100 protein-coding genes, 2 tRNA genes, 1 pseudogene and 1 riboswitch are annotated in these 115,007 nt (G+C 49.6%); of the genes and pseudogenes, 58 read left to right on the forward strand and 45 right to left on the reverse strand.

Annotated elements, in window-relative coordinates; all coding sequences use genetic code 11:
• The 10 genes from ACTHRE_RS05405 to ftsZ form a co-directional block, all read left to right on the forward strand.
• The coding region (locus ACTHRE_RS05405) for a tetratricopeptide repeat protein (protein ID WP_440344900.1) at window positions 1-483 on the forward strand (483 nt) is incomplete at its 5' end.
• 86 nt (window positions 484-569) lie between these two features.
• The gene (gene murD, locus ACTHRE_RS05410; protein ID WP_440344899.1) at window positions 570-1,907 is read left to right on the forward strand and encodes a UDP-N-acetylmuramoyl-L-alanine--D-glutamate ligase; all 1,338 of its coding nucleotides are present in this window, start codon (window positions 570-572) and stop codon (window positions 1,905-1,907) included.
• 243 nt (window positions 1,908-2,150) lie between these two features.
• Complete coding sequence (locus ACTHRE_RS05415; protein ID WP_049335331.1) at window positions 2,151-3,647, forward strand: amidase; 1,497 nt, start codon at window positions 2,151-2,153, stop codon at window positions 3,645-3,647.
• 270 nt (window positions 3,648-3,917) lie between these two features.
• Complete coding sequence (locus ACTHRE_RS05420) at window positions 3,918-5,180, forward strand: FtsW/RodA/SpoVE family cell cycle protein (protein WP_049335329.1); 1,263 nt, start codon at window positions 3,918-3,920, stop codon at window positions 5,178-5,180.
• Between the two features lie 4 nt (window positions 5,181-5,184).
• A complete protein-coding gene (murG, locus tag ACTHRE_RS05425) occupies window positions 5,185-6,252 on the forward strand; it encodes an undecaprenyldiphospho-muramoylpentapeptide beta-N-acetylglucosaminyltransferase (RefSeq protein ID WP_440344898.1) in 1,068 nt (355 codons plus the stop codon).
• 166 nt (window positions 6,253-6,418) lie between these two features.
• A complete protein-coding gene (murC, locus tag ACTHRE_RS05430) occupies window positions 6,419-7,828 on the forward strand; it encodes a UDP-N-acetylmuramate--L-alanine ligase (protein ID WP_440344897.1) in 1,410 nt (469 codons plus the stop codon).
• Between the two features lie 87 nt (window positions 7,829-7,915).
• On the forward strand, window positions 7,916-8,830 hold the full coding sequence (locus ACTHRE_RS05435) for a D-alanine--D-alanine ligase (RefSeq protein ID WP_254324425.1): 915 nt from the start codon (window positions 7,916-7,918) through the stop codon (window positions 8,828-8,830).
• Window positions 8,820-9,539, forward strand: a complete 720-nt coding sequence (locus ACTHRE_RS05440) for a cell division protein FtsQ/DivIB (protein WP_377072589.1) — start codon at window positions 8,820-8,822, stop codon at window positions 9,537-9,539. The genes ACTHRE_RS05435 and ACTHRE_RS05440 overlap by 11 nt, the downstream gene beginning before the upstream one ends.
• Window positions 9,540-9,613: 74 nt before the next feature.
• On the forward strand, window positions 9,614-10,861 hold the full coding sequence (ftsA, locus tag ACTHRE_RS05445; protein ID WP_070459535.1) for a cell division protein FtsA: 1,248 nt from the start codon (window positions 9,614-9,616) through the stop codon (window positions 10,859-10,861).
• A 253-nt stretch (window positions 10,862-11,114) separates the two neighbouring features.
• Window positions 11,115-12,314, forward strand: a complete 1,200-nt coding sequence (gene ftsZ, locus ACTHRE_RS05450) for a cell division protein FtsZ (protein ID WP_063076120.1) — start codon at window positions 11,115-11,117, stop codon at window positions 12,312-12,314.
• A 119-nt stretch (window positions 12,315-12,433) separates the two neighbouring features.
• Here the strand turns inward: ftsZ and ispH are convergent, their stop codons facing one another.
• The 14 genes from ispH to carA form a co-directional block, all read right to left on the reverse strand.
• Entirely contained in the window at window positions 12,434-13,402 is a 969-nt protein-coding gene (ispH, locus tag ACTHRE_RS05455; protein ID WP_377072586.1) for a 4-hydroxy-3-methylbut-2-enyl diphosphate reductase, read from the reverse strand.
• A gap of 13 nt (window positions 13,403-13,415) precedes the next feature.
• Entirely contained in the window at window positions 13,416-13,922 is a 507-nt protein-coding gene (gene lspA / locus ACTHRE_RS05460) for a signal peptidase II (RefSeq protein WP_377072584.1), read from the reverse strand.
• A gap of 145 nt (window positions 13,923-14,067) precedes the next feature.
• Window positions 14,068-14,967: a glycine--tRNA ligase subunit alpha gene (gene glyQ / locus ACTHRE_RS05465; RefSeq protein WP_101756019.1), complete on the reverse strand. Its 900-nt coding sequence runs from the start codon at window positions 14,965-14,967 to the stop codon at window positions 14,068-14,070.
• A gap of 81 nt (window positions 14,968-15,048) precedes the next feature.
• Window positions 15,049-15,231, reverse strand: coding sequence for a DNA gyrase inhibitor YacG (gene yacG / locus ACTHRE_RS05470; RefSeq protein WP_003682475.1), 183 nt, complete (start codon window positions 15,229-15,231; stop codon window positions 15,049-15,051).
• Entirely contained in the window at window positions 15,228-15,848 is a 621-nt protein-coding gene (gene coaE / locus ACTHRE_RS05475) for a dephospho-CoA kinase (RefSeq protein WP_377072581.1), read from the reverse strand. Before coaE ends, yacG begins: the two co-directional genes overlap by 4 nt.
• Window positions 15,848-16,735 (reverse strand): prepilin peptidase, encoded by an 888-nt coding sequence (locus tag ACTHRE_RS05480; RefSeq protein WP_070645571.1) that lies wholly within the window; start codon window positions 16,733-16,735, stop codon window positions 15,848-15,850. The genes coaE and ACTHRE_RS05480 overlap by 1 nt, the downstream gene beginning before the upstream one ends.
• A gap of 1 nt (window position 16,736) precedes the next feature.
• Window positions 16,737-17,978, reverse strand: a complete 1,242-nt coding sequence (locus tag ACTHRE_RS05485) for a type II secretion system F family protein (protein WP_377072579.1) — start codon at window positions 17,976-17,978, stop codon at window positions 16,737-16,739.
• A gap of 79 nt (window positions 17,979-18,057) precedes the next feature.
• Window positions 18,058-19,737 (reverse strand): type IV-A pilus assembly ATPase PilB, encoded by a 1,680-nt coding sequence (gene pilB, locus ACTHRE_RS05490; RefSeq protein WP_063069314.1) that lies wholly within the window; start codon window positions 19,735-19,737, stop codon window positions 18,058-18,060.
• A gap of 392 nt (window positions 19,738-20,129) precedes the next feature.
• On the reverse strand, window positions 20,130-21,191 hold the full coding sequence (locus ACTHRE_RS05495) for a DNA polymerase beta superfamily protein (RefSeq protein WP_377072576.1): 1,062 nt from the start codon (window positions 21,189-21,191) through the stop codon (window positions 20,130-20,132).
• 14 nt (window positions 21,192-21,205) lie between these two features.
• The gene (locus ACTHRE_RS05500) at window positions 21,206-21,964 is read right to left on the reverse strand and encodes a nucleotidyltransferase domain-containing protein (protein ID WP_377072574.1); all 759 of its coding nucleotides are present in this window, start codon (window positions 21,962-21,964) and stop codon (window positions 21,206-21,208) included.
• Between the two features lie 91 nt (window positions 21,965-22,055).
• Entirely contained in the window at window positions 22,056-25,271 is a 3,216-nt protein-coding gene (gene carB / locus ACTHRE_RS05505) for a carbamoyl-phosphate synthase large subunit (protein WP_377072572.1), read from the reverse strand.
• Between the two features lie 25 nt (window positions 25,272-25,296).
• Window positions 25,297-26,049 carry an LEM-3-like GIY-YIG domain-containing protein gene (locus ACTHRE_RS05510; protein ID WP_049344526.1) on the reverse strand — a complete coding sequence of 251 codons (753 nt, stop codon included), beginning with the start codon at window positions 26,047-26,049 and terminating at the stop codon, window positions 25,297-25,299.
• A 277-nt stretch (window positions 26,050-26,326) separates the two neighbouring features.
• On the reverse strand, window positions 26,327-26,584 hold the full coding sequence (locus ACTHRE_RS05515) for a SemiSWEET family transporter (protein WP_049225703.1): 258 nt from the start codon (window positions 26,582-26,584) through the stop codon (window positions 26,327-26,329).
• Window positions 26,585-26,720: 136 nt separating this feature from the next.
• A complete protein-coding gene (gene carA / locus ACTHRE_RS05520) occupies window positions 26,721-27,851 on the reverse strand; it encodes a glutamine-hydrolyzing carbamoyl-phosphate synthase small subunit (RefSeq protein WP_070656162.1) in 1,131 nt (376 codons plus the stop codon).
• A gap of 483 nt (window positions 27,852-28,334) precedes the next feature.
• Here carA and pilC point away from each other — a divergent pair, with 483 nt between their 5' ends.
• The gene (pilC, locus tag ACTHRE_RS05525) at window positions 28,335-31,955 is read left to right on the forward strand and encodes a PilC family type IV pilus tip adhesin (protein ID WP_440344896.1); all 3,621 of its coding nucleotides are present in this window, start codon (window positions 28,335-28,337) and stop codon (window positions 31,953-31,955) included.
• 276 nt (window positions 31,956-32,231) lie between these two features.
• Here pilC and ACTHRE_RS05530 read toward each other — a convergent pair whose 3' ends face one another.
• The 3 genes from ACTHRE_RS05530 to tal all read right to left on the reverse strand — a co-directional run bounded on the left by ACTHRE_RS05530 (window position 32,232) and on the right by tal (window position 35,300).
• Window positions 32,232-32,966: a LytR/AlgR family response regulator transcription factor gene (locus ACTHRE_RS05530; protein ID WP_070459495.1), complete on the reverse strand. Its 735-nt coding sequence runs from the start codon at window positions 32,964-32,966 to the stop codon at window positions 32,232-32,234.
• A 238-nt stretch (window positions 32,967-33,204) separates the two neighbouring features.
• Window positions 33,205-34,092 (reverse strand): tRNA glutamyl-Q(34) synthetase GluQRS, encoded by an 888-nt coding sequence (gluQRS, locus tag ACTHRE_RS05535; RefSeq protein WP_440344895.1) that lies wholly within the window; start codon window positions 34,090-34,092, stop codon window positions 33,205-33,207.
• A 152-nt stretch (window positions 34,093-34,244) separates the two neighbouring features.
• Window positions 34,245-35,300, reverse strand: coding sequence for a transaldolase (tal, locus tag ACTHRE_RS05540; RefSeq protein WP_440345266.1), 1,056 nt, complete (start codon window positions 35,298-35,300; stop codon window positions 34,245-34,247).
• Between the two features lie 134 nt (window positions 35,301-35,434).
• Here tal and ACTHRE_RS05545 point away from each other — a divergent pair, with 134 nt between their 5' ends.
• From ACTHRE_RS05545 to hpf, 7 genes are all read left to right on the forward strand, one after another.
• Complete coding sequence (locus tag ACTHRE_RS05545; protein ID WP_377072557.1) at window positions 35,435-36,409, forward strand: KpsF/GutQ family sugar-phosphate isomerase; 975 nt, start codon at window positions 35,435-35,437, stop codon at window positions 36,407-36,409.
• A gap of 66 nt (window positions 36,410-36,475) precedes the next feature.
• On the forward strand, window positions 36,476-37,012 hold the full coding sequence (locus ACTHRE_RS05550; protein WP_377072555.1) for a KdsC family phosphatase: 537 nt from the start codon (window positions 36,476-36,478) through the stop codon (window positions 37,010-37,012).
• On the forward strand, window positions 37,009-37,590 hold the full coding sequence (gene lptC, locus ACTHRE_RS05555) for an LPS export ABC transporter periplasmic protein LptC (RefSeq protein WP_377072553.1): 582 nt from the start codon (window positions 37,009-37,011) through the stop codon (window positions 37,588-37,590). The genes ACTHRE_RS05550 and lptC overlap by 4 nt, the downstream gene beginning before the upstream one ends.
• A complete protein-coding gene (lptA, locus tag ACTHRE_RS05560) occupies window positions 37,571-38,101 on the forward strand; it encodes a lipopolysaccharide transport periplasmic protein LptA (protein WP_003748337.1) in 531 nt (176 codons plus the stop codon). The genes lptC and lptA overlap by 20 nt, the downstream gene beginning before the upstream one ends.
• A 70-nt stretch (window positions 38,102-38,171) precedes the next feature.
• Window positions 38,172-38,906 (forward strand): LPS export ABC transporter ATP-binding protein, encoded by a 735-nt coding sequence (gene lptB / locus ACTHRE_RS05565; protein ID WP_063069323.1) that lies wholly within the window; start codon window positions 38,172-38,174, stop codon window positions 38,904-38,906.
• Between the two features lie 181 nt (window positions 38,907-39,087).
• Window positions 39,088-40,443, forward strand: coding sequence for an RNA polymerase factor sigma-54 (rpoN, locus tag ACTHRE_RS05570; RefSeq protein ID WP_377072551.1), 1,356 nt, complete (start codon window positions 39,088-39,090; stop codon window positions 40,441-40,443).
• Between the two features lie 49 nt (window positions 40,444-40,492).
• On the forward strand, window positions 40,493-40,807 hold the full coding sequence (gene hpf, locus ACTHRE_RS05575) for a ribosome hibernation-promoting factor, HPF/YfiA family (RefSeq protein ID WP_049335299.1): 315 nt from the start codon (window positions 40,493-40,495) through the stop codon (window positions 40,805-40,807).
• A 73-nt stretch (window positions 40,808-40,880) separates the two neighbouring features.
• Here the strand turns inward: hpf and ACTHRE_RS05580 are convergent, their stop codons facing one another.
• Both ACTHRE_RS05580 and pgi read right to left on the reverse strand, forming a co-directional pair.
• Window positions 40,881-42,158 (reverse strand): AmpG family muropeptide MFS transporter, encoded by a 1,278-nt coding sequence (locus tag ACTHRE_RS05580; RefSeq protein ID WP_440344894.1) that lies wholly within the window; start codon window positions 42,156-42,158, stop codon window positions 40,881-40,883.
• Window positions 42,159-42,364: 206 nt separating this feature from the next.
• Entirely contained in the window at window positions 42,365-44,005 is a 1,641-nt protein-coding gene (gene pgi, locus ACTHRE_RS05585; RefSeq protein WP_440344893.1) for a glucose-6-phosphate isomerase, read from the reverse strand.
• Window positions 44,006-44,262: 257 nt separating this feature from the next.
• Here pgi and ACTHRE_RS05590 point away from each other — a divergent pair, with 257 nt between their 5' ends.
• The 7 genes from ACTHRE_RS05590 to ACTHRE_RS05620 all read left to right on the forward strand — a co-directional run bounded on the left by ACTHRE_RS05590 (window position 44,263) and on the right by ACTHRE_RS05620 (window position 54,228).
• On the forward strand, window positions 44,263-45,306 hold the full coding sequence (locus tag ACTHRE_RS05590; RefSeq protein WP_440344892.1) for a LacI family DNA-binding transcriptional regulator: 1,044 nt from the start codon (window positions 44,263-44,265) through the stop codon (window positions 45,304-45,306).
• Between the two features lie 199 nt (window positions 45,307-45,505).
• Window positions 45,506-46,828: an MFS transporter gene (locus tag ACTHRE_RS05595; RefSeq protein WP_049335291.1), complete on the forward strand. Its 1,323-nt coding sequence runs from the start codon at window positions 45,506-45,508 to the stop codon at window positions 46,826-46,828.
• Between the two features lie 231 nt (window positions 46,829-47,059).
• Entirely contained in the window at window positions 47,060-49,363 is a 2,304-nt protein-coding gene (gene parC, locus ACTHRE_RS05600; RefSeq protein ID WP_440344891.1) for a DNA topoisomerase IV subunit A, read from the forward strand.
• A 70-nt stretch (window positions 49,364-49,433) separates the two neighbouring features.
• Window positions 49,434-51,020, forward strand: coding sequence for a two-component system sensor histidine kinase NtrB (locus ACTHRE_RS05605; protein WP_070712140.1), 1,587 nt, complete (start codon window positions 49,434-49,436; stop codon window positions 51,018-51,020).
• A complete protein-coding gene (locus ACTHRE_RS05610; protein ID WP_107868115.1) occupies window positions 51,013-52,641 on the forward strand; it encodes a sigma-54-dependent transcriptional regulator in 1,629 nt (542 codons plus the stop codon). Before ACTHRE_RS05605 ends, ACTHRE_RS05610 begins: the two co-directional genes overlap by 8 nt.
• Window positions 52,642-52,689: 48 nt before the next feature.
• Window positions 52,690-53,442, forward strand: a complete 753-nt coding sequence (locus ACTHRE_RS05615) for a class I SAM-dependent methyltransferase (protein ID WP_293203611.1) — start codon at window positions 52,690-52,692, stop codon at window positions 53,440-53,442.
• A gap of 102 nt (window positions 53,443-53,544) precedes the next feature.
• Window positions 53,545-54,228 (forward strand): 2,3-diphosphoglycerate-dependent phosphoglycerate mutase, encoded by a 684-nt coding sequence (locus ACTHRE_RS05620; protein WP_107868113.1) that lies wholly within the window; start codon window positions 53,545-53,547, stop codon window positions 54,226-54,228.
• A 139-nt stretch (window positions 54,229-54,367) separates the two neighbouring features.
• Here ACTHRE_RS05620 and ACTHRE_RS05625 read toward each other — a convergent pair whose 3' ends face one another.
• Entirely contained in the window at window positions 54,368-55,159 is a 792-nt protein-coding gene (locus tag ACTHRE_RS05625) for a DsbC family protein (protein WP_377072540.1), read from the reverse strand.
• A 135-nt stretch (window positions 55,160-55,294) separates the two neighbouring features.
• Here ACTHRE_RS05625 and ACTHRE_RS05630 point away from each other — a divergent pair, with 135 nt between their 5' ends.
• The gene (locus ACTHRE_RS05630) at window positions 55,295-57,484 is read left to right on the forward strand and encodes a primosomal protein N' (RefSeq protein WP_440344889.1); all 2,190 of its coding nucleotides are present in this window, start codon (window positions 55,295-55,297) and stop codon (window positions 57,482-57,484) included.
• Between the two features lie 79 nt (window positions 57,485-57,563).
• On the opposite strand, the gene ACTHRE_RS05635 is transcribed toward ACTHRE_RS05630, so the two are convergent.
• From ACTHRE_RS05635 to ACTHRE_RS05645, 3 genes are all read right to left on the reverse strand, one after another.
• Window positions 57,564-58,238: a hypothetical protein gene (locus tag ACTHRE_RS05635; RefSeq protein ID WP_440344888.1), complete on the reverse strand. Its 675-nt coding sequence runs from the start codon at window positions 58,236-58,238 to the stop codon at window positions 57,564-57,566.
• A gap of 336 nt (window positions 58,239-58,574) precedes the next feature.
• Window positions 58,575-58,913: an iron-sulfur cluster insertion protein ErpA gene (gene erpA / locus ACTHRE_RS05640; protein ID WP_003680162.1), complete on the reverse strand. Its 339-nt coding sequence runs from the start codon at window positions 58,911-58,913 to the stop codon at window positions 58,575-58,577.
• A 132-nt stretch (window positions 58,914-59,045) separates the two neighbouring features.
• A complete protein-coding gene (locus tag ACTHRE_RS05645; protein ID WP_070645871.1) occupies window positions 59,046-59,732 on the reverse strand; it encodes a S24 family peptidase in 687 nt (228 codons plus the stop codon).
• Window positions 59,733-59,993: 261 nt separating this feature from the next.
• Between ACTHRE_RS05645 and ACTHRE_RS05650 the strand changes: the two genes are divergently transcribed.
• Window positions 59,994-60,269, forward strand: coding sequence for a hypothetical protein (locus tag ACTHRE_RS05650; RefSeq protein WP_003680156.1), 276 nt, complete (start codon window positions 59,994-59,996; stop codon window positions 60,267-60,269).
• A gap of 76 nt (window positions 60,270-60,345) precedes the next feature.
• Here ACTHRE_RS05650 and argC read toward each other — a convergent pair whose 3' ends face one another.
• From argC to ACTHRE_RS05670, 4 genes are all read right to left on the reverse strand, one after another.
• Complete coding sequence (argC, locus tag ACTHRE_RS05655; RefSeq protein WP_377072534.1) at window positions 60,346-61,392, reverse strand: N-acetyl-gamma-glutamyl-phosphate reductase; 1,047 nt, start codon at window positions 61,390-61,392, stop codon at window positions 60,346-60,348.
• Between the two features lie 47 nt (window positions 61,393-61,439).
• Complete coding sequence (locus tag ACTHRE_RS05660) at window positions 61,440-61,625, reverse strand: hypothetical protein (RefSeq protein ID WP_377072532.1); 186 nt, start codon at window positions 61,623-61,625, stop codon at window positions 61,440-61,442.
• A 150-nt stretch (window positions 61,626-61,775) separates the two neighbouring features.
• Window positions 61,776-63,479, reverse strand: a complete 1,704-nt coding sequence (locus tag ACTHRE_RS05665) for an ABC transporter ATP-binding protein/permease (RefSeq protein ID WP_377072530.1) — start codon at window positions 63,477-63,479, stop codon at window positions 61,776-61,778.
• Window positions 63,480-63,612: 133 nt separating this feature from the next.
• Window positions 63,613-65,820, reverse strand: a complete 2,208-nt coding sequence (locus ACTHRE_RS05670) for a TonB-dependent siderophore receptor (RefSeq protein WP_377072528.1) — start codon at window positions 65,818-65,820, stop codon at window positions 63,613-63,615.
• A 558-nt stretch (window positions 65,821-66,378) separates the two neighbouring features.
• On the opposite strand from ACTHRE_RS05670, the gene serB reads away from it, so the two are divergent.
• Window positions 66,379-67,209, forward strand: coding sequence for a phosphoserine phosphatase SerB (gene serB / locus ACTHRE_RS05675; protein WP_377072526.1), 831 nt, complete (start codon window positions 66,379-66,381; stop codon window positions 67,207-67,209).
• Between the two features lie 71 nt (window positions 67,210-67,280).
• Here the strand turns inward: serB and lpxH are convergent, their stop codons facing one another.
• The 6 genes from lpxH to rpsT form a co-directional block, all read right to left on the reverse strand.
• The gene (lpxH, locus tag ACTHRE_RS05680) at window positions 67,281-67,991 is read right to left on the reverse strand and encodes a UDP-2,3-diacylglucosamine diphosphatase (RefSeq protein ID WP_377072640.1); all 711 of its coding nucleotides are present in this window, start codon (window positions 67,989-67,991) and stop codon (window positions 67,281-67,283) included.
• Between the two features lie 152 nt (window positions 67,992-68,143).
• Window positions 68,144-69,529 carry a PIG-L deacetylase family protein gene (locus tag ACTHRE_RS05685; RefSeq protein ID WP_440344887.1) on the reverse strand — a complete coding sequence of 462 codons (1,386 nt, stop codon included), beginning with the start codon at window positions 69,527-69,529 and terminating at the stop codon, window positions 68,144-68,146.
• Between the two features lie 239 nt (window positions 69,530-69,768).
• Complete coding sequence (gene aspS, locus ACTHRE_RS05690) at window positions 69,769-71,577, reverse strand: aspartate--tRNA ligase (protein WP_070585093.1); 1,809 nt, start codon at window positions 71,575-71,577, stop codon at window positions 69,769-69,771.
• 66 nt (window positions 71,578-71,643) lie between these two features.
• Window positions 71,644-72,345 carry a DUF502 domain-containing protein gene (locus ACTHRE_RS05695; protein WP_377072522.1) on the reverse strand — a complete coding sequence of 234 codons (702 nt, stop codon included), beginning with the start codon at window positions 72,343-72,345 and terminating at the stop codon, window positions 71,644-71,646.
• A 152-nt stretch (window positions 72,346-72,497) separates the two neighbouring features.
• Window positions 72,498-73,637, reverse strand: a complete 1,140-nt coding sequence (locus ACTHRE_RS05700; RefSeq protein ID WP_377072520.1) for a phospholipase A — start codon at window positions 73,635-73,637, stop codon at window positions 72,498-72,500.
• A 167-nt stretch (window positions 73,638-73,804) separates the two neighbouring features.
• A complete protein-coding gene (gene rpsT / locus ACTHRE_RS05705) occupies window positions 73,805-74,068 on the reverse strand; it encodes a 30S ribosomal protein S20 (RefSeq protein ID WP_002212556.1) in 264 nt (87 codons plus the stop codon).
• A 308-nt stretch (window positions 74,069-74,376) separates the two neighbouring features.
• Between rpsT and ACTHRE_RS05710 the strand changes: the two genes are divergently transcribed.
• Complete coding sequence (locus tag ACTHRE_RS05710) at window positions 74,377-75,519, forward strand: extracellular solute-binding protein (RefSeq protein ID WP_377072518.1); 1,143 nt, start codon at window positions 74,377-74,379, stop codon at window positions 75,517-75,519.
• Window positions 75,520-75,594: 75 nt separating this feature from the next.
• On the opposite strand, the gene ACTHRE_RS05715 is transcribed toward ACTHRE_RS05710, so the two are convergent.
• Complete coding sequence (locus ACTHRE_RS05715) at window positions 75,595-76,026, reverse strand: EamA family transporter (protein ID WP_003680126.1); 432 nt, start codon at window positions 76,024-76,026, stop codon at window positions 75,595-75,597.
• Window positions 76,027-76,204: 178 nt separating this feature from the next.
• Between ACTHRE_RS05715 and ACTHRE_RS05720 the strand changes: the two genes are divergently transcribed.
• The gene (locus ACTHRE_RS05720) at window positions 76,205-77,881 is read left to right on the forward strand and encodes a formate--tetrahydrofolate ligase (RefSeq protein WP_070608530.1); all 1,677 of its coding nucleotides are present in this window, start codon (window positions 76,205-76,207) and stop codon (window positions 77,879-77,881) included.
• Window positions 77,882-77,946: 65 nt separating this feature from the next.
• On the opposite strand, the gene ACTHRE_RS05725 is transcribed toward ACTHRE_RS05720, so the two are convergent.
• Window positions 77,947-78,876: a glycosyltransferase family 2 protein gene (locus tag ACTHRE_RS05725; RefSeq protein ID WP_377072516.1), complete on the reverse strand. Its 930-nt coding sequence runs from the start codon at window positions 78,874-78,876 to the stop codon at window positions 77,947-77,949.
• A 128-nt stretch (window positions 78,877-79,004) separates the two neighbouring features.
• Window positions 79,005-80,069 (reverse strand): class II fructose-bisphosphate aldolase, encoded by a 1,065-nt coding sequence (gene fba / locus ACTHRE_RS05730; protein WP_003686828.1) that lies wholly within the window; start codon window positions 80,067-80,069, stop codon window positions 79,005-79,007.
• Between the two features lie 150 nt (window positions 80,070-80,219).
• On the opposite strand from fba, the gene ACTHRE_RS05735 reads away from it, so the two are divergent.
• The 9 genes from ACTHRE_RS05735 (at window position 80,220) to ACTHRE_RS05775 (ending at window position 87,839) form a co-directional block, all read left to right on the forward strand.
• Window positions 80,220-80,648: an acyl-CoA thioesterase gene (locus ACTHRE_RS05735; protein WP_377072514.1), complete on the forward strand. Its 429-nt coding sequence runs from the start codon at window positions 80,220-80,222 to the stop codon at window positions 80,646-80,648.
• Between the two features lies 1 nt (window position 80,649).
• Window positions 80,650-81,546, forward strand: coding sequence for a tyrosine recombinase XerC (locus ACTHRE_RS05740; protein WP_377072512.1), 897 nt, complete (start codon window positions 80,650-80,652; stop codon window positions 81,544-81,546).
• A 352-nt stretch (window positions 81,547-81,898) separates the two neighbouring features.
• The gene (locus ACTHRE_RS05745; RefSeq protein ID WP_440344886.1) at window positions 81,899-82,828 is read left to right on the forward strand and encodes an energy transducer TonB; all 930 of its coding nucleotides are present in this window, start codon (window positions 81,899-81,901) and stop codon (window positions 82,826-82,828) included.
• A 102-nt stretch (window positions 82,829-82,930) separates the two neighbouring features.
• A complete protein-coding gene (locus ACTHRE_RS05750) occupies window positions 82,931-83,590 on the forward strand; it encodes a MotA/TolQ/ExbB proton channel family protein (RefSeq protein ID WP_049332314.1) in 660 nt (219 codons plus the stop codon).
• A 3-nt stretch (window positions 83,591-83,593) separates the two neighbouring features.
• Window positions 83,594-84,031 carry an ExbD/TolR family protein gene (locus tag ACTHRE_RS05755; RefSeq protein ID WP_003686804.1) on the forward strand — a complete coding sequence of 146 codons (438 nt, stop codon included), beginning with the start codon at window positions 83,594-83,596 and terminating at the stop codon, window positions 84,029-84,031.
• Window positions 84,032-84,163: 132 nt separating this feature from the next.
• Complete coding sequence (locus tag ACTHRE_RS05760) at window positions 84,164-85,825, forward strand: electron transfer flavoprotein-ubiquinone oxidoreductase (RefSeq protein ID WP_440344885.1); 1,662 nt, start codon at window positions 84,164-84,166, stop codon at window positions 85,823-85,825.
• Between the two features lie 83 nt (window positions 85,826-85,908).
• Window positions 85,909-86,760, forward strand: coding sequence for a dihydropteroate synthase (gene folP, locus ACTHRE_RS05765; RefSeq protein WP_440344884.1), 852 nt, complete (start codon window positions 85,909-85,911; stop codon window positions 86,758-86,760).
• Window positions 86,761-86,853: 93 nt separating this feature from the next.
• A tRNA-Ile gene (locus ACTHRE_RS05770) sits at window positions 86,854-86,929 on the forward strand.
• Between the two features lie 568 nt (window positions 86,930-87,497).
• The gene (locus tag ACTHRE_RS05775; protein ID WP_003686448.1) at window positions 87,498-87,839 is read left to right on the forward strand and encodes a hypothetical protein; all 342 of its coding nucleotides are present in this window, start codon (window positions 87,498-87,500) and stop codon (window positions 87,837-87,839) included.
• 733 nt (window positions 87,840-88,572) lie between these two features.
• On the opposite strand, the gene ACTHRE_RS05780 is transcribed toward ACTHRE_RS05775, so the two are convergent.
• Window positions 88,573-89,031 carry an RrF2 family transcriptional regulator gene (locus ACTHRE_RS05780; protein WP_296186551.1) on the reverse strand — a complete coding sequence of 153 codons (459 nt, stop codon included), beginning with the start codon at window positions 89,029-89,031 and terminating at the stop codon, window positions 88,573-88,575.
• A 146-nt stretch (window positions 89,032-89,177) separates the two neighbouring features.
• Between ACTHRE_RS05780 and ACTHRE_RS05785 the strand changes: the two genes are divergently transcribed.
• Both ACTHRE_RS05785 and ACTHRE_RS05790 read left to right on the forward strand, forming a co-directional pair.
• Window positions 89,178-89,558, forward strand: coding sequence for a hemerythrin domain-containing protein (locus ACTHRE_RS05785; protein ID WP_070585059.1), 381 nt, complete (start codon window positions 89,178-89,180; stop codon window positions 89,556-89,558).
• An 86-nt stretch (window positions 89,559-89,644) separates the two neighbouring features.
• The gene (locus tag ACTHRE_RS05790; protein ID WP_377072505.1) at window positions 89,645-90,802 is read left to right on the forward strand and encodes an NnrS family protein; all 1,158 of its coding nucleotides are present in this window, start codon (window positions 89,645-89,647) and stop codon (window positions 90,800-90,802) included.
• Window positions 90,803-90,903: 101 nt separating this feature from the next.
• Here the strand turns inward: ACTHRE_RS05790 and ACTHRE_RS05795 are convergent.
• The 3 genes from ACTHRE_RS05795 to ispB all read right to left on the reverse strand — a co-directional run bounded on the left by ACTHRE_RS05795 (window position 90,904) and on the right by ispB (window position 92,422).
• A tRNA-Arg gene (locus ACTHRE_RS05795) sits at window positions 90,904-90,978 on the reverse strand.
• An 18-nt stretch (window positions 90,979-90,996) separates the two neighbouring features.
• Window positions 90,997-91,443, reverse strand: coding sequence for a DUF441 domain-containing protein (locus ACTHRE_RS05800; protein WP_377072503.1), 447 nt, complete (start codon window positions 91,441-91,443; stop codon window positions 90,997-90,999).
• Between the two features lie 4 nt (window positions 91,444-91,447).
• Window positions 91,448-92,422, reverse strand: coding sequence for an octaprenyl diphosphate synthase (gene ispB / locus ACTHRE_RS05805; RefSeq protein WP_377072501.1), 975 nt, complete (start codon window positions 92,420-92,422; stop codon window positions 91,448-91,450).
• Between the two features lie 262 nt (window positions 92,423-92,684).
• Between ispB and rplU the strand changes: the two genes are divergently transcribed.
• The 3 genes from rplU to ubiM all read left to right on the forward strand — a co-directional run bounded on the left by rplU (window position 92,685) and on the right by ubiM (window position 94,752).
• Window positions 92,685-92,993 carry a 50S ribosomal protein L21 gene (gene rplU, locus ACTHRE_RS05810; protein WP_002216394.1) on the forward strand — a complete coding sequence of 103 codons (309 nt, stop codon included), beginning with the start codon at window positions 92,685-92,687 and terminating at the stop codon, window positions 92,991-92,993.
• Window positions 92,994-93,020: 27 nt separating this feature from the next.
• Window positions 93,021-93,293 carry a 50S ribosomal protein L27 gene (rpmA, locus tag ACTHRE_RS05815; RefSeq protein WP_002212328.1) on the forward strand — a complete coding sequence of 91 codons (273 nt, stop codon included), beginning with the start codon at window positions 93,021-93,023 and terminating at the stop codon, window positions 93,291-93,293.
• A 274-nt stretch (window positions 93,294-93,567) separates the two neighbouring features.
• The gene (ubiM, locus tag ACTHRE_RS05820; RefSeq protein WP_063069348.1) at window positions 93,568-94,752 is read left to right on the forward strand and encodes a 5-demethoxyubiquinol-8 5-hydroxylase UbiM; all 1,185 of its coding nucleotides are present in this window, start codon (window positions 93,568-93,570) and stop codon (window positions 94,750-94,752) included.
• A gap of 68 nt (window positions 94,753-94,820) precedes the next feature.
• Here the strand turns inward: ubiM and ACTHRE_RS05825 are convergent, their stop codons facing one another.
• The gene (locus tag ACTHRE_RS05825; RefSeq protein WP_377072499.1) at window positions 94,821-95,498 is read right to left on the reverse strand and encodes a 7-cyano-7-deazaguanine/7-aminomethyl-7-deazaguanine transporter; all 678 of its coding nucleotides are present in this window, start codon (window positions 95,496-95,498) and stop codon (window positions 94,821-94,823) included.
• A 100-nt stretch (window positions 95,499-95,598) separates the two neighbouring features.
• Complete coding sequence (gene queF / locus ACTHRE_RS05830; protein WP_254322376.1) at window positions 95,599-96,072, reverse strand: preQ(1) synthase; 474 nt, start codon at window positions 96,070-96,072, stop codon at window positions 95,599-95,601.
• 3 nt (window positions 96,073-96,075) lie between these two features.
• Window positions 96,076-96,120, reverse strand: a riboswitch (PreQ1 riboswitch).
• 146 nt (window positions 96,121-96,266) lie between these two features.
• Here queF and rfaQ point away from each other — a divergent pair.
• Entirely contained in the window at window positions 96,267-97,349 is a 1,083-nt protein-coding gene (gene rfaQ, locus ACTHRE_RS05835) for a putative lipopolysaccharide heptosyltransferase III (RefSeq protein ID WP_377072497.1), read from the forward strand.
• A 6-nt stretch (window positions 97,350-97,355) separates the two neighbouring features.
• Here rfaQ and ACTHRE_RS05840 read toward each other — a convergent pair whose 3' ends face one another.
• Window positions 97,356-98,336 (reverse strand): hypothetical protein, encoded by a 981-nt coding sequence (locus tag ACTHRE_RS05840; protein WP_377072495.1) that lies wholly within the window; start codon window positions 98,334-98,336, stop codon window positions 97,356-97,358.
• A gap of 363 nt (window positions 98,337-98,699) precedes the next feature.
• Here ACTHRE_RS05840 and ACTHRE_RS05845 point away from each other — a divergent pair, with 363 nt between their 5' ends.
• Both ACTHRE_RS05845 and pncB read left to right on the forward strand, forming a co-directional pair.
• Window positions 98,700-99,995 carry a M23 family metallopeptidase gene (locus ACTHRE_RS05845; protein ID WP_440344883.1) on the forward strand — a complete coding sequence of 432 codons (1,296 nt, stop codon included), beginning with the start codon at window positions 98,700-98,702 and terminating at the stop codon, window positions 99,993-99,995.
• Between the two features lie 92 nt (window positions 99,996-100,087).
• Entirely contained in the window at window positions 100,088-101,308 is a 1,221-nt protein-coding gene (gene pncB / locus ACTHRE_RS05850) for a nicotinate phosphoribosyltransferase (RefSeq protein ID WP_440344882.1), read from the forward strand.
• Between the two features lie 39 nt (window positions 101,309-101,347).
• Here the strand turns inward: pncB and mtgA are convergent, their stop codons facing one another.
• Window positions 101,348-102,049 (reverse strand): monofunctional biosynthetic peptidoglycan transglycosylase, encoded by a 702-nt coding sequence (gene mtgA / locus ACTHRE_RS05855; RefSeq protein ID WP_003684244.1) that lies wholly within the window; start codon window positions 102,047-102,049, stop codon window positions 101,348-101,350.
• Between the two features lie 2 nt (window positions 102,050-102,051).
• Window positions 102,052-102,861 (reverse strand): shikimate dehydrogenase, encoded by an 810-nt coding sequence (aroE, locus tag ACTHRE_RS05860; protein WP_440344881.1) that lies wholly within the window; start codon window positions 102,859-102,861, stop codon window positions 102,052-102,054.
• Between the two features lie 175 nt (window positions 102,862-103,036).
• Here aroE and ACTHRE_RS05865 point away from each other — a divergent pair, with 175 nt between their 5' ends.
• The 11 genes and pseudogenes from ACTHRE_RS05865 to ACTHRE_RS05915 form a co-directional block, all read left to right on the forward strand.
• Window positions 103,037-103,423: a surface-adhesin E family protein gene (locus tag ACTHRE_RS05865; RefSeq protein ID WP_440344880.1), complete on the forward strand. Its 387-nt coding sequence runs from the start codon at window positions 103,037-103,039 to the stop codon at window positions 103,421-103,423.
• Window positions 103,424-103,661: 238 nt separating this feature from the next.
• Window positions 103,662-105,080: a type I glutamate--ammonia ligase gene (gene glnA / locus ACTHRE_RS05870; RefSeq protein WP_440344879.1), complete on the forward strand. Its 1,419-nt coding sequence runs from the start codon at window positions 103,662-103,664 to the stop codon at window positions 105,078-105,080.
• A gap of 210 nt (window positions 105,081-105,290) precedes the next feature.
• The gene (locus tag ACTHRE_RS05875) at window positions 105,291-106,535 is read left to right on the forward strand and encodes a hypothetical protein (RefSeq protein WP_440344878.1); all 1,245 of its coding nucleotides are present in this window, start codon (window positions 105,291-105,293) and stop codon (window positions 106,533-106,535) included.
• A gap of 62 nt (window positions 106,536-106,597) precedes the next feature.
• A complete protein-coding gene (locus ACTHRE_RS05880; protein WP_070585035.1) occupies window positions 106,598-107,248 on the forward strand; it encodes a site-2 protease family protein in 651 nt (216 codons plus the stop codon).
• Window positions 107,249-107,379: 131 nt separating this feature from the next.
• Window positions 107,380-108,384: a tRNA dihydrouridine synthase DusB gene (dusB, locus tag ACTHRE_RS05885; RefSeq protein ID WP_440344877.1), complete on the forward strand. Its 1,005-nt coding sequence runs from the start codon at window positions 107,380-107,382 to the stop codon at window positions 108,382-108,384.
• Between the two features lie 70 nt (window positions 108,385-108,454).
• Complete coding sequence (locus tag ACTHRE_RS05890) at window positions 108,455-108,694, forward strand: Fis family transcriptional regulator (RefSeq protein WP_070459344.1); 240 nt, start codon at window positions 108,455-108,457, stop codon at window positions 108,692-108,694.
• Between the two features lie 174 nt (window positions 108,695-108,868).
• Entirely contained in the window at window positions 108,869-109,744 is an 876-nt protein-coding gene (locus ACTHRE_RS05895) for a DMT family transporter (protein ID WP_070459340.1), read from the forward strand.
• A gap of 431 nt (window positions 109,745-110,175) precedes the next feature.
• On the forward strand, window positions 110,176-111,756 hold the full coding sequence (purH, locus tag ACTHRE_RS05900) for a bifunctional phosphoribosylaminoimidazolecarboxamide formyltransferase/IMP cyclohydrolase (RefSeq protein ID WP_440344876.1): 1,581 nt from the start codon (window positions 110,176-110,178) through the stop codon (window positions 111,754-111,756).
• A 201-nt stretch (window positions 111,757-111,957) separates the two neighbouring features.
• Window positions 111,958-112,086: a hypothetical protein gene (locus ACTHRE_RS05905; RefSeq protein WP_283127000.1), complete on the forward strand. Its 129-nt coding sequence runs from the start codon at window positions 111,958-111,960 to the stop codon at window positions 112,084-112,086.
• A 765-nt stretch (window positions 112,087-112,851) separates the two neighbouring features.
• Window positions 112,852-113,148 (forward strand): annotated as a pseudogene (locus ACTHRE_RS05910) (ESPR domain-containing protein); the annotation flags it as partial.
• A gap of 81 nt (window positions 113,149-113,229) precedes the next feature.
• A partial coding sequence (locus ACTHRE_RS05915; protein ID WP_440345267.1) for a collagen-flanked surface repeat-containing protein occupies window positions 113,230-115,007 on the forward strand: 1,778 nt, incomplete at its 3' end.

Here is a 115,007-nt window from a genome sequence, read left to right on the forward strand (position 1 = left end):
GGGTATGCTGGTGCCCAAGTTAATTTGGGCCTGATGTATGAACAAGGGCAAGGCGTCCGTCAAGACTATGCACAGGCGGTGCAGTGGTATCGCAAGGCGGCAGAACAAGGGTATGCTGGTGCCCAAGTTAATTTGGGCCTGATGTATGAACAAGGGCAAGGCGTCCGTCAAGACTATGCACAGGCAGTGCAGTGGTATCGTAGGGCTGCAGAACAAGGGAATGCCGATGCCCAAGTTAATTTGGGTCTGATGTATGCCAACGGGCAAGGAGTCCGTCAAGACTATACACAGGCGGTGCAGTGGTGTCGTAGGGCTGCAGAACAAGGGCATGCTGGTGCCCAATTCAATTTGGGTGTGATGTATGCCGAAGGACGCGGCGTGCGCCAAGACCTTGCGCTCGCTCAAGAATGGTTTGGTAAGGCTTGTCAAAACGGAGACCAAGACGGCTGCGACATTTACCAACGCCTGAAGGCGGGTTATTGAACAGCTCGCGATGCCGTCTGAAAGCGGCTTGAGCAGGAGCGGACATCCCCCCTGCACAATATGATTTGTTTTAGGACAAAACCAAAATGACTTTTCAAAACAAAAAAATCCTCGTCGCCGGACTTGGCGGCACGGGTATTTCCATGATTGCCTACCTGCGTAAAAACGGCGCGGAGGTTGCCGCGTATGATGCGGAGCTGAAACCGGAGCGCGTGTCGCAAATCGGTAAGATGTTTGACGGGCTGGTGTTTTACACGGGTCGTTTGAAAGATGCGCTGGACAACGGTTTCGATATTCTGGCGCTCAGCCCCGGCATCAGCGAGCGGCAGCCGGATATTGAGGCGTTCAAGCAAAACGGTGGACGTGTGTTGGGCGATATCGAATTGTTGGCGGACATTGTGAACCGCCGCGGCGACAAGGTGATTGCGATTACCGGCAGCAACGGCAAAACCACGGTAACGAGCCTGGTCGGTTATCTCTGCATCAAGTGCGGGCTGGATACCGTTATCGCGGGCAATATCGGTACGCCGGTTTTGGAGGCGGAATTGCAGCGTGAAGGCAAAAAGGCGGACGTGTGGGTGTTGGAGCTTTCCAGCTTCCAACTGGAAAACACTGAAAGCCTGCGCCCGACTGCGGCGACGGTGCTGAACATTTCCGAAGACCATCTCGACCGCTACGACGACTTGCTCGACTACGCGCATACCAAAGCCAAGATTTTCCGTGGCGATGGCGTGCAGGTTTTAAATTCAGACGACGTGTTCTGCCGCGCCATGAAGCGTGCCGGGCGCGAGGTGAAATGGTTTTCATTGGAGCACCAAGCCGATTTTTGGTTGGAACGCGAGACAGGCCGACTGAAACAAGGCAATGAAGATTTGATTGCCACGCAAGACATTCCGTTGCAAGGTTTGCACAACGCCGCCAATGTGATGGCTGCCGTAGCTTTGTGTGAGGCTATCGGTTTGCCGCGAAATGAATTGCTCGAACACGTTAAAACCTTCCAAGGCCTGCCGCACCGCGTGGAAAAAATCGGCGAGAAAAACGGCGTGGTGTTTATCGACGACAGCAAAGGCACGAATGTCGGCGCGACCGCCGCCGCGATTGCCGGTTTGCAAAATCCGCTCTTCGTGATTTTGGGCGGCATGGGCAAAGGGCAGGACTTCACGCCCCTGCGCGATGCGCTTGCCGGCAAGGCAAAAGGTGTGTTCTTGATTGGTGTCGATGCGCCGCAAATCCGCCGCGATTTGGACGGCTGCGGCTTGAATATGACCGACTGCGCCACTTTGGAAGAAGCCGTTCAAACGGCATACGCCCAAGCCGAAGCGGGCGATATCGTGTTGCTCAGCCCGGCTTGTGCGAGCTTTGATATGTTTAAAGGCTATGCGCACCGTTCGGAAGTGTTTATTGAAGCGTTTAAGGCTTTGTAAGGCCGTCTGAAAGATGAAAAGAGGGTTGGTTTTACCGTAAACCTTGTGTGTCATTGTCTCAAAGGTCGTCTGAAAACGTTAAGGCAGTTTCAGACGACCTTTTTGCAGCAACGGTAAACTTGTTCCTTGCCTTTATCCGGTGTTACTGTTTCTTAAAATTTGCCTATGCGGGCAAACGGCGAGGCGGCGGGCAGCTATGCCTGACCGACAAAACGTGTGTTTATCAATCCGAAAGGAAAACCCATGAATTTTCAAGACTACATCCGTTACGATGCCGTCGGTTTGGCAGAGCTGATCCGTAAAAAAGAAGTCTCCGCCGATGAAGTGTTGCAGGCTGCTTTAAACCGCTTGGATGAAGTCAATCCCAAGCTCAATCTGTTGGCGCACGATTTGCGCGAACGCGCGGCGGCGTGGCAGGGGTCGTCTGAAAATGCCGATACGCCGCTGGCGGGCGTACCGTTTTTGCTCAAAGACTTGCTGGCGGATTGGGAAGGCGCGCCGACATGGTCGGGTTCGCGTATGATGCAGCATTACATTGCCAAACAAAACAGCGATTTGACCCAAGCCTATCTCGATGCGGGGCTGCGCGTGTTCGGCAAAACCACTACGCCCGAATGGGGCGCGTATCCCGTTACCGAAACCGAAATTTACGGCATCACGCGCAATCCGTGGCATTTGGATTACACCGCGGGCGGCAGCAGCGGAGGCGCGGCGGCGGCAGTGGCTTCGGGCGTCGTACCCGCAGCGCACGGCAGCGACGGTGGCGGCTCCATTCGCTTACCCGCGCACAACTGCGGCGTGTTCGGGCTGAAACCCACGCGCGGCCGCAGCAGTTACGCGCCGAACGCATCGGAGGCATGGCAAGGTTTGGTATGCGACCATGTGTTGACCCGCAGTGTACGCGACAGCGCGGTTTTGCTGGACATCGCCGCCCAAACCCAAGCCCGCGCCCTGTATGCTTGCCCGCCGCTGCCCGAAAACGGTTTTGCAGGCAGCCTGAAACAAGAAACAGGTCGTCTGAAAATAGCTTTTTGGAAACAGGCATGGTTTGGCGGTGGCAACGACGAAGGCACGGAAGCCGCGTTCGCCCATAGTTTGAAACTGATGCAAGACGCGGGACACAAATTGGAAGAAGCCACGCCCGATTTTGCGCCGCCTGAACAGCTCAACCGAGCCGCCCGCATCATCGTCATGGGCGAAACGGCAAAACTGTTCTACCAATATCAATACGAAACCGGACAAAAACTGCCGCACTGCCTGCTTGAGCCGACAACGTGGGCAATGATTGTGCAGGGTCGGCAAATCAGTGCGGGCGAAATGGCATGGGCGCGCGACGTGATGCTGGCGCAGGAACGTGCCGCCAAAGCATTTTTCACACGCTACGACGTGTTGATGACGCCCGTCTGCCCGCGCACCACGCCGAAAATCGGCGAAATGATGCCGCCGCCCGCCGCACAAAAAGCCATGCGCCTGCTGTTCGGCACGCTGCGCTTGGGTTTTCTGTTGAAAAACAACCCGTTTTTAGAAAAAGAAGCCGCCACGACGCTGCAATACGTCGGTTATACGTCGCCGCTGAACATGAGCGGCAACCCCGCCATGAGCGTGCCGCTTTACCGGCATAACGGGCTGCCTGTCGGTACCCAGTTCGCCGCCGCACACGGGCGCGAAGACACGCTGCTTAGCCTCGCCGCGCAGTTGGAACAGATACAGCCGTGGGCGGAAATACCGCAGTTGGCGTAGGGTTTGCATGGGATAAAAAGTAGCCTATTTCCTGAAGAAAAGATTTATACAAGGCTATCTGAAAACATAAAAGCGATTTCAGACGACCTTTTGCCGATATCAAAGGGTAGGGGAGGGCGCAAAGAACGTCAGAATCCGACATCTTTAAAGAATCTGAATTGTTGGTTTGGAAATAAACCTTTAAAATAACGTTAATTCATTTTTTCAGACGGCCTCTTGCCCATTTGCAGGCCGTCTGAATATTTTATTCAAGCCGTTACGGATGTTTTCATGATTAGTCTTTCCAAAATGCTTGACCGGCCGATTGCGCGCGATGGTCGGAAGTTTGATGTTTCTCTCTTGTGGATGGTCGTCTTAATGACGGTCTTCAGCCTGATTATGATTTATTCGGCTTCTATTGCGTATGCAGCATCGGAAGGGGGCAGCCAGTTTTCTTTTGTGTCCAAACAGGCAATGTTTATCCTGTTTACAGTGGCTATATGCTTGCCGCTTTTCCTGCTGAAGATGAGTTTCTGGCGGCGGATTATTCCGTTTTATTTTGCTGTTTCAGGTTTGCTGTTGTTGCTGGTTTTGTTTGTCGGCCGTGAGATTAATGGCGCGACGCGCTGGATTCATATCGGGCCGCTCAACTTGCAACCGACTGAATTTTTCAAATTGGCAACGGTTTTGTATTTGTCCAGCCTGTTTACGCGCCGTGAAGAAATGTTGCGCGATTTGGATTCTTTGGGTTGGTCGTCTTTGTTTACCGGTATTGGCGATTTGGTGTGCAGCCCTTTTAAAAGTGACGCGTGGGTAAGGGTAAAGGAACGCTTCCGCAAGTTTAAGACTTTGATTCTGCCGATTATGTTGGTGGCGGTCGGTTTGGTTTTGATTATGGGTCAGCCGGACTTTGGCTCGTTTGTCGTGATTGTCGTGATTACCATGGGTATGCTGTTTTTGGCAGGTTTTCCGTGGAAGTATTTTGCCGTATTGGTGGCGACCGTTGTGAGCGGTATGGGCTTGTTGATTTTGGCCGCACCTTACCGTATGGCGCGTGTGGCGGCGTTTTTGGACCCTTGGAGCGATCCTTTGGGTAAAGGCTATCAGCTGACGCATTCCTTGATGGCGATTGCGCGCGGCGGCTGGTTTGGCGAGGGCTTGGGTGCAAGTTTGGAAAAACGTTTCTACCTGCCTGAAGCGCATACGGACTTTATTTTTGCCGTTATCGGTGAAGAATTTGGCTTTGTCGGGATGCTGGTTTTGGTGTTCTGCTACGGCTGGCTGGTGTGGCGCGCGTTTTCCATCGGCAAGCAGGCGCGTGATTCGGGCTTGATGTTCAGCGCGTATATTGCCAACGGTATCGGTATTTGGATTGGTATTCAAAGTTTCTTCAATATCGGTGTAAACATCGGTATCCTGCCTACTAAAGGTCTGACTTTGCCGTTTATGTCTTACGGCGGTTCGGCTGTCTTTATCATGCTGGTGTGCGTTACTTTGTTATTGCGCATTGATTATGAAAACCGCCAAAAAATGCGCGGTTATTCGGTGGAGTAAAACCATGAGCGGTAAAACTTTTATGCTGATGGCCGGCGGTACGGGCGGCCATATTTTCCCTGCATTGGCGGTTGCCGAGTCGCTGCAAAAGCACGGCCATCATGTGATTTGGCTGGGCAGTCAGGATTCGATGGAAGAGCGTATCGTGCCGCAATACGGCATACGCTTGGAAACGCTGTCCATTAAAGGTATTCGTGGCAACGGTATTAAGCGCAAGCTGATGTTGCCGTTTACGCTGTATAAAACCGTCCGTGCGGCGCAGCAGATTATTAAGAAACACCGTGTCGAGTGTGTTATCGGTTTTGGCGGTTTCGTTACCTTCCCCGGCGGTTTGGCGGCAAAACTGTGCGGTGTGCCGATTGTGATTCACGAGCAAAATGCCGTGGCAGGTTTGTCCAACCGCCAACTGTCGCGCTGGGCGAAACGGGTGTTATACGCTTTCCCGAAAGCGTTCAGTCACGAAGGCGGTTTGGTCGGCAACCCCGTCCGCGCGGATATTGCCAACCTGCCTGAGCCTGCCGAACGCTTCCAAGGGCGTGAAGGTCGTCTGAAAATCTTGGTGGTCGGCGGCAGTTTGGGTGCGGATGTGTTGAACAAAACCGTTCCGCAAGCTTTGGCATTATTGCCTGAGGCTGCCCGTCCGCAAATGTATCATCAGTCCGGCCGCAATAAATTGGGTAACCTGCAGGCGGATTATGATGCATTGGGTGTGCAAGCCGAGTGCGTTGAATTTATTACCGATATGGTATCTGCCTACCGCGATGCCGATTTGGTGATTTGCCGTGCCGGCGCGCTGACGATTGCCGAGTTGACGGCTGCAGGTTTGGGTGCATTGCTGGTGCCATATCCGCACGCAGTGGACGATCATCAAACAGCCAATGCGCGCTTTATGGTGCAGGCCGAAGCTGGTTTGCTGCTGCCGCAAACCCAACTGACGGCAGAAAAACTGGCCGAAATCCTCGGCGGATTAAACCGTGAAAAATGCCTGAAATGGGCGAAAAATGCCCGTACGCTGGCGTTGCCGCACAGCGCGGACGATGTGGTGGAAGTTGCCATCTCTTGTACCGAATAAGCAGGCAGACTTCGATTCAAGGCCGTCTGAAAAGTTGATTAACGGCGTTTCAGACGGCCTTTATTGCTTTTGTTAAAATTCCTTTACAATAAAAGCATAGCGCAGAAGCGGATAGCCCTTTAAAATAACGCCTTTACGCACTAAAAACCAACCGGAACGCAACGTTATGATGAAAAATCGAGTGACCAACATCCATTTTGTCGGAATCGGCGGCGTCGGCATGAGCGGTATTGCCGAAGTTTTACACAATTTGGGCTTTAAAGTTTCCGGTTCGGATCAGGCGCGTAATGCCGTTACCGAGTATTTGAGCGCTCTCGGCATTCAAGTTTACCCAGGTCATACTGCCGAACACGTCAATGGCGCCGACGTGGTTGTTACCTCTACTGCGGTCAAAAAAGACAATCCTGAGGTTGTTGCCGCATTGGAACAGCAGATTCCCGTGATTCCGCGCGCATTGATGTTGGCAGAATTGATGCGCTTCCGCGATGGTATCGCCATTGCCGGTACGCACGGTAAAACCACAACCACCAGCCTGACCGCTTCTATTCTCGGCGCGGCAGGACTTGACCCGACTTTCGTTATCGGCGGCAAACTCAATGCCGCTGGTACCAATGCCCGTTTGGGTAAAGGCGAATACATCGTCGCAGAAGCCGACGAATCCGATGCTTCTTTCCTGTATCTGACGCCGATTATGTCCGTCGTGACCAATATCGATGAAGACCACATGGACACTTACGGCCACAGCGTTGAGAAGCTGCATCAGGCGTTTGTTGATTTTATCCACCGTATGCCGTTTTACGGCAAAGCGTTTTTGTGTATCGACAGCGAACACGTCCGCGCGACTTTGCCCAAAGTGAGCAAACCTTACGCCACTTACGGCTTGGACGATACTGCCGATATCTACGCAACCGATATTGAAAACGTTGGCGCGCAAATGAAATTTACCGTTCATGTCCAAATGAAAGGACATGAGCAAGAACCGTTTGAAGTTGTTTTGAATATGCCCGGCCGCCACAACGTCCTCAATGCGTTGGCGGCTATCGGCGTTGCGCTGGAAGTTGGCGCATCGGTTGAAGCGATCCAAAAAGGCTTGCTTGGATTTGAAGGCGTTGGCCGCCGCTTCCAAAAATATGGCGACATTAAATTACCAAACGGCGGAACTGCTTTGCTGGTAGACGATTATGGCCACCATCCTGTCGAAATGGCGGCAACCCTTTCCGCCGCACGCGGTGCATACCCTGAAAAACGCTTGGTCTTGGCTTTCCAACCGCACCGCTATACCCGCACACGTGATTTGTTCGAAGATTTCACCAAAGTCCTCAATACCGTTGATGCGTTGGTGTTGACCGAAGTTTATGCCGCAGGCGAAGAGCCGATTGCCGCAGCAGATTCCCGCGCCTTGGCGCGCGCCATCCGCGTATTGGGCAAACTTGAGCCTATTTACTGCGAAAACGTTGCCGATCTGCCGCAAATGCTGCTGAATGTTTTGCAAGACGGCGATGTCGTACTGAATATGGGTGCCGGCAGCATCAACCGCGTTCCGTCTGCATTGGTGGAATTGTCGAAACAATCATAATAAACAGGCATATTGGCCTTTGAGGACAGATAGGTCGTCTGAACAATATTCAGACGGCCTCTATCAGTATTTAAGAAAGTGGAAATTATGCAGAATTTTGGCAAAGTGGCCGTGTTGATGGGGGGCTTCTCCAGCGAGCGCGAAGTGTCGCTGGACAGCGGCGCCGCTATTTTGGCTGCTTTGAAAAGCAAAGGTGTCGATGCCCATGCGTTCGACCCCAAAGAAACCCCGTTGTCTGAATTGAAAACACAAGGTTTTCAGACGGCCTTCAATATTCTGCATGGCACTTTCGGCGAAGATGGCGCGATTCAAGGCGCGTTGGAACTAATGGGTATTCCTTACACCGGCAGCGGTGTGGCCGCTTCCGCGCTGGGTATGGACAAATACCGCTGCAAACTGATTTGGCAGGCTGTGGGCTTGCCTGTTCCTGAGTTTGCCGTATTGCATGACGACAGCGACTTTGATGCTGTTGAAGAAAAATTGGGCTTGCCGATGTTTGTGAAACCTGCCGCGGAAGGCAGCAGCGTCGGTGTGGTAAAAGTAAAAGAAAAAGGCCGTCTGAAAAGCGTTTACGAAGAATTGAAACATTTGCAGGGTGAAATTATTGCCGAACGCTTTATCGGCGGCGGCGAGTATTCTTGCCCGGTATTGAACGGCAAAGGCCTGCCGAGCATTCATATTATTCCGGCTACCGAGTTTTACGACTACGAGGCTAAATACAACCGCGACGATACGGTTTATCAATGCCCATCGGAAGATTTGAGCGAGGATGAGGAAAACCTGATGCGCGAACTCGCCGTGCGTGGCGCGCAGGCAATTGGTGCGGACGGCTGTTCGCGCGTGGACTTCCTGAAAGATACGGACGGTAAACTGTATCTGTTGGAAATCAATACCTTGCCCGGCATGACCAGCCACAGTTTGGTGCCAAAATCTGCAGCCCATACCGGCGTAGATTTTGCTGATTTATGTATTGAGATTTTGAAGACCGCTCATGTGGGATGATGCAGGCGCACTGGGTCGGCTGACCCGCCGGCTATTGTTGCTGATGACCTTTCTGCTGATAGGTTCGGGCATAGCTTGGCTTTACAATTCCAAATATTTCCCTGTGAAACAGATTGCCATTCAGGGTAAGCTGAAATATGCTTCCAGCAAAGAATTGCAAACCGTTGCACGAGAGCATATCAGGGGTAATATGTTCCGCGCCGATATTGATTCGGCGCAGGCCGCTTTTCAGGAATTGCCTTGGATTGACTCGGCAATGGTACGCCGCCGTTTTCCGGAAACCGTGGAAATTATCCTAACCGAGCGCGTGCCGGTTGCACACTGGCGCGCTGGTGGCTTGGTGGACAGTAAGGGCAATGTGTTTGCCGCAAGCCTGAAACAGGACTTGCCTATATTTGAAGGGCAGCAGGGGACAGGCAAAGACATGGTCAAACATTATGCGGACTTTTCCGGTATTTTGAGTCCGTTGAAACTGACCATCAAAGAATTGATCTACACGCCGCGTTCGGCATGGCTGCTTGTATTGAACAACGGCATTACCGTGCGCTTGGGGCGTGAAAACGAAATCAAACGTTTGCAGCAGTTTGCCCAGATTTGGCCATCGCTGCTGCGTAAAAAACAAAGTCGTATCGAGTATGTCGATATGCGTTATAAGGATGGTTTTTCAGTCCGTTACAGGCCGTCTGAAAACCCTTCCGACAGTGAATAGCCGATTAGACGTGAAGCAATCTTGTTTCAAAAATAATCAAACCGTCAGTCAGACAACATAGCGAACGAGCAATTATGGAACAACAACAAAATAAATATATCAGTGCCTTAGACATTGGTACGTCCAAGGTCATCGCCTTAATCGGTGAGATTCGGGAAGATAACGAAATCCACATTGTTGGCTTGGGTCAAAGCCCTTCACGCGGCCTGCGTGCAGGTATGGTGACCAACATTGACGCCACTGCGCAAGCCATTCGTCAGGCGGTAGAAGATGCCGAGCTGATGGCAGATACCAAAATTTCCCACGTCGTCACCGGTATTGCCGGTAACCATATCCGCAGCCTGAATTCACAAGGCGTGGTAAAAATTAAAGATGGCGAAGTATCGCAAGCCGACATCGATCGTGCCATTGAAACGGCCAAAGCCATCAATATTCCGCCTGATCACAACATCTTGCATACCGTGGTTCAAGAGTACATCATCGACAACCAACCCGGTGTGAAAGAGCCTATCGGCATGAGCGGCGTGCGTTTGGATACCCGTGTACACATCATTACCGGTGCGAACACTGCTTTGCAAAATATCCAAAAATGTATCCAACGCTGCGGCCTGCAAATGGATCAAATCATGCTTCAGCCTTTGGCAAGCGGTCATGCCGTTTTGACTGAAGACGAAAAAGATTTGGGCGTGTGCGTCATCGATATCGGTGGCGGTACAACCGACATTGCGGTTTATACCAATGGCGCAATCCGCCATACTGCGGTCATTCCCGTTGCCGGCGATTTGATTACCAAAGACTTGGCACAAGCCTTGCGTACGCCGCACACTGCAGCCGAGTACATCAAAATCCATTACGGTGCTGCCATTCCGACTATGGACGGCTTGGATGAAATGATTGAAGTTCCTAGCGTTGGCGACCGTCAATCACGTCAAATTTCACGCCGTGTATTGGCTGAAATCATCGGCCCGCGCGTAGAAGAGATTTTGGAATTGACGCTTAACGAATTGCGCCGCTCCGGCTTCCCTGAAGAAGTGCTGACTTCAGGTATCGTTTTGACCGGTGGTGCTTCTATGTTGACCGGTATTGTTGAGTTGGCGGAAGAAGTCTTCAACCTGCCGGCGCGTATCGGTGTGCCACAAGAAATGGGCGGCGTATCCGAGCGTATCCGCAATCCACGCTATTCAACCGCCATCGGTCTTTTGCAGGCGGCAAGGGGAGAGGAAGACGGCGCGCCGGTGACAGGTGCCATTGTGGTTCATGATCAGGCTGAAAAAATCAGTCTGTGGGCAAGACTGATGAAATTCGTTAAAGAAAATTTCTGATAAAAGTTTTCAGGGCAGGCGGTGTAGCAACCGTTTGTCCTGAATATTTAAGTGAGATTAAACGGTTTTAAATAATTGCTAAGTGAATAATTTAAAACTTGTATATTTTCTGTTAAAAAATGTAGTAAAAATATAACGCTGACAGCCGAATGGTAAGAAGATTTTTGCCAGTATCTGGATACTTCTTATATAATACGGATAATGAGTTATTTTTGAACCGTCCTTAATAAAGCGGGGCGCGGAGGATTATTGAATGGAATTTGTTTACGACGTAGCAGAATCAGCAACGAGCCCTGCTGTTATTAAAGTTATCGGTTTGGGTGGCGGTGGCTGTAATGCCATCAACAACATGGTTGCCAACACCATTCATGGTGTTGAGTTCATCAGTGCCAATACCGATGCGCAATCATTGGCTAAAAACAATGCGGCTAAACGCATTCAATTGGGTACAAACCTGACTCGCGGTTTAGGTGCTGGTGCAAATCCTGAAATTGGCCGCGCCGCTGCCCAAGAAGATCGCGAAGCCATCGAAGATGCTATCCGCGGTGCAAACATGCTGTTCATCACTACCGGTATGGGTGGTGGTACAGGTACCGGCTCTGCTCCTGTTGTGGCTGAAATCGCTAAAGAAATGGGTATCCTGACCGTTGCAGTTGTAACCCGTCCGTTTGCTTACGAAGGCAAACGCGTACATATCGCTCAAGCAGGTTTGGATCAACTCAAAGAGCGCGTTGATTCCCTGATTATTATCCCTAACGACAAATTGATGACTGCCTTGGGCGAAGACGTGACCATGCGTGAAGCCTTCCGCGCGGCCGACAATGTGCTGCGTGATGCGGTTGCCGGTATTTCCGAAGTGGTGACTTGCCCTAGCGACATGATCAACTTGGACTTCGCCGACGTGAAAACTGTGATGAGCAATCGCGGTATCGCCATGATGGGTTCTGGTTTCGCACAAGGTATCGACCGTGCCCGCTTGGCTACCGACCAAGCTATCTCCAGCCCGCTCTTGGATAACGTTACTTTGGATGGTGCACGCGGTGTATTGGTAAACATTACCACTGCTCCTGGTTGCCTGAAAATGTCTGAGTTCAACGAGATTATGCGTATCGTCAACCAAAATGCACACCCTGAAGTGGAATGCAAATTTGGTGCTGCCGAAGACGAGAGCATGAGCGAAGACGCTATCCGTATTACCATCATTGCTACCGGCTTGAAAGAAAACGGTACTGACAACCAACTGCGTGCTGCTGCCCGTACCCAACAATTGGTACGCGGTGCGGAAGAAGCGCCTCAAGCTCAAAGCCAAAGCAGTGCTGAAAGCCTGGTTCGTACCAACCGCAATATCCGTTCTATGAATCTGACTGCGGCTGATTTCAGCAACCAGTCTGTACTGGATGACTTTGAAATTCCTGCTATCTTGCGCCGTCAGCAACATACTTCTGATAAATAATCAGGATCATGTATGAAAAGACCTGCCTTTAAGGCAGGTCTTTTTTATTAGTAAAATATACTTAAGGCCGTCTGAAAATTTTCAGACGGCCTTAAGTTCAAATAAAGCAAATAACAAACTTACCCTTTATTGAGAATTTGCTTGTTTTCGCCCTCACGACGCAATTCTTTGGGCAAGACAAATACAATGCTTTCTTCTGCGCCTTCACCTTCGCGTATGGTCTCGTGTCCCCAGTCTTGAATAGTTTGTAATACTTCTCTGACCAAGACTTCAGGTGCAGATGCTCCGGCAGTGACACCAACCTTGGTTTTGTTTTTAAACCATTCTTTTTTCAGATAGGAAGCATTATCGACCATATAGGCATCAACTCCGCGCAATGCAGCTACTTCACGCAAGCGGTTGCTGTTGGAAGAGTTGGGCGAGCCGACAACAATTACGAGATCGCATTCTTCGGCCAATTCTTTAACAGCGGTTTGGCGGTTGGTTGTGGCGTAGCAAATGTCTTCTTTGTGCGGATTGCGGATATTGGGGAAGCGTTGGTTTAAAGCTGCAATGATGTCTTTGGTTTCATCCACCGATAAAGTGGTTTGGCTGACGTAGGCAAGTTTGTCAGGATTTTTGACGTTCAGTCCGGCTACATCATCCACTGTCTCAACCAGAAACATTTTGCCCGGAGGCAATTGTCCCATTGTACCTTCTACTTCGACGTGGCCTTTGTGGCCGATCATGATGATTTCGTAATCTTGCTCATCGAGGCGGGCTACCTCTTTATGGACTTTGGTTACCAGAGGGCAGGTAGCATCAAAAACGCGGAAACCACGTTGCGCTGCTTCTTCCTGCACGGCTTTGGATACGCCGTGAGCCGAGTAAATCAGCGTTGCGCCCTTGGGGACATCCTCCAAGTTATCGACAAATACGGCACCTTTTGCACGCAGATTGTCCACGACGAATTTGTTGTGAACGACCTCATGGCGAACATATATAGGCGCGCCGAATTCTTCGAGTGCACGTTCAACAATGCTGATGGCACGGTCAACACCGGCACAGAAGCCGCGGGGATTGGCAAGGATAATGGTTTTTTGAGTCATGTGTGTTCCGTTTTCAGACGGCCTTTGTGTCGTTTGAAGATGTTTTTTTGTGCAGCAAACCATCTAATACCAAGCAAACTGCGCCAACGCAGATAAAGCTGTCAGCAATGTTAAATGCGGGGTAGAACCAGTTTTGCCAATAGAAAAGCAGAAAATCGACAACGTGGCCGTGAATCAGACGGTCAACCACATTGCCAATCGCGCCGCCGATAATCATGGCCGCCCCCAGTTTGCCCCAGCGGCCAAACTCATCACGCAAAATGGCACGGGCCAAATATAGGCTGATAACGACTGCCAGACCTAAAAAGAAGAATTTTTGCCAGCCGCCTTGGTCGGCCAAAAAGCTGAATGCCGCGCCTGGATTATAGGCAAGTGTCAGGTCAAAAAAGTCTGGAATGATATTGAGGCGTTCGCCTTCGGTAAAGTGTTTCAAGATTTCCCATTTGCTCAGTTGGTCAAGAATGATGGCAACGAGGGAAAGTAAGAAAAAGGGCGTTTTTGCAGAAGAGGATGAACTCATGTTTTCAGACGGTTTATGTAATAAAGGGCTTATTTTACCTGAAAGCAGGCAGGAAGTGTTTGCGATGGCATCGACGTTAGGCCGTCTGAAAATAGAAACGCCGCCACTTGAATGTATCAAAGGGCGGCGTGGTAAGCGTGCGGGCTTATTGGTTTTTAAGCAATGGAAAGCCCAGTTTCTCGCGGCTTTCAACGAATTTTTGTGCAACGATACGGCTCAGTGCACGAATGCGACCGATGTAGGTTGCGCGCTCGGTAACGGAAATGGCGCCGCGTGCATCCAAGAGGTTGAACGTGTGGCCGGCTTTGAGTACAAGCTCGTAAGCAGGCAGGGCAAGACTGCTGTCTTCAACTGCAAGCAGGCGTTTGGCTTGTTCTTCATAGTCGTTGAATTGGCGCAAGAGCCAATCGGCATCGCTGTATTCGAAGTTGTAGGTGGATTGTTCGACTTCGTTTTGATGATAAACATCGCCGTAAGTCACGATGTTGCCATCAAGGGTTTTTGCCCAAACAAGGTCGTACACATTTTCCACGCCTTGAAGATACATGGCGAGACGCTCGATACCGTAGGTGATTTCACCAAGCACAGGGGAGCAGTCAATACCGCCGACTTGTTGGAAGTAGGTGAATTGGGTTACTTCCATGCCGTTGAGCCAAACTTCCCAACCCAAGCCCCAAGCGCCGAGAGTAGGGTTTTCCCAGTCGTCTTCGACAAAGCGGATGTCGTGTACTTTAGGGTCGATACCCAATTCACGCAGGGAGTCGAGGTAGAGGTCTTGAATATTGGCCGGTGCAGGTTTGAGCGCAACTTGGAATTGATAGTAGTGTTGCAGGCGGTTGGGGTTGTCGCCATAGCGGCCGTCTTTGGGGCGGCGGCTGGGTTGAACGTAAGCGGCAAACCACGGCTCCGGGCCTAAGGCGCGCAGACAAGTGGCTGGATGCGAAGTACCGGCACCGACTTCCATATCGAAAGGTTGGATAACGGTGCAGCCTTTGTCTGCCCAATAGTTTTGTAATTTGAAAATAATTTGTTGGAAGGTGAGCATGGTGGATGGAATAGATTGGAATAAAGAGGGTATTTTACTGTTTTGAGCCTGTTTTGGATAGGCTGAAGGAAGCGGCGCAGTTTATTTGCCGTCCAATAGGTCTGAAAAGGGGTCGTCTTCCGAAGAAACGGTGTATTTTTCTTGCGCCCATTCGCCTAAATCAATGAGTTTACACCGTTTGCTGCAGAAAGGGCGGTAGGGGCTGTCGGTGTTCCAAACGACTTCTTTGTGGCAGGTTGGACATTTTACAACAGGAGCGGTCATGCAGTTTCTTTCAGTGATTGTGCAATGGATTGATAGTATTGATGCAAACGGGCAACCTTGATTTTTGCTTCTTCCAAGCTATGGGTATTGTCCAATACATCGTCGGCATGAAGCAGTCTGTCAGAGCGAGAAGCTTGGGTTGCCATGATTTGACGCGTTTGTTCTTCTGAAAAACCATTGCGTTGGTGTACGCGTTTGATTTGGACGGACTCCGGAACATCTACAACCAAAATGCGGTCGGTCTCCGCTTTAAATGCCGGATTTTCAATCAAAAGCGGGACATCGATAATGCCGTAAGTAGAGGAGGCAAGTTGTTGTTTCTGCTGTTGGATTTTGTTTAAGATTAACGGTAGAAGCAGGTTTTCCAGTTGTTTTTTTGATTGAGGCCGTCTGAAAACTTCTTCTCGTAAAGCCATACGATTCAGACGGCCTTCATGATCAAAAACCTCATCACCGAAAAGTTGGCGGATGGCTGGAAGGGCTTCGCCGTTTTCAGCGGTCAGTGAACGGCTGATGGCATCGGCATCGATAATGGGTACGCCAAGTTCGGCAAACATTTGGGCAATAGATGATTTGCCGCTGCCGATGCCGCCGGTCAAGCCTATCCATAATGTCATTATCGGAATCCTGATTGTACGAGCCACCATTGTACCAGTTGGGTAATAGGTGCATTGGCAACCAAAATAATCCATCCTGCCACAGCAAGGCTGGGACCAAAAGCAAAATATTGGCCTTTGCCGACGCGGGCAATGAGTGCGCCCACCAGTCCGACCAAGGCAGCCATGAAGATCAGAACAGGCAAGATACCTACGCCCAGCCATGCACCGAGTGCAGCCAAAAGTTTGAAATCACCATTGCCCATGCCGATTTTACCGGTCAGAAGTTTATAGACGGCACATAAAGTGTAAAGGCTCATATAGCCTGCGATTGCGCCTAAAACGGCTGAATGCAGGGGCACGAATGTGTCATTAAGATTAAACAGCAGGCCGATCCAAATTAGGGGCTGAGTCAGGCTGTCGGGTAAATATTGCGTATCGGCATCGATAAAGGTCAGTGCAATCAGTATGGCAGTCAGAATTAATCCGCCAATAGTTGCCCATGACCAGCCGTATTGCCACGCGACAATACCGAATAAGATGCCTGTCAGCAGCTCAATCAGCGGATAGCGTATGCCGATAGCGGTTTTGCAGGAGTGGCATTTCCCGCCCAGTAAAACATAGCTGAGGATGGGGATGTTTTGCCAAAGTTTGATTGGGCTTTTGCATTTGGGGCAGCGTGAATCCGGTTTGCGCAGATTAAATGGCTGTTTTTCTTCGTCTGTCAGCTCAATGCCCAAATGCTCTTTAGAAAATTGTGTCCATTCGCGTTCCATCATTATCGGCGTGCGATAAATGATAACGTTCAGAAAGCTGCCAATCAGTAATCCCAAAATAACGGCTAAAGGAATAGCGAATGGCGCAAGAACGGAGAGGGCGTCGATGGCAGAGTAAATACTATCAAGCATATCAACCTACGACATTACCCAAGTTAAACAACGGCAGATACATGGCAATCAGCAAGATACCGATGAGCGAACCCAATACCACCATGATGATAGGCTCCATCAAGTGAGACAATCGGGAGACGGAGTTGTCTACTTCATCTTCATAGAATTCGGCGGCTTTGTTCAGCATATCGTCCAAAGAGCCTGACTCTTCGCCGATGGCCGCCATTTGGATCACCATATTTGGGAACATATCTGTACTTTGCATACTGGATGTCAGCGACAGGCCTTGTGTTACCTTGGCGCGGATGTCTTGAGTGGCTTCTTCATAGAGAATATTGCCGGATGCGCCTGCAACTGAATCTAATACTTCCACTAAAGGAACGCCGGCTGCGAAGAGTGTGGAAGTCGTACGCGCCCAACGGGCAATGGTCGCTTTTCGGACAATGGTGCCAAAAACAGGCAGTCTCAAAATCAAAGCATCGATTCGTTTTTGGAAGGTAGGCGATTTTTCATGGAGTTTGTACAGGCCGAAGGCGGAAATAATCAAAAGGATGATCATAATCCAGCCGTAGTCGACGAATAAATCGGACAAGTTCATGACAAGTTGGGTGAGACGTGGCAGCTCTGCACCCATATTGGCATAAACTTCTTTAAAGGCAGGCAGTACAAACATCATCATGATGAAGATAAGCGCAATCGCCACCACGATAATGGCAATCGGGTAGGTCAGTGCGGTTTTAACCTTTTTCTTAATGGCCTGGGTTTTTTCTTTATAGACAGCCAGTTTGTCCAATAGGCTTTCCAGTACGCCGCCGGACTCGCCTGCGCTGACCAGATTGCAATAGAAACGGTCGAAATATTTTGGATATTTGGAGAAAGATTTACCCAATGCGCTACCTTGTTCGACATCGGAGCGAACCTGCATCAGCATTTCGGTCATGCTCGGATTGGAGTGGCCGCGCGCAACGATTTCAAAAGCCTGCATCAGCGGCAAGCCTGCCTTCATCATTGTTGCCAGTTGGCGGGTGAACACTGTAATGTCTTCTTGGGTAATACGGCGTTTGCGTGCGGTTTTGACTTTGCTGATACGCAAAGGGCGAATGCCTCTGCGTTGGAGTTTTTTGCGTGCTTCTTCTTCGTCTTTGGCAACTACTTCACCACGAACAAGACGTTCGGTCTCGGTATTTTTTCCTTCAAATGTAAAACGCTTGCCTTTGCTTCTTGAGCCGAACAGACTTCTTTTTTGCTCTGCTTGAGCCATGAGTTATCCCTTGTCAGTAAGAAATAAAGCGGACTGTTTCCCCGTGCCGCTTTATTTTAATTTTCGAAAATATGGCAGTTTAGTCATTGGTATGGGCAGTCACTTCTTCCAACGAGGTCAGGCCTTGCATGACTTTCATGAGGCCGGCACGACGTAAGTCTACCATGCCTTCCTGATAGGCCATGTTCATGATATCAACTTCTGTACCGTTGTTCATAATGACTTTTTGCATTTCGTCGCTGACCGGCATGACTTCATAAATACCGACGCGGCCTTTAAAGCCTTTGCCGCGGCAGCTGTCGCAGCCAACCGGGCGGTAGAGTTTCCAATCTTGAGCCAAGTCCGCATCGGTAAAGCCGGCTTTTTTCAATGCTGGAACCGGCGGGCGTTCAACTTCGCGTTTGCAGTTTGGACACAGTCTGCGCAACAGCCTTTGCGCCATAATCAGGCTGACCGAGCTGGCGATATTGAAAGGCGCTACGCCCATGTTTAAAAGGCGGGACAGCGTAGCCGGTGCATTATTGGTATGCAGGGTAGAGAAAACCATGTGGCCGGTCTGAGCGGCTTTAATGGCGATGTCGGCGGTTTCCAAGTCACGAATCTCACCGACCATAATAATATCAGGATCTTGACGTAAGAAGGATCGGAGTGCGGCGGCAAATGTCAGACCTTGTTTTTCATTGACGTTGACTTGGTTGACGCCTGGCAGGTTAATCTCGGCCGGATCTTCTGCCGTCGAAATGTTCACATCTTCCGTGTTCAAAATACTCAGGCAGGTATAGAGTGAAACGGTTTTGCCCGAACCTGTCGGACCGGTAACCAATACCATGCCGTAAGGGCGGTTGATGGCCTCAAGCAGCATTTCTTTTTGGAAAGGCTCTAAGCCGAGCTGGTCGATATTGAGCGATGTACCATCGGAATTTAGGATACGCATCACCACTTTTTCGCCAAACAATGTCGGCAAAGTGCTGACACGGAAGTCAATCGGACGGCCGTGTTTATGGAAGGCAATTTGAATTCTTCCGTCTTGCGGAATACGTTTTTCGGAAATATCCAAACGTGCCATCACTTTGATGCGCGATGCCAACTGGCCACGTACGGCGACAGGCGGCTGTACGACTTCACGCAACTGTCCGTCCACGCGGAAACGGACGCGCGCCATTTGTTCGTAGAATTCAAAGTGGATGTCCGATGCACCCGCATTCAGGGCATCGGATAAGGTTTTGTGGATGAAACGGGGGATAGGGCCGTCTTCAGCTTCTTCATTGTCGATATAAAGCGATTGCGATTGCTGGGTTGCTTCATGTTCGTCGTTGATTTCTTTCAGAATGGTGGTCGAACGTTGGCCCAGCCATTCCAGCAATGAGCTGAGCTGGTCGTCTGGAACCACTACCAAGTCGACACTTAAACCTGAAGCAAAAGCGATTTTTTGAAAGTTTTGGATTTGGGTCGGATCAGATACGGCGAAATAAACCTTGCGTCCGCGTTTGAAAATCGGAATGCAACGGTTTTGCACCATTTGCTCTTCCGTCAGAATGTCGCTGACTACATTATTGCGTGGGTAGTAGCGCAAATCCAAAAGAGGATAGCTGAATACGCGCGCGACTAATTCTCCCAGAGCTTTAGGGGAGATGATGCCGTCTGAAAACAGGTTGGGCAGGATTTCTTTGCCTGATTGTAAAAGGTTGTTGTAATGTTCCGCTTGTTGATTTGAGATGGTCTGGCTTTGAACCAAAACACGCAATAATCCGACACTCATTTTATTTTCCGTTTCTTGTGCAGTTTTCCCTTTAATTTAGAGGAAAGCCGTATTATTTTATCATTATTATGATTAAAGCATATATTTAATTATGCAAATCTGCTTAAGTTGCAAAGACATGCTTCTGCTTTAATTATATTTTTATTTCGGACGGCCATTATAAAGCAAGGAGAATAGGCGTTAAACTCGATATTTTGGGATTATGATGAAAAAACAACAATTTTGTCGTATGAATCCGATCAATAACGAAATTATATTTCATGTTGCTATTGCTTGTTTGGAGATGGCAGAAAAGGTTGTTTTGATGGATAGACGGTTGGAATTTGAAATATGAAAAGGCCGTCTGAAAAGAGGAAACACATAATTTCAGACGGCCTCTGTTTTTGATTCTCTTATCCGTAAATCTTGGTTCGGATTTCGACAAGGGCATTGATTGCCAAAGTGCTGTTTACAGCTTCCGGTAAATCGGACTGGGCGAACAAATTTTCTACTTCGTTAATCAATGTTTCTGCACGCGCCAACAGTTCATTGTAAGGAAAAGAACCGCGCTTGATGGTCAGCAATTCGTCACGATTGGGACGGCGTGGCCGGACTTCGCCATAAAGGGCAATATCGTGCGCGGTTTCAAGCAGGCGGAAGGTGTGCATCATATTTTTTGCATCGTAACCTTGACCATGTGCCTGCGTGCCTTGATAGCGTGTTTCGTTGCGTTCTACCAGCCATTGTTGATAAGAGGTATATTCGCGGCAGTAACTGCTGTATCCGTCTTGATTGAAGGATAGATGGGCAAGCGGTGTTTCGCCTTCTGGAATGGTGCTGAGTGACAGCGTTGTGGCTTCGGGTTTGGGTGCAATACCGTGGTAGCCCATCGTGCCGTCGGCATCGTAAAACAGTGCATAAAGTTCTCGGGCATGGGCGATTTTGACCAAGCCGCTGCGCCGCTGCTCCATTCCGCGTTGCGAAAGCCAGTGTTGCAGCGGTACAGTTTGCGCGCCTTCTACGATGTGGCAGAAATCAAGGATGCTTTTCTTTTCAGACGGCATCGGATTGCTGATTTTTTTATTCAATCCCCGTGCTTTTTTGATTTGTCCGTAGGCATAGCCTGCAAAACTTTGCTGGCAGGTTTTGGAGATAAACCATTTGGTTTTGAACGCATCCATCAATGGCGAACGGTATCGCACACAGTCGGAAGGGGAAGCCAGCAGCTCCAGCGTGTTCGGATTGCTTTGCAGCAGCAATTCGATAAACCGTCCCAGTTCGTAATACACAATATCGTTGGTTTCATTTCTGATTTGCGGGATGTATTCCATACCGTAAAACATGGATTTGGGCAGGTAAAACACGCCTTTGATGTCGGTATCGGACTCGGGCGTTGCCAAACCGTAGGCGCGGCTGCCGGACACGGCTTCAAGCAGAATCAGATTTTGCGTGTGCAAGTCTTCGAGGGTCAGCATATTCAGACGGCCTTTTACGGATAAATGGTTGCCAATGTGGAGCGGAACAATTCGTTCAAAGGCCCGCTATCGGCAGGTTCGGTAGCAGGGGCAGACAAGACAGAAACTTCGTTATATAGGTCAACAGTCAGCTTTTGCAGCTCTGGCGATAATGTGTGCAGATAACTTTCGTTCTGCTCCGCTTTTAATGCAACCAGATCAGTAATTTGGGTAGCACAATCTGTCTGCCACTCATTCATCAACTCAACCAAAGTCATTGGCGGAATACCGCCTTGTTTCACTGCCCAGCGTGCCGCCAATAAAGGGCGCAAGACGTAAAACCATTTCTTCAATTTAATCGGCTGCGCCAAATCCATGGCTTTCAAAGCATTGCCGGCGATACCGCGATAATGGTGCAACAACGCGGCGGCTTGGACGTATTGGGGTGCAAGTTCGTTCAGACGGCCTATGAATGCCTCATCTTGTGTATAAACAATCGGAGAACGCAACCATTCCAGCAATACGGCATTGCTTTTTCTCAACAGGCGCAAAGCCTTGCGGATATCCCAGCCGCCTACGTCAAACCATTGATTTTCAATAAATTCAAACGTATCTTTCGCTTCGTCGATTTGCAGATAATGTTCTTGCGGGCGGATATAAATGGCGCGAACATCATAATCGCTGTCGGGCGAAGCAAAGCCCCATGCGCGGCTTCCGCTTTCCGCCGCCAGCAGAAAGTGCAGCGGTTCGGCAAGTGAAATTTGAGTCAGTTTTTCTTGAATAGTTTGTTTCATTACGTTTTCCTTATTTTTGCAGAAAGGCCGTCTGAAACTGAGCAATCAGGTTTCAGACGGCCTTTTAGCTATTTAAATCCGATAGGATTGATTAGGCTTTGTTTTTCAGGCGGCCATGCAATTCCTGTACGCTGTACACGCCCAAATGTTCGCGGCTTTTTGCACCTTCGCTCATGGCTTCGCCGCCGGCGATGGTGGTGTATTGCGGTACGCGTTGGGTGAGGGAAGTACGGCGGATGCTGTGGCTGTCGGTAACAGATTGTACTGTGCTGCCGACGGTGTTGACCACCAGTGCGATTTCGCCGTTTTTAATGGCGTCCACGATGTGTGGGCGGCCTTCCTGTACTTTGTTGACCGCTTGCACGATGATGCCGTGTTCTTTCAAGTATTCGGCAGTACCGCGTGTGGCGCAGACACCGTAGCCGAGTGCTTGGAAGTTTTGTGCGGTTTTGACGATGAGCGGTTTGTCTTCATCGCGTACGGCGAGGAACACTTTGCCTGTTGTGCTCAAGCGTTCGCCTGCGCCGAGTTGGGCTTTGAAGTATGCTTCGCCGAAGCTTGCGCCTACGCCCATGACTTCGCCGGTAGAGCGCATTTCAGGGCCGAGAATGGTGTCCACACCCGGGAATTTGATGAATGGGAACACGGCTTCTTTAACGGCGTAGAAGTCTGGAATGACTTCTTTTTCTACGCCTTGCTCTTTCAGCGAAATGCCTGCCATCACGCGTGCGCCGACTTTGGCGAGCGGTACGCCGGTGGCTTTGGATACGAACGGTACGGTACGGCTGGCGCGTGGGTTTACTTCCAGTACGAAGACCACGCCGTCTTGTACGGCAAACTGTACGTTCATCAAGCCGACCACGCCCAGTGCATATGCCATGGCTTTGGTTTGACGGCGGATTTCGTCTTGAATTTCTTCGTCCAATGAGTATGGAGGCAATGAACAGCCGGAGTCGCCGGAGTGGATACCTGCTTGTTCGACGTGTTGCATGATGCCGCCGATAACGACGTCTTGGCCGTCTGAAACGCAGTCTACGTCCACTTCGATGGCGTTGTTCAAGAAGAAGTCGAGCAATACTGGGCTGTCTTCGGAAACTTGTACGGCTTCGCGCATGTATTTTTGCAACTCTTCGGCAGAGTGAACAATCTGCATGGCGCGGCCGCCGAGTACGTAAGAAGGACGGACAACCAACGGATAACCGATTTCTTCGGCTTTAACGAGGGCTTCTTCTTCGTTGTGGGCGATGCGGTTGGGCGGTTGGCGCAAACCTAAGTCGTTCAACACTTTTTGGAAGCGTTCGCGGTCTTCGGCGGCGTCGATGCTGTCGGCAGATGTGCCGATGATGTTCACGCCGTTTGCCACCAAGGCATTGGCCAGCTTGAGCGGGGTTTGGCCGCCGTAATGAACAATCACGCCCCATGGGTTTTCAGTGCGGACGATTTCCAATACGTTTTCCAAGGTCAGCGGCTCAAAGTACAGGCGGTCGCTGGTGTCGAAGTCGGTGGATACAGTTTCAGGGTTGCAGTTGACCATGATGGTTTCAAAACCGGATTCGCGCAGGGCGAGTGCGGCATGAACGCAGCAGTAGTCAAATTCAATACCCTGACCGATACGGTTTGGGCCGCCGCCGAGAATCATTACTTTTTTACGGTCGGAAGGATGGGATTCGCATTCTTCTTCGTAAGTGGAGTAGAGATAGGCGGTTTCGGTGGCAAACTCGGCGGCACACGTGTCGACGCGTTTATAAACCGGATGCAGTTTCAGCGCGTAGCGGTGTTCGCGGACTTCTTTTTCGCTTACGTTCAACAATTGTGCCAAACGTTTGTCAGAGAAGCCTTTGCGTTTCAGACGGCGTAAAGCGGCATAATCCAAGTCTTGCAACTGGCCGTCTGAAACCGATTTTTCTTCTTTCACCAAGTCTTCGATTTGCGCCAAGAACCAAGGATCGATGGCGCAGATTTCGTGGATTTCTTCCAGTGTGAAGCCTGCGCGGAACGCGTCTGCCACAAACAGCATACGCTCAGGGCCCGGGTTGGCCAGTTCGCGGCGGATTTCCGCTTTGTCTTCGCTGCGAGGGTTGAAGCCGCACAAGCCTGTTTCCAAGCCGCGCAGGGCTTTTTGGAAACTTTCCTGAATGGTGCGGCCCATCGCCATCACTTCGCCCACCGATTTCATTTGCGTGGTCAGGCGGTCGTCTGCGGCGGGGAATTTTTCAAACGCGAAACGCGGGATTTTGGTCACGACATAGTCGATGGAAGGCTCAAACGACGCAGGCGTGCGGCCGCCGGTGATGTCGTTGCGCAACTCGTCCAGCGTAAAACCGACCGCCAGTTTCGCCGCCACCTTCGCAATCGGGAAGCCCGTCGCTTTGGAAGCCAGCGCGGACGAACGGCTCACGCGCGGGTTCATCTCAATCACAATCATCTCGCCGTTTTCAGGGTTCACCGCAAACTGAACGTTTGAGCCGCCCGTGTCCACGCCGATTTCGCGCAATACTGCCAGCGAAGCGTTACGCATGATTTGGTATTCTTTGTCGGTCAATGTTTGTGCAGGCGCAACAGTGATGGAGTCGCCGGTATGCACGCCCATCGGGTCGAAGTTTTCAATCGAGCAGATAATGATACAGTTGTCGTTTTTATCACGTACAACCTCCATCTCGTACTCTTTCCAGCCGAGAACAGACTGCTCAATCAGCAATTCATGCGTAGGCGAAGCATCAAAACCGCGTTCGCAAATTGCCAAAAACTCGTCTTTATTGTAGGCAATGCCGCCGCCCGAACCACCCATGGTGAAAGAAGGACGAATCAGGGTAGGGAAGCCGACCTGTTCTTGCGCTGCCAAAGCTTCGTTCATCGTGTGGCAGACAAAAGATTTCGGGCAGGAGAGGCCGATTTTCTCCATCGCTTCCTTAAAGCGGCCGCGGTCTTCCGCCTTGTCGATCGCGTCTTCCGTTGCGCCGATTAACTCGACATTGTATTTCGCCAACACGCCGTTGCGCGCCAAATCCAGCGCACAGTTCAGCGCAGTCTGGCCGCCCATCGTGGGCAGAATCGCGTCGGGCCGCTCTTTGGCGATAATCTTCTCCACCGTCTGCCACATAATCGGCTCGATGTAGGTAACATCCGCCATTTCAGGGTCGGTCATAATCGTGGCGGGGTTGGAATTCACCAGAATGACTTTATAGCCTTCTTCACGCAAAGCCTTGCAGGCCTGTGCGCCCGAATAGTCAAATTCGCAGGCTTGACCGATAACGATAGGGCCGGCGCCGATGATAAGGATGGATTTTAGGTCGGTACGTTTGGGCATGGTGTTTTACCTTAGAGATTTCAGGTTATTTAAAACTATATTTAACGGGATTGCTGGCACCCCGTTTACGATATTCTTCAGGCAGCCTTTTACGTTGGTATTTTTGGCGGACTTCATCATTTTTAGAAAGTGATTCGCCGTGAAAACCAAAACGTCCTACTATGGTTTCATTAAGCTCAGGAAAATTTTCCTTAGTAGCTGGCAGCCATTCATGCGCTTGTAAAACATCCACAATTAAGCCTTTTTCAACCGCCAAGATGTAATGCGCACGTTTTGCCCGCTCAACATCAAGCCGCCAGGCTAGGCGAACAGCATCATAAGCCGATTTTTCTTTATCTAAAGAACGATTAATATTAATAATCAATAGATTATGATCGCTGTCAAATTGTGCAACAGGTGCATCGTATTTATCTTGTATTTCAGATACATGCATCGAACCAAATTCACTATTGCCATGTCCGCTTTGTTCATTTGATAGCCCCGGATAGGCATCTATTAAAGCAGCTTCTACTTCAAAAGCGGTTTTCTCATTCATGCCATGTCGATGAATGACATGGATAACTTCCAATTTGGCTTTTTGGATAGCGCGAATCCTACTATATTTTAAATTCAGTTCATCTTCGCCATCTTCCGCTATTTTCAAACATTGTTTCAAATGTTCAAAAACCCGGTTGTCTTTGCCTTTGCCTACATAAAAAGTTTCACCATTTCTTGGGTCAATTAAGCGGTAAACGTAATATGCAAGGGCTTTGCAAACTTCAGATGAAAACTTGTCCATATTCTTTTTTCCTCAAATGTATTTAGATAGCAAGCTATTAGCTTGTATGCAGGGTGCGTGCGATACGCACGCGTTCTCCATTTTCCCTGCACTTTAACCCATCGCGTGCGTGCCTTGCGGTACATATTAAAGGCCGTCTGAAAAAACGCTCGCGGGGTTTGTTCCATCTGCCTTGCGATAAAAAACTACCTGAAAAATTCCTGCTATTGATATTTTGGCCACTTTTTTCAGACGACCGTTTGCGTTTTTATTTTGCACAGGCCGTCTGAAAACTTCCTTAAAAACTAGTGATAAATGTAATCAAACCCAAAATAATGCCTGGGGCGTTTGCCAGTATGATGGGGTAGTCGCGTTTTTCTTTCAAAAAGCCGTAGGCAAACCATAATGTGCAGTTGATGGCGGCGACGAGGGGTTGCAACGGCGAGCCGGGGTTGCCGGCAAGGTTGTTTTGGATTTGCGGGATATAAGAAACGTACATACCGACGCCGGCCAGGGTGGCGGTGACGGAAAGAATGTGCATTTGTTTTTCAGTCATTGGTTTTCCTTTCTGATTAGACGATTGGGTTTTCAGGCTGTACAGATGTTGAGAGGGGGCTGAATTTATATTTTTGAAGTTTGGTTTTCAGACGGCCTGTTGTCGAGTTGAGTGTGGCCGTCTGAAAAAATCAGCTTTATTGTTTTGCTGCTTTGATATTGTCAATGAATTTGTCGAATAGATAGCCGACGTCTTGCGGGCCCGGGCTGGCTTCGGGGTGGCCTTGGAAGCAGAATACAGGTTTGTCTGTCAGTTCGATGCCTTGCAAGGTGTTGTCGAACAAGGATTTGTGGGTAATGCGTGCGTTGGTGGGCAGAGTGTCGGCATCGACGGCGAAACCGTGGTTTTGGCTGGTGATGACGACTTTGCCGCTGTCTAAATCTTGTACAGGGTGGTTGGCACCGTGATGGCTGAAGCGCATTTTCAGGGTTTTGGCGCCGATGGCGAGGCTGATCAGTTGGTGTCCTAAGCAAATGCCGAAAATCGGTTTGCCGCTTTCCATCAGTTTTTGTACGGCTTTGATGGCGTAGCCGCAAGGCTCGGGGTCGCCGGGGCCGTTGGATAGGAATACGCCGTCAGGATTGAGTGCCAAGACGTCTTCCGCGCTGGTTTGTGCGGGAACGACGGTCAGGCGGCAGCCGCGTGAGGCGAGCATGCGCAGGATGTTGGTTTTGACACCGAAATCGTAGGCGACGACGTGGTAAGGCTGTTCGGAAGGTGTAACGAAACCTTTGCCCAATTCCCATTCGCCTTCGGTCCATTCGTAAGTTTCTGTGCAGGAAACTTCTTTTGCCAAGTCTTTGCCGACCATGCTGCCGAATGCGGCAATCAGTTCTTGTGCTTTTTCAACCGTAGCGTCCGCACCGGTCAAGATTGCACCGCCTTGCGCGCCTTTTTCACGCAACAGGGTGGTCAGGCGGCGGGTATCGATATCGGCGATGGCGACGGTTTTGTTGCGTACCAAATAGTCGTGCAGGCTTTCGGATGCGCGGAAGTTGCTGTGCAAGAGCGGCAAGTCGCGGATAATCAAACCGGCGACGTAAACGCAGCGGCTTTCTTCATCTTCGGCGTTGGTACCGGTGTTGCCGATGTGTGGATAGGTAAGGGTAACGATTTGTTTGCAGTAGGAAGGGTCGGTCAGGATTTCCTGATAGCCGGTCATGGAAGTGTTGAACACGACTTCGCCGGAAGTCGAACCTTCGTAACCGATTGATGTGCCGTGAAATACGCTGCCGTCAGCGAGAACGAGAAGAGCCGGAGTGGTCATGATGGAATCCTGTTTGCCTGATGATGGTCGGTTCGAAAAAAAATGGGTCAGGCCGTCTGAAAAATAAAAATTGTTTACAAAAAAGACAGCCTTCGGAAATCTCGGCTAAAAAAAAACACGCTCCGCAGCTTTGATTTTGCTGTGTAACGTGCTTTTTCAGACATAGCGGTCTATGCCGTAGAAGCAGTGTATTTTAAGTCAAAGTAATAGGAATTTCAAGTGTAGAGCAAATAATCGATAATTTAAAAACGTTTTATCTTTACGGTACAGTCCCTTGCTTTTGGAATGCTTGATGAATAAGGTTGAACTAAATATTCAGTCAGGCCGTCTGAAAACTGAGCAGGCAGATTGTTTCATTTTTGTTGTGTTTGAAATGCACGCTTAGGGAAATTCAGCTGAATCAAACATGAAACAGGCTGTTTATGCTAAAATCGTAGCCCCATAAAAAATAAAAACAACGTCATTTTTAACTGAGATTATCCGATGAAAAAAGAACACATTATGCAAAACCCTCCATCAGGCCGCCATCGCCTCATTCATGCAAGCATCGCTTCCGCTTTAGCCCTCATTAGCTTTTCCGTTCAGGCAAATACCCAGCAATATAAAGAAAAGAATGGTTTTGCCGAAATTCCGTTTTATCTGAAAAACGTAAACGAGCCTATTGGCCAGCCCAAAGTCAAGCATAATATTATGTTTTTGATTGATGACTCGGGCAGTATGTTGGCTGACGCAGAGGGTAAATATTATGTAGATAATGGGAATGAAGAAATCAATGCGAATAGAAAAATCAATATTGCAAAATCGGCATTAAAGAAGATTTTGGAGCGGTATAAAGATCAGTTTAACTGGGGCTTGCAGACTTTACATAATAATCCTCGGTATTGGAAATGGGATGAGGAAAAAAGGAAAAAGGATAATGCTCTTTACGCATATGTAAAACTGTCTAAACCCGACGATACCAAAGGCGATATGAAGGATACTGAAGGCTTTACGGATGGTTCTGCCGATCGGAACTGGGAATATGTCAGTAAAAAGGTAGACGAGATGTTGGCTTACCAAGCTACGCCGACAACGCGCCGTTATTATGAAGTTGTCAAAAATTTCGTTATTCCAAATATTAAATACCGTTGTCAAAAATCCTATGTTGTCGTGGTTTCTGATGGCGATGCCAATATGAGTTGTAGCAATCAGGCCTCTGGAGAAGACCCACGTAAATCTCCCAATACTAACTTCAATTATGACCGAAAATATTATTATTCAAACTATTACCGTGCTATTGATCGTAGCTCGGATGAGGTCTATGAATATTTTGGGCCGTCTGAAGTAAAAGCTTATGAAAATAAACATGGGCAAGGTAAGGAATTTTCAGGAATCGGCCTTAAAGGTGAAGTATATTTTGATCTGCCAAATTATGATCCGAGATTGGATACTCCTGAAGGGAAGAAAAAGTTTCAATGCCAATATACTGATTATGCAAAAGATGATGATTCAGGGGATTGGGTGCTTTTAGGTGAAAAGGATGGTAAACGAGAAGTCAAAGGCATTGGCGAAATTATTGTTCCTTATTGGGATAGGAACTATGAGGATGAAAAACGCGGTATGCGTTTCTTCAGCCAGACTTTGGCAGAAAAAGATATTAAACCTGCGATTAAGTCAGAAAATCGTCTAGATGCTGCGATTAAGCCAGAAGATCGTCGAGATGCTGCGGGCAAGAGCTGGGATGGTGATCCAAGCGATCCTAAAGGCGTAGATTATAGCAAGCAATTGGTTCAGACTTTTACCGTGGGCTTTGGTGAGGGAATCTCTCCAGTCGGGAAGAAGTATCTGGAAAAGGGTGCCAGTCGCCCGGAATGGTATTTCAATGCCTCAAAACCTGAAAAGTTGCTTGAGCACTTTAAAACCATTATCGACAATATTGAAACTGACAGCAAAATAATGAAATTTGAAGGGGCAGCTTCAACTGCGCCGGTGACGACCAGTACAGGTATTCCCAATATGGCGGCAACGGTTCATTTGAATACCGGCTCTTGGAGCAGTCAGTTGCGGTTTTATAAATTAAACCGCAATGGTACGCCTATCAATACGACCGAGTTTGACCAGCCATCATTTAATAACCGCCTCACTTTGGTTAATGATGGCAGGAAAACCTATTTCATCGACATCGATAGCGTTGCAGATAATAAGGCTGAAAATTCTGATTTTGGCATTTCAGACGGCAGTGCGAAAGATAAGTTGGAATGGATAAATGCATTGCTGAAATGGACTGGCCGATTAGGTACTGATGAAGCCATTAAAGCGGATGCAGGAGCAAAAGATTATAGCCAGTCTTATCGTATCCGTCCGACTGACCCTAATGATGCAAGTAAAGATGAACGTAATTTGGGCGATATTTTGGACGGTTCTGTTGCAGCTATTGGGGATAAGGATAAAGGCCGTCAAGAGTTTTTGGTCGCCGCTGCCAATGATGGCATGGTACATATTTTCCGTCGTAATGATACGTCAAGCAATCCTTATGACCTGAAACTCAGCTATATCCCGGCAAGCATGGAGCGCGAGGACGAGAAAGGTCAAGCGACAACTTTGGGTAAAGTCCTGAAGGATATTGCTCGTGAGGGCTATGGTTCCACAAAAGGACAACCACACCGCTATATGGTCAATGGTGGTTTTGTTCTCCGTCAAACGCCTGATAAGAAGCAAACCTTTATGTTTGGTGCGATGGGTCAGGGTGGACGCGGTGCGTATGCGTTGAATATTGGTGCAGTGGCTGACAGTGTTCGTAGTAGTAGTTGGAATACGACTGTACCTTTGTTTGAAACTGCAAAAGGCACTGGCAATAAGCTGGGTTATACCATTGGTTCGACACAAATCGGCCGTGTTTCCATCAAGCGCGATACTACTCCGGTTAATCTGGAATCGAATGTGCGTTATGCGGGCTTTTTGGCCAGCGGTTATCGTACTGAAGACCTGAATAGTGAGGATAATGACACGGCTTTATATGTCTATGATATGACAGGGAAAGAGGCAGGGAAAGAGGCAGGGACGAAAAATACTGGCACTAATGTTTCTTTTTCTAAAGAAGCCGGCAAGCTCTTGCGCAGAATTCCTGTTCACAATGGCAAAGGGGGCCTCTCTACCCCCACTTTGGTAGACACCGATTTTGACGGTATTGTCGATATTGCCTATGCAGGCGACCGTTACGGTAATATGTTCCGCTTCGACTTGAGTGGTGAAACACCGTCTGAATGGTCGGCACAAATGATTTTCCAAGGCTCGGGTAATCAACCGATTACGTCTGCGCCTGCGGTCTCCCGTCGCGGTAAAGACAAGTATGTCGTTATTTTTGGTACGGGTAGCGAGATTTATCAGAATGAACTAGAAGGTACCAACGGACAAATCAATGCCGTTTATGGTATTTACGACGATGTGTCTACTGATGAATCTAAAAAAGCGGTTTTGGCAAACAGCAGTGAGTTGGAACAGCAAACCAGAGAAAGTGACGGCGAACACATTTATGTCAGCAATAATAAGGTTGGTGAAGGCAAAAAAGGCTGGAGTCTGACTTTAGGTCCGAATGAACGTGTGACTGTCAAACCGACGATGATTTTGCGTACAGCTGTTCTGACCATCCGTAAGTATGAAACCAAAACAATTCATCCTGATTCTTCCGGTACCGATGTTTGTTTGCCGGACAGTAAGTCCGAACAAACGACTGCGAAAACGATTATTCTGGGCGTAAATGCCGAAAACGGCGGACGTTTAGGCTTGCGTGATGCGCGTATCTCCAGTAAGGATAAGGATCGCACATTTTTCAAACGTGAAAATAATGGTCAGATTTATTACGCCAACGGTATGACTTTTGATGGTGTTATCAATTTTACTTATCTGAATTCCAGCAAAGCCGACGATTCTCCGGTAACTGCCGATGGCGATAGCGGCGGCACGGGTACGGATAAGGAGCTGAACGCTACGCCGAGCGTGCCAAACAATAAATGTTTCGCAACCAAGGGTGATCGCAGTCTCTTGTCTAACCAACTGGTCAGCCTGAAAGTAGAAGGCCGTACATGCGGACTCAAACGTATCAGCTGGCGTGAATTGTTCTTTTAATTTGTAAGGCTTGAATATCGAGGCCGTCTGAATTTTTCAGACGGCCTTTTCTGTTGAGTAGTAGTAATTCAAAAATGTTGGATTGGTGGATAGAAAAGCTTGTTTGAGGGCAAAACAAGCTTTGATCAAATTGAAAGCTTGGATAGAGCTAAACGACAGATTTGGACTATTCTTTTTTTAAATTTCTACCATTTGGCTGATAAGTTAAAAGGCCGTCTGAAAAGTATCTTTTCAGACGGCCTTTGATTTAAAGAGAACGAGTCAAGGAGCGCATTGTTAGATGCTGTTTTTAATGATTTTCCGCAGGGTGGAGAGTTGCCGGCGGCTGACGGGCAACGGGGTCGGAATATCGAGAATTTTAGCGCTCCACGTGGATGCGGATTCATCGTTTTCGTCATCGTCCAGTCGAATCAGACTGTCTAGGGTGTGGCGGAAGACGAGGGCATTGCGGTGGATGCGGATGACTTTATCGCCCAGCAATTCTTCCCAGTAAACCAATGTTTTCGGTAATTCGTAGCTTTGGCCGTCGCCGGTAAACAGATAGACGGTTTTGTGTTCCGCCATCAGGTAACGCGCCTGTTGCCATGGGATTTCAACCATGCGTTCTCGGTTGTACACTTTGAAATGGGTGAAACTGTCTGCTTTTTCGCGGTTTTTCTCGATGATGCGGTCAAGCGCGGTTTGCAGGCGGGTCATTTTGATTGGTTTGAGCAGATAGTCTGCGGCAGCCAGCTCAAACGCGCGCAGGGCGTGTTCTTCGTAGGCTGTAGTGAAGACAATTTCCGGCTGGCGTTTGGCGGTACGCTTAATGCGTTCGACAAACTCGAGACCGTCGATTTCCGGCATGCCGATGTCGGCAAAGACGATATCAACTTCGTGGACGCTCAGCCACTCCAATGCTGGCATGGCATGGTGAAAGACGTTGAGCAGTACGACATTGCACTCTTCCAATAATACACGTAAGCGTTCTGCTGCTAATACTTCGTCTTCTACAATAATGGCACTTGGCATAGCGGTATTCTTTTTGTTGTATCGTGGGAGATCTGCCGCGCTTTGTCGTCCTCAATAACGCGTCAGCCGTATGTTGTTGTAAGCTTGAAATTATCAGTTTGTGACAATTTTAGGAAATTCTTAAAATATACATGATTTTTCGCTTCTTGGGCATGGTTTGGGATGAATCGGAAGATTACTTACATAATTTTATGAAATATTGTAATACCTAGAGTAATTTTGTTGTAATTGCGCTAATTCAGTCCGTGATAATGGACGATTTTGGGATTTTGTCCATTTGCCAGTGTGCGACCGCCCAATCGAGCAATTCTTGCGGACGGTTCACAGCAGGTGCATCGGGTAGGTTGAGATAGGTTAGGACTTGGCGGAGAAGTTGTTCTTTTTGATTCAAATCCAAAGCCGGGGCAAGGGTTTGTTTCGACCATTTTTGCCCTTGGCTGTTGGTCAATAGGGGAAGGTGGGCGTAGGCCGGTGTGGGAACGCCGAGGCATTGTTGCAGATAGATTTGGCGCGGTGTGGAGACGAGCAAGTCCTGACCGCGGACAATATGCGTTATTCCTTGATCGGCATCATCGGCAACCACGGCAAGCTGATATGCCCAATAGCCGTCGGCACGAAGCAGGACGAAATCGCCGATATCGTGTGCCAGATTTTGTGCGTAATATCCGACAATGCCGTCTGAAAAACCGATTACGCGATCGGGAACTTGAATGCGCCATGCCGGCGTTTTGTTTTGCGTGTCGGGTCTTTGCTGAGGATTGCGGCAACGGCCGTTATACACAAATCCGTCTGCGCCATGTGTTGCCACCGCCTGCCAGTCTTTGCGGCTGCAATAGCAGGGATACACCAGCCCGGCTGCTTTGAGGCGGTCGAGGGTGTCTTGATATAGGTCGTAACGGCGGCTTTGATAGGCGATTTCGCCGTCCCACTCAAAGCCGAAAGCTTCAAGCGTGCGCAAAATGTCGGCAGCGGCGCCGGGCATTTCGCGCGGGGGGTCAAGGTCTTCAATGCGGACCAGCCATTTGCCCTGATGAGCGCGCGCGTCGGCATAGGAGGCGACGGCGGTCAGTAGGGAACCGATATGAAGCAGGCCGGTAGGGCTGGGGGCGAAACGTCCTATATACATGGCAGGGTGGTTTTGTAGGGCAGGGGCAGTATGCCTGCGCGGTATTCAAATCGTGATAGAAAAGGGCGTGCCGTACACGCCCGAATTTGGGTTTCAGACGGCCTGAGACTTTTCAAAATGATTTAAGTTTCTCGACCATCCGTTCAATCCGCTTAAGCCAAGGGAGCAAGCAGTTTGGCGAAAGCGTCTTCAAATTGTTTCAAACCGTCTTCCTGTAAACGAGTTGCCAAAGTTTCGACATCAATGCCGAGTTTCGCGGTTTCGGCAAGCTGCGCTTGGGCTTCGTCCACACCTTCGGTCAAAGTGGCTTTGGCGGTGCCGTGGTCGATAAAGGCTTTGAGTGTGGCATCGGGAACGGTGTTGACGGTATGGGCGCCAATCAGGCTGTCAACGTACAACGTGTCAGGATAGGCAGGGTTTTTCACGCCGGTAGATGCCCACAGAAGTTGTACGCGGTTGGCACCTTTTTCGGCAAGCGCGGCAAATTCGCTGCTGCCGAAGTATTGCGCCCAATCTTGATAGGCGGCTTTGGCCAGCGCAATGGCGACTTTGCCTTTGAGTTGGTCGGGCAGGGTGGCGTCCAATGCGGCATCGACACGGGAAATAAAGAAGCTGGCGACAACTTGGATATGGGAAACGTCGTGTCCTGCTTCCAAACGTTTGGCAATGCCGCGTGCGTAGGCCGCATAGGCTTTAAGGGTTTGGGCACGGGAGAAAAGCAGGGTCAGGTTGACGCTGATGCCGTCTGAAACGAGGGTTTCGAGTGCTTCGATGCCTTCGTCGGTTGCCGGTACTTTAATCATGGCATTTTTACGGCCGATAGCGGCATGCAGGCGGCGCGCTTCTTCAACCGTACCTTGCGCGTCTTTGGACAATTCAGGCGAAACTTCGAGGCTGACGAAGCCGGTTTTGCCGCCGGTGGATTCGTGTTCGGCAAGACATACGTCGCAAGCGGCTTGCACATCGGCAACCGCCATGGTTTCGTAGCGTTGTTTCGGGGTCAGGTCTTGCTGTTTGAGCGCGGCTACTTCATCGGCGTACAGGGCGTCTCCGGCAAAGGCTTTTTGGAAAATGGCAGGATTGGAAGTTACGCCACACACACCTTGCTTCAGCATTTCTGCCAATTCGCCGCTTTGTACCAGCGAACGGGAGAGATTGTCCAACCAGATTTGTTGTCCTAATGCTTTAACGTCCGATAAAATAGTCATCTCTGATTCCTTTTACATAATAGGTTTGTTTGCGAAGTGGCGGTAATGCTACGCCGATTCGATGAATTTGAACAGTTTACAGCCGATTAATTTGGGCAAAACAAACCTAAATTCAAGCACGAAAGGTAGCTTTGATGGCGGAAAACACACTTTATCTCGACTGGGCGCGCGATGTATTGGATACGGAAGCCGAAGGTTTGCGTGAAATTGCGGCGGCTTTGGATCATGATTTTGTCCGTGCGGCGGAAGCGTTGTTGCACTGCAAGGGCAGGGTCGTCATTACCGGCATGGGCAAGTCCGGACACATCGGCCGCAAAATGGCGGCAACCATGGCTTCCACCGGCACGCCTGCGTTTTTCGTCCATCCTGCCGAAGCAGCGCACGGCGATTTGGGCATGATTGTCGATAACGATGTCGTGGTTGCCATTTCCAATTCCGGCGAAAGCGATGAAATTGCAGCGATTATTCCGGCGTTGAAACGCAAAAACATCACGCTTATTTGTATCACTGCTCATCCGACTTCGACCATGGCGCGTCATGCCGATATCCATATTACCGCGGCAGTTTCCAAAGAAGCCTGCCCACTCGGTCTGGCGCCGACTTCCAGTACGACTGCCGTAATGGCGTTGGGCGATGCGCTGGCGGTGGTATTGCTGCAGGCGCGCGCGTTTACGCCGGATGATTTTGCTTTAAGCCATCCGGCCGGCAGTTTGGGCAAACGTCTGTTGTTGCGCGTGGCGGATATCATGCACAAAGAAGAAGCCCTGCCTGCCGTTTTGTTGGGCACGCCATTGAAAGAAGCCATTGTCCGCATGAGTGAAAAAGGCTTGGGTATGTTGGCGGTAACCGATGCCGAAGGCCGTCTGAAAGGCGTATTTACCGATGGCGATTTGCGCCGTCTGTTTCAAGAACGCGACAGCTTTGCCGGTTTGAAAGTGGACGACATCATGCACGCTTCGCCGAAAACCATCTCTGCCGACCGCCTTGCCACTGAAGCTTTGAAAGCCATGCAAAGCGGCCATGTGAACGGTTTGCTGGTGGTCGAAGAAAACGGCGTACTGATTGGCGCGCTGAACATGCACGATTTATTGATGGCACGAATTGTCTGAATCGACGGCAAAAACGTTTTCAGACGGCCTTATGCTAGAATAGGCCGTCTGAAATAAGGAAACCTTATGCAAAACCTCTCTTCCGATCTGCAACAACGCGCTTCCGATATCAAACTGCTGATACTGGATGTGGACGGCGTTTTGACCGATGGTCGCATTTTTATCCGCGACAACGGCGAAGAAATCAAATCGTTCCACACTTTGGACGGACACGGTTTGAAAATGCTTCAGGCCAGCGGTGTGCAAACGGCGATTATTACCGGCCGCGATGCATCTTCCGTCGGTATCCGCGTGAAGCAGCTCGGTATCAACTATTACTTCAAAGGCATTCACGACAAACGTGCCGCCTATGCCCAATTACGCGAACAGGCTGGTGTGGAGGAGCATGAGTGCGCCTTTGTCGGCGACGATGTTGTCGATTTGCCCGTGATGGTGCGTTGCGGATTGGCGGTCGCCGTTCCTGAAGCGCATTGGTTTACTTTGCAATACGCCCATTATGTAACCCGACGTTCCGGCGGCGCAGGTGCGGTGCGTGAAGTGTGCGATTTGATTATGCAGGCGCAAGGTACGCTTGAACCTGCTTTGAAAGAGTATGTACGATGAAAATCAGATGGCGTTACGGAATCGCCTTTCCGCTGGTGTTGGCCGTCTCACTCGGCGCATTGGCGGCGTGGCTCGGCCGCATCAGCGAAGTGCAGGTCGAAGAAGTCGTCCTCAATCCGAATGAGCCGCAATATTCGATGAAAGGCATCAACGGCAAACGTTTTGACCAAGAAGGCCGTCTGAAAGAAAACCTGAGCGCGGTTGATGCCGTCCAATATCCCAATAGCGCGGACGTGCATTTGGACAAACCGCATCTTTTGTTTTACCGCGATGGCAGCCTGTTGTACGAAGTCGGCAGCGACAAGGCAGCGTACAATATTCAAAACAAAAAAGTCGTTTTTGAACAGAATGTTGTCTTGAACAAAGCGGCAGATGCCAAGCGTTTGGCCGGCATCGTCAAAACCGAACGTTTGAATGTCGATACCGAAGCGCAATACGCCCATACCGACAGCCCCGTTACTTTCCAATACGGACAGTCTGGCGGTCAGGCAAACGGCATGACTTATGATCACAAAACCGGTTTGCTGAATTTCCCTTCCAAAGTGAAAGCCACAATTTATGATACAAAAAATTTGTAAAACCTTAGCCCTTGTTGCCGTTTTTGCGGCCAGCCCGGCCTTTGCCCTGCAAAGCGACAGCAAGCAGCCGATTCAAATCGAAGCCGACCAAGGCTCGCTTGACCAAAACAACCAAAGCACCACCTTTTCCGGCAACGTCATCATCAAACAAGGCACGCTCAATATCCGTGCCGGCAGCGTGACCGTTTCGCGCAACGACAAAAGCGAGCAGTTGATGAAAGCCACCGGCTCGCCCGTCAAATTCAGCCAAGAGTTGGACGGCGGCAAAGGCGTGGTCAATGGCCAAGCCAATACTGTAACGTATTCTTCCGCCGCTAATTTGGTGACATTGTCCGGCAATGCCAAAGTACAGCGCGGCGGCGATGTGGCCGAAGGTGCGGTCATTACCTACAACACCAAAACCGAGGTTTACACCATCAACGGCAGTGCCAAGTCCGGTGTGAAATCCGCCGCGAAATCCGGCCGCGTCAGCGTGGTCATCCAGCCGTCCAGCACGCAGAAAAACAAATAAGAAAACACACAAAAAGGCCGTCTGAAAAAGGTTCAGACGGCCTGAGGTCAATATCGAAAGTCAACAGAATATGAGCGCAAACAACAGCCGTCTTGTGGTTCAAAACCTGCAAAAAAGTTTCAAAAAACGCCAAGTCGTCAAAAGCTTTTCCCTTGAAATCGAAAGCGGCGAAGTCATCGGCCTGCTCGGCCCCAACGGCGCGGGTAAGACCACCAGCTTTTATATGATTGTCGGACTGATTGCCGCCGATGCAGGCAGCGTGATGTTGGACGGACAAGAGTTGCGCCACCTGCCCATTCACGAACGCGCCCGCCTCGGCGTCGGCTATCTGCCACAGGAAGCCTCGATTTTCCGCAAAATGACCGTGGAACAAAATATCCGCGCCATTTTGGAAATCAGCATAAAGGACAAAAGCCGCATCGATGCCGAACTGGAAAAACTGTTGGCAGATTTGAATATCGAGCGCCTGCGCAACAACCCTGCGCCATCTTTGTCCGGTGGCGAACGCCGCCGTGTCGAAATCGCACGCGTGCTGGCCATGCAGCCGCGTTTCATTTTGTTGGACGAACCTTTTGCCGGCGTTGACCCGATTGCCGTCATCGATATTCAGAAAATCATCGAGTTCCTCAAATCACGCGGTATCGGCGTATTGATTACCGACCACAACGTGCGCGAAACCCTCAGCATCTGCGACCGTGCCTACATCATCAGTGATGGTACGGTATTGGCTTCGGGCAAGCCGGATGATTTGGTCAACAATGAACAAGTCCGTTCGGTTTACTTGGGTGAAAATTTCAAATATTGAATGCATATTTGACGGCAATCGTAAAACCGGTTTCACACGAGGCTCTCATTTCAATTGAGGGTATCTGTAAATATTGAAATAATTACTAAGAATACAAATATAATACGATAACCTAGTTTTTCAGACGGCCCTCCGTATAAAGGCCGTCTGAAAAACTATCCATACACTTCGAAAAAACGCTATGTCTTCACTCGTCCTTAAACTCAAACAGACCCAGCAGCTCAACCAGCGGCTGCAGCAGTCTCTGCGCATCTTGCAGATGTCGGGTCTTGAGCTTGAGCGCGAAGTGGAAGACTGGTTATTAGACAATCCTCTGCTTGAGCGTCCGGAAATCGATGAGTTTGCCGATAGCGGGCTCAATCGTGTCGTCACAATGCCGCGCGCAGGTCAGCAGTTGAGCGGCGACGATGCCGAAGATATTTGGAGTAACATCGCTGAAGAAGAGGATTTCAAACACTATTTGCATGCCCAAGTGTGCGAGCATCCGCTCTCGCAAGTGGAAGCGGCCTATGTTCACGTTTTGATTGATTTTTTGGATGAACAAGGCTACCTCACCGACAGCCTCGAAGAAATCATCGACCACACGCCGTTGGATTGGATGCTGGACGAAGAGGTCCTGCAAAATGCGCTGGATGTATTGCAAACCTTTGAGCCGCCCGGCGTAGCGGCTGCCGATTTGACCGAGTCGCTCATGCTGCAATTAATGCGTTTGCCGGCTTCTCCGGCTAGACAAATGGCCGCGCATTTGGTGCAAAGTTCGCTTCAAGAGTTAGGCAAAAACCGCAAACAAAACGTTCTGCGTTTCCGCAAACTCTATCCCGATACCGACAGCGAAACCATAGAAGCCGCGCTCGATATGATTGCCGAGCTCAATCCCTATCCGGCCTACGGTTTCGCCTCTGCCACGCCTACGCCTTATATTCAGCCTGACGTTTGGGTCAAAGAGGGCAAGGACGGCTGGGAAGTTATCAGCAATGAGGCGGCTTGGCCGAAGCTACAGCTGAATCAGGAGTATTGCGACCTGATGAAATCAGCGGAAGAGGGCGCACCGGAGTGGAAGGAAAAAATCAACGAAGCCAAGCAGCGCATTGATTCTTTGGAACTGCGCAAAAGCACAGTCCTCCGCCTTGCCGAGTATATCGTCAAAAATCAGGAAGATTTTTTCATCTTCGGAGAAATCGGACTGTCGCCCATGCTGATGAAAGATGCCGCCGCCGAATTGGGTTTGGCAGAAAGTACCATTTCGCGCGCCGCCAATCAGAAATATTTGTCTTGCCCGCGCGGACTGTTTGCGTTACGCTATTTCTTCACACAGGCAGTCAATGCCGACGATGACGGCGCAGGGTTCAGCCAAGGCGCAATCAAAGCCGTATTAAGCCAGCTGATTGAAAGTGAAGACAGCAGCAAACCCTATTCGGACGAGACCCTCGTCAAATTATTAAAACAACGCGGCATTGAAATCGCCAGACGTACAGTTGCTAAATATAGAGAATCATTAGACATACCACCGGCACACAAACGAAAATTTACCGAGTAGATATATTCCGATCCGTTTTGACGGACTAATCAACCGAAGGAGCTGTATCATGAATCTGAAAATCACCGGTCTGAATTTTGATGTTACCGAAGCCATCAAAAACTATGTTTCCGATAAGTTGGCACGAATCAATCGCCATGCTGACAACATCATCTCTGTGACCATTACGCTCTCGGTAGAAAAAGTCAATCAAAAAGCCGAAGCCGATGTGCATTTGGCAGGCAAAGATTTGCACGTTGAAGCGATTGAACAGGATATGTACGCCGCGATTGATGTTTTGATGGATAAGCTTGACCGCGCTGTTTTGAAACATAAAGAAAAAAGCGGTGATGTCCGCAGTACTGTCAAACCTGCTGCCGAATAAAGTTTTTGTATGATAAAGGCCGTCTGAACATTCAGACGGCCTTTTGTTTTACTAGATGTTTTAGACTGGCAATCTAGTTACTCACTTTTTCGCCATTCCATGGTGCCACTTTAAACAGCAGCAACATGCCCGGTACGCCCAAAGCGAAACACAGCCAGTAGAAATTGAAGTAACCCATCGCTTCAATCAGATAACCTGCCGAAGCATTGATAAATGTACGTGGAACGGCTGACAGGCTGGTAAAGAGGGCCAATTGTGTGGCCGTAAATGCAGGATTGGTTTCACGAGCCATATAGGCAACAAACGCCGCTGTACCCAGACCTACGCCCGCTGCTTCTGCACCAATCACGGCCGCAAGCATCATTTGCTCTGTCAGTGTGATGGTTTCAAACTTGCCAAAATTTGCCAACCAGGCAAAGCCTAGAATAGTAACCCATTGCGCCACGCCGAAAATCCACAAAGCTCTATTGATACCGAGCTTTATCATCCAAATACCGCCTACAATACCGGCAATGACAGCAGGCCATAAACCGGCATTTTTGGCAATGAGGCCGATGTCGGTTTTGCTGAAGCCCATGTCCAGATAAAAAGGTGTAGCCAAAGAAGTGGCCATGCTGTCGCCCAGTTTGTAGAGAAAGATAAACAGCAATACCAATATGGCCTGTTTGATTCCTTTGCGGGAGAAGAACTCACTGAAAGGGTCAGAGACTGTTTGGGCAAATGTACGCGACACAGATGGTGGAATGTCAGGCTCTTTGGCTAAAAACAGGGTCATCAGCAGACCGGGCAGCATAAATAGTGCAGTAATGATGAATACGTTGTGCCAAGGCATCAAGTCGGCCAAGATTAAGCTGAGCGAGCCGGGTACCAAAGCGGCGATACGGTAGGCATTGACGTGGATAGAGTTGCCTAAGCCTAATTCTTCATCTGACAAAATTTCGCGGCGAAATGCATCCAATACAATATCTTGGCTGGCAGAAAAAAAGGCGACCACCAATGATAAGCCCATAATTACATATAAATGCTGAGCAGGATTTAGGAAGGCGTAAACGAGCAAGGTCAGCAGCAAACCAATTTGCGTAACCAGCATCCAACCGCGTCGCCGTCCTAAAAAAGGTAATCTGACCAAATCAATGACGGGAGACCAGATAAATTTCCAAGTGAAAGGCAGTCCGATAAGTGCCATCAGGCCGATGGTTTTCAAATCAACATGTTCGCTGCGCAACCATGCCGGAATCAGGTTGATCAGAAAATAAAGCGGCAGCCCCGAAGTGAAGCCTGTAAAGATACAAATCAGCATTTTGCGCGAAAAAATCTTGCGCCAAGTGCTGGTTTGGGGTGCGTTGGTCATAGTGGAATCAATAAAAAAGAAAAGGGATATTGTAGCAAAGATGGGGGATATGGCGAATGAACTTCTGCTATCTTTATTGAATAATAAAAGGCCGTCTGAAACTTTGACAAATTAAGTTTCAGACGGCCTTTTGTTGGAACAAGCCGATAGGTTTTTGAAATGTCCGTAAGACAGGCAGATATGTTTGTTTTACGGATATTTTATTTTCAGACGGCCTTCGATGCTGCGTTGCAGTTGCGGTAGAAGGCAATCAGACCGTTGGTGGAGCTGTCGTGTGCCGGCGTACCGCGTTCAAGTTCGGGTTCGATGGTTTTTGCCAGCTCTTTACCGTATTCCACACCCCATTGGTCGAAGGGGTTGATACGCCAAATTACGCCTTGAACGAAGGTGCGGTGTTCGTAGGCTGCCATCAGCATGCCGAGGTTGAAAGGCGTCAGGCTGTCGATGAGCAGGCTGTTGCTCGGGCGGTTGCCGGGGAACTCTTTCTGCGGCGCAAGTCGGTCGCGTTCATCTTGGGGCAGTGCGGCTAATTCGACTTGTACTTCGTCTAAGGTCTTGCCTTTCATCAGCGCTTCGGCTTGGGCAAAGGCGTTGGCAACGGTAAAGCGGTGTTGGCGGTGGTTGCCGTAGATTGTGGTCATGGGGACGATGAAATCGACGGGAATCAGACGCGTACCTTGGTGCAGAAGCTGGAAGTAGGCATGTTGGCAGTTGACACCTTCATCACCAAAGACAATGCCGCCGGTGGTGCAGGAAACGGGTTGGCCGTCTGAAGTACGCTGTTTGCCGAGGCTTTCCATATCGAGCTGGTTGAGCCACGGGGTAAAGAGGCGCATGTTGTGGCTGTATGGGACAACGGTTTGGCCGTCTGAATGTTGGAAGTTGTTGTACCAAACGTTGATGAGTGCCATCAGGACGGGAATATTGCGGCGGAATGGCGTTTCGAAGAAATGGGTATCCATCGCGTGTGCGCCGGCCAGCATTTTGCGGAATGCTTTTTCGCCGACGGCAACCATCAGCGGCAGGCCGATAGGCGACCAGATGGAATAGCGGCCGCCGACCCAGTCGGACATGGCGAAGACTTTGTCGGGGGAGATACCGAAGTTTTGGGCTGCGGCCACATCGGCGGAAATGGCGCAGAAGTGGCGGTAGATGCCGGAATCGGGCAAACCTGCATCGCGATACCAAGTGCGCGCGGCGTAGGCATTGAGCAGGGTTTCCGGTGTGCGGAATGATTTGCTGGCAATACTGAATACGGTGGTTTCGGGATTGAGGCCGAGAAGGGTTTGGGTCAGGTCGGCATCATCGGAGTTGCTGACAAAGTGGACGCGGATGTTTTGCCAATAGGGTTGCAGCGCCTGTGTGGCCATACGCGGGCCTAAATCGGAGCCGCCGATACCGATGTGAACCAGGTCGGTAATCGGTTTGCCGGTAATGCCTGCGTGGGTGCCGTCTAGGAGTTGGCGTGCGAATTCGAGGGTGCGGTTGAGTTCATGATGAACATTGGGCACGATGTTTTCGCCGTCAACGTAAACAGGTTTGGCATTGGCAGGCAGGCGCAGAGCAGTGTGGAGAACGGCGCGGTGTTCGCTGGTGTTGATTTTTTCACCGCTGCTCATGGCCTGCATATATTGTGGCAAATCGGCCGCTTCGGCCAGTTGGCACAATAAATCAAGGGTGTTTTCATCTAGGCGGTTTTTGCTGTAATCAAATAACAAACCGTGCAGAATTTCGTGCATATTGTTGAAACGTTCAGTATCTGCGGCGAAGCGTTCGCGCAGGGTAACGTGTTGAGTATCGGCATGATGGGCTTCCAAGGCCTGCCATGCGTCTGAGTATGCGGACATCTCGTTTCCTTAGTATGTAACGGTAAAATAAGCAGGATAGATATGTATTTCCTGCTTTTTTGTAGTGGCTTGTAGTTTAACAAATTTGGACAACTTTTGGGAGATGGTAGGGTCGGTTTTGTTTAAGAAATGTATGCAAAATGCAATAGAAACGGTTGATTATCATCAAGTTTCTGTAAAAAAGGGGGTATGACACCGATGTCTGCTGTGTTATCCTATGTAACATTATTGAAATCCTGTCGGGGCGGGTTCGTAAGATGGCTACAATTTATGATGTCGCTGCTTATGCTGGGGTATCTCCCAAGACGGTCAGCCGGGTGATTAACGGCGATGCGCCGGTCAGTGATAAAACCCGTTCCAAAGTAGAAACAGCGATTGCTGCTTTGGGCTATATCCCGTCTTCTGCGGCTCGGATTATGCGCTCACACCGTTCCGGATTGGTCGGTCTGATTACTGGCGCGATTTCTCGGACAGGTGAAAATACGGGCGGACACGGCATACCGGATATGTTCTTGATTAAGGGCATTCAGCAGCAGATTCGCGCACAAGGCAAGATTTTGATGATTGCCGACATCGACAATAAGCCGGGCCAGCCCGGTCAGATGGAGCCGCTGATCCGTACCTTTATGGAGCATCGTGCCGAGGGGATTTTATATGTGGCAGGTTTCCATCAGGAAGTATTGCTGCCGGAAGTGCCCAACCGGTGCCCGATGGTGTTGGTCAACTGCTTTGATTCGGCGGGTACGCCTGCGGTTTTGCCGGACGACGAAGCAGGGCAGTATGGCTTGGTGCGCCGGATTATCCAAAGCGGACACAAACGGATTGCTTATGTGACTTTGCAGCCGGGCGTGGAAGCGACGAGATTGAGATTGGCCGGATACCGCCGTGCTTTGGCTGATGCGGATATTGTCTTCGATCCTGATTTGGTGCAAACTGGTTATCCTGACTTCAGCAACGACAGCGGGTCTTTGATTTCGGCTATTTTGAAGCTGCTGTCTTTGCCGCTTCCGCCGACGGTAATTTGTTGCGGTAACGATGAAATGGCAGTGCGCGTGTACGGGATTTTGAGGACGCGCGGCGTGCGGGTTCCCGAGCAAGTTTCGGTTGCCGGATATGATAACCACAGCGCGATTGCGGAGACGCTGTTTCCGCCGTTGACCAGTACAGAATTGCCGTATCTGCGCATGGGCGCGATGGCGGCTGATTTGCTGTTTCAACACATTGAACACCAGGCCGGTGTGGTTCAGCCAGTCAAGGTCGTTGGGGAAACCATCTGGCGTCAGTCTGTGATTAATAAATAGTTTCAGACGGCCTGAAAATAATAAGCTTTAAACAACACAAACACACATCAAAATAAGATTATGTAAACGGTCAAAATAAAGGCCGTCTGAAAACGGAGTTGCCTCAGTAAAAAGGGCAGCCCAAATATAATAAAAGCGTCATACCGCTGAAATTGGAGTTTGTTGTTTCCATAGTTTATTACCCAGGAGTAGCCTTCCTATGAAAATCTCCCCACAAGTGGCGATGACACTTCGCCAGATTATGCTGATGAACTTCGGTTTCTTCGGTATTCAATATAGCTTCGGGTTGCAGCAAACTGCGATTAACCCGATTTTCAACTTTCTTAATCCAGATCCCAGCATATTGCCTTACCTTAATATGGCCGGCCCGGTTACTGGCTTAATCGTACAACCTATTATTGGTGCAATGAGCGACCGAACATGGGTACCGGGATTGGGGCGCCGCCGCCCGTATTTCTTAATTGGTGCGATCGGTTGCAGTTTATGCTTATTCTTGTATCCGCACGTTACCGCCTTATGGATGGCTGTATTGCTGCTGTGGCTCTTGGACATCAGTAACAACACCGCAATGGAACCTTTCCGTGCCTTTATTGCCGATACGGTTCCTGAGAATCAGCAATCCACCGGTTTCTTGATGCAGTCTGTGTTTACCGGTTTGGGTATTACCCTTGCTAACATTTCTCTTTATCTCCTTAAACAAGTTGGTTGGTTGAACCAAACTTCTGAAGTGGGTATTCCGTATTGGGTATTCGGCTCATTCTATATTGGTGCGGTTTGCTCTATTGGTTCTGTCCTAGTAACTGTATTAACTACTCCTGAACGTGAACCTTCACCTCAAGAAATGGCAGCAATTAAAGCTCAGCCAAGAGGTCCTGTTCATGCTGTCAAAGAGATCTTTAGTGCCATCAAAGAAATGCCCAAACCTTTGTGGCAGCTTGCTTCAGTTTATCTTTTCCAATGGTATGCACTTTTTATTTATTGGCAATATATTTCACACAGTCTTGTTAAATCTGTTTGGGATTCCACCTCTGCTGATAAGGTTGCTTATCAGGAGGCTGTTGCATGGACCGGTTTGGTAAACGGTTTCTATAATGTTGTAACCTTTATCTCTGCTTTTGGCTTGATGTGGATGGCACGCAAATATGCCGCCAAATATGTTCATGCCTTTGCCGTAACCCTTGCTGCGCTGGCCTTGCTTAGCATTCCGCACATCGGTAATAAATACTTAATGTTTGTCCCAATGATTGGTTTTGGTGTAGGTTGGGCAAGTATGATGGGTGTACCGTTTATGATTGTGGTAAATTCTATCCCGAAAGAGCGTTACGGTGTGTATATGGGCATCGTCAACATGATGATCGTTATTCCGATGTTTATTCAAACTCTTACTTTTAGTAAGGTTTATGAGAAGTTGCTTGGCGCAGACCCTGCCAACGCGATGACGTTTGCCGGTGTTTTCCTCGCCATCGCCGCCGCGTTGACCTTGACCATTAAAACTGCGGCCAAACCGGCTACTGCAGAATAACGAAGTTTTGATTTAAAACCAAAATGAAAAGGCCGTCTGAAACATGAAATGGTTTCAGACGGCCTTTTTGGCAGAAACGGATTCCATTTGCAGACCTGATTCGGTAAGCCTTATTGTCGCTATTCGGTAAGCCTTATTGTCGCTGCGCTACCGTTCATCACTCAAATTGGCTATGACTACCGATTTTGCTTTACAATATCCTCCTTTAATTTATTTCGTTTTACCATCCTGATGACAGAACACATTTCCGCTCCAAGCCCATCTCCTATCGGCGAAGACTACCTGCTGTTAGGTCAATACGCCGAACGCGCCTATCTCGAATACGCCATGAGCGTGGTCAAAGGCCGCGCGCTGCCTGAAGTTTCAGACGGCCAAAAGCCTGTACAACGGCGTATTTTGTTTGCCATGCGCGATATGGGTTTGACGGCGGGGGCGAAGCCGGTGAAATCGGCGCGCGTGGTCGGCGAAATTTTGGGTAAATACCACCCGCACGGCGACAGTTCCGCCTATGAAGCGATGGTGCGAATGGCGCAGGATTTTACCTTGCGCTATCCCTTAATCGACGGCATCGGCAACTTCGGTTCGCGCGACGGCGACGGAGCGGCGGCGATGCGTTACACCGAAGCGCGACTGACGCCGATTGCGGAATTGCTGTTGTCCGAAATCAATCAGGGGACGGTAGATTTTGTGCCGAACTACGACGGCGCGTTTGACGAGCCGCTGCACCTGCCCGCCCGTTTGCCTATGGTGTTGCTCAACGGCGCGTCGGGCATTGCGGTGGGCATGGCGACCGAAATTCCGTCGCACAATTTGAACGAAGTCACGCAGGCGGCGATTGCGCTGTTAAAAAAACCGTCGCTGGAAACCGCCGACCTGATGCAATATATCCCTGCGCCCGACTTTGCCGGCGGCGGTCAAATCATTACGCCGGCGGATGAATTGCGCCGGATTTACGAAACCGGTAAAGGCAGTGTGCGCGTGCGTGCACGTTACGAAATCGAGAAGCTGGCGCGCGGGCAATGGCGCGTGATTGTGACCGAGCTGCCGCCGAACGCCAACTCCGCCAAAATCCTTGCCGAAATTGAAGAGCAGACCAACCCGAAACCGAAAGCGGGTAAAAAGCAGCTGAACCAAGACCAGCTCAACACCAAAAAGCTGATGCTGGATTTAATCGACCGCGTGCGCGACGAGTCAGATGGCGAACATCCCGTGCGACTGGTGTTCGAGCCGAAATCCAGCCGCATCGATACGGATACCTTCATCAACACGCTGATGGCGCAAACTTCGCTGGAAGGCAATGTGTCCATGAACTTGGTGATGATGGGTTTGGACAACCGCCCTGCGCAGAAAAATCTGAAAACGATTTTGCAGGAATGGCTGGATTTCCGCGTCGTGACCGTAACACGCCGTCTGAAATTCCGTTTGAACCAAGTGGAAAAACGGCTGCACATCCTTGAAGGCCGTCTGAAAGTCTTTCTGCACATTGACGAAGTGATTAAAGTCATCCGCGAGTCAGACGACCCGAAAACCGATTTGATGGCAGCGTTCGGGCTGACCGAAATCCAAGCCGAAGACATTTTGGAAATCCGCCTGCGCCAGTTGGCGCGTTTGGAAGGTTTCAAACTCGAAAAAGAATTGAACGAGTTGCGCGAAGAACAAGGACGTCTGAATATCCTTTTGGGCAACGAAAACGAAAAACGCAAGCTGATTATCAAAGAGATGCAGGCGGACATGAAGCAGTTCGGCGACGCACGCCGCACACTGGTGGAAGAGGCTGGACGCGCCGTGTTGACGCAAACCACCGCCGACGAACCCATCACGCTGATTTTGTCGGAAAAAGGCTGGATACGCAGCCGCGCCGGACACAACCTTGATTTGAGCCAAACCGCGTTCAAAGAAGGCGACCGCCTCAAACAAACCCTCGAAGGCCGCACTGTTTTACCCGTCGTCATCCTGGATTCATTGGGCAGAACCTACACGCTCGATGCCGCCGAAATCCCCGGCGGACGCGGCGACGGCGTGCCGGTTTCATCCTTAATCGAGCTGCAAAACGGTGCAAAACCCGTCGCCATGCTCACCGGTCAGCCCGAACAGCATTACTTGCTTTCAGGCAGCGGCGGCTACGGTTTTATCACCAAGTTGGCCGATATGGTCGGGCGAGTGAAAGCGGGTAAAGTGGTCATGACTGTGGACAGCGGCGAAACCGTCCTGCCGCCGGTTGCCGTCTATGCTTCTTCGCTGATCAATCCCGACTGCAAAGTTGTACTGGCCAGCAGCGACCACCGTCTCTTGGCGTTTTCCATTGGAGAGCTCAAAGTCATGCCTAAAGGCCGCGGTTTGCAGCTGATGTCGTTGGCCGATGGTGCATCTTTGGAACACATTATGGTGACGACCTCTCCTGAATTTACCGTTGTATCGGTCGGCCGACGCGGTGCAGAACATCAGGAAAAACTGCGTATTGCCGATATTGACGGCAAACGCGGTAAAAAAGGCAAGGTATTGGAAATATCAGGCCGTCTGAAAAGTTTGTCCTGAAACAAGAACAAATATATCTAAATAAATTAAATTTATACGACATTGCATGATAATAAAAAAAGGTTCATTTATGAACAGAGCCAATCTTCAAGAACTGGGTAATCTGAGGGAGCGGATTCCCGGTGTAATCAACATTGCCCGAATAGCCATCGTCTTACCGCTTTTGGTTTTGCACGCTTTCGGCAGCTACACAGGCGGCAACCTGATTGGCATTTCGTTGCCAGACGTTGAGTTTTATATCTGGGTAACGCTGTATTTCCTCCTGATTATGCTCTCCGTGTTCCGCCCGGGCTGGCAGTGGCAGTCTTTGGATTTGCCCAATGCCAGTGCCGTGGTCGACATCACCATGATGATGGTTTTGGTGTATATCTCCGGCGGTACGGCTTCTGGTTTCGGGATTTTGGTTTTGCCGTTTGTCGCCACGTCGTGTCTGCTCAGTTATGGCCACTATCCTATGCTGTATGCAGGCTATACGGCAATGTTGTTTATTTTGAACCTGTTTTTAGATGGCAGTATGCGTTTCGATTCGTTTAATTGGGACGCGAAATCAATGGTGAATTCTTCGATGCTGATCGGCGCAGGCTATCTGGTGGCGATGCTGACATCGTTTGCCGCCCGTTATCTGGAGCAGGCTACAGAGTCCGCCAGCCGCCATCAACTGGCATACCGCCGGATCAGCGGCTTGAATCATTTGGTTTTGAACCGCGTACAGGAAGCGGTTGTGGTGATTGATGCGACCCAACGCGTGTGGCTGTTTAACAAGCAGGCAAAAATTTATTTCCCCAGCCTGATTATCGATCAGCAGGAAATCGTGTTCGGCGAACTGGTGGCACGTTGGCAGCGCCAACCCGACAAACCTTTTGAAACCGATATCCATATTTTCCAACACGCCATGCACGTCCGTGCCGTTCCGCTGATTCAGGAGCAGACCGAGCTGCTGATGTTGTACGTCCGTTCATTGCGTGAAGTGGCTGCGGAGGCCATGTCCACCAAGCTGACTTCGCTCGGACAGTTGACTGCCAACCTTGCCCACGAAATCCGTAATCCGATGTCCGCCATCCGTCATGCCAGCGATTTGTTGCAAGAGGGCGATGAGGCAGACCCGCTCAAGGCCAAGCTCTACAACATCATCGACAGCAATATCCAACGCATCGACAAGATGTTGGAAGACGTATCCCTGCTTAACAAACGAGACAACATCAGCCGCCAGCCGATTAATCTGATGAAATTCTGGTTGGAGTTTAAGCAGGAATTTACCTTGAATAATCCCGATGCCATCGGCTGTCTGCGCATGAATATGGACGGCAACAACCTGACCGTATTGGTTGACTCCATGCACTTGCAGCAAGTGATGTGGAACTTGTGTAACAATGCTTGGCGACACAGCCGTCAGGACGAAAACGCCATTACCGTTCTTATCCGCTCTAGCGGCAGGATGCATATTTCCATCGTAGTGGCGGACAACGGCAAAGGCGTGCCGCCGGATGTACGAAATCATCTGTTCGAGCCGTTTTACACCACCGAAAAACAAGGCACCGGTTTGGGGCTTTACGTCGCACGCGAGTTGGCACACGCCAATATGGGGCAGCTGCATTATCACCCTGAAATGAACGGGTTTGAACTGATTTTACCGAAGGAGCAAGCGCAGGATGAATAAATTGCAAGAGCCGGTTTTGGTTGTCGATGACGAGGCAGACATCCGCGACCTGATGGAAATGACCCTGATGAAAATGGGTCTGCGCGTCGATACTGCGGCTGGTGTTGAAGAAGCCAAAGACAGGCTAGACAACAACGATTATTCGCTGGTGTTGACCGATATGCGTATGCCCGACGGCTCAGGCCTCGAGGTTGTCCAATACATTGATGAACTGATGCTCGACACGCCCGTCGCCGTGATTACGGCTTTCGGTAATGCCGACCAAGCCGTTGAAGCCTTGAAAGCAGGGGCATTTGATTATCTGCAAAAACCGATTACGCTGTCGCAGTTGCGTTCATTGGTTAAATCGGCAGTATCGGTTTCCGACAATACTGCCGAACCCACGCCGTCTGAAAAAGTCAAATCGCAGCCTGCGCCTGTTTCTGCCGCCCTGTATAAACCCGAACCTCAGCCGGTCAAGCCTGTCGTTACGCCTCCTAAGAGCGTACAGAGTGAATTTAACCGGCCTTTGACTGTTCCGGAAGGGCTCAATTCTTTAAAAGAGCGTTTTTCGGCCGGCAGCATCAATCCTGCTTTGCAACAAGACGCACCTATATTGGAAGGCGAAGACGATATGCCGCGCCTGTTGGGTACTTCGCCGCAAATGGTCGAAGTGCGCCACCTGATTCGCAGATTGGCCCACAGCCTTGTTCCCGTTTATATCTCCGGCGAGTCCGGTACAGGTAAAGAGCAGGCGGCGCGCACGATTCACGAGCTGTCCGACCGCGCCGACAAACCGTTTATTGCTGTCAACTGCGGTGCCATTCCTGAAAATCTGATGGAAAGCGAATTTTTTGGCTACAAAAAAGGCAGCTTTACCGGCGCGGATCAAGACCGTTTAGGTTTTTTCCAACACGCTGACGGCGGTACTTTGTTCCTTGACGAAGTTGCCGATTTGCCGCTTGCCATGCAGGTCAAACTTCTGCGCGCCATTCAAGAAAAAGCCGTGCGCCGTATCGGTGATGCGCGGGAAACCTCTGTGGATGTGCGCATTATTTGTGCGACCCATAAAAACCTCGAAGCTTTGGTTGAAAGCGGTGCATTCCGTCAGGACTTGTATTACCGCCTCAACGTTGTCACCCTGCACATGCCGCCTTTACGTGAAATGCGCGAAGACTTGGGCGCGCTGATTCTGTATCTGCTGTATAAACACCGTCACGGCAATCAAACCTACAAACTCAGCCCGAAAGCCCAAGAAGCCCTGTTGCATTACAGCTACCCCGGCAACTTCCGCGAGTTGGAAAATATCCTCGAACGCGCCGTTGCGCTGACGGTTGGCCAAGTGATACAAGTGGACGACTTGCAGATTCAAAACGCCCCACAAGTTAAGGCTGAACGCAGTGGCTTCTCCTTTGACGATATTGCCGAACCTGACGCGCGTGAAACTACGCTCAATCACAGCCCCATTCCGCCGTTTGATCCGCGTACCATGCAGATACAGGATTACCTCGACCAAGTGGAACGCAGCATCATCGAGCAGGCCTTGCAGCAAACCCGTTACAACCGTACCCAAGCCGCCAAGCTTTTGGGCATCAGCTTCCGCTCTATGCGCTACCGCATGGAACGCTTGGACATCAATTAAAACGTTCAGACGGCCTGAGTTTTCAAGGCCGTCTGAAACATAAGCCTTATGTACAAGATTTATTTTGACGAAACCGCACCCGCCGAACTTCGCAGCCTTGCCGAGCCGTTCGGGCTGACCGTTATCGACCGACAGCCTGAAGAAGGCAGTTTCCTTATTGCTGACGAAAGCGGCATCAGCTTGTGCCGCGCCGGTGAAAAAGGCCGTGTCCGCGTTGATTTTGATGGCGGTACCGCCCATTATCGGCGTACTAAAGGCGGAGGCGAGTTGATTGCCAAAGCCGTCAACCACACTGCGCAACCGACTGTCTGGGACGCTACCGGCGGACTGGGACGCGACAGCTTCGTGCTTGCCTCGTTGGGTTTGAATGTACAAACTTTTGAACAAAATCCTGCTGTCGCCTGTCTACTTTCAGACGGCCTCAACAGGGCAGGGCAAAGTGAAGAGACACGGGAGATTGCCCAGCGAATTACTTTGCATTTCGGCAATGCCGTTGATTTGATGCAGAAATTGGCTACTCAAAACGGCAGGCCCGATGTGGTGTACCTCGACCCGATGTATCCGGAGCGTCGCAAAACCGCCGCTGTGAAAAAAGAAATGGCTTACTTTCACGACTTGGTCGGCTCGGCACAAGACGAAGCCGAGTTATTGGACGCAGCATTGAATACCGCCAAAAAACGCATTGTCGTCAAACGTCCGCGCTTGGGCGAATTTCTCGACGGGCGCAAACCTGCTTATCAATACACAGGCAAAAGCACGCGGTTTGATGTTTACCTTCCGACAAGGCTGTCTGAAGACTAGAAGCAAACTTGCAACATATCAAAAGAAACCGCCGACGTTATCAGCGCGGCGGCAAAGTGTGCTATAAATACCTTTTCCCAAACTTCATTGGAGCAAACTATCATGGAATTAGTATTCATCCGTCACGGACAAAGCGAATGGAACGCGAAAAACCTTTTCACCGGCTGGCGCGACGTTAAGCTGAGCGAGCAAGGTTTGGCAGAAGCTGCAGCAGCAGGTAAAAAGCTGAAAGAGAAGGGCTACGAGTTCGACATCGCCTTTACTTCCGTTCTGACCCGTGCCATCAAAACCTGTAACATCGTTTTGGAAGAATCCGACCAACTGTTTGTTCCACAAATCAAATCATGGCGTTTGAACGAGCGCCACTACGGCCAGCTGCAAGGTATGGATAAAAAACAAACCGCAGAAAAATACGGCGACGAGCAAGTCCACATCTGGCGCCGCAGCTACGACACCCTGCCTCCGCTGCTGGATCCTAAAGACCCTCACTCCGCCCACAACGACCGCCGCTATGCCAACCTGCCTAGCGATGTTGTACCTGATGGTGAAAACCTCAAAGTTACCCTCGAGCGCGTCCTGCCTTTCTGGGAAGACCAAATCGCTCCGGCCATCTTGAGCGGCAAACGTGTATTGGTTGCGGCACACGGCAACTCCCTGCGTGCGTTGGCCAAACACATCGAAGGCATTTCCGACGAAGACATCATGGGCTTGGAAATCCCAACCGGTCAGCCGCTGGTGTACAAATTAGATGAAAACCTGAAAGTGGTTGAGAAATTCTATCTGTAAGGTAAAGGGAAAAAGGACGTGGCGGACACGTCCTTTTTTGTATTTGTCTCTATCGAGGCCGTCTGAAAGCAATTGATGGCGGACGAAATGAAAAAAGGACGCGTAAAGCGTCCTTGATGGAGATTAAACCTGAAAAGTATTACTGGTTTTTCTCGATGATTTCTTTGAGGTGAGGCATAGGGCTGTAACCGCTTTGGCTGCGACCGTTAGGGAAGACCACGGTCGGCGTGCCGTTGAAACCGAATTGTTCGCCCAATGAAGTGGTTTCCGCAACAGGGTTTTCGCAGTTTGCTTTGCCGCTTGGGAGTTTGCCTTTACGCATCCAGTCGATCCATGCCTGAGTCGGATTAGGTTGGCACCACAACAGCTCGGCTTTGCGCGCGGCATCAGGGTGCAGGCTTGGAATCGGCATCATGAAGGTATAAATCGTGATGTCGGTCATTTTTTCAAACTCATGCTCCAAGCGTTTGCAGTACGGGCAGTCCGGATCGGAGAAAACAGCGACTTTCAGTTTGCCGTTGCCGCGAACTTCTTTGATGGCTTTGTCCAAAGGCAGCGAAGCGAAGTCGATTTTGTTCAAATCGGCGGCGCGTTCTTCAGTCATGCTTTGGCGCGTGTTGACGTTGATGAGGTCGCCAACAAGCATATAGTCGCCTTTGGCATCGGTATAGATGATTTGTTTGCCACTGACGACAACTTCATAAATGCCTTGAATCGGTGTTTCACTGACGCTCAAAACTTTCAAATCTTGGGCGGCATAGACTTTTTCCAAACGCGCTTTCAAAGAAGCGGCAACAGATTTGTCGGCAGGCGCTTCCGCTTTGGCAGCTGGCGCAGGCGCGGCGTTGGCGTTGGATACGGCAGGTTGACCGCATGCCAACAAAGGAAGGACGGCAAACGGTGTTAAGATTTTGATTAACTTGGTTTTCATGCGAGAGACTTGCGTATGTTAAAAGTAAGGCATTGTATCAAACCTCCGTCATGTCTGCATTGTACTAAGGCTCAAATTATCGTCTGAAAATAGCTTTCGGCTGTTAAAATACGAAAAAATGATTTGATTGTTTGTATGATTTACCACCGCATCGCTGTGAACGTGCCGCTTTCAGACGGCCTTTTGACTTATTCGCATTCCGAGCCGCTTCCTCTGGGAACGCGGGTGCTTGTGCCTTTTCGCAATAAAACCGTTGTCGGGATTGTGTGGGAAACGGATATTGCGCCCGATATGGATACGGCGCGGATTTTGAGTGTTCAGACGGCCTTTGTAGAAGAAAAGCCGTTGCCTCAAAGCTGGCGTGATTTGTTGGCGTTTACGTCGCGTTATTACCACTATCCGACCGGGCAGGCGGTGTTTGCCGCATTGCCGCAAGGTTTGAAGGAAACGCGCGCGGTAGAAATGCCGCAGCCGCCGTTGTTTTACGCTTTGAACGAAGCGGGTAGGGCGCAAACGCTGCCGCCGGCACGGTTCAACAAAAAAGCGGCTTTGTGGGACGTGCTGCTGTCGGGCGGAATGACGATGGCGGCGTTGAAGCAGGTCAACGCGCAGGCGGCGAAATTAATCGAAGATTGGGCGAAGCAGGGTTGGATTGAAACGACGGAAGCGGCGAAACCCGTTTTAAGGTCGTACCACGGGCAGGCTTCGCACTCTGAATTTGTATTAAACGCCGACCAGCAGAAGGCTTCCGATGAAATTCAGACGGCCTTTGGTAAATTTCAGCCGTTTTTGCTGTACGGCATTACCGGCAGCGGCAAGACCGAGGTGTATTTTGATGCGATGGCGAAAGTGTTGGCGCAGGGGCGGCAGGTGTTGTTTCTGTTGCCCGAAATCAACCTCACGCCGCAGCTTTTAAAGCGGGTGGAAAACCGTTTTGCCGATGTGCCGACCGCGGTGTTGCACAGCCAGATGGCGGCAGGTAGGCGCACGCAGGATTATCTTCGCGCGATGTTGGGACAGGCGAAGCTGGTCATCGGCACGCGGCTGGCAGTGTTCACGCCTTTGCCTGATGTCGGGTTGATTGTGGTCGATGAGGAACACGACGGCTCGTTCAAACAGGACAACGAATTGCGCTACCACGCCCGCGATTTGGCGGTGTGGCGGGCAAAGCAGAGCGGCTGCCCGATCATATTGGGAAGCGCCACGCCCAGCCTAGAGAGTTGGCACAAGGCGCAAAGCGGCGCGTACCGCCTGCTGCAACTGACCGAGCGCGCCCATGCCGCTGCGCAACTGCCGCAAGTAGAAATTCTCAACGTAGGCCGTCTGAAACTCGACAACGGCTTCTCGCCGCAAGCCTTGCAGCTTTTAAAACAGAACTTTGAAGTGGGCGGCATGTCGCTGGTGTACCTCAACCGGCGCGGCTTCGCGCCCGCATTATTTTGCTGCGACTGCGGCCATACCTTCGGCTGCCCGAACTGTTCCGCTAAAATGGTGCTGCACCAACGCGCCCGCCAACTGCGCTGCCACTACTGTGATCACCGCGAACCCATCCCGTTCAAATGCCCCGACTGCGGCAACCAAGATCTGACCGCCGTCGGCCACGGCACGCAGCGCGTCGAAGAAACCCTGCGCGCCTTTCTGCCCAAGGCCGCCGTTGTCCGCGTCGATAGGGACAGCACGGCGCACAAAAACGACTGGGCGGATTTGTACCGCCGCATCGCCGACAATGAAATCGACATTCTGGTCGGCACGCAGATGCTTGCCAAAGGCCATGATTTCGCGCGGCTCAACCTCGTTATCGTGTTAAACGCCGACGGCAGCCTGTATAGCGCGGATTTTCGAGCGCCGGAAAGGCTGTTCGCCGAGCTGATGCAAGTATCCGGCAGGGCGGGGCGTGCTGACAAACCCGGCAAGGTGCTGATACAGACCCAACTGCCCGAACATCCCGTCTTCGCCGCCGTCAAAGCGCAGGATTACGCTGTGTTTGCCGAAAACGAATTGAACGAGCGGCAAATGTTCGCCATGCCGCCTTTTGGTTTTCAGGCGGCTGTCCGTGCCGATGCGCCGCATGTTGCCGATGCGATGGAATTTCTCAACGCCGCCAAAGAAACCCTCACCCCGCTGTTGCCTGAAAGTGTCTCCCAGTTTGGCGCTGCTCCGATGCTGATGGTGCGCCTCGCCGAACGCGAACGTGCGCAAATTTTCCTCGAATCGACATCCCGACAAGATTTGCACCGTGCCGTGAGTTTGTGGGTGCAGGTGTTGCAGCAAAACCGCGATGGTAAAATCAGATGGTCGGTGGACGTTGATGTGCAAGAGGCTTGATTGAAATGATTCAATCAATAAGGAAATAAAAGGCCGTCTGAAAATCTGTTTTCAGACGGCCTTAAGTTTTGAAATCAGTTTAGAAGAATTTTGCAGCGATATAGCCGAGTGCAAGCAGGCTCAAAACGGCGAATACGATAGCCATTGTAAGCAGAAACTGTGTTTTCTTCCTCGCTGCAAGTGCTGCCAGCTCAGGATTTTGGTCTAACTCTTCGCGTAGTTGGGATTCCAACTCGGCACGGATTTTCTTGCGCAGCTTTTTCTCTTCCTGCTCGCGTTCGTATTTGAGCTTGTGGGCAATTTCGGTTTGTTTTTTATGCTCGAAAGAGATTTTTTCCTGCCATTCAATGCGTTTGCGCTGGATGGCCAGCTCATTTTTTTCTGTCAAATCAAAGTGACAGGTTTTGCATTCCTGTGCATCTAGTTCGTCAATAATCGTCATGCAGACGGGGCATTGGATAGGGTCGGGAGTATTGGCTGCCGACATAGTTTCTTCTTCAACCTCTTCCAATTCCATAGACTGACGGACGATCACGTCCAAACCCAAATAGCTGAAGTAATGCTGCGCATTTTCGCGCTCATCTTGGGTACATTTTTCGGCCACAATCGCTTGCGGACGCTCGGCCAAGGCCTGAATCAGGCTCTCGACTTCGTTTTCGGGCAGGTTCTCATACAGGCAGGCGTGGATGAGCTCCCTATCCGTGTTCGGCGGATAGGAAACGTATACGTCGAAAAATTTTTCTTGTTTGCTCATTGATATCCCATGAGTATTTCGACTGCGTCAACCAAATGGGTTTAGCCTAAGGTTTTGTTATTGTGTTTGAGCTGTTTTGGCTTATGATACGAGCCAAAACAGAGGCTGCAGTCTCAGGCAGACCAGGTACGGTTTGCCTTTGTGTCGTTAATCGGCTGGACAATAATTTTTTATTTATATGGAAACATACATGTCCAATGTTATGTCTATTGTAGAGTAAATATTCACGCCCGATATTATTATTATAAAGTAAATCTAAAATTGTTTAAAATAAATTCACACAAAAGGCCGTCTGAAGATACAGACGGCCTGTTTTTTGTGGCAAAAACGGATTGTTTATACGGAGAAGGACGAACCGCAACCGCAAGTTGTCTCTGCATTCGGATTGCGGATGACGAATTGAGAACCTTGCAGGCTTTCGGTGTAGTCGATTTCCGCACCAACCAGATATTGGTAGCTCATCGGGTCAACCAAGAACGTCAGGCCGTTTTTCTGGATTTCAAAATCGTCGTCGTTTTTGATTTCGTCAAAGGTAAAACCGTATTGGAAGCCGGAGCAACCGCCGCCGTTGACGAATACGCGTAATTTCAAATCGGGATTGTTCTCTTCGGCAATCAGGTCGGCAACTTTGGTGCAGCAGCTGTCAGTAAAGATAATAGGGCTTTCGTCTGACATGATGTGATTCCTTTTATATGAATATTTTTACTATTGTCGCGCAAACCGTTAGCCAAGGCAAGTTTGTGCAGACAGGGTCTGCCAGCTTACATGGAGGGCATGGCAGAAATTTCAAGCACCAGTATGTCAGATTTAGATACTTCTGCCAAACCATTCGACACGGCCGATGATGGCAACGTCGTCGGTCGGATTTTTAAAGTCGATTTCAAAAGTAGGGTAGGCTTCGTTGGCAGAAATGACGTTGACGATGCCGCCGGGTATCAATTGCAGGCGTTTGACCAAAAGGTTTTCGTTGAGGCGTAAAACATAGAGGCCGTCGCGCGGCGTGGTTTGTCCGTGATTGATGAGGATGGTGTCGCCATCATTCAGCACGCCTTCCATCGAGTCGCCTTTGACTGAGATAACGGAAAGGTTTTTGATGTCGCGCGTTACATAATTTTCAATCCAATAACGTCGGAACGCCATGGCGAACATGGGCTGTTCGTCGCCGACGAGCTGACCGTGTCCGGCCGCGGCCTGGATGTCGTAACGTGGCACAAAGACAAATTCGTCTATATCGACTGGGTTGCCCAGTGTGTCGGTTGCCGTGGCTTTTGGGGCTTCGGAATCGGGGAAGGGGGAACCTTCGCCTGTCAAAAGCCAGTCTATGCTACAGCCTTTAAGTTGTTTGATTTTTTTTAGCGTTTCTGATTTCGGCAGGCCACCTTCGTTCCAGATACGGCTGAATCCGGCGATAGTCATATCAATGTCGGCGGCGATTTTAGCTTGGCGGGCTTCATCTTTCCATAAGAAAGCCAGGCGGTCTTTAAAGGTATCCATGTTTATGCCTTTATGGAGGTATGTTTTTTATATGGTTTGGACGATTTGAGTGTATTTTACCTTAGTTTTTATAAAATTGTAAGAAAAAAATTACTTCATCTAAGAAAAAGTATTGCATATTCTATTTTTTCTTAGTATTATTCGATTTGTCTTAGATAAATCGATATTTCTAATTTTCTATTCGATTTTTCTTAGTTTAATTTTATTTGGTTTAGTTTTTCTGATTTAGACCTGCTATATGATTATGATGAGAGGTGTGAAATGACTCGTTCGCGTAAAAATACTTTTTGGGTGCTGCTGGCGTTGGTACTGGGTTTTTTTGCTCTGCCTTTCGGATCTTCGGAGGCGCATGAAGCGGACGGTAATCTGACGGCTTCGGAATGCGAACGCTTGGGCAGCTTGAGTTTGGATCAGATGGACGGCAGGCTGCTGGCTTTTGCCAAAGAATGCGATATGGTGGAGGCTACCCACGATTGGGAGCAACAGTACGGCAACTTGAATGAAGAAGAAATGCTTGCCGGCGTGGTGTATGAGTGATGTTTGTGAATGAATCGATAAAGGCCGTCTGAACGATCAAAGTTTCAGACGGCCTTGTGTTTTCAATAAGATGATATTAAGGCATCAATGGAGCATTAGTCAGGCCGGTGGTTTCGGGTAGGCCGAACATAATGTTCATATTCTGCACGGCTTGACCGGCTGCTCCTTTAACCAAGTTGTCGATGACGGAAAGAACAATCCACACATCGTCTTGATCGGGCGCTTTTTGAACGCTGATACGGCAGAGGTTGGCGCCGCGCACGCTGCGGGTTTCAGGTGTCGAGCCTGAAGGCAAAATATCGACAAAAGGACTGTCGCGGTAGTATTCGCGCAGTAAGGCTTCAGGATCGGTATGTTCTTGCAGGTGCAGATATAGGGTAGCGTGCATACCGCGTATCATCGGAACAAGGTGTGGCACGAAAATCAGGCCGTCTGAAACATGGTCTTGCAGTCCGGATAGGGTTTGTCGGATTTCAGGCAGATGGCGGTGGCCGCCGACACCATAGGCTTTGAAGTTGTCGCCTGCTTCGCATAATAGGGCGTGGGTACTGGCTTTGCGGCCTGCACCGGAAACACCGGATTTACAGTCGGCAATCAGAGGCGCGTTGGCTTTCAGACGGCCAGCCTGAAGCAGCGGCAATAAGGGCAGGGAAACGCAGGTAGGGTAGCAGCCCGGATTGGCCACCAACATGGCTTTGGCGATGTCCTCTTTGTAAAGTTCGCATAAGCCGTACACCGCTTGGGAAACGAGTTGCGGCGCGGCATGGGTCATTTTGTACCATTTTTCCCATGTAGGGATGTTGCGGATGCGAAAGTCGGCAGACAGGTCAATCACACGTACGCCTTTTTTCACAAGGGCCGGTGCTTCTTTCATGGCCACGCCGTTGGGTGTGGCAAAGAACACGAGGTCGCAACGGTCAAGCCCGGCATCCTCGGGCGTTTGGAATGCAAGGTCGTAAATGCCGCGCAGGCTGGGGAAGTAGTCGGCAACCGTAATACCGGCTTCGCTTCGGCTGGTGACGGCAGTGACTTCTGCGTTGGGGTGGCTGCTGAGCAGGCGCAACAATTCAACGCCTGTGTAACCGGTTGCACCGACGATACCAATTTTAATTTTTGTGGTCATGGTGTGGCTCCTTTGTAGGGATGACAATGCGTTTGATTATATAGTAATTAATTGCAGTCGGTCAGCGATGCTTGTGCCAAGCTTTGCAAGGGACGGTTAAACAGGCCGTCTGAAATATAGCATGAATAATATTCGAGAGCGGGTTTCAGACGGCCTGAGCGTTTGGAAAACGCAGTTTGCGGTTCGATTTGTCTGTTGATTTGTGGTGGGTGTTTCGTCTTTATCCTATCCATACGAACACAAAATAAAAATGTAAAAAAATGCCCCCGGGTTGGAGGACCGGAGGCAAGTATCCAAGGAATAGCTCTCATCAATAAGAACTAGTTACTTAGTACTATATTCCTTGTTAGAGTTGAAAGCAAGTACTTTGCACATTTTAACATTTAAATAATCTTTTCATTCAAATTCAGGGAACTATCAAACAGGGCTTGAATCTTGGGTTGGTGGCTGATGCCGATGACCAAAGTATCGGGCAAATGTTGCTTGAGGGTCTGCATCAACATCAGGGCGGATTCGTCATCAAGCTGGTTGGTGGCTTCATCTAGGAACAGGATTTGCGGTTTGTGCAGCAGTGCTCGTGCAAGGCTGAGGCGTTGTTGTTCGCCGCCGGAGAGGATGCCGTGCCATTCGCATGAAGTGTCCAAATCGTTCATCAACGTGTGCAGCCTACCCGTGGGGCTGCTTAAGCCGACTTGTTCCAAAACGGTTTGAATCAAATGGTCGTCTTGGCAGGCTGAGTAAGGGTAGCTGACGGTTTGACGCAGGGTATCGGTAGGCAGGTAAGGGCGTTGCGGGAAAAACAGGCGGCTGCCTTCAAGGGAAAAACTGCCGTGATAATACGGCCATAAACCGGCAAGCACGCGAAGCAGCGTGGATTTGCCGATGCCGCTTTTGCCTTTGAGCAATAGCCATTCAGGGGCATGGGCTTCAAGGCTGATGCCGGAGAGCAGGGGGGTGCCGGTTTGGGTGTGGATGGTAAGGTTTTGCAGGACTGCCTTGCCGCGATGATGCGGCAAATCTGTTTGGTGTGACTGAAGGGAGGGGCTTTTTTGTTCTGCTTGTTCCAAGGCCGTCTGAAAACCGGAAAGCCGTTCGATGACTGCCGCCCATTCAATCAGGCGGCGGTATGCGTCAGTAAACCAGCCAAAACTGTCTTGAACGCGTGCAAATGATGTGCGGGTCTGCATCATGTCGCCGAAGGTCATGGTTTTGGCGAGGTACATGGGCAGGGTGGCGAGGATGGGGATGAAGATGCTGATGCGCACATAGGTCGCCCAGAAGGTTTCTTGGCGGAATTCGCAGTTGGTCAGCCGTCGCCAGTTGTCGCGGATGCGTAGATAACATTGTTTCAGACGGCCTGTTTCCGCTTCGCCGCCGTTGTAGAAGGCGATTTGTTCGGCATGGTCGCGTACGCGTAAAAGGGCTGCGCGGTAGTCGGCTTCGCGGTGCTGGCGGTCGATATTGAGGTTTTTCAGTTTGCGGCCGACAAGATGGGCGATGATGGTGCTGAAGATGGAATAAATCAGGGCAACCCAGACAAGATAGCCGTAAACGGTAATGCTGTATCCGCCGATGTTGAAAGTCTGTATGCCGGAGAGCGTCCACAGTACGGCGACGAATGCGCTGAATTTGGCAACGTTGTTGATGAAGGAGCGAAAGAGGCTGATGCTTTTGTCGGCAAGCAGGTAGATGTCTTCAGCGATACGTTGGTCGGGGTTGTCCGGTTCGCCTGTCAGGCGCAGGCGGTAGTGTTTGTGGCCTTCGAGCCAGTTTTTTTGAAATTGATCGGTCAGATGGGTGCGCCAACGGAAGATGAGGCGTTTTTGCAGCCAGTCGGCACAAACGATACAGCCGATAACCATCGCCATATAGCCGAGGTATTCGACAATGAGTGATGGCATGGATGCGCCGTCAAACGCGGCCAGCGCGTCATAGAAGCGTTTGTCCCATGCGGCAATCCAAACGCTGATGGTGATGGAGCAAAGGGTAAAGCCGATGAGGACGGCGAGCATCAGCCATTGGAGGCGGCCGTGTGCCCCTGACCAAAAAGGGTGGGCAAGGTAAAAGAATTTTTTGAGCGTATTCATGATGAATGCTTGTGAATGCGTGCGAATGGCCATCTGAAAGTGAAATTGTACTTTCAGACGGCCTTTTTATCAGCAATAGTTGGTTTATGCTTTTAAAAAATGAGCGGTCAACCCGTGCTTGCTATGCTGCTATTTACATTTTCCACTTCAGGCTGAACACGGCATTGCGCGGTTCGCCGTAGAAGTTGCCGCTGTTGGCGGCACGGCTGTATTGGTTTTCGTAGTAGCGTTTGTCGGTCAGGTTGTTGATTGCCAGTCCCAGTTGCAGGTTTTTGCTCGGACGGTATTGGACGTTGGTATTCCAAATGGTGTAGCCGCCTTGCTTGATGGAGCCGTAGGAATTGGAGGTTTTGCTGCTGCTCTTCAAGCCAAGACCGACCGTCCATTTGCCGTCATCCACCGGCAGGACATAGCTGGTGTAGAGGCGGAACATATGCTTCGGCGTATGGCTGCTGAAGTTGTAGCCTTTTCGGCGCGATTCAACATTGCCGGTAACGCTGCTGCGGTTGGTGCTGCGGTTGAAGGTGTAGCCTGCGTAAACTTGCCAACGGTCGGTCAGGCTGCCGGAGATTTCGGCATCCAAGCCGCGGCTGCTTTGGTTGAGCGGTTCCCAGTAGGCGTGCGGTTTCGCATTAACGCGTTGGTTGTTGTTGTCTTTGTCGGTGCGGTAGAGGGCGACGGAAGTATTCAGACGGCCTTCGTTCCATTCGCCTTTCCAACCGAGTTCGTAGTTGCGACCCATAATCGGCGGCAGTAGGTTGTCGTTGTAGTCGCGGTTCATCGTTTGTTTGAAGATGGACGTATAGGCGGCGTAAATACTTTGTTTAGGCGTGATGTCGTAAGTGATGCCGGCATAAGGAACGAAGCGGTTGCGTTTGAGCGAGTCTGATGAACCTGCTGCCCCGTCTTTGAGGTCGCGATCCCAATAGTAGTCGCGTTTCCAGCTGGTGTAGCGTCCGCCTGCGATGATGTGTAGTTTGTCGGTAGGATTGATGCGCGCGCCCAAACCGAAGGCATGGGTAGTATAACGGCCGTCGCCGCCACGGGCTTTGGCTGTGGCAGAATCCCAATCGGGTTTGGCTTTCTCGCTGCCGTTAAAGGCATCTGCGTCATAGTTGCTGCTGTCGTTGAGCCAGCGGTTGCTTGAATTCACGTTCTCTTTGGAATAACTGTGCATGAAGAAGAGGTCGTGATTTTGGCCGAAAGCGAAGATGCGGCCGGTCAGGTTGTTTTGGAAAGTGAACTGGCGGTTGCCTGCATCGTAACGGTCGAAGCTGTATGTGGTTCCCAGGCCGTCTGTACCGATACCGTTACCTGTGCCGCCCAGCGTGTAATATTCTTTTGAACTGGTGTTTTTACGCCAGTCCAACTTGCTGCTCAGTTTCCAGTTGTTGTTGAAATAATGTTCAAACTCGGCAAAAAGATTGTATTTTTTCAGGCGAGCTTCGTTCCAATCCGCACCTAGATAGCGGCTGCGTTTCCACTCTTTGCCGTCTGCACGCATAGGCAGGCCGTCAGGATCAGGTGTTTCAGTTTGGTTGAGATAGCTTGCGCCCCAGGTAAGTTTGCTGTTGTCGCCGATGTCTTTGTCCATCACGCCATACAGAAGGATGTCGCGTCCGCCGGATTGGTCTTTGAAGGTTTTGTTGCTGCCTACGGAACCGACAAAGCGTCCGCGCAGGCCGTGCTCTTGGCTTAAGGTACCGGATGCATCAAAGACGCTGTTTACTTTGCCCCATGAGTTTGCCATCAAATCAGCGGAAAGCTGGCGTTTTGCAGTTGGTTTTTTACGGACGGCGTTTACCGTGCCGCCGGGTTCGTTGTTTGCCTGTGTCAAACCTGCCGCACCGCGCACTACTTCAATGTGGTCGTACATTGCCATATCGGTTGCACTGGTCGGGTCGCCGGCCGGGCCGCCTAAGCCGAATCCTCCGGGAGAGCCGAGTTGCGTGGCAATGCCGTCTTCTTCAAATTGTTCGATAAAATAGCCGCGCGACATGAAATGCGTGCGTCCGCCGCTTTTGAAAACATTGATGCCGGTAGCGTTTTGCAACGCACCTTCTAAGTCGGTGATGCCTTGGTCTTCAATTTGTTTTTTAGTAATGACGCTGACGGATTGGGGGATTTCCCGCGGAGAGAGGACCAGCCCCGTGGTTGAGCGCAGGGCGGATACTGTGTAGCTGTTTTGACTTTCAGTGCGCAAGCTTTTGTTTTTGCCGACAACGGTAACTTGTTCCACTTCAGCCTGCCGTACCTCTTCGGCAGCTTGTGCGGCTTGGGGCAATGCGGCAAGGCAGAGGGCAAGTGTGCTCAGTTTGAATAGTTTTTCAGAATGATGCATTTGATGAGGTCCTTGATAAAGAAAGATCTGTTTGTTTTTAAATATTGGCGGCAATATCTGTTTAAATTGAGCAGTTATTTTTTATAATCCATTTTGTTTTAAAAATTAAATTTAAATCTCCGAATCATTTTATTTGATTCAATTTCGATTTTGCCAAACCATCGGGTCAAAAAAAGTTGCCGCCGGAAAGGGAGCCGTTGGCAACGAATGGAGGTGGTAATGCAATGAAAACTAGATACAAAGGGTGGTATCAAACTAGCCATAAAGAACTATATCGAAATTGTAAGAAAAATCAACAGAAGTTGCCTGTTACTGGCAAAAATTTTAGTCGGCTTGCCTAAAATCAAATTTTTGAGTAATTGCTTGGTTAGTTGATGCAGGGATTGGCATTGGTAGCTCTAGCTGAATTGTTTACAGGCCGTCTGAAAATTGCCGGGGTTGTTCGGCTATAATGCTGTTTTGGTTTTTTAAGGCTTTTGCAAAAATACGGTTTTGTAGTTTTTAGTTGAATGTGTACCTGATATGTTTGTAAAGGTTTTGAGGTATGAGGAGAATGAGATGAAGAAAGTTTTGGTGTTGCAGCATGGGGATTTGGGCGTTTGCGACTGGTCGGCCTTTGGCGGTTTAGTGTCTGCGCCATCAGGAAAGTCGGTGTTGCGTCTGCCGGTTGATGATGATTTTGAATTGACGGACGAGATGCGGGCTGCGTTGATTGTGCAGCAGATAGATGGTGCGGTGTTGCCGGATGTGGCTTTTGCTGATTTGGGACTGATTGTCAGCGATATGGATTCGACGCTGATTACGATTGAGTGCGTGGATGAGATTGCGGCCGGTGTCGGGCTGAAGGATGAAGTGGCAGCGATTACGGAGCAGTCGATGCGCGGCGAGCTGGACTTTGAGCAGTCTTTGCGCAAGCGTGTGGCTTTGCTGGCCGGTTTGGACGAGCGCGTGTTGGAAGAGGTGTACGAGAATGTGTTGCAGCTGTCGCCGGGCGCAGAATTTTTGTTGGAAGAGTGTAAACGGAATGATGTGAAGTTTATGCTGGTGTCGGGCGGATTTACGTTCTTTACGGAACGCCTACAACGGCGTTTGGGCTTGGATTTCCATTTTGCGAATGTGTTGGAAGTGGAAAACGGCAAGCTGACAGGCCGTCTGAAAGGGCGGATTATCGATGCGCAGGCTAAGACGGATTTGTTGCGTGAATACCGTGAGCGTCTGGGTTTGGCTCCGTGGCAGGTGGTGGCGATGGGTGATGGTGCGAACGATATTCCGATGATACGGGAGGCGGGATTCGGCATTGCTTATCGGGCGAAACCAAAAACTGAAGCGAATGCGGATGCGTGTGTGCGCTTTGGTGGATTGGAGCGGATACGCGGTTGGTTTGCGTAAACTGGTTGAGGATATTTGTCAGTCAGGCCGTCTGAACAATCGGGAAACCGGTTTTCAGACGGCCTGATGTTTTATAAGGCGATAAAACGGTAGCCTTCGGCATCGACTTCGAGAATGGAGGCGTAATTGTCGCGCCAGTCGCCAAGTACGATGCGGGTGTAATCGGCGTTGCGATGGATGTTTTCGCGGTGGGTATGGCCGTGGATGAGCAGGGGCGTGTGGAAGCGTTGGACGGTTTCGTGGGTAAAGGCCGGATTGACGTCCATGATGTCGGCGGTTTTGTGTTGCTTGTCCTGTTTGCTCTGCTTGCGGATTTTGGTGGCGATGTTCAGTCGGAGTGTGAGCGGCAGGAGCAGGAACAGGCCTTGCAGCCATTTTTGATGGACGGTACGGCGGAATTTTTGATAAGAATGGTCGTCGGTGCAGAGAGTGTCTCCGTGACAGAGCAGGGTGGGAGTGCCGAACAGGTCGATAACGGCGTACTCGGGCAGTAAGGTCATGCCGGTATCGCGGGCGAAGGCTTTGCCGATGAGGAAGTCGCGGTTGCCATGGATAAAATAGCAGGCGACGCCGCGCTTGGTCAGGTCGCGGATGGTTTGTTTGATGGTTTGAACCAAAGGGCTGTTTTCGTCATCGCCGATCCAAAAATCGAAAAGGTCGCCAAGAATGTATACGGCTTGGGCATGAATGGCTTTTTCTTGCATAAATTTCTGGAAGAGTGCGGTCAGTTGAGGATGGGATTCGCTCAGGTGCAAATCGGCGATGAAGTAAATCGGCATGATGATGTGGGACGTGTGGGAAGGGTTTTATTATAACTTGGGTTGCCGCATTTGGATTTGGGCTTGGTGTTTTTCGTTTGTAATGCAGTGATTTTATTATTTTGATTTGGTGTGATAAAGGCCGTCTGAAACATCTTTTCAGACGGCCTTTTGGTTTATTGGGCTTTGCCCTGATAGGTGATTTGTTTCAGTGTCTCTTCTTGGTACAAGTCGCTAATGGGGACGGTATAGAAGAATTCGTTGCTGCGAACAAAGCGGTTGACCAAGTCTTTGTCGAGATGGAGGACATGGTGTCGCAGTTTGTTTAAGCCTTTGAATATCATGGTGCTCCAACGCATATAGCCGTCTGAATTGGGACGGATGTCGTTCATGGCATCAAGGGCGAGGAGTTTGCGGTTTTGCTCTTCTTTATCCAAAGGATGGGAATAGATGCTTTGGAAGTAAAACGGTTGCTCGGAGGGCGGCGGCAGGCTGAGGGAAGAGCCTACTTTGCCGATAGGGAAGTCGTCGCTCAGATAATGTATGGTGTGCAAAAACAGATTGCCGCGGCGGTAATCGATTTTACGCAGGGCTTCGATGGCGGCCAGCGCAGTATGTTGATGGTCGGGATGCGTATCAATATTTGGGGACGGCGTCACGATAATATCCGGCTGGAATGTTTCTATCAGATAGCTAAGGTTGTCTACCAAGCTGTTCCAAGTAGAGCCGAGTTTGAGATGTTTCGCCAATGGGGAGGTATTGGCACTGCGGAAAATATCGACATCGGTCGTATCGATTTTGGTCGATTTAATCTCTTTTTCCGGATTTTGGCGCATGGCGGTCAATGTGCTGTCGAAGTAGCCCAGCTGCAGGATGTTTTCAGACGGCACGCCGGCCAAAAGGGGAACGGCTAGGCTGTTCCAAACGCGCATCCGGCCTTTTTGCAGATATTGTGCCTGGGTGTCGAAGTCGCATGTGCTGTAAAGATTGCCATAGTGGAAGCTGCCGCCTTCGCTGGCGGTTAAAGTGCAGATCATTGAATTGGCGGCGTGTTTTTCGTACAAACCGTATGCGCCGAGTTCAGCATCGTCAGCATGAGGCGCGAGGACAAGGATTTTTTTGCCGTCGAGGTTTTCACGCGGATAAACAGAGAGTTCGATTTCTTGATCTGGTAAGGACAGGTATTTGCCTTCCAGGCGGATGGTTTTGTCGCTGTCGGAGAAGGTGTCGCTCAGATTGATATAGCGCACGCCTTTTGCGCCGTATTCGAAATATTGCTTCCATCTGCCTTTAGATGAAATGGTTTCAACAAAAGGCAGTATCAGCAATCCTGCCCAAGTCGATTTGATGCGGATTTTGGCAATAACGGTATCTTGCCCGCTGATAGTGGCGGGCAAAGTCAGGCTGCCACCTTTGAGGATGGCATGCGCGGTAGAGGGAAGGGAGGGATAGTTATAATCTTGGTGTGTGTCGTAGGCGAACTGTTTTTTATGAATAATAGAAGTAATAATAAACAAAGTAACAAAAAAAATCAGTATCAGCCCAATTAGTATCAGAAACATTGTCAGGTTCCTTTATTGTTATAACAGCTATGATATTGCTTGCGAAGTCTATTTGTTTGTTTTTCTTACAAACGGTTGTTTTTTGTACTCTAACGTCATTAAAGAAAACGTTTAAAATAAAACAGTTTGCGGGTTGATTATATATAAACGACCAAAATGTAGAAAGGCCGTCTGAAAGATTTGAAAGAAATTTCAAAAATTTCAGACGGCCTTGATATTTTAAAGGTTAAGCCGGTAAATTATGCTTCTTTTGTTTCAACTGCTTTCTGACGCAGACGCAGGCTCAACTCTCGAAGTTGTTTGTCGTCGACCACATTAGGTGCATTGGTCAGCAGACATTGTGCACGTTGTGTTTTCGGGAAGGCAATCACGTCGCGGATAGATTCGGCACCGGTCATCAGGGTAACCAGACGGTCGAGACCGAATGCAAGGCCGCCGTGAGGAGGCGCGCCGAATTTCAGGTTGTCCAAGAGGAAACCGAATTTCTCTTGTTGCTCTTCAGGGCTGATTTTCAGCGCGGCAAACACTTTCTCTTGTACGTCTGCACGGTGGATACGGATAGAGCCACCGCCGATTTCCCAGCCGTTCAATACCATGTCGTAGGCACGGGCCAAGCAGTTTGCAGGGTCGGAAACCATCAGGTCTTCATGACCTTCTTTTGGCGCGGTAAACGGATGGTGTACGGCAACGTAGCGGTCGGCTTCTTCGTCGTATTCAAACATTGGGAAATCGACAACCCACAAAGGTTTCCATTCGTCTACGAAGTAGCCGTTGTCTTTGCCGTGTTCCAAGCCGACTTTAATACGCAATGCGCCGATGGCTTCGTTCACGACTTTGGTTTTGTCCGCGCCGAAGAAAATGATGTCGCCGTTTTGTGCGCCGGTACGCTCGATGATTTCTTTCAGAGCGTTTTCGGACAGGAATTTCACGATTGGAGATTGCAGGCCGCTGTCTTCGCCGTTGGAAAGGTTGCTGATATCGTTTACTTTGATGTATGCCAGACCTTTCGCGCCGTAGATGCCGACAAATTTAGTATATTCGTCGATTTCTTTGCGGCTGAATTTCGCGCCGTTCGGTACACGCAGAGCGACTACGCGGCCGCCTTTCATGTCGGCTGCACCACGGAAGACTTTGAATTCTTCCGTTTTCATCAGATCGGTCAATTCGGTAAATTTCAAGTTGATGCGCATGTCCGGTTTGTCAGAGCCGTAGTAGAACATGGCTTCAGAGTAAGGCATGCGTGGGAAGTCGCCCAAATCTACATTCAAGGCATCTTTGAAGACTTGTTTGGCCATGCCTTCAGTGATGTCCATGATTTCATCCTCGTTTAAGAACGAGGTTTCCAAGTCGATTTGAGTGAATTCAGGTTGACGGTCGGCACGCAAGTCTTCGTCACGGAAACATTTGGTGATTTGGTAGTAACGGTCGAAACCAGCAACCATCAACAGTTGTTTGAACAATTGTGGAGATTGCGGCAGAGCGAAGAATTCGCCCGGATGAACGCGGCTTGGTACGAGGTAGTCGCGTGCGCCTTCCGGAGTGGAGCGGGTCAGCATCGGTGTTTCGATGTCGATGAAGCCTTGCGCGTCCAAGTAGCGGCGAACGCCCATGGCGACTTGGTAACGCAGACGCAGGTTGCGTTGCATGGCAGGACGGCGCAAGTCGATAACGCGGTTGGTCAGGCGAACGTTTTCGCTGATGTTTTCGTCGTCGATTTGGAACGGAGGCGTAGCGGCAGCGTTCAAAACTTCGATTTCTTTGGCAAGGATTTCGATTTTGCCGGAAATCATTTTGTCGTTGGTTGTGCCTTCAGGACGGTTGCGTACGCGGCCGGTAATGCTCAAAACATATTCGTTGCGGGAAGAGTCGGCAGCGGCAAATGCTTCCGGAGTGTCAGGGTCGATAACGACTTGAACGATGCCTTCGCGGTCGCGCAGGTCGATAAAAATCACACCGCCGTGGTCGCGTCGGCGGTGTACCCAGCCTTTGACGGTAACGGTTTGGTCTAAGTATTGCTCGCTGATAAGGCCGCAATAGTTGGTACGCATAAAATCACCTTTTTATATTGTTCAATTTAAAAAAGAAGGAAAGGCCGTCTGAAAAAAAAGAAGACCTTAATTGTTATGTTCGGTATCACCGTCTTCTGACGGTTTTTGGGCAGATAGGGCTTTAACCGGTAAGTCGTCCGGCATGACCATGCCCAGTGAAATTACATATTTCAATGCCTGATCCACGCTCATGTCCAGCTCGCGAACGTCGTTTTTTTTAACCATGATGTAATAGCCGCCGGTCGGGTTGGGTGTGGTTGGGACGTAAACAGAAATATAGTCGTCATCTTGCGGCAGGCTGCCTTTGAGTTTGGCGGGAATATGGCCGGAAACAAAGGCTATCGTCCAAATGCCCGGTTGTGGAAAGGGAACCAGTACGGGGGTTTTGAACGAGCGGCTGCTGTCGGAGAGCAGGGATTCGGAAACTTTTTTAACGCTGGAGTAGATGGATTTGACGACGGGAATGCGTCCTAAAAGGCTGTCCCATGCGCCGAGAATCCGCCTGCCCAATACGTTGGCGGCGAATACGCCGGTAACGAACAAGACGACTGTGGCGGCGACGATGCCCAAGCCGGGAATGTTGAACCCCCAGAAATGCTGGGGCTGCCAGCTTTCCGGCAATAGGCTGATCAGTCTGTCGGCGGCGGATATGATGTAGGTCATCGCCCAAATGGTTACGGCAATCGGCAACCAAACCAGCACGCCTGTAATCAGGTATTTCTTTAAAGCCTTGGCGATTTTTCCGCTTTCGGCTGCGGCTTCTGTCATCTTTGTTTCATTCCGGCAAGTTTTGCCCAAACTTTGCATTATACGCGTTTGGACGCTAGGAAACGAGTATTTTAAACGAATGGCTTGTTTTGTTTTATTGTTTCAGACGGCCGCCTTGATTGCAAAGGCCGTCTGAAACAATATGGGGTCATTTAGATGCCGTCCCAGTCGTTGAACATCAGGCCGAAGCCGATGCCGTTTTGTTTGTGGTTGTAGTCAATCAGGCTTTCGCCGTAGCCGTGGAAGCCGCGGACAACGCCTTTGAGTTTGCCTTTGATGGGAAAAGTATAGGCCGCTTCAACGGCGCCGCGTCCGCTTTTCGGGTTGTAACGCAGGACGGAATAAACATTTTGTTTGTCATTGAAGCGGTATTGGACTTTCAAGTCGCCGTAGCCCATGTATTTGTTGATGTCCGGATTGTCATCGTCATCCCCTTTTTGGTCGAAGGCGCGCATCCAAACTCTAGGAATAATGGTCAGCTTGCCCCATTCCATGCCTGCCATGGCGTAAACCCGGTTCCATGATCGCGATTCCGGGCGGCTTTGACCGTTGGATTGGTGAACAAAACCTGCGCCAACCATACGCAGTTTGCCGCCGAAAGGCAGGTCTGCTTTAACGGGTTGGGTAATGAAGATTTCAGGCTCGTAGTCGGTGTTGCGGAACGGTGCGGATTTGCGGCCTTGGTTAAAGATTTGCCAGTCGGATTTTTGGGTGTAGCCAAACCATACGTCGGCACGGGTTTTGAATAAATCTTCGGCAATCTTGCTTTTGAAGGAAACCTGCATTTTGGTTTCGAGGCGTTTTTGCTCGCTGAATTTTTCCTGTGTGGTTACGCCGCGGCTGGGGGATTCCGGGTAATAGTTGGGGCTGCTGTTGTACCAAACGGGCATGAGGTACATAGGGTTGTGCTCGCGTACGCTCAATAGGCCGCGTGTGTCGTTTTTATCCAAATCGTACATCAGGCTTAAAGGCGTGTAGCTGTCGGCAGTTTCGCTTAATACGTCGTCTGAAATATTCGGATGGGTAGGGTTGTCGAATACGATGGCTGCTTCTTTTTTCTCAATGCTCTTGCGCACGCTTTTTTCGAGGTCAACCGGTGTTTTGGCGGTTTCGGTTTGCACTTGCGACAGTGGGGATTGAGGGGGGAGTTGCGCCGAGTAGATGTTGTCGTAACACGCCAAACGGGTGGCGTTGTCTTGAATGGTGGTGCAGTGTAGGGCGGTATCGGCGGCGGCCAGTGGGGCGGCGACAATGAATCCGATACTTAGGGAATGTTTCAACATCTTGTTCATGAGAGTTTCCGTTGTTTTCAGACGGCCTGATGAAAGGGTAAATGGTTTTATTTAGTCGGTTTGGGCTGTGAATACGGCAATGCCCCTGAAAGGCAAGACCTCAGGGGCATCGTATCAGCTCGATTATCCTGCTTTGGTTGTCAGGATTTCCGGCATCTGCGTCAGTATTAAGCCAAAGCTTTTACTTTAGCAGACAGACGGCTTTTATGACGGGCTGCTTTGTTTTTGTGGAATACGCCTTTGTCAGCGATACGGTCGATGACTTTAACGGATTCTTGGTAAACTGCTTGAGCAGCAGCTTTGTCGCCGGCTTCAACTGCTTTCAACACTTTTTTCACAGCGGTACGGAATGCAGTACGCAGGCTGGCGTTGTGGGCGCGTTGTTTAACCGACTGGCGGGCACGTTTGCGGGCTTGTGCGCTGTTTGCCATATTGAATATCTCCTGAAAAATAAATTCTGTAAACGCGCAATTTTAAAGACAGATTTCCTTGTATGCAAGCTTTTTCTCTATAAACGCGCGCAAATCAGCCGTATTTTGCCCAAAAACGACAGCCGGTGCAACGCTTTTGGGAAAAAGATGATGTTGCTCTGCCTTATTTCAATAAAAATCAGATGGATATTGCTTTTCGTTTGCTTACGTTTCCATTACAATAGCCTAACTCTGCGCCGGGGTGTTTATGGGGTGCAGGGTTTCTTATTTATTGACATTAACCACTCTTTCATCAGGAATCTGCCCGTATGAAAAAATCTGTATTAGCCGTATTGGCCGCATTGTCTTTGGCCGCGTGCGGCGGTGGCGAGAAAAAAGCCGAGCAACCTCAAGCAGGCAGCGCGCCTGCTGCCAATGCCGAGGCAGCCGCTACCGATACTTTGAATATCTACAACTGGTCAAACTACGTTGACGAAAGTACAGTCGAAGACTTCAAAAAAGCCAACAATTTGAAGCTGACTTACGATTTGTATGAAAACAACGAAACGCTGGAAGCCAAAATGCTGACCGGCAAATCCGGCTATGACTTGGTTGTGCCCGGTATTGCCTTCCTGCCGCGCCAAATTGAGGCAGGTGCATACCAAAAAATCAATAAGGATCTGATTCCGAACTACAAAAACATCGACCCTGAATTGCTGAAGATGTTGGAAACCGCCGACCCGGGCAATCAATACGCCGTTCCTTATTTCTCCGGTGTGAACACTTTGGCGATTACCGCGAAAGGCAAGGAGCTTTTGGGCGGAAAATTGCCTGAAAACGGCTGGGATTTGCTGTTCAAACCTGAATACACCAACAAGCTGAAATCTTGCGGCATCGCTTTGTGGGATACCCCGAGCGAAATGTTCCCAATCTTGTTGAACTACTTGGGTAAAGATCCTAAAGGCTCGAATCCTGAAGATTTGAAAGCGGCGGCAGAAGTGTTGAAAGCCATCCGTCCTGATGTAAAACGTTTCAGCCCTTCCATCATTGACGAATTGGCGCGCGGCGACATTTGCTTGGCGGCAGGTAACGGCGGCGACTTGAACTTGGCCAAAGCGCGTTCTGAAGAAGTGAAAAACAATGTCGGCATCGAAGTGTTGACTCCGAAAGGCATGGGCTTCTGGATTGAATCTTGGCTGATTCCGGCCGATGCGAAAAACATCGTCAATGCCCACAAATACATCAACTACACACTTGATCCCGAAGTGGCTGCGAAAAACGGTATTGCCGTAACCTTCGCACCGGCCAGCAAACCTGCACGCGAAAAAATGCCTGCCGAGCTGGTGAACACACGTTCTATTTTCCCGAACGAGCAAGACATGAAAGACGGTTTCGTTATGCCTCAAATGAGCGCAGATGCGAAAAAACTGTCTGTTAACTTGTGGCAAAAAATCAAAGTCGGTTCAAATTAATTGTGAGCTGATTGTTTGAAGCAAAGCAAAGGCCGTCTGAAATTTTTCAGACGGCCTTTTTTGATGTCCCAATCTTTATCGTTTCAAAGCCAAAGTCAATACGCCTGCGGTTACCAAGCCTAAGCCTATCCATTCCTGCGTACTTGGGCGTTCGTCTAAGAAAACGACGGCCATCAGGGCAACTAGGACCAGGCTGAATTTGTCGACGGGTGCGACTTGCGATGCGTTGCCCAGTTGCAGGGCTTTGAAGTAGGCAAGCCAAGATGCGCCGGTAGCGAGGCCGGATAGGATGAGGAATGTCCAGTTGCGGCCGGTAAAGCCGTTCACGCCCTGCCATTTGCCGGTGTAGGTTAAAAACAATACCAAGGCGGCGAGGATGACCAAGGTGCGGATAAATGTGGCGAAATCCGAATCTATGCCCTGTAAACCCATTTTGGCGAAAATGGCGGTCAATGAGGCGAAGCCTGCCGATGCCAATGCCCAAAATAGCCATGCGTTGCTGCTCATATTTTATTCCTTTGTTTCAAATTGTTGACAATATGAATCCGCTTGTTGATGAAATATCGAAATTTTCACTGCGGTTTGTCTTTGGAAAACGCTATAATAGAACTAATATTCTTTTTCTTCCAGCCGTCTTTATTATATTGTTTCAGACGGCCTTTCCCTCTCTCAATAAAGGAAAATCATGAGCTTCAAAACCGATGCTGAAATTGCCCAGTCTTCCACCATGCGCCCGATTGGTGAAATTGCCGCCAAGCTGGGTTTGAACGTTGACAACATCGAGCCCTATGGTCATTACAAAGCCAAAATCAATCCTGCCGAGGCATTCAAGCTGCCGCAAAAACAAGGCCGTCTGATTTTGGTGACCGCCATTAATCCGACTCCTGCGGGTGAGGGTAAAACCACTGTAACTATCGGTTTGGCGGACGCATTGCGCCATATCGGCAAAGACTCGGTTATTGCTCTGCGCGAGCCTTCTTTGGGTCCGGTGTTTGGTGTTAAAGGCGGTGCGGCAGGCGGCGGCTATGCCCAAGTTTTGCCGATGGAAGACATCAACCTGCACTTTACCGGCGACTTCCACGCCATCGGTGCGGCGAATAACCTGCTCGCCGCCATGCTCGATAACCATATCTATCAAGGCAATGAGTTGAACATCGATCCGAAACGCGTGCTGTGGCGTCGCGTGGTCGATATGAACGACCGCCAGTTACGCAACATCATCGATGGTATGGGCAAACCTGTTGACGGCGTGATGCGTCCCGATGGTTTTGACATTACCGTTGCCTCTGAAGTGATGGCGGTATTCTGTCTTGCCAAAGACATCAGCGATTTGAAAGAGCGTTTGGGTAACATCCTTGTTGCCTACGCCAAAGACGGCAGCCCTGTTTATGCCAAAGATTTGAAAGCGAATGGCGCGATGGCGGCATTGCTCAAAGATGCGATTAAGCCTAACTTGGTGCAAACCATCGAAGGTACTCCGGCCTTTGTACACGGCGGCCCGTTTGCCAACATCGCCCACGGCTGTAACTCTGTAACGGCCACCCGTTTGGCGAAACACCTTGCCGATTATGCCGTAACCGAAGCAGGCTTCGGCGCGGATTTGGGTGCGGAAAAATTCTGCGACATCAAATGCCGTCTGGCAGATTTGAAACCTGATGCGGCTGTTGTCGTGGCCACTGTCCGCGCTTTGAAATACAACGGCGGCGTGGAGCGTGCCAACCTCGGCGAAGAAAACCTCGAAGCCTTGGCAAAAGGTCTGCCTAATCTGCTGAAACACATTTCCAACCTGAAAAACGTATTCGGCCTGCCTGTGGTGGTTGCCATCAATCGCTTTGTGTCCGACTCAGATGCCGAGTTGGCCATGATTGAAAAAGCCTGCGCGGAACACGGCGTTGAAGTTTCCCTGACTGAAGTATGGGGCAAAGGCGGCGCGGGTGGTGCAGACTTGGCTCACAAAGTTGTCAATGCCATCGAAAACCAACCGAACAACTTCAATTTCTCCTACGATGTTGAGCTGAGCATTAAAGACAAAATCCGTGCGATTGCCCAAAAAGTGTACGGCGCGGAAGATGTTGATTTCAGCGCGGAAGCGTCTGCCGAAATCGCTTCACTGGAAAAACTGGGCTTGGACAAAATGCCGATCTGCATGGCGAAAACCCAATACTCTTTGAGCGACAACGCCAAACTGTTGGGCTGCCCCGAAGGCTTCCGCATTACCGTGCGCGGCATTACCGTTTCTTCCGGTGCAGGCTTCATCGTTGCGCTGTGCGGCAATATGATGAAAATGCCGGGTCTGCCGAAAGTTCCGGCTGCCGAGAAAATTGATGTGGACGCAGAAGGCGTGATTCACGGCTTGTTCTGATTTAGATTGATTTCGAAATAGATAAAGGCCGTCTGAAACCGAGGTTTCAGACGGCCTTTTATAATTTAAGTGAATTTCAACCGGCTTTTTAAGAAATTGAAGAAATTGTCTATCATGTCGAACATGGTATTGCGGTCTTCGCCAAACAATGAAATGCTGCGGTCTTTGCTGATTCTGTCATAAGCGGCAAAAATGGTTTTCAGCTCTTCAGTGGTCAAGCGCAGTTGCTTTTCGTACAAGATGCGGCTTAAGAGCGTTACTTCCGTCGCGTTCAAATCAGGGAAGAGATGACTGATCCACAACTCCATGGTGTATTGGACGGATCTGCTGATTTTGTCTCTTTTTTTGCTTTCTTGAGTTTGATGTATCCTGTATGACAACAAAGGCTCGGGCAGGTTGGCAAAGGTTTTGCCATGTAGGGCGCATTGCACCCACATATGGAAATCGGGAGCGGTTTCTGTCGCGGTGTAGTTTATCCTGAGGTTTTTAATGCTGTCGTGCCGCCACATGGTGGTGGGGTTGAACATGTTTTGGGCGGCAAAGGAGAGAAAGGCTTTAATGTCTTTGTCGAGCAGGGGGAGGTCACTTAAAACGGGTTCTCTTCCGGTTTGGTCGTCGAAAAAGATGGTGGCTTGGCTGCCGACAATATCGATTTCGGGATGGCTGTCTAAGAATTGAATTTGTTTTTCAAAACGATCCAAGGCGCAAATATCGTCCGCGTCCATTCGTGCCACATATTCGACCTCTACGTCTTTGAGCAGATCCATGGCAAATTGGCAGGCAAACGGCTCACCCCTGTTTTCCGGAAGGTGGAAAACCTGCAAACGTGAATCTTTGGTTGCGTAAGCTTCGAGGATTTCGCCGGTTTTATCTGTTGAAGCATCGTTGATGGCAATGACGAAAAAGTCACGGAATGTTTGATTCAATACCGAGTCCAAACATTCGGGCAAATAAGCTTCGGCACAATAGGCCGGCAAAATAACGGCGAGTTTCATGTTTGCTTTCGATGTGTTTTGATGTGTAGTCGGTGGAAGATTTTACTATAAATTTCCAAAAAGCTAAGGCCGTCTGAAACCTTATTTTCAAGTTTTCAGACGGCCTTAGTGTGAATCCGAGATACGGATTATTTAACGATTTGGTTCAATTCGCCTTTGGCGTATTTGGTTGCCATTTTTTCCAAAGAAATCGGTTTGATTTTGTCAGCCTGGCCTTCGCAACCGAATGCGAGGTAGCGGTCAAGACAGATTTGTTTCATGGCTTCGACGGTTTTGCTCAAGTATTTGCGCGGGTCGAATTCGGATGGGTTTTCTGCCATGAAGCGGCGGATGGCACCGGTAGAGGCGAGGCGCAAGTCGGTATCAATGTTGACTTTGCGCACGCCGTGTTTGATGCCTTCGACGATTTCTTCAACCGGTACGCCGTAGGTTTCACCGATTTTGCCGCCGTGTTCGTTGATGACTTTCAGCCATTCTTGCGGAACGGAGCTGGAGCCGTGCATCACGATGTGGGTGTTAGGCAGGGCTTGGTGGATTTCTTTGATGCGGTCGATACGCAATACATCGCCTGTGGGCGGACGGGTGAATTTGTACGCGCCGTGGCTGGTGCCGACGGCAATAGCCAATGCGTCAACGCCGGTATCTTTAACGAAACGTACGGCATCTTCGACGCTGGTCAGCATTTGGTCGTGGGAAAGTTTGCCCACTGCGCCGACGCCGTCTTCCTCGCCGGCTTCGCCGGTTTCGAGGTTGCCCAATACGCCGATTTCGCCTTCAACGGACACGCCGCAAGCGTGGGAGAAGTTAACGACGGTACGGGTGGCGTTGACGTTGTATTCGTAAGAAGAAGGGGTTTTGCCGTCTTCCATCAGCGAGCCGTCCATCATCACGGATGAGAAGCCCAGTTGGATAGAGCGTTGGCACACATCAGGAGATGCGCCGTGGTCTTGATGCATCACGACAGGGATGTGCGGGAATTCTTCGACTGCGGCCAAAATCAGATGGCGCAGGAATGGGGCACCTGCGTATTTGCGTGCGCCTGCGGATGCTTGAACGATAACGGGGGCGTTGACTTGATCGGCCGCCTCCATGATGGCGCGCATCTGTTCGAGGTTGTTAACGTTGAATGCGGGCAGACCGTAGCTGTTTTCGGCAGCATGGTCCAATAATTGGCGCATGGATACGAGTGCCATGAGGAGCTCCTGAAGTAGTGAAGGGTAAATTTATCCAATAAATTATAATGTTTTTTGAAATGAAAGACTACAAGCTGTTACATTGTTTTTATATATTAATGAACAGGGTCTCAGTTTATAATGGCAGAGTATTGAAAACGGGTGTGCAAAATGGATAGGATTTCGGTAGCCGAGTGTGATAAGCCTTTGTTTCAGACGGCCTTGACGGTGCAGGTGGGCGATGTGAACTATGGCGGCCATCTGGCAAACGATGCTGTGTTGCGTTTGTGCCATGAAGTGAGGATGCGTTGGCTGGCGAAGCTGGGTTGGAGTGAAATGGATGCCGGAGGGGCTGGCCTGATTATGGCGGATGCGGCGGTGCAGTATTTGGCGCAAGGTCATCATGGCGATGAGCTGTCGGTAGAAATGGGGGTGGCGGGCGTGGCCGGTGTGGGCTTTTCTTTGCTGTACCGTATCCGCAGGATTTCAGACGGCCTTGTGCTGGCGAAAGTGCAGACAGGCATGGTGTGTTTCGATTATGGCAAGCAACGTGTCTGCCGTTTGCCTTCGGCCTTGAAAGCAGCATTGGAGGCCGTCTGAAATGGCGGAATCAAACAATTTTGCGCTTCATCTTGAACGCTATCTGAAAACCTTGCTGCAACAAGGTAAGTCGGAGCATACCGTTTCCGCTTATCGGCGCGATTTGAGTGAGTTGATGCGCCTGTTGCCCGATAACCTGGGAAACGGCCTGCCGACGCGCCGTGATTTTGTGGCGGTATTGAAAAAGCTGTCGCAAAAGGGCTTAAGCGAAAGTAGCTTGGCGCGGAAATTGTCGGTGTGGCGGCAGTATTGCAGTTGGCTGGTGCAGATAGAAGTTATGGAAAGCGACCCGACATTTAATATGAAAGCGCCGCGCCTGCCCGAACGCCTGCCTAAAGCACTACCGCAAGAACCTTTAAACCATATCCTTGACCATGCGCCTGTTGATGACGAATTGGACGTGCGCGATAAGGCCATGTTTGAATTGATGTATGGTAGCGGTTTGCGCCTGAGCGAGATCCAAGGTTTGAATCTGGATGGTATTGTCTTGGACGAAGGCTGGGTCAGTGTGAAGGGTAAAGGGGGCAAGCAGCGGCAAGTGCCTTTGGTGGGCAAAAGCATTGCGGCATTGCGTGATTATCTGGCGGTGCGTATTGCCAAAGAGGGAGAGCAGGCCTTGTTCACCAATAAGAACGGTAGCAGGCTGGGGCAGCGTCAAATCCAAAAACGCCTGCAGGCGTGGGCAGTGCGCGTGGGCAGTGCCAGCCATATCTCGCCGCACATGATGCGCCACAGCTATGCAACCCATCTTTTGCAGGCATCGGGCGATATCCGCGCCGTACAGGAATTGTTGGGTCACAGCAACCTTTCCGCTACGCAAGTTTATACAAAGCTGGACTTTGACCATTTGGCGCGCGTTTATGATGAGGCGCACCCAAGGGCGAAACGGAAAAAATGATTTTGTTTGAATCAGGCCGTCTGAAAGAATGTTTTCAGACGGCCTGATGTTTTATGAATAAAAAATACAGATGGTTTGAAACCATTTGAATTTTTATCGGTCTGATGAGGTTTAAATATTGGCCTGATGTGCGGATGGCATAAAAATTGTAAGAGTCGATGGCTTTTTTAATACCGTTTATCTTTTCAGATGGCCGCTTGTTTGATAATATTAGTAATGAGAGCTAATATCATATTATGATATACAGCCTTTAAAACAGCAGGTCTATAAACTTTCTCTATAAGCATTAATGCTTATTTTGACTGTAAAACGACTTGCAAACGGGAATTGTTGCTATTAACATAACGGAATTATGGATAAAAAACGAATTTTAACTCCAGCCGTCGTGACTTCCGTTGCGTTGATTCACGTCGGCTTGGTTGCACTTTTATGGCACGCGCACAAACCGCCTCCTGTCGAAATGGCGAATATTGAATTTGTCGATTTAGGCGATTTCGGCGGTGGAGACGGTAGTCCTGAGGGTGAAGGCGCACCTGCCGCCCCCGAGCCAACCCCCGAACAACCGAAACCTAAGCCGAAACCCAAACCTAAGCCTGTCGAGCCGCCCAAACCTGTTATCAAACCTGTGGTAACGAAAAAAGAAAAAGCGGATATTGTGCAGCAAAAGGAAAAACCGAAACCTATCGAGAAACCTAACCCCGAGCCTAAGCCGGAACCCAAACCTGAGCCGAAGCCCGAGCCAAAACCTGAACCAAAACCAGAGCCGAAGGCAGAACCTAAACCATCTCCCAAAGCATCTGAATACTCAGGCAGCAAAACCGGACCGAATACTGCTGAAAACGGTAAAGGCAACGGCGAAGGCAAAGCCTTGGGCGGAGAAGGAAAAGGCAACGGCGGCGGTACGAAAGGTACAGGCAGCGGCCGTGGCGAAGGCAGCGGATCCGGCAGCGGTGGTGCGAAAGGCGAACATGGCTCCGGTACCGGTGGCGGAGGTGGTGGCAGCGGTACAGGTGCCGGCAGCAGTAAAGGCAATCCTGCAAAAGGAACCTGCCATATTCCGAGACCTCCGTATCCTTCACTGTCCACTGAAAATGGTGAAGAGGGCTTGGTTGTTTTGAAAGTCTTGGTTGGTCCCGGCGGTAAAGTGGATTCAATTAGTGTGAATAAATCAAGTGGTTATAGTCGTCTGGATAACGCAGCGCGTAAAGCCGTTAAAGATGGTAGCTGTCATGCAAGTGTTTGGACTGAATTTAAAGTACCTGTCAAATTCACGCTTGAATAAGTATCTAGGACTAAGCTGATTGATTGGAAAATATATGCTGTTGGGAAATATTTTTAAATGACCCGATAGAAATTTTAATTTTATTTTTAACTTGGAAAAATTATGGATTTAAGTTTAGTTTTCAAATCAGGTGATGTGGTACTGATTGGTGTATTTGTCCTGATGTTGCTGATGAGTGTGGTGACTTGGAGCGTCATTGTGATCCGCTGCATCAAATACCGCAAAGCGAAAAAAGGCAATGCTCAGGTAAAAGAGTTAATGTTGAATGCGTTTACGCTGGCTGATGCCGTACAAAAAGCCAAAGCGGTAGAAGCACCGATGAGCAATGTTGCCGATGAGTCTCTGCGCGCATACCAAAACTACCGTCAAACGACAAGCAAATCGCTGATTGATGAATTGCCTTTGAACGAATACTTGGTCGTTCATATCCGTAACAGCATGTCCCAAACCATGCGCCAGTTCGACTACGGTATGACTGCTTTGGCCTCTATCGGCGCAACCGCTCCGTTTATCGGCCTGTTGGGTACTGTTTGGGGTATTTACCATGCCCTGATCGGCATCAGCGAAAGCGGTCAAATGAGCATTGCTGCGGTAGCCGGTCCGATTGGTGAGGCTTTGGTATCGACTGCTGTCGGCCTGTTTGTAGCGATTCCGGCTGTATTGGCATACAACTTCCTCAATCGCGGTACAAAAACCATCGCGCAAGATATGGACGCATTTGCACATGACCTGCATGTCCGCCTTCTGAACCAAAAGGATTAAACCATGGCTTTCGGATCAATGAATTCCGGCGATGATGCGCCGATGTCGGATATCAACGTTACACCTTTGGTGGACGTGATGCTGGTGTTGCTGATTGTATTTATGATTACCATGCCGGTGCTGACCCACTCGATTCCTTTAGAGTTGCCGACTGCTTCGGAAAAAGCGGCGAAAGAGGATAAGCAGCAGCCTAAAGATCCTTTGCGGTTGAGCATTGATGCCAGTGGTGCTTATGTCGTTGGCGGCGATTCCGATACCAAAGTGGATTTGGCAACGGTAACTGCTAAGCTGAAAGAAGCCAAAGCGAAAAACGAAGATGTGATTGTGGCGATTGCGGCGGATAAAGCGGTTGAATACGATTATGTCAACCAAGCCCTGCAAGCGGCGCGCGAAGCCGGTATCAGCAAAATCGGTTTTGTAACGGAAACCAAAGCGCAGTAATCTTTTGAACACAGTAAAGGCCGTCTGAAATTTGAGTAAAGTTTCAGACGGCCTTTTGTTGTATTTGGTAACTATATGTCCAGGCTGTATAATTAGCGGATTAAATTGAATAATGACAATACAGGAACCACTATGACAGAAACCATCGAACGCGACAGTATGCAATACGATGTCGTGATTGTCGGCGCAGGCCCGTCGGGTTTGTCTGCCGCCATCAAACTCAAGCAGCTTGCCGAAAAGAATGGACGCGAAATCAGCGTTTGCGTGGTGGAGAAGGGTTCGGAGGCCGGTGCGCACTCGCTTGCAGGCGCCATCATCGATCCGATTTCTTTGAATGAGCTGATTCCTGATTGGAAAGAAAAAGGCGCGCCGCTGACGCGTACAGTGACGAAGGACAGGGTTTTGTTCCTGACCGAGAAAAAAGCCTTCAACCTGCCGGTTACCCCGAATTTCGACAACCATGCGAACTATATTGCCAGCTTGGGCGAAGTTGTCCGCTGGTTGGCGGAGCAGGCGGAAAGTTTAGGCGTGGAAATCTATCCGGGCTTTGCCGCCGCCGAAGTGCTGTATCACGAAGACGGTTCGGTCAAAGGCATTGCGACCGGCAATATGGGCGTGGGCAAAGACGGCGAACCGACCGATTCATTCCAGCCCGGCATGGAGCTTTGGGCGCAGCAAACCATATTTGCCGAAGGCTGTCGCGGTTCGCTTTCCAAGCAAATCATCGAGCGTTTCCAACTCGACCAAAACAGCGAGCCGCAAACTTACGGCTTGGGCATTAAAGAAATTTGGGAAGTGCCGTCTGAAAAACATCAGCCCGGTTTGGTCATGCACAGCGCAGGCTGGCCGCTAGACAGCAAAACCTACGGCGGCGCGTTTATTTACCATTTCGACGACAACAAAGTCGCTGTCGGTTTTGTGGTCGGTTTGGACTATCAAAACCCTTATCTGTCGCCGTTTGAAGAGTTTCAACGGTTCAAAACCCATCCCAAAATCCGCAAAACCTTTGAAGGCGGCCGCCGTATCGCGTATGGTGCGCGAACACTGATTGAAGGCGGTTTGCAAAGCCTGCCGAAACTCTCGTTCAGAGGCGGCGTTTTAATCGGCGATGCCGCAGGTTTCCTGAATATGCCGCGCATCAAAGGCATCCATACGGCCATGAAATCCGCCATGCTCGCCGCAGAAGCTGTGTTCCCTTTGTTGGAAAACCTCGAAGAAGTGGAAAGTTTCGACAGCGGCAAAGAGGCGGCTGATTATCAGCAACGTTTTGAACAAAGCTGGCTATATCAAGAGCTTTACGCTGCGCGCAATGTCCGTCCGTCATTTAAATGGGGTGTTTACCTCGGCTCAATCTATACCGGCATCGACCAAATGATTTTCAGAGGCAAAGCCCCGTGGACTTTGAAACATCACGGCAAAGACAACGAGCAGCTCAAAAAAGCCGCCGCGTGCAAGCCGATTGATTATCCGAAGCCCGACGGCGTTTTGACCTTCGACCGTTTGAGCAGCGTTTTCCTTGCCAACCTTGCGCACGAAGAAAACCAGCCCGACCATTTGGTGCTGAAAAATCCGCAAGTCATGATAGACGTAAACTACAAAGAATACGCCTCGCCCGAAACCCGCTATTGTCCGGCCGGCGTGTATGAAATCGTCGAAGAAAACGGCAGCCCGCGTCTGCAAATCAATGCCGCCAACTGCGTTCACTGCAAAACGTGCGACATCAAAGACCCGACGCAAAACATCACTTGGATTTGTCCCGAAGGCGCGAGTGGACCGAATTACGGCGGAATGTAATTGACTGTTTGAAGTCAAAATCTAAAGGCCGTCTGAAAAGTTTCAGACGGCCTCTATCCTATTATTTCATCAATGGAAGCATTATGAACACGCACATTTGGCAGGCAGGCCGATTTGAAATCGCCTTAGACAAACCCAAAATCATGGGCATCGTTAATCTGACCCCCGATTCATTTTCCGATGGCGGCACCTATTCGCAAAATGTCCAAATAGCATTGGCACATGCTGAGCAGCTGCTGAAAGACGGTGCGGATATTCTCGATATCGGCGGCGAATCTACCCGTCCAGGTTCGGACGATGTTTCTCTCGAAGAAGAATGGGCTAGGGTGCAGCCGGTTTTGGCGGAAGTCGCCAAGTGGAATGTTCCCGTCAGCTTGGACACGCGCCGCACGGTGATTATGGAAAAAGCCTTGGTGCAAGGCGGCGTCGATATTATCAACGATGTTGCCGCATTGAGTGATGAAGGTGCAGTCGCATTGCTGGCGCAACAGCCGAATACAGGCGTGTGTCTCATGCACATGCAGGGTTTGCCCAAAACCATGCAGCTGAATCCGCAATATCAAGATGTCGTCGAAGAAGTCGCGCGTTATTTGAAAGCACGTGCGGCAGAATGCGTTCAAGCAGGCATTGCCCCTGAACGCATCACGCTAGACCCCGGCTTCGGTTTCGGCAAAAACCTGCAACACAACATTACCCTGATACAACATTTGCCTGAGTTGATGGACGCAACCGGATTCCCCCTTCTGATCGGCGTATCGCGCAAACGTATGATTGGCGAACTGACAGGCGAACAAGATGCCGCCAAACGCGTACACGGCAGCGTCGCAGCCGCTTTGGCCACAGTGGCTAGAGGCGCGCAAATCATCCGTGTTCACGATGTCAAAGCAACATCGGACGCTTTGAAAGTTTGGGAAGCATTGGGCATATCGGCATAATACCCGAATAGAAAACCAACAGGCCGTCTGAAACATTGGCCCGGTATCTTGAACAAGCAACAAGTTATGCTATAATCCGCATCTACTCTTGACGGGTCTGTAGCTCAGGGGTTAGAGCAGGGGACTCATAATCCCTTGGTCGTGGGTTCGAAACCCACCGGACCCACCAAATATTAAAAATGCCCGAGGCTTTTGGCTTCGGGCATTTTTTATTCATTGTTTTTTTGATGGGGTTAAGATTCAAATTGATAAAGGTGAAGAGATAATTTACACTGCAAAATTAGGTTTAGGTAGTGGATTTTCGACAAATGGAACTATAGGGTGGCAATGGACAGCATTTAAGAAAAAAACACCAAATATAAGATTAAAAGCACCAATATCTAAGTTTAGTGCAAATGTAAGGAAAAATTAAATGATAGCATTAATACCTTATATATTTTTTGGTTTGATATTTTTGTATCTTGTTACTATAGTAACTAATTTTGTATTGGTCTATAAAATTCTAAAATCAGAAGGAATGACCTTAAGTTTTTTTGAGTATTTCATTACTGCTAGGTTTATGAGTTTTAAGTTTTTTAGGGTTTTATTTGGGTGGAAAAAATATCAAATAGATCTTATTTAAAGGCATTGAGAATAAATTGTATCTTTGCTACAATTATTTTTCTGTTAGAAGCTTATCATTATATTTTGTGATTTTGCTTCCTAAGCCCCATAACTACGACCCCAGGTAGAATACAATGAAGAATAATGTTAAAAATTGGACAACGAAAGAAGTCAAGCAATCATTAGATGAATTTAATGATGTTTTAATTAAAAATACTTTTCTTCTTCAGTATCTGAAAAAAGAGTTTTCAGCTTCAAGTGCTTATTGTTTGTCTATGCTGCCTGAAGAAGAAGATATATATGAAATATTGGTTAATGGGAATATTATTGTTGATTTAGAATTTAATAAACATACAAATGAAACAGTTGTTATTAATGTTACTGATGTTGATGAATACTTGAAAACTTTAACCAATGAGAGTGGTAGAGTATTTTTTACATTAGCAAAAGAAATCGGCAAACAGAAAAACATTTAACAAGAGCGAAATACAAATTAAAAACTCAATGGAGTGATGGCGTATTTAGGATAGATATGTTGAATGAAAAAAACAAATCTTTGTTTTTGGGGCTGACGTAGATTAGCAGTATGGAAATTTTTGTCGTGTAGGAATATGTCGCCCAGACTTGAAAGCAACGCTTCCATCAGGTAAAAGAGTGTATATTGAGTACGATCGAAGCACTTCATCGCGCGGAATACCACACGCAGATAGAATATTCAGCAATGATAAAAATGCTATTGTTATTTTAAGGACGTTAGATTGATTATGTAATTACTCTACGGTATTTGGCTTCATTACCATTGCCAGAAGGTTAATCTGTAGAAAAAGTGTAATCATTTTAATGGTTGATATTTTATAAACCAAAATAATACCGTCTGAGATTTCACAATCCAGACGGTATTTTATATTCTAAAGAAATATTTACAAGGTAAAACTCTATGGACTCATAATCAAAATTATGTTCATCATGGCTACGAAAGTTTTACTAACATTCCCAATTTTGTATTGGAAAAAGACCGTTACGTTGATTGGGAAGATACTTGGCGTACTTTTTGACTAGGGAATAAGTAAATGGAGAGCAGTTACTTTTTGCTTGCTCTGGTCGATATCTTTCTACTATTAATTTTTCCGAGTAATACTACATGCCCCTATATTGAGAGGCTGATGATTATTTCGATATAGCTTGACTGTTTTCAGACGGCCTGAAGATTTAATCAACCATTCTGCGTATTTCGTTGATGGGGATGCGCGGGGTATAGAGTATGTCGTAGGTTGGTTTGTCCAAAAGATCTTGCAGGGAGTATTGATCTAAATGGTTGAAGAAGGCTTTGATGGCGCCGGTAATGATGCCGGTCAGTCGGCAGGAGGGGGTGATAAGGCATTCGTTGTTATCGCCCATGCATTCGACAACTTGCATCGGCTCAAGATGGCGCACCACTGCACCGATATTGATGTTTTCAGGATTGTCTGCCAAGCGCAAACCGCCGCCTTTGCCGCGCACGCTGACCAGAAAACCGCCTTTGACTAATGAGGTAACCACTTTCATCAAATGGCTTTTGGAAATATTGTAAGTCTCGGCAATGGTGCTGATATTGACGAGGGTGTCATCATTGATGGCGGTATAAACCAATACGCGCAATCCGTAATCGGTATGTTGGGTCAGATACATGGCTGGCTCTTTAGATATTTTTATTATATGTCAAAAGCGTAGTACTTGGAGAGGGGCTGTTTGACTTTATGTGGGATTGGGTTTCATAATATCTGAAACATTTGAATTAATCCAGTTTGACAGACTGTTGCTATTATAACGAACTTATGAAACCCTTGAAACGCCACCCTGCCTTAATAGAACTTTCCCGTGAGCATCATGGCTCGCTGTCGTTGTGTGTCCGCCTCCTGCGTACGCCGGAGCAAAGCCATCAAGCGGAGCTGGATCCTCATTTTGTGGAACTTGAGCCACATTTTTTGGAGGAGGAAACCATGTTTGCGCCGTATTGGGATAAGGTTGATCCGGCGTTGAGGCAGCGTTTTGAATGCGATCATGCCAAGTTGCGTGCGATGATGGCTCATCCTGAATATATGAATGAATCATGGAATAAGGATTTTGCGGTAACTTTGCGCGATCATGCGCGTTTTGAGGAACGCGAGCTTTTTCCTGCGATTGAACCTTTTTTGCCTTTGCCTGAGAATGTGTAATAGGAAAGGGAATCGATGGCCGTCTGAAAAGTTTCAGACGGCCTCTGTTGCTGTTTTATTATGATATAAAAATTGAAGGAACCACCATGAACGATTTGTTCAAACATCCTGTATGGGCAATGGCCTTCCGCCCGTTTTATTTGTTGGCGGCTTTGTATGGCGCATTGTCTATATTGCTTTGGGGCTTCGGCTATCAGGGTACGCCTGAATTGCCGGGTTTTTATTGGCATGCCCATGAAATGATTTGGGGCTACGCCGGATTGGTTGTCATTGCATTCTTGCTGACGGCTGTGGCAACTTGGACTGGCCAACCGCCCACGCGCGGTAAGGCGTTGGCAGGTTTGACTGCATTTTGGCTGCTTGCGCGTTTGTGTGCGTTTATTCCCGGCTGGGGTGCGACGGCAAGCGGCATATTCGGTACGATCTTTTTCTGGTATGGCGCGGTATGCATGGCTTTGCCGGTAATCCGTTCTCAAAACAAGCGCAACTATGTTGCCGTATTTGCTATTTTTGTTTTAGGCGGTACCCATTTCGCCTTCCATATGAAAATGCAGCCGTTTGATGCCATCGCGCTGATGACCGGTTTGCAATCTGGTTTGATTATGGTGGCCGGATTTATCGGTTTGATCGGTATGCGGATTATCTCGTTCTTTACGTCCAAACGTTTGAACGTGCCGCAAATTCCCAGCCCTCAATGGGTAGCGCACGCATCGCTTTGGCTGCCTATGCTGACTGCCATGATGATGGCGCATAACATATTGCCGGGATTGGCTGCTTTGTTCTCTTTTGCTGCCGGTGTGATTTTTACTGTGCAGGTGTACCGCTGGTGGTATAAAGCCGTACTGAAAGAGCCTATGCTTTGGATTTTGTTTGCCGGCTATCTGTTTACCGGCTTGGGTTTGATTGCGGTCGGTCTTTCCTATTGGATTTCAAACTTCCTGAATTTGGGCGTGCACCTTATCGGCGTTGGCGGTATCGGCGTGCTGACTTTGGGCATGATGGCGCGAACTGCGCTTGGCCATACCGGCAACTCCATTTATCCGCCGCCTAAAGTGGTTCCTGTTGCCTTTTGGTTGATGATAGCCGCAACGGTTATCCGTGTTTTGGCTACCTTTGTGAGCGGTACGGCATACACGCACAGTATCCGTTGCTCCGCCGCTTTGTTTGCCGCTTCTTTGCTGTTGTACGCATGGAAATATATTCCTTGGTTGATCCGTCCGCGTTCGGATGGTCGTCCGGGTTAACGGTTTGGCAAAATGAAAAGGCCGTCTGAAAAGTTTCAGACGGCCTTTATTATTGATAATAAAAAAGCCTTTCAGAATATGAAAGGCTTTTATTGAAACTGTGGCCTCGCCAACAGGAATCGAACCTGTATTTTACGCTTAGGAGGCATACGTTCTATCCGTTGAACTATGGCGAGGCGGTAAAGGAGGGGATTTTAAACCTTTCCGGCAAAAAAAGACAATAAGCCGGCGGCAATCAAAGGGCCGACCGGAATGCCGCCGATAAAGGCAACGCCGATGACCGTGCCGATTAATAATCCGGTTACCAAAACAGGCTGTTCGCTCATCAATGGAACGCCGCGTCCGGCAAGCCAGGCAACCAAAATGCCGATAAGGACGGCGGCAATCATTTTGAAATTGATAAACTCGGACAGCGGCGGAATCTGGATTTTACCGGAAACCAGCGGGCTCAATACACCGATGGTCAGCAGGATGATGCCCAGATGCAAACCGTGTTTTTCCACGAAGGGAATGTATTGCGACAAGGCCGTCTGCTGCATGAGCAGCAATACCGCTGCCGAAATCGTAATCGAGTTGTTGTTGCTGACAACGCCCAAAAAAATCAGCGTAACCAGAAACAAAGGGACAAAGCTGAAATTCATCGGATTAAGATACTCGGGCCAAAGATTCTTTTGCCAGTTGGATCATGGCTTCTTTGACTTCGCTATCAGGCAACACGTTCAATGAAGCGATGGCTTTGTCGACGGCTTTTTTCGCCTCGGAAATCGAATATGGCAAAGCGTCGGAGTTGACGACATAGTCGTGGATTTTTTCAAAATAGCTGCGGTCGGCATTTTCCAAAGCGTGGCGCACATCGTTTGCAGCCTGCTCGGAGCCGTTTCGCATCAGGTAAATCAATGGCAGGGTAGGTTTGCCTTCTGCCAAGTCGTCGCCGACGTTTTTGCCGATTTCTTCGGTTTCGCCTGAATAGTCCAATACATCGTCAATGATTTGGAAAGCCGTACCGACGTACATGCCGTAGTCTTTCAAGGCTTGCTCGTGTTCAGGGGAAGCCTTGCCCAAAATTGCGCCGACTTGCGCGGCCGCTTCAAACAGTTTTGCTGTTTTGTATTGGATAACTTGGACGTATTGCTCTTCGGTAATATCCGTATTGCCGATGTTCATCAGCTGCATGACTTCGCCTTCGGCGATGATGTTGGTCGCATCTGCCATCACTTCCAAGATACGCATGCTGCCCGAATCAACCATCAGTTGGAAGGCGCGTGTATAGAGGAAGTCGCCGACCAAAACAGCCGCCGCGTTGCCGAAGAGGTTGTTTGCGGTTTTACGGCCGCGGCGCAAATCGCTTTCATCGACGACATCGTCGTGCAGGAGGGTGGAGGTGTGGATGAATTCCACCATCGCTGCCAGTGAGTACAATTTTTCATCGTCATGCCCGACTGCTTTGCCTGCCAAAATGGTAATAATCGGACGCAGGCGCTTACCGCCTGCGCTGATGATGTATGTGCCGATTTGCGAAATCAGCGCAACATCGGATTGAACAGCTTGGTTGATGACCGCATTAACTTTGGCAAGGTCATCGGGCAGGTGGCGTTGGAAGTAAGGCAGGTTTTCGAGCATAAAACATTCTCTGTTGACAAAACGGAGCGGGGCTCCAATGAATCTGTTTAAACCCGTACATTCGGTCGGGGTAATAACGTTGCATAAAGATATCAGCAATCCAGCGCATGATTATATCAGTTAAAAAGCATGCAACATATCTTTCAGACGGCCTTTTCACTTGTAAATAAAATAAATTTTGACAAAACAGGTAAATAGAAATAGAATGACTCGTTTCGCACATGGTGTGCGGAATGTTAACCTAATTCTCATGGAGTTGAGTATGTACGCGGTCGTAAAAACCGGCGGTAAACAATATAAAGTTTCCGTTGGCGAAAAATTGAAAGTAGAACAGATACCAGCCGAACTCGACAGCCAAATCGAACTGACTGAAGTTTTGATGATTGCTGACGGCGAATCTGTAAAAGTAGGCGCACCTTTTATCGAAGGCGCAAAAGTAACAGCTAAAGTCGTTGCTCATGGTCGTGGCGAGAAAGTACGCATTTTCAAAATGCGTCGTCGCAAACACTACCAAAAACGCCAAGGCCATCGCCAAAATTTCACCCAAATCGAAATCGTGGCAATCGCCTAATTTCAAGTAAGTTCAGGAGTATTACAAATGGCAAGTAAAAAAGCAGGCGGTAGCACCCGCAACGGTCGCGATTCAGAAGCCAAACGCTTGGGCGTTAAAGCCTACGGCAACGAGCTGATTCCGGCAGGCTCTATCATCGTTCGTCAACGTGGTACTAAATTCCACGCAGGTGACAACGTAGGCATGGGCAAAGACCACACTTTGTTTGCTAAAGTCGACGGTTACGTTGAATTCAAAACCAAAGGCGCGCTGAACCGTAAAACTGTCAGCATCCGTCCTTACACCGGTTCTGAAGAATAATCGTTTTACGATTGAAAGCCGCATTCCTTTTCGGAATGCGGTTTTTATTTGTCAGACTGTTTTGTCTGTTTGATAAAATCCGTATGTCGTGAGGCTTGATTTATATTAAGGCCAAAGTAAAAACGTGCTTACAATCGATGGCCTTTGTTTTATTCTATCGACTCTTTCTATATAATCTATCAAATGCCTTTGATTTACCCTCATGTAGCTAAACACAGTAAACTTAAGGCCGTCTGAAAAAATCCGTATCAGTTGAATACAAGGAATTCCTCCCATGAGCTTACACAGTGATATTCTCGTCGTCGGCGCAGGCCCTGCCGGATTAAGTTTTGCCGCAGAGTTGGCCGGAAGTGGTTTGAACATAACCCTGATTGAAAGAAGTCCTTTAGAAGTGTTGCAAAATCCGCCGTATGACGGCCGTGAAATCGCATTGACGCACTTGTCGCGTGAAATCATGCAGCGATTGGGTATGTGGGATTTGATTCCAAAAGACGAAATTTATCCTTTGCGCGATGCCAAAGTGTTGAATGGCCATTCCGATTACCAGCTCCACTTCCCGCAACCGACTCAGGCGCGCGGCGAGCCTGCGGACTGCTTGGGCTATTTGATTTCCAATCACAATATCCGTAAAGCCGCTTATGAAGTCGTGTCCAAATTGGACAACGTCAAAATTCTGACCGGCACCAATGTTAAAGAAGTCAAAACTTCTGACGATGAGGCGCAAGTCATTTTGGAAAGCGGCGAAGTATTGACCGGCCGTCTGTTGTTGGCCGCCGATAGCCGCTTCTCGCAAACGCGCCGTCAATTGGGTATTTCTTCCGATATGCACGATTACAGCCGCACCATGTTTGTGTGCCGCATGAAGCATACTCTGTCCAACCTGCATACCGCATATGAATGCTTCCACTACGGCCGCACCATTGCGTTGCTGCCTTTGGAAGAACACTTGACCAATACAGTGATTACGGTGGACAGCGATAAAGCCGAAACGATTAAAAACATGTCGCCGGAAGAGTTGGCAGCCAGCGTGAAAGAGCAACTCAAAGGCCGTTTGGGCGATATGGAATTGGTCAGCACCATTCACAATTATCCTTTGGTCGGCATGATTGCCCAACGTTTCTATGGTAAACGCAGCGCGTTGATCGGCGATGCCGCAGTTGGTATGCATCCGGTGACTGCGCACGGCTTCAACTTGGGTCTGGCAAGTGCCGATCTTTTGGCTAAATTGGTTCTCGAAGCCGAGCAACGCGGTCAGGATATTGGTGCGAAGAGCCTGCTGGAAAAATACAGCACCAAGCATATGTTCCACGCCCATCCGATTTACCACGGCACCAATATGTTGCTGAAACTCTTTACCAATGAAACTGCTCCGGCGAAACTGCTGCGCGGTTTGGTATTGCGTGCAAGCAATAACTTCCCACCGCTGAAAAAACTGATTACCAAACAATTGACCGGTTAATCATTTGAAAACATAAAAGGCCGTCTGAACGATTACAGTTTCAGACGGCCTTGTTTTTTATCTACTGCTTATTCGGCTAAAACCGATTCGGGCATTTCTTGACGGACGTTTAAGGAAGTCAGTTTTTTGGTCAAGATGCTCAATACGATGCCGTAGGCAGGCAGGAAGAAGAGTGTGCAGATGGCGAGTTTGAACAGATAATCGACAAATGCGATGCCCTGCCAGTTTGCCGCCATAAATTCATCGTTGCTCGCATAAAAGGCAACGGCGAAAAACACCAGCGTGTCCAAAGCGTTGCCGACAACGGTAGAAGCTGTGGGGGCAATCCACCATGATTTCAGACGACGTAATCTGTTGAACACGAAAATATCGAGGATTTGCCCGAGCGCATAGGCGGAAAAGCTGGCCAATGCGATACGGCCGACGAAGGTGTTAAATTCGGTTAAAGATGCCCAGCCTGTCCAGTTGCCGTCATGAAAGAGGACGGAGAAGACGTAAGAGAGCAGCAGGGCGGGGAACATCACCCAAAAAATAATCCGTCTCGCCAACGGCGCGCCGAAAATGCGCACGGTCAGGTCGGTAGCGAGGAAGATAAAGGGAAAGGAAAATGCGCCCCAAGTGGTAAAGATACCGAAAATTTGAAAGGGGAACTGCACCAGATAGTTGCTGGCGGCAATAATAAAAATATGGAACAGCACCAGCCAGAAGAGCGCTTTCTTCTGCTGTGCGGCAGTAAATTCGTACATGGAAATCTTTCGGAAGTTTTTCAGACGGCATGAAGCCTTGCGATACCGTGCAATAGAAAAAGTCTTGCAATGAAAAGGGCGTTAGGCCGTCTGAACGGGATTATTGTGCATCGTGTTTAAACAGGCGTTTGCGTGCCAAAGCTTCAAACTCTGTGCCTGCTTTGCCGTAGTTGGCAAACGGATGAATGGCGATGCCGCCGCGCGGTGTGAATTCGCCGAATACTTCGATGTATTTCGGATCCATCAGGGCGATGAGGTCTTTCATGATGATGTTGACGCAGTCTTCATGGAAGTCGCCGTGGTTGCGGAAGCTGAAGAGATAGAGTTTCAGTGATTTGCTTTCCACCATTTTGATATGGGGGATGTAGCGGATGTAGATGGTGGCAAAGTCGGGCTGGCCGGTCATCGGGCAGAGGCTGGTGAACTCGGGGCAGACGAATTTGACGAAATAGTCGTTGTCGGGATGTTTGTTGTCGAACGCTTCCAAAATTTCAGGCGCGTATTCGCTCGGGTATTGGGTTTTCTGGTTGCCCAAAAGGGAGATGCCTTGCAGCTCTTCGTTGTTGCGGGACATGAGGTTTCCTTAGTTTTTTAATGTGGGAGGTTTTCGAACCACGGGTGCGGATTGTAATATAAATTGCATGGCTTGTGCGGATTTTATAGCGATGAATCAGCAGGATAGGTTTCAGACGGCCTGTTTTGTATTTTATGAAACCTGTTTTCCGCTTTACAATAGCAGCCAATCAACAGGCCGTCTGAAAGTTTTGTATGTCTTTAGCCCAACCCAAACGTATTCTGATCATCAAATTGCGCCATCATGGCGATGTGCTTTTGAGCACGCCGGTGGTCGATGCGCTGAAAACCCGTTTCCCCGATTGCGAAATCGATATGCTGGTGTATGCCGGTACGGGGCAGCTGATTGCCGATAATCCGCAGATTGCTCAGATTTTTACCATTGATCGAAATTGGAAGAAACTGGGCGTATTCAAACAGTTGGCGTGTGAGAAAAATCTTTTTTCAAAGCTGAAGGCACGCGATTATGACTGGGCTTTCAACCTGTCCGACCAATGGCGCGCGGCAATAATTGCCAAACTGTGCGCCCGTTGTAGCGTGGGTTTGGACTGCATCAAGCGCGACGGTTTCTGGTGGCGTTTCTGTCATGATTTTATCAACCATGAGCTTGATACCAGCCATCATATCGTTGAAAACCAATTGAATATCCTCGCGCCGCTTATCCAGCCGGAAGATGTAGCCGATGCCAAAGTGCGCCTTTGGGTGGCACAAGATGCAAGGGAAAGCATGCAGCAGAAATTGCGTGAGCAGGGTTGGAACGGCGAAGATTATGTGTTGCTGCACCCGGGGGCGCGCTGGCATTTCAAATGTTGGGAAGACGGCAAAAACGCCGCCATCGTACAGCTTCTGCTCAACAGCGGGCAGAATGTCGTATTGACTGCTTCTCCCGATACTGTCGAGCAATACATGCTTCAGGAAATTATAGGTCGTCTGAATATTCCGGAGGGCGGAAAAGTATATGTGTTGTCCGGATGCTTGAGCCTGCGTGAATTGGCGGCGGCCATTGAGGGCGCCAAGCTGTTTGTCGGTGTCGACTCCGCACCGATGCACATCGCTGCTGCTTTGGATAAACCGCAAATCGCTTTGTTTGGCGCGTCATGGGTGGATAAATGGCGTCCGTATTCCGAGCAGGCAGAAGTTATTTATGCCGGCGATTATGCCGAATTGCCCAACCCCGACAGTATCGATACCAACGATCCGACCCGTTTGTTGAAAGCGATTCCGTTGCAGGATGTGTGGGATAGAATTTCTGCCAAATTGGAGGCGTTAGAGGCTTAAAACCGCTTACCACGATCCGTTAAACGTTTTAGCTTTGCGCCAAAATGCCCATTTGGAACGGCGGCCGATTTCCAGCGTGCCGCCGTTTTCGCCGTCTGTGGCAATGCACACGGTTTTCAGACGGCCTGAAGCGAGTGCGTCCCATAAAGGCGCAAACCAACGGGTTTCCCAGCTTTCCAAAATATCTTTGTATGCCCAAACATCGCCTGTCTGCAAGGTGGAAACCAAGTCGTCCAAAAAGATAAGGCCGTCTGAAACTGTGCTGCCTGTTTCTTGAACCATCTCAAACCAAGCCTTCAAATCGTATGGTGCATTGATTTTGGGCGTATCTGAAAAACGCGCCCATGCGCTGTCTGAAGCGACAATATCCGCAGACTGTGTACCGTCCGCGTCATTCCACAGCCATAAACCGTTGATTTCCGGAAAGCCTTGTTGTTCACGCGCTTGGTTAATCGGATGCGTGTGGAGAAACATTTGGATTTCCGTCTGCATGGCCAACCAAGACACCGCATCTTCGCCATGTGCCTGACCGTCCATTTCCGGCTGCCCGCACACATCCAAAACACATTCCGCGCCCCAATCTTCAATCTTCGACATACTAAGCAGCCACATACTTTCGCAAAGCGGCTCGAATTGCCAATCTTTATCTTGATAAAACGCCGACAAATCCGCACATAACCGCTGAGCCTCCTCTTTTGGGATGCCGATAAACTCGCCGCTGATAATGTTGACATGGTGCATGCCCATTTGTTGCCAAACCGGAGAGGCAAAAGCGGCCGCGCGTTTTTGGTTTGTGTGGCGTAAACGTTGCACTTGGGCAATAAGGCTGCCGCTCCACAAATGGCGTCCGTAAAATTCAGACGGCTTGAGTGTTTCTTTGCGTAATATGCCGTAACGCAAAAGATGGTTAAAAGCAGGTAAGGCAAGCGCAGGCACGGATTCGTCGGCAAAGCGGTTGAGCGAGGGGAGGGCGAGGGTCAGCTTCATAAGCGCAAATAGATAGGAAAACCGTTATTTTACGCGACAAATGATGCGTTTCGGAACCTTGCCCTCACGCCCTGAAAAAGAGCCGTTCAGACGGTCGGTTTGGAAAAAACGGGCTGTCATGCTAGAATGCGTGGCGTAAATTTCAGAAAAACAGGGTGTAAATCAACACAATAGCCCTGATAATAACGTCAATCTCAAACACGACCTCATTTATTCCGAATGAAAACCTGATTTTCAGATCGGAAAAAAGACTCAAAGTCCTTTATCCCCAAAACTGTTTAAACCAGCAGGCGGTCGCGGCAGACCGGATGTGCCGGCATTCTGCAAACCTCAAAAAACAGACCGCCCCATTAAGGATAACGCGTGATTAAAAACAAATATTCCACTCGATTTAAAGCAACCCTCTTAGCGTTTCTGCTGCCGGCTTCAGGCATCATGACCGCATACGCCATTACCTACCCTCAACCTGCACAGACCGATTTCAAAGTCGAGCGTATTTCCGAAGAGCTGCCTGCCGTTTATGTGGAAACCAATACCTATCAATCCAGCTATTGGGCGCAAGAAGCCGTCCAAGCCGGCGACTCTTTGGCAGACGTTTTGACGCGCATGGGTGTCAACCAAGAAGACATCAAGCAAATCATGGCGAAAAACAATGCCAACCTCGACATGAAAAACCTGCGGACCAACCAATCCGTCAACATCCGCATCGACTCTTCAGGCCAAGTGACCGACGTTCAATTCTTTACCGATGAAGAATTGGAACGCAACTTGGTGGCTTTGGAAAAAGTCAAAGGCAAATGGCGCATTTCCAATGCCGAAATTGACATGAAAACCATGCCGACCCTGCGCTCCGTGCAAATCCGCACATCCGCCATCGGCGATATGCTCCGTGCCGAAATTCCTTCCGAAGTGTATATCCAGCTCAAAGAAATCTTTGCCGATTCGTTCAATATGAGTGACTTGGGCGAAGGCGATACCGTGCGTCTTTTGTACAACAGCATGTATTTCCGCGGCCAGCAAATGGCGGTCGGCGATATTTTGGCAGCTGAAGTGGTTAAAGACGGCAAAACTTATCAAGCCTATTATTACAGCCAAGGCAAAGGCGACGAAGAAAGCGGTAGCTACTACGACCAAAACGGTAAGTCCCTGCAACAAAAAGAAGGCTTTAATACCGAGCCTGTTGCATACACGCGCATTTCTTCTCCGTTCGGCTACCGTGTCCATCCGGTTTTGCATACCGTCCGTATGCACACCGGTATCGACTATGCCGCGCCGACCGGTACGCCTATTAAGGCTGCTGCCGACGGCGAAGTGATTTTCAAAGGTTGGAAAGGCGGCTACGGTAATACCGTGATGATTCGCCATGCCAACGGTGTGGAAACCCTGTACGGCCACATGAGCGCGTTCAGCCCTGCCGACGGCAGAGTCCGTGCCGGCGAAGTAATTGGTTTTGTGGGTACAACCGGCCGTTCGACCGGCCCGCACCTGCACTACGAAGCGCGTGTCAACGGCCAGCCGGTCAACCCGACTACCGTCGCCCTGCCGACGCCGAAATTGACCCCGACCAATATGGCCGCGTTCCGCAAACAGCAAAAAGATGCCAGCACGATGTTGTCTACCATCCGCTCTTTGCCGGTTTCCGTAGCGCAGCTGGATTAATAAGATAAAGGCCGTCTGAATAAGGTTTCTTTCAGACGGCCTTTTCCACTAAAATTGATACCTCAACGCCCACGTTTACTCAGAGAAAGCTTATGTCTGCTCATCAGCCCATTATCCAATCCCTGCTTGATACCGACCTGTACAAATTCACCATGCTGCAAGTCGTGTTGCACCAATTCCCGCAAACCCACAGCCTTTACGAATTCCGCTGCCGCAACAAAGAGATGGTGTATCCGTTGGCCGATATTCAAGAAGACTTGGAACGCGAACTCGACGCCCTGTGCCAGCTGCGCTTTACCCATGACGAACTCGACTATCTGCGCAGCCTGCGCTTTATCAAAAGCGACTTTGTCGATTATCTCGAACTTTTCCAACTCCAACGTCGCTTCGTCCAAGTCAGCCCCGACGACCAAGGTCGTCTGAACATCCGCATCGAAGGCCCGATGATACAGGCGATGTTCTTCGAGATTTTCATTCTTGCCATCGTCAACGAACTCTATTTCCGCCACTTGGAAACGCCTGCCGTCATCGAAGAGGGCGAGCGCCGTTTGCAGGCCAAAGCGCAACAGCTGAAAGAAATTGCAGCTACACAAAATCCGAATGATCCGCCGTTCCTTATTTCCGATTTCGGCACGCGCCGCCGCTACACTCTTGCATGGCAGGAACACGTTATCCGCACCTTGTTAGAAGCCGCTCCCGATATCGTGCGCGGTACCAGCAACGTTTATCTGGCCAAAAAACTCGGCATCACACCCATCGGCACCATGGCGCACGAGTTCCTCCAAGCCTTCCAAGCCTTGGACGTACGTTTGCGCAATTTCCAAAAAGCCGCGCTGGAAAGCTGGGTACATGAATACCGCGGCGACCTCGGTATCGCCCTGACCGACGTAGTCGGCATGGATGCCTTCTTGCGCGACTTCGACCTGTACTTCGCCAAACTCTTCGACGGCCTGCGCCACGACAGCGGCGATCCTTATGTTTGGGGCGACAAAGCCTACGAGCATTACAAAAAACTCAAAATCGACAGCCGCACCAAAATGCTGACCTTTTCAGACGGCCTCGATATTGAGCGTTCATGGGCGTTGCACCAATACTTCAAAGACCGTTTCAAAACCAGTTTCGGTATCGGTACCAACCTGACCAACGATTTGGGACACACGCCTTTGAACATTGTCTTGAAGCTCGTCGAGTGTAACGGCCAATCCGTCGCCAAGCTCTCCGACTCCCCGGGCAAAACCATGACCACCAACAACACCTTCCTCGCCTACCTGCGCCAAGTGTTTGACGTACCTGAGCCGGAAGAGAAAGCCTAAAAACAAAGGCCGTCTGAAATATTCAGACGGCCTTTTTAATTAATCCATATCACTTTCGGGCAATTCTGCCGAACCCATGCGGCGCAGGATGATATTGGTTTTGTTGTGCATCCGTTTGCTCTTAGGGTGGTCTGCGTAAAACAGAGGAGCCGGAACGCGTGCTGTGAGCTTGGCGGCTTGTTGGCGTGTGAGGGCGGAGGCAGGTTTCTTGTAGAAATACTGGGACGCCGCTTCCGCGCCGAATACGCCGTAGTGCCATTCGATTGAGTTCAGATACAGCTCAAAAATGCGGTCTTTGTCGGTAACGGCTTCCATCATCGCGGTAATCGCCGCTTCTTCACCTTTGCGGATGTAGCTGCGGCTTTCGTTGAGAAACAGGTTTTTCGCCAGTTGCTGGCTGATGGTCGAACCGCCGGCTTTGACTTCGCCGCTTTGCTTATTGCGTTTCATAGCGTATTTGATGCCGTTCCAGTCAAAGCCGCTGTGTTCGGCAAAGTTGGCATCTTCGGAAGCAATCAGGGCTTTTTTGAGGTTGACGGAAATTTGGTCGTAAGGCACCCAGCGGTAATCCAGCTCAACATCGCGGCCTTCTTTTGCAAATTGGCTCATGCGCATGGACATGAATGCGGTTTTGCTGGGCGCGACGGCGCGGTAGGTAATGATGTTGCCGTACACATAAGCGTTGAAGAAAATGAAGATGCCGATGGGCAGGGCAATCAGCCATTTGATGATGCGGAACATGGTTACAGGGCTTTCATGTATTCGATAACAGGGCGGATATCGGGCGTAAATCCGCGCCAAATATGGTAAGAAGCGGCAGCCTGACCGACCAGCATGCCCAGGCCGTCTGAAACTTCGGCCGCACCGTTGCTTTGGGCAAAGTTCAAAAACGCCTGCGCTGCTTCGCCGTAAACCATATCGTAGGCAAGGCGGCAGCCGCGGAAAATTTCAGGGCTGACGGCAGGAAGCTGACCGCTCAAGCCGCCGGACGTGCCGTTGATGATGATATCAAAACCGCCGTTCAAATCCGCCATTGGGACGGCTTCAATGCCGAAAAGCTGCGCCAATTCCTCGGCCTTGGCGTGGGTGCGGTTGGCAATGACGATACGGGCAGGGTGGTGTTCTTTCAAAACAGGAATCACGCCGCGCACCGCGCCGCCTGCGCCTAAAAGCAAAATGGTTTTGCCCTCGATGGCAATATTTTTGATCTGCGTGATGTCGTTGGCCAAACCGATACCGTCGGTATTGTCGCCGCGTATTCTGCCGTCTTCCAACCACACCAGCGTATTGACCGCGCCGGCAGCCAAAGCGCGGTCGGAGTGCTCGTCCGCCAGCGCAAAAGCTTCCTGCTTGAATGGGACGGTTACATTCGCACCTTGCCCGCCCTCGGCACGAAACGCCGCAACAGCCTCGGCAAAACCGCCGATTTCGGTACAAATGCGCCCATATTCGATGGCCGCACCTTCCTGTAGCGCAAATTGCTGATGGATTTGCGGCGATTTACTGTGTGTAATGGGATTGCCGAAAACGGCGTAACGGGGGAGGGCGGTCATGGTCGTGTTCCAAGAGACGGGAAGGCTATTTTATAACGGCGGCGTACAGATGGAAACGATTCCGTCTGAAACGGTTGTCAGGTAGCATGACGGAATGTTTGTTTCTTGAAAAAAAGTCGTTTTTTTTTTGTTACAATTTAACTTTATTTTGTTGACAAGGACGAAAGAGTCGGACATGAAAAAGATGTTGTGCTTGGCAGTATTTGCATTAGGGTTGGCAACGCCGGCGGTGGCGGCGGATTGGGTGTTGGTAGATATTGACAATGACAATAATACCACGTTTGGTGATGCAGACAGCCGTACGGACAATAGAGCATGGTTTGAACATAGGTACGCAAAGCCGCAAAAGATTGGCGATGGAAAATTTTTTAATACAACTAAAACGTTGAGAGAAATGGATTGCAGTGGTAAACGTTTTAGGATGTTGACAGTAACGGCGTATTCCAAATCGGGAAACCCTATCGGCTCTGATACACGATCCTATACCGAATGGGATTATGTTATTCCCGGTACGGTTGGAGAGAGTATGTACAAATTTGTCTGCAACCGCTATCCTCGCTGACCGTTTTCAAATCAAACAACAGATGCCGTCTGAACTGCTTTCAGACGGCATCTGTTTTGTCGGCATTCGGACAAAAGAGCGGGCATTCCGCTTTTGAACAGACAAACCGAAGCATATTGTTGACAATCTTGCCGTCTGAAACTATATTTCATTGCGTAAAAACGGGTGCCCTGATGTATTTCAGACGGCCTTACCGTGGTAGAATAACAACTTAAACCCATTCCCTCAGGAGCTGAAGATGTCCATCAAAGACGCTGTAAAACTGATTGAAGAAAGCGAAGCCCGCTTCGTAGATTTGCGCTTTACCGATACCAAAGGCAAGCAGCACCACTTTACTATCCCCTCCCGCATCGTCCTCGACGATCCCGAAGAATGGTTCGAAAACGGTCAAGCGTTTGACGGTTCGTCCATCGGCGGTTGGAAAGGTATTCAGGCTTCAGATATGCAGTTGCGTCCCGATGCGTCTACAGCCTTCGTTGATCCTTTCTACGACGATACCACCGTTGTCTTTACCTGCGACGTTATCGATCCGGCCGACGGCCAAGGCTATGACCGCGACCCCCGCTCTATCGCACGCCGCGCCGAAGCCTACTTGAAATCTTCCGGCATCGGCGACACCGCCTATTTCGGTCCTGAGCCTGAATTCTTCGTTTTTGACGGCGTAGAATTCGAAACTGACATGCACAAAACCCGTTACGAAATCACTTCCGAAAGCGGCGCATGGTCAAGCGGCCTGCACATGGACGGTCAAAATACCGGCCACCGTCCGACCGTTAAAGGCGGTTACGCACCTGTTGCGCCGATTGACTGCGGTCAAGACCTGCGTTCTGCCATGGTCAATGTTTTGGAAGAACTCGGCATCGAAGTGGAAGTTCATCACGCCGAAGTCGGTACCGGCAGCCAAATGGAAATCGGTACCCGTTTTGCCACTTTGGTTAAACGCGCCGACCAAACCCAAGACATGAAATACGTGATTCAAAACGTTGCCCACAACTTCGGCAAAACCGCTACATTCATGCCTAAACCGATTATGGGCGACAACGGCAGCGGTATGCACGTTCACCAATCCATTTGGAAAGACGGTCAAAACCTGTTCTCAGGAGACGGCTATGCCGGTTTGTCCGATACCGCACTTTATTACATCGGCGGTATCATTAAACACGCCAAAGCCTTGAACGCGATTACCAATCCGTCCACCAACTCCTACAAACGCCTTGTGCCACACTTTGAAGCGCCGACCAAACTGGCATATTCTGCCAAAAACCGTTCCGCTTCCATCCGCATCCCGTCTGTGAACAGCAGCAAAGCACGCCGTATTGAAGCGCGTTTCCCTGATCCGACCGCCAACCCATATTTGGCGTTTGCCGCTTTGTTGATGGCCGGTTTGGACGGTATCCAAAACAAAATCCATCCGGGCGACCCTGCCGATAAAAACCTGTACGACCTGCCTCCGGAAGAAGATGCATTGGTGCCGACCGTTTGCGCTTCTTTGGAAGAAGCACTGGCTGCCCTCAAAGCCGACCACGAATTCCTCCTGCGCGGTGGCGTATTCAGCAAAGACTGGATCGACAGCTACATCGCCTTTAAAGAGGAAGATGTCTGCCGCATCCGCATGGCACCGCATCCTCTGGAATTTGAAATGTATTACAGCCTGTAAAACAGCTGAAACATTTTAAATAGGAAATCAAAGGCCGTCTGAAACTGGATTTGAAGTTTCAGACGGCCTTTAGGCTTAAAATAGATAGGGTGCTTGAATTAGGTATGATAGCGAGAAGCAATGAATCATGCTGTTTGAAAGCCTTTATGGAATCAGTTCCTTGTGTTAAATTGTGCTAATAAAATCATTTCGTCAAAAAGGTTGGGCAGAATGAAGAAGATAATTGGTTTGGCCATTGCTGCGGCATTTGGTTTGAGCGCGTGCAGTAATTTGGATCACAAAACCGCGCACGAGGTCATGTCGATTTCCAATGACCGTATTTTAAAAGAAGACCACAGCTTTAACATCACAGGCAGCTCTCAAGTATATATCAGCCCATTGGCTGAAGCTGTATTGGCAGATGAAAAGGTGGAAGAGAAAGCCGAAGCGAAAGCAGAGGATGCCAAAGCCAAAGAGGGGGAGGCGGCAGCCTCTATGGAGGTTGCTCAAGAAGACGACGCTGCTTTGAAGCAGGAGTTTTCTGAACGAGAAGAGGCTGAGTTCCGCAATGCAATGCTTGATGCCTTGCCGGACGGCAATATCGCACAAGTTGCCGTTGATTATCTGGATAAATATCCTGCCATATCCAGTTACATGGAAGGGGTTCATCTGAATTATGAGGTAGCTGTTGACTTATCAACGCGTCAGTTTGAGATGATTCCTGAATTGGCCATCAACAACCACAATGAAAAACTTAGTATCAAACTTCCTATGAAACTGGATGCGGAAAAATGGGAAATTTATATGGATCCGCCTGCCAGTGCTGCTGCCATTATTAGTGTGTACACCGATGAGAAAATCGGTAAACGTTTAATCAAAGAACCTTTAAAATTGAGTTTGAAAGAAATCGGTGATTCGAAAGGCGTGCCTTTTGATCATATTGCAGAGGCGGGAGTACGTGCTTTTTTGAGTGCCAATAAGGCTATGCCTGCCGATGCATATGTATTTAAAGAAATGGATGCCTTTGGTAAGGCAAATCATGCACGCTATCGTGTACGTCATGTCATGAAACCGGAGTATGATTCTGTCGTAATGAAGGCAATGGCTAAGGCTTTTGATGAAGAATTGTCGAAATTACAGAAAACGCCTCAACCAGGGTCAACAGAAGAAGATTATAAAAATGCGCGGGAATTTTTCAGTATGTTTGTCAGCATAAGTGATAACCAGCCACTTAGCTTCCAGCGTATATCCGGTAACAATCCTGTTGTCGACTATTATCTTGACCGCAAAGGCCGTATTTTGGCTTCCCGCATGTATATACAAATTAACGGTACGCATAAGGCCATCAATATTATCGGCGACAACGTGTACAGCAATTACGGCAAACCAGTCTTCAAATTTAATCCGCAAGGTAAAGGCATTACTTGGCGAGAGCTGAAAGAGTTTTTCGGTTCGGACAAAAAACAGGAAGATTAAAGCCTCAGGCCGTCTGAAAGGATATTTTCTGTTTTCAGACGGCATGTTTGATAAGGAAAACCATGTTTGCAAATTTTGATTTAGGCGTATTTCTGCTGGCAGTATTGCCCGTGTTGTTGGCCATTACCGTGCGCGAAGTGGCACGCGGTTATACGGCGCGGTATTGGGGCGACCATACCGGCGAGCAGTTCGGGCGTTTGACCCTCAATCCGCTGCCACACATCGATCCTGTCGGTACAATTGTCGTGCCGCTGGTGTGTCTGATGATTGGCAGTTTTCTGTTCGGCTGGGCGCGTCCTATGCCCATCGATTCGCGCAATTTCCGCGATCCGCGCCGCGCGTGGCGTTGGGTGTCGATTTCAGGTCCGATTGCCAATCTGATTTTGGCGTTCTTTTGGGGTTTTGTCGTCGTACTTGCCGCGTATGTGCCTGAGTCTTATCAAGCGCCGTTGGTGCAGATGGCCGGTTACGGCGTGATGGTGAACTCGATTTGGGTCGCATTCAGCCTGATTCCGATTTTGCCTTGGGACGGCGGTATTTTTCTCGATACCTTCCTTAACGCCAAGCAGTCCATGCAGTTCCGTAAAATCGAGCCATACGGTACATGGATTATCCTGATTCTTTTGTTTACCGGCCTGCTGGCCAAACTGATTTGGCCGATTATTGCCATGATTCAGACAGCAGTGCAGATGGTTGTCATGCTGTTTATTTAAATGTTTTGGCTGAAAAGGCCGTCTGAAATTCAGTTTCAGACGGCCTTTTTCATTGTGCAACATGTAAATACGATTGGAAAAGTTGCTTAAAAATTGTACAATTTCAGCCCTTTTAATTTGGCGCACACATCATGCACATCGGCGGCTATTTCATTGACAACCCCATCGCACTTGCCCCCATGGCAGGTATTACGGACAAACCGTTCCGCCGGATTTGCCGCGAGTTTGGTGCAGGGTGGGCGGTATGCGAAATGCTGACCAGCGATCCGAGCTTGCGCCATACCAAAAAAACCTTGCGCCGCAGCGATTTTGAAGGCGAGGGCGGAGTGGTGGCCGTGCAGATTGCCGGCAGCGATCCGCAGCAGATGGCGGAAGCCGCGCGGTATAACGTCGGCTTGGGCGCTCAGGTGATTGACATCAATATGGGCTGTCCGGCCAAAAAAGTCTGCAATGTGCAGGCAGGCAGCGCATTGATGCAAAACGAGCCTTTGGTTGCCGAAATCTTGGAAGCCGTTGTCAACGCGGTGGACGTACCCGTTACCCTCAAAACCCGTTTGGGCTGGCATGACGAACATCAAAACTTGCCGACCATCGCCAAAATCGCCGAAGAATCAGGCATCGCAGCCCTTGCCATTCATGGCCGCACCCGTACGCAGATGTACAAAGGCGAAGCGCGTTACGAACTGATTGCCGAAACCAAAGGCCGTCTGAACATCCCCGTTTGGGTCAACGGCGATATTACCTCACCGCAAAAAGCCGCCGCCGTCCTCAAGCAAACCGCCGCCGACGGCATCATGATAGGGCGCGGCGCACAAGGCAGGCCGTGGCTTTTCCGTGATTTAAAACATTACGCCGAACACGGCGTTTTGCCGCCAGCCTTGAGCTTGGCAGAATGCAATACCACCATTTTGAACCACATCCGCGCCATGCATGAATTTTATGGAGAAATTGCCGGAGTACGCATCGCCCGAAAACACATCGGCTGGTACATCGACGAAATGCCCGACGGCGAACAGACACGCCGGGACATCAACCGCTTGGACAGTGCTGCGGCACAATACGATACCCTTGCCGCCTATCTTGAGACGCTTTCAGAGAAAACCGACCGCTGGGTGTGTCACTATCGGGAAAGCTGAAGAGTTTCAGACGGCCTTATCATCTAAAAAATAAATCTATTTAAAAACAAACTCAAAGAAAGATATCACGATGAATCAAACGACGACTGACATTGCGCAATGTATTGAACAAAACTTACGACAATACTTCAAAGACTTGGATGGTACAGAACCTTGCGGCGTGTACGATATGGTGTTGCACCAAGTTGAAAAGCCGATGCTGATTTGCGTGATGGAACAATGCGGCGGCAACCAGTCTAAAGCGGCGGCCATTTTAGGGTTAAACCGCAATACCTTGCGCAAAAAGCTGCAGCAGCATGGTTTGTTGTAATAGGGAGGATAGGGCAGACATTTCTGCCTGCCTATAATGAAAGAACCGGCCGGGTCATTTATCCACTAGTTAAATATATTTAGATTTGCTGACACAATAAAAACAGCTTGAAAAGGTTTCAGGCCGTCTGAAAACCAGAGAAGAAACGATTAATTTTTTACCATGAGTTGAACCATGCTTTACCAAATACTCGCACTGTTAATCTGGGGCAGCTCGTTTATCGCTGCCAAATATTCCTACGAGATGCTCGATCCGACGCTGATGGTTGAGGCGCGATTGTTGATTGCCGCATTGATGGTGTTGCCGTCGTGCCGCCGTCATTTGGGCAGGATTCCGCGGAGCGAGTGGAAGCCGTTGTTGTGGATTTCCTTTGTCAACTACGTTGTCGTTTTGATGCTCCAGTTTATCGGTTTGAAATATACATCTGCGGCCAGCGCGGTTACCATGGTGGGGCTGGAGCCTTTGCTGGTCGTCTTTGTCGGTCATTTCTTCTTCAACGACAAAGCCAAACTTTACCACTGGATTTGCTGCGCGGTGGCGTTTGCCGGCGTGGGCATGATGGTCATGGGCGGTGCAGAAGAGGGCGGTACGATTGACTGGTTCGGCTGTTTGCTGATTTTGCTCGCGGGATTCGGTTTTGCAGGCGTGATACGTCCGAGCCAGCAGATGATTGTCCGTATTGGTGCGCCTGCATTTACCGCGGCTTCCATGGCAGTGGCGGCGGTGTTGTGCCTGCCGTTTTCGCTGGTGTTGGCGGACAGTTATCAAATCAATTGGTCATGGGGCGGTACGCTGTCGGTTTTGTATATGGGGATTGGCTGTAGTTGGCTTGCCTATCTGTTGTGGAACAAAGGCATGAACACAGTCCCTGCCAACGTCTCCGGCCTGCTGATTTCGCTTGAGCCTGTCATCGGCGTTATCATGGCGGTGTTAATTTTGGGCGAACATTTAAGTACCATGTCTGCGATGGGCATTACCGTCGTTATTGCGTCCACTTTTGTCGCCGGTATGCTGACGCGTGTGAGCAACAAACATAAAAAGGCCGTCTGAAAACGGTTTCAGACGGCCTCAAGCAAGCAGTATCATTTTTAATAAAACATTTTGGGAAAATTTCCATGAAACGCATTTGCTTTTGCTTGCCTGCCCTATCTTGGCGTCGGCTGCCCCCGATAACGACAAAGCCGCTGTACAGGCCGTCATTGCCAAGTATTACAATCGACCGCTTGCCGCGCACAAATGCCAGCTAACCTACGCCCCCGTTGCCTTACTCATGCCATGATGCACAGGCATGGCGGCGAAAAAAATGGGATTTAAATAGGCAAAAGCAAAAGGCCGTCTGAAACCAAGTTTCAGACGGCCTTTTACAATAAAATTGTTAACAATATTTGTAAAAACCTACTGCTAAAAATGCGAAACTGGGGGATAATACCGCCCTGAAAATTCATCCCATACTGATTAAACCTTCAACAAAGGAAATCCAAATGTCTTCCATCAAACGCGCCCTGATCAGCCTATCCGACAAGACAGGCGCAGTCGAATTTGCCCAAACCCTGACCAAGCTCGGTGTTGAAATCCTCTCTACCGGCGGTACAGCAAAGCTCTTGGCTGATGCAGGCGTTCCCGTTATCGAAGTTGCCGACTATACCGGCTTCCCCGAAATGCTCGACGGCCGCGTGAAAACTCTGCATCCGAAAATCCACGGCGGCATCCTCGGCCGTCGCGATTTGGACAAACACGTCGCCAAGATGGAAGAGCACGGCATCGGCAACATCGACCTCGTGTGCGTCAACCTCTACCCCTTCGCCGCCACCATTGCCAAACCAAACTGCACACTGGAAGACGCGATTGAAAACATCGACATCGGCGGCCCGACCATGGTGCGCTCTGCCGCGAAAAACTGGAAACACGTCGCCATCGTTACCGATACCGCCGATTTCCCTGCCATCGCCGCCGAACTCGAAGCCAACAACGGCGCATTGAGCGACAAAACCCGTTTCAACCTCTCACGCAAAGCATTCAGCCATACCGCCCAATACGACGGCATGATTTCCAACTACCTGACCTCGCTTTCAGACGACGTCTTGAGCGGCCAGCCCCAAATCGGCGAATTTCCAAGTCAGTTCAACCAAAGCTGGATTAAAGTGCAAGACATGCGCTACGGCGAAAATCCGCACCAACGCGCCGCGTTCTACCGCGATATTTACCCCGCCGCAGGCAGCCTTTCCGCCTACAAACAGCTGCAAGGCAAAGAATTGTCGTACAACAACATCGCCGATGCCGATGCCGCATGGGAAGCCGTCAAATCCTTTGACTCGCCGGCCTGCGTGATTGTGAAACATGCCAATCCGTGCGGCGTAGCCATCGCCTCCAATACCCTGGATGCCTACAAACTCGCCTACGCTACCGACACCACCAGCGCATTCGGCGGCATCATCGCCTTCAACCGCGAAGTCGACGGCAAAACCGTCAAACAAATTACCGACAACCAATTTATGGAAGTCCTCATGGCGCCGAAGTTCACCGCCGAAGCCCTCGAAATCGCCGCAGCCAAGAAAAACGTGCGCGTATTGGAAGTGCCGCTTGAAGCAGGTGCCAATCGCTTTGAACTCAAACGCGTCGGCGGCGGACTGTTGGTACAAACCCCCGACATCCACCGTATTAGCCGTGCCGATTTGAAAGTCGTCTCCAAACGCCAACCGACCGAGCAAGAATGGAACGACCTGATGTTTGTATGGAACGTCGCAAAATACGTCAAATCCAACGCCATCGTCTTCGGCAAAGGCGGTCAAACCTACGGCATCGGCGCAGGTCAAATGAGCCGTGTGGACAGCACCCGCATCGCCGCCCGCAAAGCGCAAGATGCCAATCTCGACCTCAACGGCGCATGTGCCGCTTCCGATGCCTTCTTCCCATTCCGCGACGGCGTAGATGTCATTGCCGAGCAGGGCATCAAAGCCATCATCCATCCCGCAGGCTCCATGCGCGACCAAGAAGTCTTTGACGCAGCGGACGAACACGGCATCGCCATGGTCGTCACCGGCATCCGTCATTTCCGCCACTAATAAGCTGATATAAAATAAAGGCCGTCTGAAAACAAAGTTTCAATATCATGAAACCAGTTTTCAGACGGCCTTTTTCAATCATCAAACAATTTAGCGGCCTAACTGCAAATCAGGACAAAGCAACCAAGCCCCAGCCAGCCCGATTCATACGGCAACACAACGCCGCCCAAGTCTAAAGCCAATCCCCTCAGAGCAAGAAACATGAAACACATCTTCCTCATCCTTACCCTCGCCGCACTCACCGCCTGCGCTTCCAGTCATACCGGCGGCTACGGCTATGCCGGCAACAACGGCGCCTCCGCAGGCGTGACCCAAACATTCCGTTGGTAAGGCCGTCTGAAAAAACAACACAGTTTTCTACAACAGAGAACAAACAAATCCCAAACGTAAAGGCAAGTTTTACACTTGCCTTTTTAATGTTATCTATCGGCTTAATAGCGCATAAATTCGTGTCATTTGCGCACTATTTATATGTTAGGAAAGGTCAAGGCCGTCTAAAAACAGGCTATGCAAAGCCATCACACGTTTCAAACCAATTTTCAATACAAATTTCATTAATTACCTAAATAAATCCAATATTCAAATCTATTACAATAGAAACTATCTAAATCATATATTATTTAATAATCATTATTGTTTAAGAATAAAAACGTAAAATCAAATAGCTAGAAAAAGCGTTTAAATAAAGCAACAAGTAAATCTAACGGGGATGACCGTTGAGAGCGAAAAAATAACACTTTATCGGAAGAGTTGATTTGCGAAACCAAACGCATATAAAATTTGGACAAGGATTCCGAATGCATTGAAGGAAGTTGACAAAAAGTGACTTGTTAAGAAACAAGCTGACAAAAAACGGCACATCGTTTCCCAAACTTCACAAGCTTCTGGAAATGTATCAGCATAAAATCCCATAAAACAGGCTTTTAGCTGCTATTCGGCCGAGTAGAGACTTTTGGCACGGGAATTGCATACACGAGATTACGGCATGAAACCGCATAAAGGGGAAACTCTGAAATGCGGCAAATGTGTGGACAGGCGGTTTGCAGCCGAGCAACACGTCCCAAAAGAAATCAAACCCCTTACAGGAAAATCGATATGAATAAAGTCTTTAAAGTCATTTGGAATCACGCGACCCAGACATGGACCGCGGTTTCCGAGATCAGCCATGCACACGGCAAAAAATCCGCTTCTGACAAGCGTAAAGCCGTAGCTGCTGCAGTTGCAGCGGCAGGTGCTTTGATGGCGTCCGGTAGTGCAATTGCTGGTTCTGATCTTGCTACTAATGATGCAGTTAATCTTTGGCCGAATGGTGTGAAAAACCCTGCTGCTGGACGCGAAGCTGTCGCTGTAGGCGCTAACGCAACTGCCTCACATCAACACACAATTGCGATTGGTAGAAATGCTACTGCCAAGTGGACCGATGCTATTTCTATTGGTAGAGGCACTGTAGCAAGCAAAGACCACGCGCTTGCTATGGCTACATCAGCAACCGCATTGGGTGTTCAATCTGTTGGTATCGGTTCATACTCTAACGCTAGTGCAAATTCCGCAGTTGCTCTTGGTCAAGAAGCAAAAGCTGGTGGTGAAGTACCAGCTGGTGCTGAAACAGGTCCTGGTACCGCAGCAGTAGCTGTAGGTTATAAAGCAAATGCATCTGCAGCCAATACGGTTGCGACAGGTATGAGCTCTGCTGCAAGTGTTGATAATGCCGTTGCGGTTGGTGTTAAAACAAATGCTTCTGCTCGTGCGGCAGCTGCATTGGGTGGATATGCAGCAGCCTCTGCTGAACGCGCTACTGCGGTTGGTGCAGCATCTAAAGCAAGCGGTACGGCCTCTTTTGCTGGTGGTACATCGGCTAATGCTGCTGGTGTAAACTCTGTTGCAGTTGGTGGTTCAATGGAGGCAGCTGAAGCTGCTCAAGCAGTTGGTAATAACTCTATTGCAGTAGGTTCTAAGTCAAATGCCCAACAAGCTTCCGACGTTGCAGTAGGCCATGGTGCGAAAGCCAATGGTACTTCTGCCGGTACTAATGCGGAAGGCTCAGTAAACAATGCCGGTTCGGCAATCGCAGTCGGTACAGAAGCTCAAGCAACTGGTATCGTAGCAATTGCTGTCGGTGAGCGCGCCCAAGCCCTGCAAAACGGCGCATTAGCATTGGGTGGCGACGCTCAAGCGAAACAAGGTTCTGACGTAGCTATCGGTCGTGGTTCCGTAGCTGATGGTACTTCTGCGGCTGCATTCGGTCCTGCTGCTAAAGCAGGTGCTCGATACGCGGTAGCATTGGGTGTACAAAGTAACGCTGCTTCTACGCAAGCGATTGCATTAGGCCGTGGTGCTAAAGCCAATGGTGGTGATTATGCAACTGCTCTGGGTAACGATGCTCAAGCAACAGCTAAAAACACTTTGGCTTTGGGTACTGAAGCTAAATCTACTATCGAAAACAGCGTAGCTCTGGGTAACGGTTCTACAACCAGCAACTTCGTACCTACCAACAGTGGTACTGTTGGCGGCTACACTTACGGTGGTTTCGCAGGCGCAACCAGCGGTTTAAATAACGGCGCAGTATTGTCTGTAGGTTCTGCAGGTAAAGAACGTCAAATCCAAAACGTTGCCGCAGGCCGTATTTCTCAAACTTCTACCGATGCAATCAACGGCTCTCAATTGTTCGCCGTAGCAAGCCGCATCGAAAATCTGAATCCATTTGTATTCCAAGGCCACGATGGTAGCGGTAGCTCACCAGCTGCAGGTACATACAGATACGATCCTAAATCAAATGCCAATAACACCCTGAAACTGATCGCTGGTGAAGGTCTGAAAATGACTTCAAACGGCACTAACGAATACACCCTGAGCGTAGTAGGTGGTGGTGCTAAAGGCGAAAAAGGTGATGCTGGTCCTGCTGGCCCTAAAGGCGAAAAAGGTGATGCTGGTCCTGCTGGCCCTAAAGGCGAAAAAGGCGATACTGGTCCTGCTGGTCCTAAAGGCGATACCGGCGCCGCTGGCGAAAAAGGCGAAAAAGGTGATACTGGTGTAAATGGCAACAGCTTCACTGTTGAAGTTGAAGATGATGACGCTAACGGTACCCATAAAATCACTATTATCAATCAAGGTGATGGTTCAATCACTACTACTATCGTAAAAGATGGTAAGAACGGTAAAGACGGCGAAGCCGGTGCTAAAGGCGAAAAAGGCGACAAAGGTGACCAAGGTGAAGCCGGCGCTAAAGGCGAAAAAGGCGACAAAGGTGACCA

This window comes from Neisseria sp. P0001.S007, from assembly GCF_051963655.1.
Taxonomy (GTDB): Bacteria; Pseudomonadota; Gammaproteobacteria; order Burkholderiales; family Neisseriaceae; genus Neisseria; species Neisseria subflava_A.

What these genes read in the sequence shown, in the direction of transcription:
- ACTHRE_RS05760 (WP_440344885.1), top strand. Translation starts at nt 84,164, where the DNA reads ATGACAGAAACCATCGAACGCGACAGTATGCAATACGATGTCGTGATT.
- ACTHRE_RS05420 (WP_049335329.1), top strand. Translation starts at nt 3,918, where the DNA reads ATGATTAGTCTTTCCAAAATGCTTGACCGGCCGATTGCGCGCGATGGT.
- aroE (WP_440344881.1), bottom strand. Translation starts at nt 102,861, where the DNA reads ATGACCGCCCTCCCCCGTTACGCCGTTTTCGGCAATCCCATTACACAC.
- pgi (WP_440344893.1), bottom strand. Translation starts at nt 44,005, where the DNA reads ATGTCCGCATACTCAGACGCATGGCAGGCCTTGGAAGCCCATCATGCC.
- ACTHRE_RS05615 (WP_293203611.1), top strand. Translation starts at nt 52,690, where the DNA reads ATGTACAAGATTTATTTTGACGAAACCGCACCCGCCGAACTTCGCAGC.
- ispH (WP_377072586.1), bottom strand. Translation starts at nt 13,402, where the DNA reads ATGACTCAAAAAACCATTATCCTTGCCAATCCCCGCGGCTTCTGTGCC.
- murD (WP_440344899.1), top strand. Translation starts at nt 570, where the DNA reads ATGACTTTTCAAAACAAAAAAATCCTCGTCGCCGGACTTGGCGGCACG.
- carB (WP_377072572.1), bottom strand. Translation starts at nt 25,271, where the DNA reads ATGCCCAAACGTACCGACCTAAAATCCATCCTTATCATCGGCGCCGGC.
- rfaQ (WP_377072497.1), top strand. Translation starts at nt 96,267, where the DNA reads ATGTCTTTAGCCCAACCCAAACGTATTCTGATCATCAAATTGCGCCAT.
- erpA (WP_003680162.1), bottom strand. Translation starts at nt 58,913, where the DNA reads ATGTCAGACGAAAGCCCTATTATCTTTACTGACAGCTGCTGCACCAAA.
- queF (WP_254322376.1), bottom strand. Translation starts at nt 96,072, where the DNA reads ATGTCCCGCAACAACGAAGAGCTGCAAGGCATCTCCCTTTTGGGCAAC.
- ACTHRE_RS05510 (WP_049344526.1), bottom strand. Translation starts at nt 26,049, where the DNA reads ATGGACAAGTTTTCATCTGAAGTTTGCAAAGCCCTTGCATATTACGTT.
- ACTHRE_RS05840 (WP_377072495.1), bottom strand. Translation starts at nt 98,336, where the DNA reads ATGAAGCTGACCCTCGCCCTCCCCTCGCTCAACCGCTTTGCCGACGAA.
- ACTHRE_RS05645 (WP_070645871.1), bottom strand. Translation starts at nt 59,732, where the DNA reads ATGGATACCTTTAAAGACCGCCTGGCTTTCTTATGGAAAGATGAAGCC.
- ACTHRE_RS05715 (WP_003680126.1), bottom strand. Translation starts at nt 76,026, where the DNA reads ATGAGCAGCAACGCATGGCTATTTTGGGCATTGGCATCGGCAGGCTTC.
- yacG (WP_003682475.1), bottom strand. Translation starts at nt 15,231, where the DNA reads ATGACCGCTCCTGTTGTAAAATGTCCAACCTGCCACAAAGAAGTCGTT.
- ACTHRE_RS05415 (WP_049335331.1), top strand. Translation starts at nt 2,151, where the DNA reads ATGAATTTTCAAGACTACATCCGTTACGATGCCGTCGGTTTGGCAGAG.
- ACTHRE_RS05890 (WP_070459344.1), top strand. Translation starts at nt 108,455, where the DNA reads ATGAATCAAACGACGACTGACATTGCGCAATGTATTGAACAAAACTTA.
- pncB (WP_440344882.1), top strand. Translation starts at nt 100,088, where the DNA reads ATGTCTGCTCATCAGCCCATTATCCAATCCCTGCTTGATACCGACCTG.
- ispB (WP_377072501.1), bottom strand. Translation starts at nt 92,422, where the DNA reads ATGCTCGAAAACCTGCCTTACTTCCAACGCCACCTGCCCGATGACCTT.
- dusB (WP_440344877.1), top strand. Translation starts at nt 107,380, where the DNA reads ATGCACATCGGCGGCTATTTCATTGACAACCCCATCGCACTTGCCCCC.
- aspS (WP_070585093.1), bottom strand. Translation starts at nt 71,577, where the DNA reads ATGCGTACCAACTATTGCGGCCTTATCAGCGAGCAATACTTAGACCAA.
- argC (WP_377072534.1), bottom strand. Translation starts at nt 61,392, where the DNA reads ATGACCACAAAAATTAAAATTGGTATCGTCGGTGCAACCGGTTACACA.
- serB (WP_377072526.1), top strand. Translation starts at nt 66,379, where the DNA reads ATGAAGAAAGTTTTGGTGTTGCAGCATGGGGATTTGGGCGTTTGCGAC.
- ACTHRE_RS05485 (WP_377072579.1), bottom strand. Translation starts at nt 17,978, where the DNA reads ATGGCTCAAGCAGAGCAAAAAAGAAGTCTGTTCGGCTCAAGAAGCAAA.
- lptC (WP_377072553.1), top strand. Translation starts at nt 37,009, where the DNA reads ATGAAAATCAGATGGCGTTACGGAATCGCCTTTCCGCTGGTGTTGGCC.
- folP (WP_440344884.1), top strand. Translation starts at nt 85,909, where the DNA reads ATGAACACGCACATTTGGCAGGCAGGCCGATTTGAAATCGCCTTAGAC.
- gluQRS (WP_440344895.1), bottom strand. Translation starts at nt 34,092, where the DNA reads ATGTATATAGGACGTTTCGCCCCCAGCCCTACCGGCCTGCTTCATATC.
- ACTHRE_RS05480 (WP_070645571.1), bottom strand. Translation starts at nt 16,735, where the DNA reads ATGCTTGATAGTATTTACTCTGCCATCGACGCCCTCTCCGTTCTTGCG.
- ACTHRE_RS05610 (WP_107868115.1), top strand. Translation starts at nt 51,013, where the DNA reads ATGAATAAATTGCAAGAGCCGGTTTTGGTTGTCGATGACGAGGCAGAC.
- ACTHRE_RS05695 (WP_377072522.1), bottom strand. Translation starts at nt 72,345, where the DNA reads ATGACAGAAGCCGCAGCCGAAAGCGGAAAAATCGCCAAGGCTTTAAAG.
- ACTHRE_RS05605 (WP_070712140.1), top strand. Translation starts at nt 49,434, where the DNA reads ATGAACAGAGCCAATCTTCAAGAACTGGGTAATCTGAGGGAGCGGATT.
- fba (WP_003686828.1), bottom strand. Translation starts at nt 80,069, where the DNA reads ATGGCACTCGTATCCATGCGCCAATTATTGGACCATGCTGCCGAAAAC.
- ACTHRE_RS05875 (WP_440344878.1), top strand. Translation starts at nt 105,291, where the DNA reads ATGAAGAAGATAATTGGTTTGGCCATTGCTGCGGCATTTGGTTTGAGC.
- ACTHRE_RS05710 (WP_377072518.1), top strand. Translation starts at nt 74,377, where the DNA reads ATGAAAAAATCTGTATTAGCCGTATTGGCCGCATTGTCTTTGGCCGCG.
- ACTHRE_RS05740 (WP_377072512.1), top strand. Translation starts at nt 80,650, where the DNA reads ATGGCGGAATCAAACAATTTTGCGCTTCATCTTGAACGCTATCTGAAA.
- ACTHRE_RS05700 (WP_377072520.1), bottom strand. Translation starts at nt 73,637, where the DNA reads ATGAACAAGATGTTGAAACATTCCCTAAGTATCGGATTCATTGTCGCC.
- glnA (WP_440344879.1), top strand. Translation starts at nt 103,662, where the DNA reads ATGTCCATCAAAGACGCTGTAAAACTGATTGAAGAAAGCGAAGCCCGC.
- ACTHRE_RS05755 (WP_003686804.1), top strand. Translation starts at nt 83,594, where the DNA reads ATGGCTTTCGGATCAATGAATTCCGGCGATGATGCGCCGATGTCGGAT.
- ACTHRE_RS05665 (WP_377072530.1), bottom strand. Translation starts at nt 63,479, where the DNA reads ATGAATACGCTCAAAAAATTCTTTTACCTTGCCCACCCTTTTTGGTCA.
- ACTHRE_RS05670 (WP_377072528.1), bottom strand. Translation starts at nt 65,820, where the DNA reads ATGCATCATTCTGAAAAACTATTCAAACTGAGCACACTTGCCCTCTGC.
- pilC (WP_440344896.1), top strand. Translation starts at nt 28,335, where the DNA reads ATGAAAAAAGAACACATTATGCAAAACCCTCCATCAGGCCGCCATCGC.
- coaE (WP_377072581.1), bottom strand. Translation starts at nt 15,848, where the DNA reads ATGACATTATGGATAGGCTTGACCGGCGGCATCGGCAGCGGCAAATCA.
- ACTHRE_RS05590 (WP_440344892.1), top strand. Translation starts at nt 44,263, where the DNA reads ATGGCTACAATTTATGATGTCGCTGCTTATGCTGGGGTATCTCCCAAG.
- lspA (WP_377072584.1), bottom strand. Translation starts at nt 13,922, where the DNA reads ATGAGTTCATCCTCTTCTGCAAAAACGCCCTTTTTCTTACTTTCCCTC.
- ACTHRE_RS05800 (WP_377072503.1), bottom strand. Translation starts at nt 91,443, where the DNA reads ATGAATTTCAGCTTTGTCCCTTTGTTTCTGGTTACGCTGATTTTTTTG.
- ACTHRE_RS05735 (WP_377072514.1), top strand. Translation starts at nt 80,220, where the DNA reads ATGGATAGGATTTCGGTAGCCGAGTGTGATAAGCCTTTGTTTCAGACG.
- ACTHRE_RS05895 (WP_070459340.1), top strand. Translation starts at nt 108,869, where the DNA reads ATGCTTTACCAAATACTCGCACTGTTAATCTGGGGCAGCTCGTTTATC.
- ACTHRE_RS05620 (WP_107868113.1), top strand. Translation starts at nt 53,545, where the DNA reads ATGGAATTAGTATTCATCCGTCACGGACAAAGCGAATGGAACGCGAAA.
- ACTHRE_RS05775 (WP_003686448.1), top strand. Translation starts at nt 87,498, where the DNA reads ATGAAGAATAATGTTAAAAATTGGACAACGAAAGAAGTCAAGCAATCA.
- rpmA (WP_002212328.1), top strand. Translation starts at nt 93,021, where the DNA reads ATGGCAAGTAAAAAAGCAGGCGGTAGCACCCGCAACGGTCGCGATTCA.
- ACTHRE_RS05625 (WP_377072540.1), bottom strand. Translation starts at nt 55,159, where the DNA reads ATGAAAACCAAGTTAATCAAAATCTTAACACCGTTTGCCGTCCTTCCT.
- purH (WP_440344876.1), top strand. Translation starts at nt 110,176, where the DNA reads ATGTCTTCCATCAAACGCGCCCTGATCAGCCTATCCGACAAGACAGGC.
- ACTHRE_RS05750 (WP_049332314.1), top strand. Translation starts at nt 82,931, where the DNA reads ATGGATTTAAGTTTAGTTTTCAAATCAGGTGATGTGGTACTGATTGGT.
- tal (WP_440345266.1), bottom strand. Translation starts at nt 35,300, where the DNA reads ATGACTATTTTATCGGACGTTAAAGCATTAGGACAACAAATCTGGTTG.
- ACTHRE_RS05725 (WP_377072516.1), bottom strand. Translation starts at nt 78,876, where the DNA reads ATGAAACTCGCCGTTATTTTGCCGGCCTATTGTGCCGAAGCTTATTTG.
- ACTHRE_RS05720 (WP_070608530.1), top strand. Translation starts at nt 76,205, where the DNA reads ATGAGCTTCAAAACCGATGCTGAAATTGCCCAGTCTTCCACCATGCGC.
- ACTHRE_RS05880 (WP_070585035.1), top strand. Translation starts at nt 106,598, where the DNA reads ATGTTTGCAAATTTTGATTTAGGCGTATTTCTGCTGGCAGTATTGCCC.
- glyQ (WP_101756019.1), bottom strand. Translation starts at nt 14,967, where the DNA reads ATGCTCACCTTCCAACAAATTATTTTCAAATTACAAAACTATTGGGCA.
- lptB (WP_063069323.1), top strand. Translation starts at nt 38,172, where the DNA reads ATGAGCGCAAACAACAGCCGTCTTGTGGTTCAAAACCTGCAAAAAAGT.
- ACTHRE_RS05650 (WP_003680156.1), top strand. Translation starts at nt 59,994, where the DNA reads ATGACTCGTTCGCGTAAAAATACTTTTTGGGTGCTGCTGGCGTTGGTA.
- ubiM (WP_063069348.1), top strand. Translation starts at nt 93,568, where the DNA reads ATGAGCTTACACAGTGATATTCTCGTCGTCGGCGCAGGCCCTGCCGGA.
- lptA (WP_003748337.1), top strand. Translation starts at nt 37,571, where the DNA reads ATGATACAAAAAATTTGTAAAACCTTAGCCCTTGTTGCCGTTTTTGCG.
- murC (WP_440344897.1), top strand. Translation starts at nt 6,419, where the DNA reads ATGATGAAAAATCGAGTGACCAACATCCATTTTGTCGGAATCGGCGGC.
- hpf (WP_049335299.1), top strand. Translation starts at nt 40,493, where the DNA reads ATGAATCTGAAAATCACCGGTCTGAATTTTGATGTTACCGAAGCCATC.
- ftsA (WP_070459535.1), top strand. Translation starts at nt 9,614, where the DNA reads ATGGAACAACAACAAAATAAATATATCAGTGCCTTAGACATTGGTACG.
- ACTHRE_RS05825 (WP_377072499.1), bottom strand. Translation starts at nt 95,498, where the DNA reads ATGTACGAATTTACTGCCGCACAGCAGAAGAAAGCGCTCTTCTGGCTG.
- ACTHRE_RS05595 (WP_049335291.1), top strand. Translation starts at nt 45,506, where the DNA reads ATGAAAATCTCCCCACAAGTGGCGATGACACTTCGCCAGATTATGCTG.
- ACTHRE_RS05500 (WP_377072574.1), bottom strand. Translation starts at nt 21,964, where the DNA reads ATGAAACAAACTATTCAAGAAAAACTGACTCAAATTTCACTTGCCGAA.
- ACTHRE_RS05780 (WP_296186551.1), bottom strand. Translation starts at nt 89,031, where the DNA reads ATGTATCTGACCCAACATACCGATTACGGATTGCGCGTATTGGTTTAT.
- ftsZ (WP_063076120.1), top strand. Translation starts at nt 11,115, where the DNA reads ATGGAATTTGTTTACGACGTAGCAGAATCAGCAACGAGCCCTGCTGTT.
- ACTHRE_RS05530 (WP_070459495.1), bottom strand. Translation starts at nt 32,966, where the DNA reads ATGCCAAGTGCCATTATTGTAGAAGACGAAGTATTAGCAGCAGAACGC.
- ACTHRE_RS05865 (WP_440344880.1), top strand. Translation starts at nt 103,037, where the DNA reads ATGAAAAAGATGTTGTGCTTGGCAGTATTTGCATTAGGGTTGGCAACG.
- carA (WP_070656162.1), bottom strand. Translation starts at nt 27,851, where the DNA reads ATGACCACTCCGGCTCTTCTCGTTCTCGCTGACGGCAGCGTATTTCAC.
- murG (WP_440344898.1), top strand. Translation starts at nt 5,185, where the DNA reads ATGAGCGGTAAAACTTTTATGCTGATGGCCGGCGGTACGGGCGGCCAT.
- ACTHRE_RS05905 (WP_283127000.1), top strand. Translation starts at nt 111,958, where the DNA reads ATGAAACACATCTTCCTCATCCTTACCCTCGCCGCACTCACCGCCTGC.
- ACTHRE_RS05515 (WP_049225703.1), bottom strand. Translation starts at nt 26,584, where the DNA reads ATGACTGAAAAACAAATGCACATTCTTTCCGTCACCGCCACCCTGGCC.
- rpsT (WP_002212556.1), bottom strand. Translation starts at nt 74,068, where the DNA reads ATGGCAAACAGCGCACAAGCCCGCAAACGTGCCCGCCAGTCGGTTAAA.
- ACTHRE_RS05630 (WP_440344889.1), top strand. Translation starts at nt 55,295, where the DNA reads ATGATTTACCACCGCATCGCTGTGAACGTGCCGCTTTCAGACGGCCTT.
- ACTHRE_RS05660 (WP_377072532.1), bottom strand. Translation starts at nt 61,625, where the DNA reads ATGGATAGGATAAAGACGAAACACCCACCACAAATCAACAGACAAATC.
- ACTHRE_RS05685 (WP_440344887.1), bottom strand. Translation starts at nt 69,529, where the DNA reads ATGTTTCTGATACTAATTGGGCTGATACTGATTTTTTTTGTTACTTTG.
- rpoN (WP_377072551.1), top strand. Translation starts at nt 39,088, where the DNA reads ATGTCTTCACTCGTCCTTAAACTCAAACAGACCCAGCAGCTCAACCAG.
- ACTHRE_RS05550 (WP_377072555.1), top strand. Translation starts at nt 36,476, where the DNA reads ATGCAAAACCTCTCTTCCGATCTGCAACAACGCGCTTCCGATATCAAA.
- ACTHRE_RS05790 (WP_377072505.1), top strand. Translation starts at nt 89,645, where the DNA reads ATGAACGATTTGTTCAAACATCCTGTATGGGCAATGGCCTTCCGCCCG.
- ACTHRE_RS05440 (WP_377072589.1), top strand. Translation starts at nt 8,820, where the DNA reads ATGTGGGATGATGCAGGCGCACTGGGTCGGCTGACCCGCCGGCTATTG.
- ACTHRE_RS05495 (WP_377072576.1), bottom strand. Translation starts at nt 21,191, where the DNA reads ATGCTGACCCTCGAAGACTTGCACACGCAAAATCTGATTCTGCTTGAA.
- rplU (WP_002216394.1), top strand. Translation starts at nt 92,685, where the DNA reads ATGTACGCGGTCGTAAAAACCGGCGGTAAACAATATAAAGTTTCCGTT.
- pilB (WP_063069314.1), bottom strand. Translation starts at nt 19,737, where the DNA reads ATGAGTGTCGGATTATTGCGTGTTTTGGTTCAAAGCCAGACCATCTCA.
- parC (WP_440344891.1), top strand. Translation starts at nt 47,060, where the DNA reads ATGACAGAACACATTTCCGCTCCAAGCCCATCTCCTATCGGCGAAGAC.
- ACTHRE_RS05545 (WP_377072557.1), top strand. Translation starts at nt 35,435, where the DNA reads ATGGCGGAAAACACACTTTATCTCGACTGGGCGCGCGATGTATTGGAT.
- ACTHRE_RS05435 (WP_254324425.1), top strand. Translation starts at nt 7,916, where the DNA reads ATGCAGAATTTTGGCAAAGTGGCCGTGTTGATGGGGGGCTTCTCCAGC.
- ACTHRE_RS05580 (WP_440344894.1), bottom strand. Translation starts at nt 42,158, where the DNA reads ATGACCAACGCACCCCAAACCAGCACTTGGCGCAAGATTTTTTCGCGC.
- mtgA (WP_003684244.1), bottom strand. Translation starts at nt 102,049, where the DNA reads ATGTTCCGCATCATCAAATGGCTGATTGCCCTGCCCATCGGCATCTTC.
- ACTHRE_RS05785 (WP_070585059.1), top strand. Translation starts at nt 89,178, where the DNA reads ATGAAACCCTTGAAACGCCACCCTGCCTTAATAGAACTTTCCCGTGAG.
- ACTHRE_RS05635 (WP_440344888.1), bottom strand. Translation starts at nt 58,238, where the DNA reads ATGAGCAAACAAGAAAAATTTTTCGACGTATACGTTTCCTATCCGCCG.
- ACTHRE_RS05745 (WP_440344886.1), top strand. Translation starts at nt 81,899, where the DNA reads ATGGATAAAAAACGAATTTTAACTCCAGCCGTCGTGACTTCCGTTGCG.